The 91,584-nt window shown below is 60.1% G+C and carries 78 protein-coding genes and 5 pseudogenes; 45 read left to right on the top strand and 38 right to left on the bottom strand.

The window, feature by feature from the left end:
• Positions 1-37: 37 nt before the first annotated feature.
• Genes RUH75_RS03975 through RUH75_RS03960 form a run of 4 tightly spaced genes read left to right on the top strand, consistent with a single transcriptional unit; the run spans position 38 to position 4,343 of the window.
• Complete coding sequence (locus tag RUH75_RS03975) at positions 38-1,210, top strand: CoA transferase (protein WP_313802393.1); 1,173 nt, start codon at positions 38-40, stop codon at positions 1,208-1,210.
• On the top strand, positions 1,207-2,142 hold the full coding sequence (locus tag RUH75_RS03970) for a hydroxymethylglutaryl-CoA lyase (RefSeq protein ID WP_313802391.1): 936 nt from the start codon (positions 1,207-1,209) through the stop codon (positions 2,140-2,142). Before RUH75_RS03975 ends, RUH75_RS03970 begins: the two co-directional genes overlap by 4 nt.
• A complete protein-coding gene (locus tag RUH75_RS03965; RefSeq protein ID WP_313802389.1) occupies positions 2,139-3,092 on the top strand; it encodes an alpha/beta fold hydrolase in 954 nt (317 codons plus the stop codon). The genes RUH75_RS03970 and RUH75_RS03965 overlap by 4 nt, the downstream gene beginning before the upstream one ends.
• Before the next feature lie 15 nt (positions 3,093-3,107).
• Complete coding sequence (locus RUH75_RS03960) at positions 3,108-4,343, top strand: MFS transporter (protein WP_313802387.1); 1,236 nt, start codon at positions 3,108-3,110, stop codon at positions 4,341-4,343.
• Here the strand turns inward: RUH75_RS03960 and RUH75_RS23625 are convergent.
• Entirely contained in the window at positions 4,226-4,708 is a 483-nt protein-coding gene (locus tag RUH75_RS23625) for a transposase family protein (protein ID WP_409592315.1), read from the bottom strand. The two genes, RUH75_RS03960 and RUH75_RS23625, sit on opposite strands and share 118 nt — an antisense overlap.
• 588 nt (positions 4,709-5,296) lie before the next feature.
• Between RUH75_RS23625 and RUH75_RS03955 the strand changes: the two genes are divergently transcribed.
• The 4 genes from RUH75_RS03955 to RUH75_RS03940 all read left to right on the top strand — a co-directional run bounded on the left by RUH75_RS03955 (position 5,297) and on the right by RUH75_RS03940 (position 11,064).
• Positions 5,297-7,624, top strand: coding sequence for a TonB-dependent receptor (locus RUH75_RS03955; protein WP_313802385.1), 2,328 nt, complete (start codon positions 5,297-5,299; stop codon positions 7,622-7,624).
• Positions 7,625-7,786: 162 nt separating this feature from the next.
• Positions 7,787-9,037, top strand: a complete 1,251-nt coding sequence (locus tag RUH75_RS03950) for an acetyl-CoA hydrolase/transferase family protein (RefSeq protein WP_313802383.1) — start codon at positions 7,787-7,789, stop codon at positions 9,035-9,037.
• A complete protein-coding gene (locus RUH75_RS03945; RefSeq protein WP_313802381.1) occupies positions 8,949-10,178 on the top strand; it encodes a hypothetical protein in 1,230 nt (409 codons plus the stop codon). Before RUH75_RS03950 ends, RUH75_RS03945 begins: the two co-directional genes overlap by 89 nt.
• Positions 10,179-10,287: 109 nt before the next feature.
• A complete protein-coding gene (locus RUH75_RS03940) occupies positions 10,288-11,064 on the top strand; it encodes an SDR family oxidoreductase (RefSeq protein WP_313802379.1) in 777 nt (258 codons plus the stop codon).
• 164 nt (positions 11,065-11,228) lie between these two features.
• Here RUH75_RS03940 and RUH75_RS03935 read toward each other — a convergent pair whose 3' ends face one another.
• From RUH75_RS03935 to RUH75_RS03925, 3 genes are all read right to left on the bottom strand, one after another.
• Complete coding sequence (locus RUH75_RS03935) at positions 11,229-12,494, bottom strand: MFS transporter (protein ID WP_313802377.1); 1,266 nt, start codon at positions 12,492-12,494, stop codon at positions 11,229-11,231.
• 154 nt (positions 12,495-12,648) lie between these two features.
• The gene (locus RUH75_RS03930) at positions 12,649-13,854 is read right to left on the bottom strand and encodes an acetyl-CoA C-acetyltransferase (RefSeq protein WP_313802375.1); all 1,206 of its coding nucleotides are present in this window, start codon (positions 13,852-13,854) and stop codon (positions 12,649-12,651) included.
• A 30-nt stretch (positions 13,855-13,884) separates the two neighbouring features.
• Complete coding sequence (locus RUH75_RS03925; RefSeq protein ID WP_313802373.1) at positions 13,885-15,024, bottom strand: NAD(P)-dependent alcohol dehydrogenase; 1,140 nt, start codon at positions 15,022-15,024, stop codon at positions 13,885-13,887.
• Positions 15,025-15,221: 197 nt separating this feature from the next.
• Here RUH75_RS03925 and RUH75_RS03920 point away from each other — a divergent pair, with 197 nt between their 5' ends.
• From RUH75_RS03920 to RUH75_RS03890, 7 genes are all read left to right on the top strand, one after another.
• A complete protein-coding gene (locus RUH75_RS03920) occupies positions 15,222-17,399 on the top strand; it encodes a 3-hydroxyacyl-CoA dehydrogenase NAD-binding domain-containing protein (RefSeq protein WP_313802371.1) in 2,178 nt (725 codons plus the stop codon).
• Between the two features lie 52 nt (positions 17,400-17,451).
• On the top strand, positions 17,452-19,155 hold the full coding sequence (locus RUH75_RS03915; protein ID WP_313802369.1) for an NAD(P)/FAD-dependent oxidoreductase: 1,704 nt from the start codon (positions 17,452-17,454) through the stop codon (positions 19,153-19,155).
• Positions 19,156-19,193: 38 nt separating this feature from the next.
• Positions 19,194-20,441 carry a CoA transferase gene (locus RUH75_RS03910; RefSeq protein ID WP_313802367.1) on the top strand — a complete coding sequence of 416 codons (1,248 nt, stop codon included), beginning with the start codon at positions 19,194-19,196 and terminating at the stop codon, positions 20,439-20,441.
• 1 nt (position 20,442) lies between these two features.
• Complete coding sequence (locus tag RUH75_RS03905; RefSeq protein ID WP_313802365.1) at positions 20,443-21,279, top strand: acyl-CoA dehydrogenase; 837 nt, start codon at positions 20,443-20,445, stop codon at positions 21,277-21,279.
• Positions 21,280-21,444: 165 nt separating this feature from the next.
• The gene (locus tag RUH75_RS03900) at positions 21,445-22,176 is read left to right on the top strand and encodes a glutathione S-transferase family protein (RefSeq protein WP_313802363.1); all 732 of its coding nucleotides are present in this window, start codon (positions 21,445-21,447) and stop codon (positions 22,174-22,176) included.
• Positions 22,177-22,228: 52 nt separating this feature from the next.
• Positions 22,229-22,738, top strand: a complete 510-nt coding sequence (locus tag RUH75_RS03895; RefSeq protein WP_313802361.1) for a flavin reductase family protein — start codon at positions 22,229-22,231, stop codon at positions 22,736-22,738.
• A gap of 281 nt (positions 22,739-23,019) precedes the next feature.
• Positions 23,020-23,907: an aldo/keto reductase gene (locus RUH75_RS03890; RefSeq protein WP_313802359.1), complete on the top strand. Its 888-nt coding sequence runs from the start codon at positions 23,020-23,022 to the stop codon at positions 23,905-23,907.
• Positions 23,908-23,953: 46 nt separating this feature from the next.
• Here the strand turns inward: RUH75_RS03890 and RUH75_RS03885 are convergent, their stop codons facing one another.
• Both RUH75_RS03885 and RUH75_RS03880 read right to left on the bottom strand, forming a co-directional pair.
• Entirely contained in the window at positions 23,954-24,622 is a 669-nt protein-coding gene (locus RUH75_RS03885) for a TetR/AcrR family transcriptional regulator (RefSeq protein ID WP_313802357.1), read from the bottom strand.
• A 248-nt stretch (positions 24,623-24,870) separates the two neighbouring features.
• The gene (locus tag RUH75_RS03880) at positions 24,871-26,031 is read right to left on the bottom strand and encodes a phosphotransferase (RefSeq protein ID WP_313802355.1); all 1,161 of its coding nucleotides are present in this window, start codon (positions 26,029-26,031) and stop codon (positions 24,871-24,873) included.
• Between the two features lie 329 nt (positions 26,032-26,360).
• Here RUH75_RS03880 and RUH75_RS03875 point away from each other — a divergent pair, with 329 nt between their 5' ends.
• The 3 genes from RUH75_RS03875 to RUH75_RS03865 all read left to right on the top strand — a co-directional run bounded on the left by RUH75_RS03875 (position 26,361) and on the right by RUH75_RS03865 (position 31,121).
• Positions 26,361-27,947: an AMP-binding protein gene (locus tag RUH75_RS03875; protein ID WP_313802353.1), complete on the top strand. Its 1,587-nt coding sequence runs from the start codon at positions 26,361-26,363 to the stop codon at positions 27,945-27,947.
• A 168-nt stretch (positions 27,948-28,115) separates the two neighbouring features.
• Positions 28,116-28,913 (top strand): alpha/beta hydrolase, encoded by a 798-nt coding sequence (locus tag RUH75_RS03870; protein WP_313802351.1) that lies wholly within the window; start codon positions 28,116-28,118, stop codon positions 28,911-28,913.
• A gap of 447 nt (positions 28,914-29,360) precedes the next feature.
• Entirely contained in the window at positions 29,361-31,121 is a 1,761-nt protein-coding gene (locus tag RUH75_RS03865; protein ID WP_313802349.1) for a hypothetical protein, read from the top strand.
• Positions 31,122-31,448: 327 nt separating this feature from the next.
• Here the strand turns inward: RUH75_RS03865 and RUH75_RS03860 are convergent, their stop codons facing one another.
• Positions 31,449-32,975 (bottom strand): class I adenylate-forming enzyme family protein, encoded by a 1,527-nt coding sequence (locus tag RUH75_RS03860; protein WP_313802399.1) that lies wholly within the window; start codon positions 32,973-32,975, stop codon positions 31,449-31,451.
• 59 nt (positions 32,976-33,034) lie between these two features.
• Positions 33,035-33,877 carry an alpha/beta hydrolase gene (locus RUH75_RS03855; protein ID WP_313802347.1) on the bottom strand — a complete coding sequence of 281 codons (843 nt, stop codon included), beginning with the start codon at positions 33,875-33,877 and terminating at the stop codon, positions 33,035-33,037.
• A 147-nt stretch (positions 33,878-34,024) separates the two neighbouring features.
• On the opposite strand from RUH75_RS03855, the gene RUH75_RS03850 reads away from it, so the two are divergent.
• From RUH75_RS03850 to RUH75_RS03830, 5 genes are all read left to right on the top strand, one after another.
• Positions 34,025-35,299: an amidohydrolase family protein gene (locus RUH75_RS03850; protein WP_313802345.1), complete on the top strand. Its 1,275-nt coding sequence runs from the start codon at positions 34,025-34,027 to the stop codon at positions 35,297-35,299.
• A 103-nt stretch (positions 35,300-35,402) separates the two neighbouring features.
• On the top strand, positions 35,403-35,828 hold the full coding sequence (locus RUH75_RS03845; RefSeq protein ID WP_313802343.1) for an OB-fold domain-containing protein: 426 nt from the start codon (positions 35,403-35,405) through the stop codon (positions 35,826-35,828).
• Positions 35,829-35,863: 35 nt separating this feature from the next.
• Positions 35,864-37,027, top strand: a complete 1,164-nt coding sequence (locus tag RUH75_RS03840; protein WP_313802341.1) for a lipid-transfer protein — start codon at positions 35,864-35,866, stop codon at positions 37,025-37,027.
• A gap of 41 nt (positions 37,028-37,068) precedes the next feature.
• Positions 37,069-38,472, top strand: a complete 1,404-nt coding sequence (locus RUH75_RS03835; protein ID WP_313802339.1) for an aldehyde dehydrogenase family protein — start codon at positions 37,069-37,071, stop codon at positions 38,470-38,472.
• Positions 38,469-38,885, top strand: a complete 417-nt coding sequence (locus RUH75_RS03830) for a nuclear transport factor 2 family protein (RefSeq protein ID WP_313802337.1) — start codon at positions 38,469-38,471, stop codon at positions 38,883-38,885. Before RUH75_RS03835 ends, RUH75_RS03830 begins: the two co-directional genes overlap by 4 nt.
• Before the next feature lie 145 nt (positions 38,886-39,030).
• Here RUH75_RS03830 and RUH75_RS03825 read toward each other — a convergent pair whose 3' ends face one another.
• From RUH75_RS03825 to RUH75_RS03810, 4 genes are all read right to left on the bottom strand, one after another.
• Complete coding sequence (locus RUH75_RS03825) at positions 39,031-39,858, bottom strand: heme o synthase (protein WP_409592314.1); 828 nt, start codon at positions 39,856-39,858, stop codon at positions 39,031-39,033.
• Between the two features lie 217 nt (positions 39,859-40,075).
• Positions 40,076-40,849 carry an IclR family transcriptional regulator gene (locus tag RUH75_RS03820; RefSeq protein ID WP_313802334.1) on the bottom strand — a complete coding sequence of 258 codons (774 nt, stop codon included), beginning with the start codon at positions 40,847-40,849 and terminating at the stop codon, positions 40,076-40,078.
• Positions 40,850-40,877: 28 nt separating this feature from the next.
• On the bottom strand, positions 40,878-41,636 hold the full coding sequence (locus RUH75_RS03815; RefSeq protein WP_313802332.1) for an EthD domain-containing protein: 759 nt from the start codon (positions 41,634-41,636) through the stop codon (positions 40,878-40,880).
• 42 nt (positions 41,637-41,678) lie between these two features.
• Positions 41,679-42,479 (bottom strand): class I SAM-dependent methyltransferase, encoded by an 801-nt coding sequence (locus RUH75_RS03810; protein ID WP_313802330.1) that lies wholly within the window; start codon positions 42,477-42,479, stop codon positions 41,679-41,681.
• Between the two features lie 286 nt (positions 42,480-42,765).
• Between RUH75_RS03810 and RUH75_RS03805 the strand changes: the two genes are divergently transcribed.
• Complete coding sequence (locus RUH75_RS03805; RefSeq protein WP_313802328.1) at positions 42,766-44,286, top strand: FAD-dependent oxidoreductase; 1,521 nt, start codon at positions 42,766-42,768, stop codon at positions 44,284-44,286.
• A 205-nt stretch (positions 44,287-44,491) separates the two neighbouring features.
• Here the strand turns inward: RUH75_RS03805 and RUH75_RS03800 are convergent, their stop codons facing one another.
• On the bottom strand, positions 44,492-45,388 hold the full coding sequence (locus tag RUH75_RS03800) for a LysR family transcriptional regulator (RefSeq protein ID WP_313802326.1): 897 nt from the start codon (positions 45,386-45,388) through the stop codon (positions 44,492-44,494).
• A 94-nt stretch (positions 45,389-45,482) separates the two neighbouring features.
• On the opposite strand from RUH75_RS03800, the gene mdlC reads away from it, so the two are divergent.
• From mdlC to RUH75_RS03775, 5 genes are all read left to right on the top strand, one after another.
• Entirely contained in the window at positions 45,483-47,048 is a 1,566-nt protein-coding gene (gene mdlC / locus RUH75_RS03795; protein ID WP_313802324.1) for a benzoylformate decarboxylase, read from the top strand.
• A gap of 52 nt (positions 47,049-47,100) precedes the next feature.
• Positions 47,101-48,840, top strand: coding sequence for an FAD-dependent oxidoreductase (locus RUH75_RS03790; protein WP_313802322.1), 1,740 nt, complete (start codon positions 47,101-47,103; stop codon positions 48,838-48,840).
• A 9-nt stretch (positions 48,841-48,849) separates the two neighbouring features.
• Positions 48,850-49,923 carry a maleylacetate reductase gene (locus RUH75_RS03785; RefSeq protein ID WP_313802320.1) on the top strand — a complete coding sequence of 358 codons (1,074 nt, stop codon included), beginning with the start codon at positions 48,850-48,852 and terminating at the stop codon, positions 49,921-49,923.
• 16 nt (positions 49,924-49,939) lie between these two features.
• Complete coding sequence (locus tag RUH75_RS03780; RefSeq protein ID WP_313802318.1) at positions 49,940-50,869, top strand: intradiol ring-cleavage dioxygenase; 930 nt, start codon at positions 49,940-49,942, stop codon at positions 50,867-50,869.
• A 110-nt stretch (positions 50,870-50,979) separates the two neighbouring features.
• Positions 50,980-52,389, top strand: a complete 1,410-nt coding sequence (locus RUH75_RS03775) for an aldehyde dehydrogenase (RefSeq protein ID WP_313802316.1) — start codon at positions 50,980-50,982, stop codon at positions 52,387-52,389.
• A 77-nt stretch (positions 52,390-52,466) separates the two neighbouring features.
• On the opposite strand, the gene RUH75_RS03770 is transcribed toward RUH75_RS03775, so the two are convergent.
• Entirely contained in the window at positions 52,467-52,763 is a 297-nt protein-coding gene (locus RUH75_RS03770) for a hypothetical protein (protein ID WP_313802314.1), read from the bottom strand.
• Between RUH75_RS03770 and RUH75_RS03765 the strand changes: the two genes are divergently transcribed.
• On the top strand, positions 52,762-54,903 hold the full coding sequence (locus RUH75_RS03765; RefSeq protein ID WP_313802312.1) for a TonB-dependent receptor domain-containing protein: 2,142 nt from the start codon (positions 52,762-52,764) through the stop codon (positions 54,901-54,903). The two genes, RUH75_RS03770 and RUH75_RS03765, sit on opposite strands and share 2 nt — an antisense overlap.
• Before the next feature lie 79 nt (positions 54,904-54,982).
• Here the strand turns inward: RUH75_RS03765 and RUH75_RS03760 are convergent, their stop codons facing one another.
• The 6 genes from RUH75_RS03760 to RUH75_RS03735 form a co-directional block, all read right to left on the bottom strand.
• Complete coding sequence (locus RUH75_RS03760) at positions 54,983-56,242, bottom strand: DUF3500 domain-containing protein (protein WP_313802310.1); 1,260 nt, start codon at positions 56,240-56,242, stop codon at positions 54,983-54,985.
• A 64-nt stretch (positions 56,243-56,306) separates the two neighbouring features.
• Positions 56,307-57,122, bottom strand: a complete 816-nt coding sequence (locus tag RUH75_RS03755; RefSeq protein ID WP_313802308.1) for a fumarylacetoacetate hydrolase family protein — start codon at positions 57,120-57,122, stop codon at positions 56,307-56,309.
• 42 nt (positions 57,123-57,164) lie between these two features.
• Positions 57,165-57,941, bottom strand: coding sequence for an SDR family oxidoreductase (locus tag RUH75_RS03750; protein WP_313802306.1), 777 nt, complete (start codon positions 57,939-57,941; stop codon positions 57,165-57,167).
• Positions 57,942-58,064: 123 nt separating this feature from the next.
• Positions 58,065-58,940, bottom strand: a complete 876-nt coding sequence (locus RUH75_RS03745; RefSeq protein WP_313802304.1) for an alpha/beta hydrolase — start codon at positions 58,938-58,940, stop codon at positions 58,065-58,067.
• Positions 58,941-58,974: 34 nt separating this feature from the next.
• Complete coding sequence (locus RUH75_RS03740) at positions 58,975-60,084, bottom strand: LLM class flavin-dependent oxidoreductase (protein ID WP_313802302.1); 1,110 nt, start codon at positions 60,082-60,084, stop codon at positions 58,975-58,977.
• A 71-nt stretch (positions 60,085-60,155) separates the two neighbouring features.
• Entirely contained in the window at positions 60,156-61,127 is a 972-nt protein-coding gene (locus RUH75_RS03735) for an SDR family NAD(P)-dependent oxidoreductase (RefSeq protein ID WP_313802300.1), read from the bottom strand.
• A 187-nt stretch (positions 61,128-61,314) separates the two neighbouring features.
• Between RUH75_RS03735 and RUH75_RS03730 the strand changes: the two genes are divergently transcribed.
• The 5 genes from RUH75_RS03730 to RUH75_RS03710 all read left to right on the top strand — a co-directional run bounded on the left by RUH75_RS03730 (position 61,315) and on the right by RUH75_RS03710 (position 66,255).
• Positions 61,315-61,866: a nuclear transport factor 2 family protein gene (locus RUH75_RS03730; RefSeq protein ID WP_313802298.1), complete on the top strand. Its 552-nt coding sequence runs from the start codon at positions 61,315-61,317 to the stop codon at positions 61,864-61,866.
• A gap of 127 nt (positions 61,867-61,993) precedes the next feature.
• Complete coding sequence (locus RUH75_RS03725) at positions 61,994-62,959, top strand: PDR/VanB family oxidoreductase (RefSeq protein ID WP_313802296.1); 966 nt, start codon at positions 61,994-61,996, stop codon at positions 62,957-62,959.
• A gap of 146 nt (positions 62,960-63,105) precedes the next feature.
• A complete protein-coding gene (locus RUH75_RS03720; protein WP_313802294.1) occupies positions 63,106-63,903 on the top strand; it encodes a methyltransferase domain-containing protein in 798 nt (265 codons plus the stop codon).
• A gap of 256 nt (positions 63,904-64,159) precedes the next feature.
• Positions 64,160-65,407, top strand: coding sequence for a Rieske 2Fe-2S domain-containing protein (locus RUH75_RS03715; RefSeq protein WP_313802292.1), 1,248 nt, complete (start codon positions 64,160-64,162; stop codon positions 65,405-65,407).
• A 62-nt stretch (positions 65,408-65,469) separates the two neighbouring features.
• A complete protein-coding gene (locus tag RUH75_RS03710) occupies positions 65,470-66,255 on the top strand; it encodes a dienelactone hydrolase family protein (protein WP_313802290.1) in 786 nt (261 codons plus the stop codon).
• A 30-nt stretch (positions 66,256-66,285) separates the two neighbouring features.
• Here the strand turns inward: RUH75_RS03710 and RUH75_RS03705 are convergent, their stop codons facing one another.
• The 7 genes from RUH75_RS03705 to RUH75_RS03675 all read right to left on the bottom strand — a co-directional run bounded on the left by RUH75_RS03705 (position 66,286) and on the right by RUH75_RS03675 (position 74,050).
• Positions 66,286-67,482, bottom strand: a complete 1,197-nt coding sequence (locus RUH75_RS03705) for an acetyl-CoA C-acetyltransferase (RefSeq protein WP_313802288.1) — start codon at positions 67,480-67,482, stop codon at positions 66,286-66,288.
• On the bottom strand, positions 67,482-68,654 hold the full coding sequence (locus RUH75_RS03700) for an acyl-CoA dehydrogenase family protein (RefSeq protein WP_313802286.1): 1,173 nt from the start codon (positions 68,652-68,654) through the stop codon (positions 67,482-67,484). The genes RUH75_RS03705 and RUH75_RS03700 overlap by 1 nt, the downstream gene beginning before the upstream one ends.
• A gap of 21 nt (positions 68,655-68,675) precedes the next feature.
• Positions 68,676-69,584 carry an SDR family NAD(P)-dependent oxidoreductase gene (locus tag RUH75_RS03695; RefSeq protein ID WP_313802284.1) on the bottom strand — a complete coding sequence of 303 codons (909 nt, stop codon included), beginning with the start codon at positions 69,582-69,584 and terminating at the stop codon, positions 68,676-68,678.
• 27 nt (positions 69,585-69,611) lie between these two features.
• On the bottom strand, positions 69,612-70,769 hold the full coding sequence (locus tag RUH75_RS03690) for an acyl-CoA dehydrogenase family protein (RefSeq protein WP_313802282.1): 1,158 nt from the start codon (positions 70,767-70,769) through the stop codon (positions 69,612-69,614).
• Position 70,770: 1 nt separating this feature from the next.
• Complete coding sequence (locus RUH75_RS03685; RefSeq protein ID WP_313802280.1) at positions 70,771-71,829, bottom strand: acyl-CoA dehydrogenase family protein; 1,059 nt, start codon at positions 71,827-71,829, stop codon at positions 70,771-70,773.
• Positions 71,826-72,704 carry a MaoC/PaaZ C-terminal domain-containing protein gene (locus RUH75_RS03680; protein WP_313802278.1) on the bottom strand — a complete coding sequence of 293 codons (879 nt, stop codon included), beginning with the start codon at positions 72,702-72,704 and terminating at the stop codon, positions 71,826-71,828. Before RUH75_RS03680 ends, RUH75_RS03685 begins: the two co-directional genes overlap by 4 nt.
• 302 nt (positions 72,705-73,006) lie before the next feature.
• On the bottom strand, positions 73,007-74,050 hold the full coding sequence (locus RUH75_RS03675) for a LysR family transcriptional regulator (protein ID WP_409592313.1): 1,044 nt from the start codon (positions 74,048-74,050) through the stop codon (positions 73,007-73,009).
• 325 nt (positions 74,051-74,375) lie between these two features.
• Here RUH75_RS03675 and RUH75_RS03670 point away from each other — a divergent pair, with 325 nt between their 5' ends.
• A complete protein-coding gene (locus tag RUH75_RS03670) occupies positions 74,376-75,041 on the top strand; it encodes a TetR/AcrR family transcriptional regulator (protein WP_313802276.1) in 666 nt (221 codons plus the stop codon).
• A gap of 33 nt (positions 75,042-75,074) precedes the next feature.
• Here RUH75_RS03670 and RUH75_RS23620 read toward each other — a convergent pair.
• Both RUH75_RS23620 and RUH75_RS03665 read right to left on the bottom strand, forming a co-directional pair.
• Positions 75,075-75,258: pseudogene (locus RUH75_RS23620) on the bottom strand (Tn3 family transposase); the annotation flags it as partial.
• A 23-nt stretch (positions 75,259-75,281) separates the two neighbouring features.
• Positions 75,282-75,415, bottom strand: a pseudogene (locus tag RUH75_RS03665) (ArsC/Spx/MgsR family protein); the annotation flags it as partial.
• A 379-nt stretch (positions 75,416-75,794) separates the two neighbouring features.
• Between RUH75_RS03665 and RUH75_RS03660 the strand changes: the two are divergent.
• Entirely contained in the window at positions 75,795-78,233 is a 2,439-nt protein-coding gene (locus tag RUH75_RS03660) for a TonB-dependent receptor (RefSeq protein ID WP_313802274.1), read from the top strand.
• Between the two features lie 302 nt (positions 78,234-78,535).
• Here RUH75_RS03660 and RUH75_RS03655 read toward each other — a convergent pair.
• A pseudogene (locus tag RUH75_RS03655) lies at positions 78,536-79,039 on the bottom strand (transposase); the annotation flags it as partial.
• 8 nt (positions 79,040-79,047) lie between these two features.
• Here RUH75_RS03655 and RUH75_RS03650 point away from each other — a divergent pair.
• Positions 79,048-79,836: pseudogene (locus tag RUH75_RS03650) on the top strand (IS5 family transposase); the annotation flags it as partial.
• Between the two features lie 184 nt (positions 79,837-80,020).
• Here RUH75_RS03650 and RUH75_RS03645 read toward each other — a convergent pair.
• Positions 80,021-80,728, bottom strand: coding sequence for a CoA transferase subunit A (locus RUH75_RS03645; RefSeq protein ID WP_313802272.1), 708 nt, complete (start codon positions 80,726-80,728; stop codon positions 80,021-80,023).
• Positions 80,729-80,778: 50 nt separating this feature from the next.
• Positions 80,779-80,997, bottom strand: coding sequence for a hypothetical protein (locus tag RUH75_RS03640; protein WP_313802270.1), 219 nt, complete (start codon positions 80,995-80,997; stop codon positions 80,779-80,781).
• Positions 80,998-81,235: 238 nt separating this feature from the next.
• Here RUH75_RS03640 and RUH75_RS03635 point away from each other — a divergent pair, with 238 nt between their 5' ends.
• From RUH75_RS03635 to RUH75_RS03625, 3 genes are read left to right on the top strand one after another with little or no spacing between them, the layout of a single operon-like run.
• On the top strand, positions 81,236-81,694 hold the full coding sequence (locus RUH75_RS03635) for a site-specific integrase (RefSeq protein ID WP_313802268.1): 459 nt from the start codon (positions 81,236-81,238) through the stop codon (positions 81,692-81,694).
• On the top strand, positions 81,621-82,106 hold the full coding sequence (locus RUH75_RS03630; RefSeq protein WP_313802266.1) for a tyrosine-type recombinase/integrase: 486 nt from the start codon (positions 81,621-81,623) through the stop codon (positions 82,104-82,106). The genes RUH75_RS03635 and RUH75_RS03630 overlap by 74 nt, the downstream gene beginning before the upstream one ends.
• Positions 82,107-82,116: 10 nt before the next feature.
• Entirely contained in the window at positions 82,117-83,301 is a 1,185-nt protein-coding gene (locus RUH75_RS03625) for an IS91 family transposase (protein WP_313802264.1), read from the top strand.
• A 294-nt stretch (positions 83,302-83,595) separates the two neighbouring features.
• On the opposite strand, the gene RUH75_RS03620 is transcribed toward RUH75_RS03625, so the two are convergent.
• Complete coding sequence (locus RUH75_RS03620) at positions 83,596-84,180, bottom strand: nucleotidyltransferase domain-containing protein (RefSeq protein WP_313802262.1); 585 nt, start codon at positions 84,178-84,180, stop codon at positions 83,596-83,598.
• 211 nt (positions 84,181-84,391) lie between these two features.
• On the opposite strand from RUH75_RS03620, the gene RUH75_RS03615 reads away from it, so the two are divergent.
• Complete coding sequence (locus RUH75_RS03615) at positions 84,392-84,661, top strand: ribbon-helix-helix domain-containing protein (protein WP_313802260.1); 270 nt, start codon at positions 84,392-84,394, stop codon at positions 84,659-84,661.
• Positions 84,658-84,951 (top strand): type II toxin-antitoxin system RelE/ParE family toxin, encoded by a 294-nt coding sequence (locus tag RUH75_RS03610; protein ID WP_313802258.1) that lies wholly within the window; start codon positions 84,658-84,660, stop codon positions 84,949-84,951. The genes RUH75_RS03615 and RUH75_RS03610 overlap by 4 nt, the downstream gene beginning before the upstream one ends.
• A 106-nt stretch (positions 84,952-85,057) precedes the next feature.
• Here RUH75_RS03610 and RUH75_RS03605 read toward each other — a convergent pair whose 3' ends face one another.
• The 3 genes from RUH75_RS03605 to RUH75_RS03595 all read right to left on the bottom strand — a co-directional run bounded on the left by RUH75_RS03605 (position 85,058) and on the right by RUH75_RS03595 (position 86,695).
• Positions 85,058-85,927: a DUF3363 domain-containing protein gene (locus RUH75_RS03605; protein WP_313802256.1), complete on the bottom strand. Its 870-nt coding sequence runs from the start codon at positions 85,925-85,927 to the stop codon at positions 85,058-85,060.
• Positions 85,928-86,119: 192 nt separating this feature from the next.
• Positions 86,120-86,335 (bottom strand): hypothetical protein, encoded by a 216-nt coding sequence (locus RUH75_RS03600; RefSeq protein ID WP_313802395.1) that lies wholly within the window; start codon positions 86,333-86,335, stop codon positions 86,120-86,122.
• A gap of 102 nt (positions 86,336-86,437) precedes the next feature.
• Positions 86,438-86,695, bottom strand: a complete 258-nt coding sequence (locus RUH75_RS03595) for an addiction module antitoxin (RefSeq protein ID WP_313802254.1) — start codon at positions 86,693-86,695, stop codon at positions 86,438-86,440.
• Positions 86,696-87,098: 403 nt separating this feature from the next.
• Here RUH75_RS03595 and RUH75_RS03590 point away from each other — a divergent pair, with 403 nt between their 5' ends.
• Positions 87,099-88,088 carry a hypothetical protein gene (locus RUH75_RS03590; RefSeq protein WP_313802252.1) on the top strand — a complete coding sequence of 330 codons (990 nt, stop codon included), beginning with the start codon at positions 87,099-87,101 and terminating at the stop codon, positions 88,086-88,088.
• A 576-nt stretch (positions 88,089-88,664) separates the two neighbouring features.
• Complete coding sequence (locus RUH75_RS03585) at positions 88,665-90,725, top strand: hypothetical protein (RefSeq protein ID WP_313802250.1); 2,061 nt, start codon at positions 88,665-88,667, stop codon at positions 90,723-90,725.
• 178 nt (positions 90,726-90,903) lie between these two features.
• Here RUH75_RS03585 and RUH75_RS03580 read toward each other — a convergent pair whose 3' ends face one another.
• The gene (locus RUH75_RS03580) at positions 90,904-91,224 is read right to left on the bottom strand and encodes a hypothetical protein (protein ID WP_313802248.1); all 321 of its coding nucleotides are present in this window, start codon (positions 91,222-91,224) and stop codon (positions 90,904-90,906) included.
• Positions 91,225-91,475: 251 nt separating this feature from the next.
• Positions 91,476-91,584 (bottom strand): annotated as a pseudogene (locus RUH75_RS03575) (23S rRNA (adenine(2030)-N(6))-methyltransferase RlmJ); the annotation flags it as partial.

Below are 91,584 nucleotides of genomic sequence, written 5' to 3'. Positions count from 1 at the left end.
CCCCCCCCCCCGATCCAGGCCGCACAAGGAATTTGCAATGAGCACTGCGGGAAGTACCTCGGCTTTTAAATCAGGTGCCAGAGATTTGCCGCTCTCTGGGGTCCGGGTGGTCGAAATGAGCCACATGGTGATGGGGCCTAGTTGCGGGATGGTTCTCTCGCAACTCGGTGCCGACGTCATCAAGGTCGAGCCGATTGGCGGCGACAAGACCCGCCATCTAAAGGGCATGGGTATCAGTTTTTTTCCGCTGTTCAGCAGAGGGAAGGAAAGCATCGAGCTAGATACGTCGTCAGTTTCCGGCCAGGCCGAACTCGACAGACTTCTATCGAGTGCTGACGTTTTCATCGAGAATTTCAAGGACGGTACCGTAGCCACGCTCGGTCTAGACGCCGCCACGCTCCGTTCCCGATATCCAGACCTCATCATCTGCTCGCATAAGGGATTTCTCTCAGGCCCTTATGAGCATCGCCCGGCGCTCGATGAGGTCGTGCAAATGATGACCGGTCTTGCTTACATGACCGGATCCCGAGAGCGACCGCTGCGCGCCGGTGCATCCGTAAACGACATCATGGGCGGCCTGTTTGGCGTGATCGGCATTCTCGCTGCTCTGCTCGACAGGCGAAGTGGAAAAGGTGGTGCCGAGGTTCGCGTTGGCCTGTTCGAGAACTGCCTCTTCATCGTCGCGCAGCATTTAGTCCAATATCAACTAACGGGCGTTCCGGTCCCGCCGATGTCGGAGCGTATGCATGCCTGGCCGGTCTATGATATTTTCGAGACCGCCGATCATGAACGTCTCTTTGTCGCGGTAACGACCGACACAAGCTGGACGGCGTTCTGCAAGACTTTCGACCTCGAAGAGCTACTCCTCGATCCAGGCTTGCAAACCGTCTCCGAGCGGATCGCAGCCCGCGAGCGCACGATTCCCGTCATCGCTGCGCAACTCCGGACGAAGCCCTTGTCCAGTCTCGAAGCCGAACTGGACGCGCTAAGCATTCCGTTCGCGAGAATCAGCGCACCGGAAGACATGCTCAATGACCCCCATGTGCTCCGCTCAGGCGGACTGGTCTCGGCCGAGCTGCCGGACGGAACAGTTGTTCGCATCCCCTCTCTTCCCATCGAATTTAATGGCCGCGCGATGTCGCACGACACAGCGGTGCCAGCCCTTGGCTCGCGCGATAACGCTCAGAGTATGGGAGCGGCATTGGGATGACCGACCTTACTGACCTGTATCCGGCCGACCGGATCGTCCTGCGTGAGGTTGGCCTTCGTGACGGCCTTCAGATGGTCCGCCAGTTTCCGAGCACGCACCAGAAGCAGCGGTGGATCGAACTCGCCCGCGACGCTGGGGTTCGAAACTTCGAGGTTGGATCCTACCTTCCCGCGCAACGCTATCCGCAATTCGCCGATATCGAGGACATCGTGTCGGCCGGGATGGATAAGCCTGGGATCCGCTTGTCCACATTGGTCCTCAACAAACGCGGTGCGATGCGAGCCTTGGAAGGCGGCGCGCATGAAATCATGTTCGTCGTCTCCGCATCCGAGGCACACAATCTCGCGAATGCTAATCGCAGCAGGTCGGACACGCTTCGAGAAATCGAAGAGGCAATCGCGCTCAGGAAGGATATGGTCGACGCACCGGTCGCAGCCGTTGCGATCGCGATGTCCTTCGGCTGCTCCATTGCCGGAAAATCCGCCGTCGAGCCAAAGGATGTTCTCGATATCGCAGGGCGAGCCTTGGAAGCGGGCGCGCAGGTTATCAATATCGCCGACACAGTCGGTTATGGCGGCCCAACGGAAGTCCGGACGATCGTTCGCCAGTTCAGGTCTGCTTTCCGCGACGTGCCGCTCGCCTTTCATTTCCACGACACGCGCGGGGTTGGGCTCGCCAACGCCGCCGCGGCCCTGGAAGAAGGGGTCACCATTCTCGACGCTTCCATCGGCGGACTCGGTGGATGCCCGTTCGCGCCTGGCGCGACCGGAAACATCGTCTTCGAGGACCTCGTGTTCCTCGCCCACACCATGGGTCTGGATACTGGCATCGATCCGACGCGCTTGATGGATGTGCGTCAACTCATCGACGTGGCCATGCCCAATGAACAGACTTACGGTCAGTTCCGGCGTGCCGGGCTTCCCAAGGCATGAAACTGATGAAATTTGCTCAGCGCGACGCCATCCCGTATATCGTTGAGAGCCTGTTCGGTGGCAGTGATGCACATCCGATTTATTCAGACGTCCTAATTCCGCGCCAGCGACGTCATCCGATGCCTGTCGTGATGGTTCACGGTGGCTGCAACACGGGCACGTGCTTTCTTCGCACACCGGATGGGCGGCCTGGATGGGCACATGATTTCGCAGCCGCCGGGATCGAGACATACGTGATCGATTGGCCGGGACATGGTCGCTCGCCGATGCGCGACAAATTTCTCTCCCTCTCGAGCCGGGATGTCCGTGACTCTATCGCGGTGTTCCTGCGTCAGATCGGGCCGTCGATCCTTCTTGCGCACTCTGCCGGAGGGCCTTTGATCTGGTCGCTGGCAGAGACTTGCGATGATCTCGTTGGCGGTCTCATCGGTGTCGCACCGGGCCCGCCGGCCAATCTCGTACCGACGATGGACGCTGCGGGCGAGGCGAAGGAGGGTGTTCAGGAGGACGCCGAAGGCGGTTTCCCGATTAAAGCGCGCGTGAACGAACTGTTCTTCGTCGATGAGGATTTCGTCCGGGAATATTGGTTTAGCGGCCCAGCGGCGCCCGAAGGCGCGGCGGCCTCATTCTATCGAAGCGTCGTTCCCGAAAGCCCGCGAATCATCAACGAGAGGTTCAACGTCACGGGCGACGGCATTCGTGTCGACGACCCAATGTTGGTCGGACGCCGCCCGACGCTCATCGTTGGCCCTGAGTGTGATCCTCGGCATCCCCGTCATATCGACCAAGCCACAGCCGACATGTTCGGGGCCGAACTCGTCTGGCTCCCAGACCATGGGATCAACGGCAATGGTCACATGATGATGGGCGATACCAACAGCCAAGCGATCGCTGACCTGATAGTGAAGTGGATCCTCGAGACAGTTCCGGGGTCCAGCGCTTTCTCCTGACCGATAAGGGTTGCCATGCGTCATCTCGGAAAACCGGCATTTGATGAATTGCGATCGGGAGCAGGAACCCTGTTGGGCGCCCTCCTCGGCATGATGATCGGCATATCGGCGTTGCCTTATTACAGCTTTGGTATCTTCCTGAGCGCGATTGAATCGGGTGAACATTGGTCACGGACTGAGATAGCCTTTGCACAGACGGTCTGGGCTCTGGCGCTTGCGTGCGCATCCCCTGCAGTCGGATTCCTGATCGACCGTTTCGGGTTCCGGCGGCCCGTCGGTCTTTCGTTCTTGCTCATGGCGTTATCGCAACTTGCCATTGCCTATTTCGCCCGTTCACCCATCGCATTCATCGCACTTTATGCGCTCATGGCGCTAAGCGGGGCCGCCACCTCGCCGCTTCCGTTTGCCAAACTCGTCGCAGCGCGGTTCACCAAGGCAAGGGGCATCGCGCTCGGCATCACGCTTGCCGGGACTGGTGTCGCGACGTTCATCGCGCCGCGCTTCCTTGCCGAGATTATTGCGGCTCACGGCTGGCGCGGCGGATACCTCGCGCTAGCGCTCACCGTCGCGATCGTAGCACCTATCGTGCTCCTGCTTGCGAAGGGCACCGTGCAAACGGACGCGGCGACCGGCGCGGAAGCGAAGGCCGGGGTCAGCTTTCGAGAAGCATGCAGAGGCCGTATCTTCTGGCAACTCAACATAGCCTTTGGTGTCGTGACGCTCGCCTCGGCCGGCCTCATCGCTCACATGGTGCCGATCATGCGCCAGTCCGGGGCATCGCCTGCGGATGCCGCGGCCGTGATCAGTTGGGTCGGCCTCTCGGTCGTGATCGCTCGGCTGACCATAGGATTGCTGGTCGATCTATTGCCGATCCGCACGGTCGCGGCCGGCGTCTTCGCCTTCACGTCCTTTGGAATAGTCGCGCTATCCACAAACGGTGTGAGCGCGGCTCCTCTGACCGCGCTCGGTCTTGGCTTCGCGCTGGGAGCCGAGGTTGACCTTATGGGTTATTGCACCGCCCGGTATTTCGGTTTCCGAGACTACGGATCAATCTACGGCGTCCAGTACGGCATCTCGATCATCGGCGTGGCACTGAGCCCCGCTTGGATGGGCTGGCTCGCTGGCGATAATTCCTACGCTCTTGTTCTTGTTATTGCCGCTGTCGGCACTGCCATCGGCGCAGTGATGGCCCTCGCCCTGCCACGGGAAAAGGGGCTGCCGATCGCCGGCACCCAAACCGAGCCGGCCTGATCGGATGCGCCGTCCTCCTCCATCCGGGAGACTTTGGTGTGCGCTCGCGAGAAGGCTCGCTCGACCTTGATTTCGTCGTTCGCCAAAGGTGTCGCCCGCGACATCGACGCGGTCCGAGCCGCAGTCGCATTGGCACATCGCATCCGGCGAACCAGCAAGCAGATCGTCACCGGGCGACCTTGCCACGGCAAATCTGCATAACAGCGCCGATAATGGCTGTGCGTTCTCGTCGATGCTTTTCGGCAGGTCGGACAGCGAGCAGCCCGACGGCGAGCACGACAGACGACGACAACGCGATCGCGGCAAGTGGCGACCTGCTCCACAACGAACTCGTGAGACACGAGCGGCAAAAGGCGTTTGGGCATGGTTCGGCAAGACTCCCAATGATGGAGCCTCTATGAATCAGCGAGATTCATGGTTTGTTTCCCTCCCCTGCACCGAAACTGTGGGAGCGCCCCGTTCCGGGGCATTTTACTCCGCCATCAACAGCCGCTTGACAGGGAATACCACATATAAATCCCGCTCCACGACCAATTGCCCGATCTTGGCGTGCAACGTGGATGGGACCGGTTGCTGGCGCGGGGAACATTCTGCCGCGTGGATTGCCAGATCATGTGGACGAGATCGCTCTCGCCGGTGAAGGTGAGGTTCGCTGCCAACGCCGAGCAGAGTCGAGATCGCAACGCCCTTGAGCAGCGCCCAGCCTCCGACGAATGGCATTCATGGGGAAGACGGTCAGGCCGGCGCCAAATTTGCTTGCTTGACGTCTGCAAATATCTTCTGCAACGATGATAGCGGAGATTCGCTAATGGGAGTCCGGGCGCCTCGTCCAACGTGCGCAGAAATTCGTTCGTCATATAACCGCGAAACATCAGTATTAATTCATTTATATAATGATATATTTTTTAAATATAAAAGTAAAATTTGAAAAAATATGTAAAAGGACCGGGGATATGCGTGATATAGGTAAATTTATTCAAACAAAAAATGCTGTAAAGATTTCAGCAATGCTGCTGGCAAGTGGGTCAAGCGTCCCGCTACTAGCTCAGACTGCATCAAATAACGCTCAGGTGGGCAAGCATTCGGGTTCGGTGGATTCCGATAAGGGCATTCAAGAGATCGTCGTTACCGCGCAAAAAAGAGCGGAGAGTGCAAACTCGGTGCCCATTTCGATCACGGCTCTGAGCGGTGACGCGCTGGTGAAGCAGGGCATTTCGCAGCCATCGGATTTGGTGAAGATCGTGCCGGGCTTCAACTTCACCACCAGCAATTATGGCACGCCGGTCTTCACCCTTCGAGGAATAGGCTTTTACGACGTCAGTCTAGGTTCATCGCCGACGGTGAGCGTCTATGTCGATGAAGTGCCCCTCGCCTTTTCGGCGATGACGCGCGGGGCCTTCCTGGATGTCGAACGCGTGGAGGTGTTGAAGGGGCCTCAGGGGACGTTGTTCGGACAAAACTCGACGGGCGGCGCGATCAATTATATCGCCGCCAAGCCCACCAGCAGTTTTCGCTCGGGCGGTGACGTGACCTTCGGACGGTTCAACCGGCTGGATGCCCAGGCCTTTGTCAGCGGTCCCCTATCGGATACGATCTCAGCAAGGCTAGCCGTCCGCACGGAGCAGGGAGGTGACTGGCAGAAAAGCCAGACACGGGATGCCGGGCTGGGCCAGGTGGATCGTCTCTTCGGTCGACTGATGCTCGACATCCATCCCAATGACCGCTTCAGGGTAAGCCTTCGCGCTGACGCATGGCAAGATCATTCGGATAGCCAGGCATCACAGCTCATCTTTGTGAACGGCAACCCGGCCAGAACGCCTGCGGTCGTGCGGAATTCACCGCTCGCCCCGGCCGACGACCGATCCGCGGACTGGGATCCCGGTGCGGATTTTCAACACGACGACAAATTCTTCCAAGGGTCGGCCAGGGCTGAGTATGATCTGACCGACGATATCAAGCTGACGAACATCAGCGCCTACAGCCATTTCAAAAGCTACTCTCCCACGGACGCAGACGGGACGCAGTATCAGAACTTCCTGGGCGTTCAGCACGGCGCCATCGATTCCTATTACAACGAAGCGCGCGTTTCGGGAGACATGGTCAAGCTCAAATGGGTTCTCGGCGGTTCCTATCAGCATGACAAAGTGGACGATTATCTCAACGGATATCATTCACAGTCCAGCCTTCCTTTCCCGACCAGCGTCGCCCTCAATTTTCAGAAGGCCACCACCTGGGCGGCTTTCGCGAATGCAGACTATGAGATTCTCTCTGGCCTGACGGTACAGGGGGGTATCCGCTACACCAGCCAGAAGCGCGCGTTCAGGGGATGTTTCGCCGATACCGGGGATGGGACCTTTGCGGCCGTCCAGAGCACGGTTGCGAGCGCGGCCAACGGTCGACCAATCGTGATCGCGCCGGGTTCCTGCGTCACGCTCGACGCGAACTCCCTGCCTGTTACGGTGACAAACCAGCTGGATCAGGACAATATCTCCTGGCGAGCCGGTTTCAGTTGGCAGCCGCGGTCGCGGCTGCTGCTTTATGCCAATGTCAGCCGAGGGTATAAGGCCGGAAATTTCCCGACGCTGGGCGCGTCGAGATCGTTTTCGTATACGCCCGTCACGCAAGAGTCCCTGCTCGCCTACGAAGCGGGTTTCAAGGCGACGCTGGCTGACCGCACGCTACAAATCAACGGCGCAGCGTTCTATTACGACTATAGCGACAAGCAGATCAGAGGGCGCCTGCTCGATACGATCCTGGGCGTGACCGGCAATGCGCTGGTCAACATCCCGAAATCTCGCGTCCAAGGTTTTGAAGCGCAGGTCACATGGGTGCCTGTGTCCAATCTTCAGATCAATACCGGCGTCACCCATATCGACAGCCGCATCAAGGGACCCTTCTTCAACTACACCAATTTCGCGCAGCTCCTGGATTTCGGAGGCGAATCCTATCCGCTGACACCGAAATGGCAGATGACGGGCGATGCGGAATATTCGGTCCCCATCGCCGACGGCAAGCGGTTCTTCCTCGGGGCGAGCGGTACCCATCAAAGCCGAACCAATGCCGCCTTCGGCGAACTCCCGATTCTGGCCATCAAGGCCTATACGCTTGTGGATCTGCGAGCCGGGATAGGTGGGGATGACAACAAATGGCGGGTGACGGCCTGGGTAAAGAATGTCGGCAACACCTATTACTGGAACAACACGACCACCGGTATCGACACGACCTATCGTTTCACGGGAATGCCGCGCACCTTCGGCCTTTCCGTAAGTCTGCGGAATTGAGACGGTCGAGTTCCCGGACGGCGCGGCCGCTGTCCAAAGGGCTCCGTCCGCCGACCATCGCGGTGGCCTCGGCTCCATGAGCCCGCTATGACGTTCCATCGAATGGCGCGCCGCGCGATCTCTTGGCTTCACCGGGTAAATTTCTTAGGTAGTCTGGTATAAATGCGGGCAGGAACGGAATGTGCGCTTGGCGCACTGGAATGGAGAAACCTGGTACGCCCGGACGACCTGGTGGTCTGGGCGCAGGGATGCGCCGAACCCACCGGCCTAACGGGATCGCTCATCGCAGCCCGGGCGGAGGCTGGCGGCTTCAGGGCCTTTGTCGGTATCAGTCACGGCGCGAGCGCTGACCCCGCGAATAGCGACTATATCTCCTACCGATCCTATTGCGGCACCGGCAATAACCGCAAGCTCGGTGAAAAGCTCGACATCATGCCGATACACTATACGGCACTCGCGCCGACCTTGGCGGCCGAAGCACCCGTCGTCCTGCTGACGCTCGCCGAGGGCGACGACGCTGATCATTTCAGCTTCGGCATGGCCGGGGACTATATCGGCGACCTGTTGCACCGCGCCCGCCTCGTGATAGCGGAGGTGAGTCCGCACTATCCGCGCACAGGAACCGGCAAGGCCATTTCAAGACATGCCTTGGACCTGATCGTCAGGACGCAATCGGTTCCCCTGCTTTCGTCTGCTTCGCGTTTGGGACCTCCCGAGCAGAGGATTGCCAGGCACGTCGCGGGTATCATCGAGGACGGCTCGACCTTGCAGCTTGGTCTGGGCAACATTCCGGCCGCCATTCTCGATGCATTGTCATCGCATCGCGATCTCGGCATCCATTCCGGCATGATCGTCGACGGCGTGGCGGATTTGGCGGAGGCAGGCATCATAACGAATGCCCGCAAGTCGATCGACCAGGGTCTGACCGTGACCGGACTGCTGAGCGGCAGCGAGCGGCTCATGCGTTGGGCCGACCGCAATGGCGCGCTCAGCCTGCGACCGACCAGCTACACGCACGACGCCAATGTTCTGGCCTCGATTGACCGATTTGTTGCGATCAATTCGGCGATCGAAATCGACCTTACCGGTCAGGTGAACGCCGAGGTGGCGGGTGGACGATATGTCGGTGCGGTCGGCGGTGGCGCCGTCTTCCTGCGCGGCGCTCACGCTTCACGCGGGGGGCTACCGATCATCGCGCTGCCCTCTTGCGCCGGCGATTCCAGCCGTATCGTTGAAACGCTCTCCGGGCCGGTGAGCACCGCGCGATCCGATGTCGGCATTGTCGTCACCGAGCACGGGATCGCCGATCTTCGCGGCGCGAGCATTGCCGAGCGGCGGCGTAGACTGCTGGCGATTACCGACCCGACTCATGTCGCGAAACTCGAGCAGGGTTCTGGCACGAACAATTTGTGAGAAGGCAACGCCGCCAACCATGAAGAGTGCACTTCTGATCGGCGGCGGCGGCCCCACCGGCCCCCATATCGCCCGCGGACTTGTCGAACGCGGTTTCGGCCTGACACTACTCAACAGGGGCATCCATTCCGCACCTGGGTTGCCGGCGCACGAGCTGATCCGTGCCGATCCTCATTTCCCGGACGCATTGGACCAGGCATTACGGGGCCGCGAATTCGACCTAGTGATCGCCACATACGGCCGGACGCGCCATGCAGCGCAAGTCCTTGCCGGGAGGTGTGCCCGATTCCTCGCCGTCGGCGGGACCCCGGTCTATGTCGGGCAGATGATGCCGGGAAGGCTCCGGCCGTTCGGCGCGCGTGTGCCGCTTCGCGAAACCGATCAACTTGCCGATCGAGTGAACGAGACGGACAGGAATGCCGGCGAATTCAGCCATCTGGTGTGGCAGACTGAGCAGGCGATCCTGCGGCTTCATGAAAAGGGCGCCTTCGCCGCGACACTCTTCCGCTATCCGCGCATCTATGGTCCGCGCCAGCTGGTTCCGGTCGAATGGTCGATCGTGAAGCGCGTTCGCGACGGGCGCCGACAGATGATCCTCGCCGACGGTGGATTGACGATCCAGGCCCGCTGTGCGGCGCGCAATGCCGCGCAATTCATTCTCCTCGCGCTCGATCGACCGGAGGCGTCCAATGGCCAGATATACAACTGCGCCGATGATGTGCAGGTCACGTGGCGGCAGCTGATGGAGGAGATCAACGCCATAATGGACGGCGATATGGCGATGTTATCGATGCCCGAACGGCTCGCCGGTGCCACGCTCGGCTATGCGACGCTGCAGGACCAGTCGAGCCATGTATTTCTGGATATCACCAAGGCGCGTCTCGAGCTGGGCTATGCCGATGTGATCGAACCGCGCGTCGCACTTGAAGAGACGGTTGCTTGGCTGTTGGAGAATCCAATTGCGGACAGCGCTTTCCCTTATGATCGGTTCGATTATGCAGGGGAAGACCGTTTGATTGCGGCCTATCAAAGCGCCATGGAAGAGGTCGAATACGCCAACCCTTGCTTCCAACCCGTCCCGGTTCATGCCTATCCCCATCCGCGGGAGCCGGGCCTGCGGAAGGATCACAAGGGGCGATGACTTTGTCGATGGGAAAGCCTTCGGATTTTCCGTCATTTTCTTGCTTGTCATTGGCAAGTTTATGGTATGCGCCTTATCGATCTTGTGAGACGTCCAACGGAGAGTGATCATGACGAACAAGAAAACGGTCCCCGAATTTCCTCAAGGCGTAGCGCTGATTTTCGGCGGGTCGGGCGGCCTTGGGCGGTCCGGCGCTTTGCTCATGGCGGAACGCGGTTCCGACATCGTCATCACGTATAATTCGCGCCGCGAGGTCGCCGAGGAAACCGTGCGCGAAATCGAAGCCATGGGTCGCAAAGCGCTGGCGCTCCAGTGCGATGTCACTGACTATGGCAGTGTGGCTGATGTCGTGAAACGTAGCGTCGAGTTCGGCTCGCGGCTGCACACGGTGGTGACCGCGGGTGGCCTGGTGTTCGACACCGGCCCGCTTATCGACTTCAAACCGGAATCGTTTCGCGCGGTGATCGAAACCGATGTCTTCGGCTTCTTCAACATCGCCCGCGCGACAGTGCCGCATCTGCGTGGCCAAGGCGGTTCGATCGTCGCGCTAATCACCAGCGCGGTGGCGCGGACCGTACCTACGGACGCGCTCTCCGCGACTCCCAAGGCCGCCGTTTCGATGATGGTGCGCCACCTCGCAGCTGAGGAAGCGCGCCATAACATCCGCGTCAATGCGATCGGCCCCGGCGTGATCGACGGTGGCATGGTGGTCGCGCTACGCGAAACCCCGGCGAAGGATTTGCTCGATATGGCGGTCGATGTTACCCCGATGGGGCGTCTTGGCACGGTCGATGAGATCGGCGAGGCAATCGCTTTCCTCGCATCGAGCAGGGCATCCTACATCACCGGGCAGCTGCTCATGGTCGATGGAGGCCTTTCGGGCTGACTATGACATATATGGGGGGCATAATTGGTGCCCCTGCATTCCTTTCCGCTTACAGATCCTCGCGCGGTTAATCCGACCATAGCGTCGTTGGCCTCGATAGGGGCCTTGGCAATGTTTGTCGGCAGAATTTGACGGCTGGCGGAAACCGCCCGCGGGTCGAGACATCAAAGATCGGGCGCGCGCCTCCGAAACACGGATCCCAGAACGAAGAGAGTGCACATTAGCGCAATCCCTGCCGCGGGCAGCATGAACGCAAGGAGTCCTGCCTGGCTGACGCCCGACCGAAGCGCGAAACCGAGCGTGATAGGCGCCACGATCGCCCCAAGCCGGCTGGCAGCCATCGCCGCGCCAAGGCTGGTCGCGCGCGCCTCGGGTGGATAACAAGCAGGAACGATTGAAAAAAGCAGAAGCTGGCCGGCGATGACGGTGAGGCCAATCGAGCCCATCGCCAAAAGCGCGGCAATCGGTGTCTGTGCTGCGAAAAAGAAGATGAGCGCCGGCACGGAACCGAGGCCCGCTATCGTCGCCGACGCCTTCCTAAAGCCGCGATCGAACAAGGTCGCGTAGCTGAAGTTCGCCAGCATCGCGCAGGGACCAACCATGGCGGTGGCAAAGCCAATAGTTTGATCCGACAGCCCCCGGGCGCCGAGCAGGACTGGTGACCAGCTGGCAATGGCATTCATGTTGAACGCCAGGCAGAAGTTCGCACAAGCTAAAAGCAATGTCACCGGCAGCCGACCTTCGGCGATGAGTATCTTGCGCAGGTCGATGCGAAACTGCCCACTGTCTGGGTCGATCTCGCGGCAGTCAGGTACAAGATAGGTGAAAAAGGGCAGGAACAATGCTGCGAGAAGCGCGGCGGCCCAATAGACCCCCCGCCAGGTTATGGTGCCGGCACCAAATACGATCATCACCGCCGCCGAAAGTCCGCCCACGGCACCGCCGCCAGTCACGATCGCGATCGCACGTCCACGAACCTGGGGGCTGACCTGCGCCGCGGCAAGGGCGATGAGATTGGGGAAGGCCGCCCCTAGGCCCAGGCCCACCGCGAAGCGGGAGATCAGCAGCCACGAGAAGCGGCTCGTCGTTGCGCCGACGCTCCAAAACAACGCCACTATCAGAAAGGTGCAGAGGACCATGCGATTGCGCCCATGACGGTCGCCCATGACCCCGCCGCAGGATGTGCCGATGAAGAATCCCGCCAGCATGACGGTTATCGACAGCCCGAACTGGTTCTGGGCGAGCTTTATCTCGCGCATCAATGAGGCACCGGTAAGACCGATGGAAGGAAGGCAGAAACCCTCGCTGACGGCCAACAGCGCGCAAAGCATGATGGCGATGCCCTGCCGTCGTCTAGCGGGAGCGGACTGGTCGCCAGGCGATGGCGGGCCCCGTCCCAATGTTTCGGATACGGAGCGTTCCGTCATCATGTCAGGCAGCCTGGCGCTGTCGCGCATCACGATCCCCGAACGTTTCACTGTACCGCGAGAGCCGCGCTGGCGCGCTCGGTTGCCAAATTGCAGAATACATCGTTTCGCAGGATCCCTTGGTCGATGTGGAGTCGATGGAAAGCCGTTCCGCTGGTCAGGTGCGTTCGATGATCGTCGCGACGCCCATGCCGCCAGCGACGCACAGTGTTATGAGACCCGTCGAGAGGTCGCGCCTTTCCAGCTCGTCAAGCACGGTGCCAAGCAGCAAAGCTCCCGAAGCGCCGAGGGGGTGCCCGAGGGCGATAGCCCCGCCATTCACGTTCACCTTTTCGAGCTCCAGCTTCATCTCGTCGACGACGTTGAGGACAACTGCGGCGAAAGCCTCATTGACCTCAAAAAGGTCAATGTCCGCGGCAGTCATCCCGGCCCGCGCCAGTGCTCGCTCTGACGCGGGCGTAGGCCCGGTCAGCATGGCGGTCGGGTCCGAGCCGATCGAGGCCCAGGCGCGGATTTTCGCCCTAGGCTTCAGGCCATAGCGCTCGCCGGCTTCGCGCGAGCCCAACAGGACGGCAGCGGCGCCATCGACGATCGCGCTGGAATTTCCCGCCGTGTGCACATGCGACATCCGCATGAGTTGCGGATAGGCCAGCTTAGCCCGCTCGCCATAGCCCTGCTCGCGCGTCATCTTCGCGAAGGCGGGTTCGAGCCGCCCGAGGGTGTCCTTCGTGGTCTGTGGCCGGATGTTGTCATCACGCTCCAGGACGGTCACCCCATTGACGTCCCCGACCGGAATGACAGATCTATCGAAATGGCCGCCTGCCTGCGCCGCCGCAGCGCGCTGCTGGCTCGATACCGCATAGCCGTCGACGTCATCCCGGCTGTAGCCACGCAGCGTAGCGATCAGATCGGCGGCTACCCCCTGCGGAATGTAGCGCGTCAGGAACGTTTCGCGAGGATCGGACACCCAGGCGCCCTGATCGCTACCCATGGGCACGCGCGACATGCTCTCGACGCCCCCCGCGACAGCGAGCCCGGCCTGACCCGCCGCTATCTGTCCGGAGATCATGTTCACGGCATCGAGGCCCGAGGAGCAAAAACGGTTCAAATGGGCTCCCGGAACGGACGGATCATAGCCCGCAGCCAGAACGGCCGAGCGCGCGATGTCTCCGCCCTGCTCGCCGAACGGTACTACGCATCCCAGCACGACCTCCTCGATAGCATCGGTCGGAAACGCGTTTCGCTCATGCAGCGCGCGCATCGGCGCAGCTGCCAACCGTATCGGCGTGACTCGTTGGAGCGCCCCATCTCGGACTTTCCCGCGCGGCGTTCGTAAGGCATCGTAAATGAAAACATCGTTCATAATCCACTCCTGCGAACCATCTCGGCACGTTTAATTCGCCGGCGAACCGCTCTCGCGGTAAGCCGGGAGCTCTTCGAAGCTCAGCACTACTTTCACGCATTCCCCTCCGCTTTGCGCGGCTATGGCCTGATTGATCTGCGCGAAGGGGAATATCCGGATCAATCGGTCGAAAGGGAGCTGGCCCCGCTTGTAGAGATCAATCAGGAAGGGGATGAAGGTGTCAGGATCGCTATCGCCTTCGAGAATACCGCGAATGGTCAAGCCGCGGTTGATGACGTCGATCAGGTCACCAGGCGGCGATGTGCCCAGCGGAGGCACGCCTACGATGCCGTAGACCGCCCTGTTGGCAAGCGCGGCCAGTACCGATCGCTGCACATCGGGATGTCCCGTCGTGTCGAGCGCATAGTCGACGCCGCCGTCTTCGATCTCCCGGATAGCACGTCCCAGCTTCGTCGAGGGATCGGGCGCGATCACATCAGTCGCGCCGAGCGACAGTCCGAGTTCGCGGCGAGCGGCGACCGGTTCGACAAGAATGATCCTGCGGCAGCCGACAATGCGGGCCGCCATCACCGCGCTCAAGCCTACGGGGCCACCTCCGACGATCAGGATGGATGACCCGGCTTTGCAATCGAGCGAGCGCATCACCGCGCCGGCGCCTGTCTGCACGCCGCAACCCAGCGGCCCCATCAGCCGAAGGTCCACATCGTCGGGAACCTTCACGACATTGCTCTCGTAAGCCAGCGCATAAGTCGCGAAGGAAGACTGGCCGAAGAAGTTGCTGCCTACGGGACCATCGTCCGACCGAATCGCACAGGAACCATCGGGCCGCCTGCCGACGTAATTCAGTTGCGCCATCGTATCGCAATAGGCAGGGTTCCCCCCTGTGCATCGGGCACACCGGCCGCAGGACCGGAAAGTCAAAGCAACGCGATCGCCGGGCGACACCTTGCTGACCGCGCTGCCGACCTTCTCGACGAATCCCGCACCTTCGTGGCCAAGCACGGCCGGGAAAGGCACGACATTCGTTTCCCGAAAGAACAGGTCGGTATGGCAAATCCCCACACCCACGAGCCGGACCAGGATCTCGTCCTCTCGGGGTGGATCGAGCTCAAGCGGCCGGATAGAAAAGGGCTGCCCCGCGCCGGTGGTCACGGCTGCTTCAATCTTCAACGCGCATCATCCTTTCAACCTTGCCGTCGGACGATGGCGAGGCGTTCAGCCCAGTCATGTATCCCCCGATCCCGACCCCGCATAATTATCTTGCTTGCTTCACGCAAGTTCCGTAGGCCATAATCCCATCGAGCCGGATTGAAAGCACTTCGGAAGGCGCCCTCCCGGTTGAACATTGAAGGAAGAGAGGAACACCGATGATCCGGTTCGAAGTCGACGCAGAGGGCTTTGCGACGATCAGCTGGGATCTGGCGGACCGCCCAGTGAACATCCTCACGCCGGAAAGCCGCCTTGCCTTCGTCGAGGCGATCGACCGCGCGCTCGAATCGAAGGATGTAAAAGGGATCGTCATCACCTCGGCGAAGGACGATTTCATCGTCGGCGCCGATCTTGCTTTCCTGCAGAGCTTCCGTGGCGCACCGAGCGAATATGTGGCGGAGAAGATCAGTTTCTTCCGTGACGCGCTACGACGCCTCGAACGCTCCTCCAAGCCCGTCGTGGCCGCCGTCACCGGCACTGCGCTGGGCGGCGGTTTAGAAGTTTGCCTCGCTTGTAATCATCGCATCATAGCCGATCGGCCCAAGGCCAATCTCGGCTTACCCGAAGTCACGCTCGGCCTGATGCCTGGCGCTGGCGGGACTCAGCGTCTGCCGCGTATAATCGGCATCGAAAAGGCGCTGCCGTTGCTGCTCGAAGGCAAGACCGTATCGCCGCAGGAGGCACTGGCGCTGGGATTCATCGATCAGGTCGTTCCGGCTGACCAACTGCTGGACAGCGCCCGCGCGTGGCTTCGGGCAAATTGCGAGGCGGAGCAGCCATGGAATTCGCCACGCTTCAAGATGCCCGGGGCAGCACCTACAAGCCGGGAGGTCCATGCCCTGTTCATGGCTAGCGGATCGCGGGCGCAGGCGCGGTCACGGGACCTTATCCCCGCCCCTCAGGCCATCCTCTCCGCGGTTTTCGAAGGCTGCCGGATACCGATCGATCAGGCGCTTGCGGTGGAGCTTTCCTATTTTGTCTCGTTGCTGCGCGGAGATGTTGCTCAGAATATCATCCGCACCTCGTTTTTCAGCGTGAACGAGGCGAGGAAACTCGCCGCCCGGCCGATGGGCGTCGCGAAATTCGAGCCTGGGAAGCTTGGCATCATCGGCGCTGGATTGATGGGCAACGGTGTGGCGGAGGTCGCCGCCCTGGCGGGCCTCGACATTGTGCTAATCGACCGTGATGCCGTGGCGGCTGCAAAATCCCTTGAGCGAATCACCAGCTCGATCGAAGCGCAAGTTCGCAAGGGGCGTCTCTCCTCCACGCGCGCAAAGGAAGCACTCGCACGCATCACGCCTTCGGACAGCCTGCCCGCACTGACAGGCTGCGACGCTGTCGTCGAGGCGGTGTTTGAGGATCGGGCGGTAAAGACCGAAGTCATCAGGGGCGCGATCGCGGCAGCCGGACCCCATGTGCTCTTCGCCTCCAATACCTCGAAGATTCCGATTTCGGGGCTGGCGGAGAACAGCTCCCGGCCGGACCGCTTTATCGGCCTGCACTTCTTCTCGCCTGTGCCGCGGATGCCGCTGCTGGAAATCATTCGCGGCCAGGAGACATCGGACGAGACGCTGGCCCAGGCACTCGACTTGTGCAAGCTGCTTGGCAAGACACCCATCGTGGTTCGTGACGGGCCGGGCTTCTACACCAGCCGCTGTGTCAGCAGTTATCTCAATGAAGGGATTGCCCTGCTTGCCGAAGGTGTGTCGCCAGCAATCATCGAGAATAGCGGCCAGGCCGCCGGCATGCCGCTGGGTCCCCTCTCGCTAGCGGACGAGGTTGGCCTCGATCTCATGCATCAGATCCGCGTTCAGGAGCGCGCTGACAATGTCGTCCGGCGCAGCGGCGCAGAGTTCGAGATACTTGGCCGGCTCGTGACCGAACTGGGGCGACGCGGCCGCAAGGGCGGTGGCGGTTTCTTCGAATATCCTGAGGGCGCAGAGAAGCAGCTCTGGTCAGGCCTCGCCGAATTCTATGCCCCGCGCGCGGTCCAGCCGATGGGGCGGGCAATTCAGGAACGCCTGATGTATGTCCAGGCGCTGGAAGCGGCACGTTGCTTCGACGAGGATGTGATTGAAAGCGCGCGCGACGCCGACATCGGATCGATTCTCGGTTGGGGATTTCCCCGGCACACTGGCGGCGTCATCTCCTTCATCGATACAATCGGCATCGAGGCTTTCATCGAGCAGGCCGATGCGCTCGCGCAGCGATATGGCGAACGATATGAAGTGCCTTCGCATCTGCGCATGATGGCCTCGTCGGGCAAGACGTTCCACGCGCAAGTGCTGGCTGACAACGACGACGGCTCTGGCGAGTCCGGCGTACAAGCACCTTAGGGCTGCGTGGACGTGATCATCGCATGCTCATGAACTAGGAGAGGGATCAGGAATGCCAACGGCGCTCCAACCGCAATATGATTTCGCCATTATTGGTGCAGGCCTTACCGGCATGAACCAGATGTATCAGCTGAGGTCCATCGGCGCGACCGTCAGGGTGTTCGAAGCTGGCGAGGACGTCGGCGGAACCTGGCACTGGAACCGCTATCCCGGCTGCACATTGGATTCGGAAAGCTTCACCTATGGCTATGCCTTCGCCAAGGACATGCTTCAGGACTGGAACTGGTCGAAGCGCTACGCCTCACAGCCCGAGGTTCTGAGCTATTTCCGCGAGTTCGCCGATCGCTACGACATCCGCAAGGATGTGGAATTCAACACCCGCATCCTCTCAGCCCGGTACGACGAGCGTCATAATCTGTGGGAACTTGAAAAGGACAATGGCGAGGTCGCGACCGCGCGGTTCGTGATCACGGCCGTCGGTCTGCTGTCCGAGCCACTCGATCCGCCGATTCCGGGCAAGGGCGACTTCAAGGGCGAAGCCTATAACACGTCCAGCTGGCCGCGCGATCCAGACGGCCTGGGCGGCCTGCCCGGCATCAGTTTCGCGGGCAAGCGGGTGGCGGTGATCGGGACCGGCTCTACCGGCATTCAGGTGATCCAGGAAGTCGCCAAGACCGCCGACGAGCTGGTCGTGCTCCAACGGGACGCGAGCTGGGCTTTCCCGCTCGGCAACGAGAGCCTCGACGCCGAAAAGATGGCCGAGATCCGCAGCCGGTACGAAGAGATTTTCGCGACCTGCGACATGTCGCCCGGTGGCTTCTATTGCCTGCCGCAGATGACCTCCGCGCTCGACGTGACGCCCGAGGAACGGCGCACGCAGTTCGAGGCACTCTACGAGGAGTCCGGCTTCGGGCTTTGGCTCGGCAATTACCACGATGTGCTCGCGCCAGGGGAGGCCAATCGTCTCCTCGGCGAATTCGTCGCCGAGAAAATCCGCCAGCGGGTCAACGACCCGGCAGTGGCAGATGTTCTGATCCCCAAGGATCATGTGTTCGGATCACGGCGGGTTCCGTTGGAGACGAACTATTACGAGGTCTACAATCAGGACAATGTCCGCCTGGTCGATCTGATGAAAACGCCCATCATGCGCATCAATGACGAGGGTGTAGAGTTGAGCAGCGGACAGGTCGATCTCGACATGATCGTCTACGCGACCGGCTTCAAAGCCGTCCGCGGAGCGATCGATCGGATCGAGATCGTCGGTCGGAACGGCGAGAAGTTGAGCGCCAAGTGGCAGGACCGTCCTGTCACCTATCTGGGAGTCCAGTCCTCGGGTTTTCCGAACTTCTTCATGCAGCTCGGCCCCTATCACGGCGCCACCTTCTGCAATATTCCGCGTTGTGTGGAACACAGCGTCACTTGGCTCACCGAGTTATTCCGCCGGGCTCGAGAACAGGACGTCGACTATATCGAGGCGACGCCCGAAGCCGAGATCAAGTGGACGGACCAGGTTGCCGAAGAGGCCGCGCAATCGCTGTTCATGACCACCGATTCCTTCATCACCGGCTCGAACGCCGCAGGAGCTGCGCGGACGTTCCTATTCTATGCGTCGGGCAATCCGACCTATCGCCAGATCATCTCGGAAATCGCCGCCGATAATTATGCGGGGTTCGCGATGCTGAAGGCAGAAGCACCTGATGCACGCCCAAGTCCATCCGGCGGGCTGATGGGTGCTGTTCAAACACCCGACCATTAAATTCGGCCGACGCCAGGCCAGCTTACACGAGATGACAGATGACACACGAACATAATGGCAAGAGCGAACGCCAGGCCCAAATTCTCGAGGGCGTTCGCGTCATCGACATGACGAGCGTGTTGTTCGGTTCGTTCTCCACTCAGATTCTTGGCGATCTGGGAGCCGACATCATCAAGATCGAGGGACCTGGCCGGAAAGGGGGCGACATTCTGCGCTATGCCGGCAAGCCGCCAGTGACCAAAGGCATGGGACCTCTTTTCCAACATTACAACCGGAACAAGCGCTCTGTTCTGCTCGATGCTTCCGTGCCTGAGGACAAGGCCGCGTTGCTGCGGCTGATCGAGACGGCCGACATGTTCATCTCCAATGTCCGCATGAATGGACTTGCCCGGTTGGGGCTCGACTATGAGAGCCTCAAGGCCGTCAAGTCCGATCTCGTCTATGTTCATTGCACGGGCTATGGGGCTGACGGCCCCTATGCCTCACTGCAGGCCTATGACGACCTGATCCAGGCCGCGTCCGGCGCCACGGACCTGCTGCCGCGGCTCGATGGCAGCGAGGCGCCACGTTATCTCCCCTCGATGATTGCGGACAAGTCTTCGGGACTGTTCGGCGCCGTGGCGGCGTTAGCCGCGCTGATGCATCACCAGAAGACGGGCGAAGGGCAGTTCGTCGAAGTCCCCATGCTCGAATGCTTCACCTACTTCAATATGACCGAGCACCTCTATGGCCATACCTTCGTGCCGCCGACAGGTCCCGCCGCCTATAGCCGGGTCCTTAACCCCAATCGCCGTCTCTTCAAGACCAAGGACGGCTATCTGGCGATCCTCCCCCATGCCGACGATACCTGGGACATCTTCTTCGAGATGGCTGGCATGCCGCCCAACTCCTTCACCGGCGATCCGCGGTTTCAAACAGGCGCGCAGCGCAAAGAGCATATCTCCGAGATTTACGAGATGATCGAGAATGCCGCCCTCGCGCATACGGCCGACGAATGGGTGCGGATGCTCAGCGAGCGCAACGTCCCGTGCATGAAGGCACGCCACCTGGATGAAGTGATGGAGGATCCGCATCTCCAGGCGACTGGCTTCTTCATGCACCGACAGCATCCTACCGAGGGCGAATATGTCTCGCTTCGGCATCCGATCCGCTTCGACAAGACGCCGGCCACGATTCGCTATGACCCGCCACTGCCGGGAGAGCATACAGCGGAAGTATTGGCGGAAATTGGGCCGCAATCGAGGGACAGCGCCAAACGGGCGTCATCGGGGCGCGGCGATAACTGAAATGAACGAAATTCCTAACTATCCCGGATGGACCCCGCGCTCGGTGAGCCACACCGAGCAGATCGCTCCCGCCCCTTTCGAACGGCTTCTGGCCTTGCTCGATCACGCACCCACAGTCGTCCCGGACACGCTGCGTCCACTTGCCCATTGGCTGTATCACCTGCCTCAAGAGCGCCAGTCCGATATCGGCCCAGATGGGCATCCACGCAAGGGCGGGTTTCTTCCGCCCGTGCCGGCGCCGAGGCGAATGTGGGCGGGCGGACGTATCGACTTCATCGCCGCGCTTCCGGTGGACGCCCTCGCAACGCGCACGAGCAACGTCATCTCGATAACGGTGAAGGACGGCCGCAGCGGCCGGCTCACCTTCGTGACCGTCCGTCATGAGATCAGTGCCGAAGGTGAAATCCGCCTCGTTGAGGAGCAGGATCTCGTCTACCGGGAAGCCCCTGGCATCTCCCCTTCCGCAGCGCCTGGATTGGAGCCGCGTCCATCCGATTTCACGCGCTCGATTGACCTGGACATCACTGCGCTATTCCGTTTTTCCGCGCTCACCTTCAACGCGCACCGGATCCACTATGACCTCGGCTATGCGACGCGAGAGGAGGGTTATCCCGGGCTTGTGGTTCATGGCCCCTATCAGGCAACGCTCCTCATCGATCATCTCATTTCCTCATTTCCCGCCGCGTCGATCACGCATTTCTCGTTTCGCGGCATTTGCCCCTTGATCGCCGACGCACCGTTCGATCTTTGTGCGACGCGCTCCGGCAACACGATCGACCTCTGGACGCGCGACTCTGACGGGCACGAATGCATGCAGGCGCAGGCGGAACTGCGATGAGCGTCGTCTGCCGCACCGCCCTGTTCGTCCCCGGCCACGAGCGGACCAAGACCGACAAGGCGATCACGTAGGAAACCCGTGCCGTCATTCTCGATCTCGAAGATGGTGTTACTTCCACATCCTCCGGCGATTTTTCCCGCCTCTCAATAAATCACCATTCAAACGATGGATGACATAATCGACAAGGACATACCTATGACGCGAGAGAAATATGACATTGAACTTGAACTATGGCACTTTCCTCTCGCCTGCTCTCGAGCGACGTTGATCGCCCTTGAGGAGATAGGCTGCGATTACAAGACACACATACTGAAGATTGCGCAGGGCGAAATGCAATCACCTGAATTTCTTGCTTTAAACCCGAAAGGGCAAATCCCCATCCTTGTCGTGAACAGGACGCCCCTTACGGAATCGGTGGCTATCTTCACTTTCCTTGCGAATGAATTCCCTGGTGCAAAGCTACTGCCTGCGAGCACGACTCTGGCGGCGGCGAAAGCGACCTCCCTTCTCGCCTTCATCAGCAGTACCTTGCATCCGATCGTATCGCGTTTGTTGAGGCCTCAGCGGTTCTGCGACATTCCCGATGCGATGCCCCGGGTGAAGGAGCTCGCAACGACGGCCATGAGTGAAAGACTGACGATCATAGAGAAGATGCTCGGCGAGCATCAATGGCTGTGCAGTGCTGACTGGACGGTTGTAGACGCCTATTTCTACTGGATCGAAATGGCCCTTCTCCGCGCAGATTTCGACCTGTCAGCTTGGCCCAAGATTAAAGCGCATTATGATCGGGTTCTCGAACGGCCGAGCGTCGTACGGGCGCTGCAGAAGGATCGAAACGATTTTGAGGCGGCCCAGCGCGGGGGATTCAACCTGCCACCTGGCACCCGCTATCTTTAGACAGGAAGGATGCCGGCCGCGAGGCGTCAGGACGCCCGCTTGCCAGCAACTCATGAAATCAGGATCGGAATACAGAATGCAAAATCTACGACTTGCGCTGCGGAGATATGCCAAGGCGGTTACCGTCATTACCGCGCAAGATGGCGACAGGCGTTACGCCATGTCCGCCACCGCGGTATGTGAGGTCAGTTTTGACCCTCCGACCATGCTGATCTGCGTCAACCGTTCCGCATCCATCCATTCCGCGCTGCGGGTGGATGCGCCCTTCTGTCTGAATATTCTTAACGAAGCGCAGGAGCAGATTTCGCGATCCTGCGGCGGTGAAGCGTCGGGCGAAGACCGCTTCAGCAGCGGAATCTGGGAGGTCACGGCATCTAGAGCCCCGCGTCTCGTGGACGCGGAGGCCTCGATAGTTTGTCGTGTGACCCAGATGTTTGCCGTCGGCACGCACGACATCGTCATTGGAGAAGTCGAGGAGGCTTTCGCATCTGAAACCTGCAATCCGCTCATATATCTCAATGGCACCTATGTTCAGGCGCGCGCCCGGATAGCCGTGCCATAACGCCAACGCAGGTCACCCAGTCGAGCAGCCGTTGCCGAACGGGTCCGGTTAGCAATAGAGCATGGCACGAGGAGGAATGATTGATCAAAGGTCATGCTCCATTGCTAACCGGCTCGGCCGGCTGCAATCCATTATATTGACGAATTGACCAAAATAGTGGACAGATGGGCTCTAGCCGTCAGCCCGTCCAGACGTGCATGTCCGGCGGCATGCCTTGTATCGTCTCCCAACGCCTGCTCGCGGCTCGTGATCTGATAATAATTCAGGGAAATTGAAGCACAATGTTGCAAACCCAGATTCCGTTTCACGATGGCCATTCGATCCCGCAACTCGGCTTCGGCTCGCCCACTCCGCCTGCCGAGGGGGCTGCCGCGATCGTGCGCTTGGCCGTGGATGTCGGTTACCGCCACTTCGATACCGCGTTCGCTTATCGCAACGAGAACGAGGTTGCCGAAGGCGTGCGGACAGCGTCCGTCCCTCGAGAGGAGATCTTCCTCACCAGCAAATTGGCGTGCGAACAGCAGGGTTACGATTCGACCCTGACCACCTTCGACAATTCCATGAAGGGAATGGGCCTCGATTATATCGACCTCTATCTGATCCACTGGCCCAACCCGGACATGGACCGTTATGTCGACACCTGGCGGGCGATGATCCGCCTCCGGGACGAGGGCCGAATCCGCTCGATCGGCGTATCCAACTTCGCTCCCGAGCATCTCGACCGGCTCAAGGAAGAAACCGGTGAGATGCCGGTGATCAACCAGATTGAACTGAATCCTCGTTTCCAGCAGAAGGACATGCGCCGGGCCAATGCCGACCGCGGCGTTGTCACCGAGGCTTGGGGACCGCTGACCCATGGCCTTAACCTGGCCGATCCCGTTCTTGACGCCATTGGGGCCAAGTATGGCCGGTCGCCGGTCCAGGTCGCCCTGCGTTGGCATATCCAAAACGGCGTCGTCGTCATACCTCGCTCCGACCGGATCGAATGGATGCGAGAGAATCTCGACATTTTTGATTTCACACTCGATGCCGGCGACATGGCGGCGATCGAAACCCTCGACGATCCTGACGGACGCGGCGGCCCACTGCCGCATCACAGCATCGCGGAACGGGCACGCTTTCTCGAGGCGACAATCGCCAAATTAAAAGCTGCAGGGCAGCTCGTGTAAGAAGCGAGCCCCCCTTCCGGATACCTTGCCGGACAGGCCAGCCGGTTCAGGACGGTCCGTCCCGGAAGAACAGACGAGCGCACAATTCGATATGCCGTTCGACGAAGCTTTCGTCGAACGGCGATACTCCAATTCGGTACTCGATTTCGGGCGCCAAGGCGAAGACACGCGAAGCCGCGCCGATAAAGAGAAAATGAAGGTGCGCCGGGTCACCCTCGATATATTTGCCAGCAGCCTGCAGTTCGCGGATGAGATTCAAAGTCTGCTCGATATCGCTGCCCTGGACCTGATCGAGCAACCAGGACAGACGCTCGGATTGGCCAGCCACCTCGTGTGAAAAGAGCCAGTTGAGCTCCGGCTTGCGCGCGGATACGAGGATGAACGCACGATGGTAAGCGCGCAATAAGATTTCCGAGTCGCTACCTTTCAGCTCCCTGTAAGTTCTCTCGATTTCCTCGTGGAAGTCGATCAGCGCATTTTCGATCACGGCTTGCCAAACGTTGAGCTTTGTCTCGAAATGATAAACTACCAGCCCGTGCGGTATCTTGGCGCGCTCAGCAATCGACCGCGTCGTGGTGCCCTCAAAGCCAAGGGTTGCGAATTCGGTCAGCGCGGCTGCCAAAATCTTCTCGCGTGTCTTCTTGGCGCGTCCTTGGCGACGGCGCACATTGACGAGCTCTTCCTGCGGTTCTTCTTTCTGCGCTGGCTTCGCCAACAGCTATCTCCAATCCGTTCCATATGACACCATGCGAAACACGGGCGCCTCCAAATTTGGGATGGCACCTTTCAACGTGCGAGGGAAGCCCCGTTCAGCTAGGATGCGACGCGGGCGACCGGACGTCCCCTTGCGATCGGAAAATGGCTGAACCGCCTGCAGATCGGCGCCGAAGCATCCCCCCGGAGCGGACTTGCCCCATCCAGCGGAAAGTCCCGAACGCCATCGAATCCCCGCTCACCACGCAGTCAGCGATCGAGCACGCGCAAATCGTCCATCGCGATGGTGATCCGCTTGATCAGCTCCAGGGTCAATTCGCGTGGCTGCATGTCCGGTAGATTTTGTGAGTGGCAGAGCACGTCGGTCCAGAAATAGAGCGCCAGGACCATCTGCTGACGATAGAGTGGCCAGGCTTCTTCCATGGACAGCACCTGCCGGCCGACGTTGCGGTTCAGTTCCGCCACATAGAGTTCGAGCAACTCTGCCTCCCACGCCCGCCGATTCTCGACAGGCAGCGAACAGGTGATGGAGTAGGAAAGATCGCGCGCCCAGGAGCCGACGCAGGCGCACTGCCAGTCGCACAGGCCCATCCTGCCATCCGAGATGTACCAGTTGCCGATGTGCGGATCGTTATGGATCAGCGTGCGCGGCGCTTTGTCGTGCTCGTCGACCGCTTCCCAATAGACGCGCCAAATATCCTGCCGCCGCTGCATGATCCCCGAGGGGATGACGGCTATCGCGCCGTCCATGCCCGCCTCGTGGGTCGTATCCCGGTCGAGCATCTTGTGGATGTGCCGCCACCAGCGGCTCATCGGCCGCAGATCGCCGAACGTTGTGTCGAAGCGGGGATCTTCCCAGAAATGGCCATGATACTCAGCCATCAGGCGGGTCATCTGCTGCGCCCGGTCCAGCGTAACATCTGTTTGCGCGGTGCAGAATTCGGTTTCGCGCCCGACCGTCAGATCCTCGAACACGAATATGGCACGGAACCGCTCGATATCGTACGCTGCATGGACGGACACGGGCGCTTCTAAACCGAGTTCGGGCCGAAGCTTGTTGAAGAATGTCGCTTCATCCACCATCGTGCCGGTAATGCCGTTGATATAGCGCGTGTGGAACGTAGGCGTGCTCTTGGTGAACAGCCGTTCCGGCAAGCCCGCTGCACGGCCTTTGGCATTATATTGCACGATCAGCTGCCGCCGTACGGAAGTTCCCGCGCTCCCGTCGCCAAGCTGGAAGCCGGCAACCTCTGCGCCAACGACGTTCCGGCAGAGAATGGCGGTCAGCCATTCACGTGTGATGGCCTCAATCTGCCGGGGAACGTCTTCATAATCGCGCGCGAAATCAGGTTCGGCCTCTTCGCGCGCAATCTGCGCATTAAGGCGATCCACGGCTTCCTGCGTGGTCATCTCACTAACGAGCTCCCCCTGGCCCGCTGATGACATATGTCTCTCCCAGAAATTGGCTTCGCCGCGTTATCATACTTGCCATCGTCAAGCAAAAAGTTTGCTTGCGAAAGCCGATAGGATTGCATATCGGTTGCCCACGCCGTGCTCGTCACGATCCGGGTGGTTGCGATATACCGGGGCCGCCAAGCGAAATTTTGCAAGGTGGCGGAGGGATGACCTGACCGGGCGAGGATACGAGGACCCGTCAATCATAGTCCTGCGCACGGATAGAGGCGAGCGTTCGCTCTGCGCAAAGGACGGGCAGTTTAACGACATCATCCGGGGAAGACATGAAGCAGAATTTCGGGAGGATTACGCAAGCATTGGCGATCCGCCATGGCGACAAGCCAGCGATCGTGAATATCGAGCGGAACCGGACCTTCACCTACGCGCAGTTTCATCAATTGACCAATCGAGTCGCCAACGCGCTTCGGATGGAACTGGATGTCGGCCGGGGCGACACATTCATGGTCATCCTGCAGAACGACAACATCGTGCTGCTGCACTTCTGGACCACGTTCAAGCAGGAAGGAACGCTGGTCCTCACCAATTACCGGGATTCGAAGGACGACCACCGCTGGCAGGTGGAACTGGCGAAACCGAAGGTCGTCTTCATCGAACACGCCATGCTCGAAAGCCATGCTGCGATGCTGCAGGAACTGGGGTGTCGCGTCGTGGTGATGGATCCGCCAAGCGAGGAGGAAGCCGTCCGTTATCCCGGCGTCATCTATTTCTGGGATATGGTCGAAAGGGCGCCTGACGACGAGTGTGCGATCGCACTCGAACAGCGGAATCATACCGCCTTGATGCGTTTTACCAGCGGCACCACCGGGCGCGGAAAATGCGCCATGTATTCGATCGACAACTGGCTCGCTGCGCGTGAAGGGCTATTCCTCAATTCCGAATTCGACTTCGGTCCCGATACGGTGGTGCTGCACATGGCCGCCATATCGCACAGCTCGCAGGCGCTGCTGATCCCCGCCATGTCGGTCGGTGGGACCAACTACACCATGAACACCTTCGATCTGGAGGCTGTTCCCGGCATTATAGAAAGCAAGGGCATCACCCATACGCTGATGGTGCCGACCGTCCTCTATCGCCTTTTGGAACTGCAACGCGCCGAGCCGCGCAATCTTGGTTCGCTGAAGACCATCCTCTACGGCACTTCGCCGATCAGTCCGACAAAGCTACAGGAACTGCTGGATGTCTTCGGTCCGGTATTCGTGCAGGTTTACGGCGCAACGGAGGCACCCATATTTGCGACGATCCTTGGCAAGGAGGAGCACGTCTGCCCCGATGAGAATAGCCGCAAGCGGCTGGCGTCGGTAGGCCGCGTCAGCAACGGAGTGGAACTGCTCATCGCCGATCCCGAGGGCAATCCGGCGCCGACCGGCGAGGTGGGCGAGATATGGATTCGCTCGCGCGCCGTCATCTCCGGTTATCTGGCCGATGCGGAGGCGACGGGGAAGGAGTTCACCGACGGGTTCTGGCGGTCGGGCGATCTCGCCCGCATGGACGAGGACGGCTTCGTCTACATCGTGGATCGTATAAAGGATATGATCATCACGGGGGGCTTCAACGTTTATGCAGTGGAAGTCGAAGCCGCGCTCGCGACTCATCCCGCAGTTCTGCATTCCGCAGTCGTCGGCATTCCCCACGAGCAGTGGGGCGAGCAGGTACATGCGGACGTGGTTGTCCGTGCCGGTTTCAGCGTGACCGGGGAAGAATTGATCAGCCATGTGCGCGGCAGTCTTGGCGGCTACAAGACACCGAAGGGCATCACATTCGTCGACGAGCTACCCACCTCGGCGGTTGGCAAGGTGCTGCGCCGGCAGGTGCGGGAAAAATATTGGCAGGGCCAAGAGCGGCGGATCTGATGGAGCACGCTTTCCCGAGCGGACCGCGCAGCTTCGGCGTCCCGGTAGCAGGCGCCCCCCGGCGCGGGGCGGCCCCTGCCAGATGATGTCGAGCGCCAGACATAGCTTTCTCACCGATGATGGACTTGAGCTCGTGGGCGATGTTCGCGGCCCGGACGGCGCACCTCGGTGGTCTTGCTGCATGGTGGGGGGCAGACCCGCCATTCTTGGAAGAAAACCGCGATGCGCCTCGCTGCACTCGGTTATCAGGCAATCAGTTACGACGCCCGCGGGCACGGTGAAAGCCAGTGGTTTCCAAAGGGCGACTATTCGCTGCGTGCATTCGCTTCCGATCTGATCGGGCTTCGCCGCAAGCTGCCTGGACGCGTGGCGCTCGTAGGGGCGTCCATGGGTGGGGCGGCGAGTTTCTACGCGGTCGGCAGCGAGCGCTCCTTAACCGAGGCTATCGTCATGGTGGACATCGCCTTGCAAACGGCGACTCTCGGCACTGACAAGGTTCGCGCGTTCATGCGCAGTCATCCCGCGGGATTTGCAGATATCGATGAAGCCGTGTCGGCGGTCATGGCCTATAATCCATTGCGGCGACGCCCATCAAATCCTGATGGGCTGATGCGCAATCTGCGGGCCAGGGACGATGGCCGCCTACGATGGCACTGGGACCCCGCACTGATCGAGGACACGCCGACCGTGGCATCACAGGACTTTGGGTCCGATCTCGTCAGCGTGGCCCAAAACGTAACGGTACCTCTCCTACTCGTTCGCGGAGAGCACAGCGATGTCGTGAATGACGAGGGGATCGCCCAAATGGTTGCCTTGGTCCCACAGACCGAGGTTTTTACGCAGGCCGGTGCGGGACATATGATTGCGGGTGACGACAACGATCTGTTCAATGATCGGATCATCGCCTTCTTGCGCAAATATCTTCCTCTTGAACAGTCAAGCAAAGCCGGTTCGTTCCGCACCTGATCATCGACATCGCCATTTGGCAATCTTCGACCAAGCCGCCTTGACCGAGCCTTTGCTCCCTGGGGTGGTCCCTTTCAACCGGCTGCGACGCGGTCGATCCGGTAGTTCACGGATTGCTATTTAGCTTGCTTGAAGTAAGCAAGTTACTAAATTGAACCGATGCGAGAGAATCAAACGTCAATGGCGATGCAGGGCGAGGACCAATGTTCCCCACAGGGAGATCAGCGAACGGAAACGGCGACCGACGTGCGACGGCCGTTGCCATATCCTCCTCTAAGGACCCCTTACGGCCCCGCTACGACCGACCGCCTGCGCCGCACCCTATTGGTGCTCGGCCTTTTGTGGCTCATCGGCTTTCTTCCGAACTTTCTCGGGCTGTCGCCGGAACTGAAAAGCTTCGGTCTTGGTCTGACATTCCCGGGCGCGGGCTTCCTTCACGCCGGCGGGATGATCAACATAGGCCTGCTGATCCTGAGCTGGCTATTGTTCGGCCTGGCATTCATTCTCTATTTCGGATCGGGCAACCATCTTGCGCCGTTGCTGGTTTGGTTGGGCTCAGCGGTGACCGCAGCTTGGCGAACCGAGGGCACCGGGAACCCGTGGGCACCCTGGATCGTCGCCGTGGGCCTGTCCGTGATCCTGATCAGCGCCTGGCTGAAGGTCCGTAGAGCTTTCGCCGAGGGACAAAAATTCGTCGAACGGAGCAATGCCAAACTCAGGACCATTGCGGCCCCGGCCGGCGGCATGTTCGGCAATGCTCCCTTAGCCGTCGGCGAGGAACTATCGCGTGAGGACTTGGCCTTCCAACGCTGGTTCCTGGACAAGGCCTTCCTGCCGCTCGAATCTTTCGAGGGTTTCACGCAACTCGATCAGTTCCAGTTTGCCGCCTATCGCTACCAGATCAGCTTCATCCAGTTCGCGTTGGCCATGGCGCAATATACTCGCACGCCCGCCTTCCACGGATATGCGTCCGAGGCACAGCGGCGGCTGATCGAAAAGATGACCGCACGCCCGGTTTGGAGCTACTGGGCCTATGAGAATTTCTGGGGAAATTTCCGCCTCGATGCAGATCCGATAAAGCGCGATAATATCATGCTGTCGGGCTACATGCTGCTGATGATGGGCCTTTATGAATCGACGACCGGAGACGGCCGATTCAATACTGAGGGTTGCCTGCAGTTCAACTGGAACGACAAAACAACATTTCCCTATGACAATATCCGGATTGCCGGAGCTGTCGGACGCAATTTCGAAGCGTCCAAGTTCGGCATGTTCCCCTGTGAGCCGAGCCTGCTTTTTCCCATCTGCAACATCATAGCGGTCAATGGGCTCAAGATTTACGATCGGCTGCACGGCTATCCCACGATGGAATCGATTCTCGATCGTTATCGGCACGCGACAGAGGTCGAGTTCGTCGGCCCCGATGCCAGGCCCGTCGGGTTGCGGGTCGAGCGTCTTGGCATAGATCTCAAGATTCCCTTTCCGATGGATGGACGTGTCGGCGCTGCACGCGTGCTCGGAGGATCATCGCAGCGGGTGCTTGGCCCAGGCAGCTTCGCCCCGCTGGTTTGTGGAGTACTGCCCGATATCGTCGAGCGCGAGTTGCTCCTTGGCAATTTGAGCAGGATCAGTTCCGCCGTGACGAGCGGCAATATCCGGATGGCGGATCTCGGCCGATACGATGTGGGCAATTATCGCAATACCGGCGCCGGCGTGCATCCATGGATGATGATCGCTGCCAAGGAATATGGCGATGATGCGTTTTTCGACGCGATCGCGAAATCCGCCGACGAGAATCTGGACCCTGTCGAGGAGAATGGGGTTCGCCATTATCGCGCCCTCTCGGTCCTTTCCATGGGGCAAATGTTCATGGGGCGCTTCTCACGCAAGGACGGCTTCTATGATCTGGTCAATCGAGGAAACCACGAGAATTGGAACAAGGGCCCCATCTTGGCCGAGGCGCCCTATCCTGGGGTTCTTGTCGCCCGCGCAGTTTCCGACGGAGAGAACCTGGAACTGGTGCTTCGTCCAGGCGAAGCGGGGGGCGGGACCTATGTTCTGGAACTGGCGCGTTTGCGGCCGGGCGCGCGTTATCTGACCAGCGACGGAAATAGCATCATCGCCGACGCGGAAGGACATGCGTGCCTGAACGTGACACTCCGCGACCGGTTGGAATGCGACATCCGCCTAGCCGGAGCAGCCGGATGATATGCTGTATCGCCGCCGCGTGGCTATTCGGTAGTCTAGTACTCGCCTGGAGGGGCATGCGTGCGTGGCTGCGCCGTCATGGGATACGCATTTTGGCGATTATTTCCGGCGGGATCGCACTCACGGCCGCGAGCGTGCCAATGTACTTGCCAGCATCGCCTCCAGCCGGGGATGCCAGGCCGTTTCCGTTTAAGCTGCTGATATGCGGCGGCCGCACGGCCGAATTATCGCTCCTACGAGTTCAGACCTCGCCCTCACGAATCCGATCCCTCGACCGTCTCGCTCTGAACGCAGCGCAGTGATCCGAAGGGCTGGCCGAGAAGCTTCTCAGCCGGCCGCCTCGCTCATGAAGAATTCGAGGAAGCGCTCGCGCAGGTCGATCTTGCGCAGCTTGGCGCTCGCGGTCAATGGCATGTCGTCCACGAACTCCACGGCCTTGGGCACTTCAAAGCCGCCCAGGTGCGCCTTGCAATGGGTGATGATGTCGTGCGCGGTGACTTCGCTGTCAGGGCGAAGCTGCACGCAGGCCAGTATCGCCTCCTGCCAGCGCGGATGCGGTATCCCCACGACGGCCACGGCGGCGACCGCCGGATGACGCAGGATCACTTCCTCCACCTTGACCGACGCCACATTTTCGCCGCCCGACTTGATGATGTCCTTCTTGCGATCGACGAAGCGAAGCTGGCCGTCCTGATCGAAAGCGCCCAGATCTCCGCTGTGATGCCAGCCGAACCTGCTGGCTTCCAACGTAGCCTCGGGGTCCTTGTAATAGCCGAGCATCATGTTCGGGCCTCGATAGACGATCTCGCCGATCTGGCCCGCCGGCAGCAGATTACCCAGATCGTCCATGATGGCGACATCGTTGCCCAGAACCCCCTGCCCCCAATAATTGCCGAAGCGCCGCAGCTGCTCCTCGGGCCGGAAGATCACGGTATGGGGATACGCCTCGGTTTGACCCGAAGTAAGGAGGAATGTGGGGCAGAATTCGGCGATCAAACGTTCCAGCACGGTTTTCGCCATCGGCGCCATCGCATAGTTGCAAACCCGCAGGGACGACAGATCGGTGGAACGCCGCCTGGGATGATCGAGCATCGCCTGAAACATCATGGGCAAGCCGACGAGGAAGGTCACCTTGTGCTTCTCTATGGCTTCGAGCGAAGCGCCGGCATCGAAGCCCTTCTGCAGGACAACCGATGCGCCGGCAGCGAGGAAGGTCATACAGAGGCAGTGCGCCGCGATGTGGAACATCGGCAGAAAGACAAGAACCCGATCGTCCCGGGTGATCGACAGTTCTCCGACATTGCTGAACACCGCAGAAATAACCGCATGATGGCAGTGCATGACTCCCTTCGCGCGTGAGGTGGTTCCGCTGGTGTACATGATCATCGCGAGCTCGTCGGGTTCCACCGCCAGCGGTAGTTCCGTGGAGGGTTGATCCCGGATCACCTCGCCCAACCTGGGGCGGCTGCTCGCGGTGGAAGATTCGATGACAAGGTAAGAGATGCCTGAATTGCGCACGAACGCATCGAAGCCCAGCCTGTCGAACAAGACTTCATCGATCAGCATGAGACGTGCTTCAGCATGCTCGATTATATACCCAATTTCTTCCAGCCCCAGCACGATGTTAACCGGAACCCAGACCAAGCCGGCCTTGTGCACTCCGAAGATGAATTGAAGATAGTCGGTCGAATTTCCGCATAGCGTCGCGACCTTTGAACCCTGGGCAATCCCGGCTGCCCGCAGATAATTCGCTATACGGTTCGCGGCGACATCCATTTCCCTGAAGGTCGTCGAACGATCCCGTTCGATGACGCAAACCCGGTCGGGCTGACGCTGCGCGGATCGCCTGATCATTTCGCCAATCGCCACCTGCCGGATGATCTTCCTTTCAACTGCCGCTTCGTCCATGCCGGTCATGCTGTGGTGCTCCCCAGAGAATGGGAGGCCTTCGCCTTCCCGCCGTCCAGCTTTTCCAAAAATTGCAGCAAACGGTCCCGAAACCCGGCGGGATCCTCAAGGAACGGCGTATGCCCGGTTTCGAACCATGCGATTTCGCCTGCGGGAGCCATTTCCGAGGCAGCCTGGTGGATCGCCGGGTCCACGAATATGTCATTGCGCCCTGCCATCGCCATGAACGGGACGGGAAGAACGCGAAGGATGTGCCGCAGATCGAGGTCATCAAGATCCAGCAGAGCCTGATCAGCCGTGTGGGCATTCTCTGCAAAAGTAAGACGCATGCGTTCCCGCGACGCCGGGCCGACGTCGACCACGACCGAATTTTCGGCCATCCAGCCAAGGAAATTGAAACGGTCGGCGCGTAACTGCTGCACCATTCCGGCGGCTGAACCGGTGGGTGCGCCAGGGAAATCTTCAGCGGCGGTGAACCGCGGCGTTGCACCACAGATGGAAACAAGGCCGATAAGGCGATCGCGGAGTTGTGATGCGGCCATCGTCGCGATGGCGCCGCCGATCGACCAGCCACACAGCACGACCCGATCGAGGCCGAGATGTTCGATCAGCCCTGACAAATCCTTCGCGCCAGCCGCGATCGAGACTTCGGCGAAATCCTTGTCGGATCGCCCACATCCGCGCTGGTCGAAGCTCAACACACTGTAGCCGGCATCGATGAGATGCGCGGCAAGCCCGTCCCATATCCGTGTGCCCGTTCCCCAGCCATGAACCAGCATCACCGCAATCGGGCCTTTGCGGTGATGCTCGTAGTAGATTTGCCCCCCCTCAGCCGGGAAAAAAGCCATTGGATACATCTCCCATTTTCGTTCCCGATCGGTTAGCGCATAAACTTGCATGCAGCAAGTAAGATGGTTTAGATTACCTTCGAATCGCCCGTCGCGCTCCTTGTGTATGCGAGAGCCACGGGCCTAAATGTTCCGAGGAGAGTGAATATGGCGACCGCAGCTGAGAGCGTCGATACCCTTAACAGATGGCGGCTGGAGACACCGGAGCCGAAGAACTGGGAAGGCGGCATACGTGCATCCGATCCCAACAAATATTTCATCGTTTCCGTCGATACGCACATGGCGGCTCCTCCAAAATTGTTCTTCGAGCGCATCGAGGAGCGGTTCCGTGATCGTCTGCCCCGGATGCAGGTCAAGGACGGCGTCAAATTCCTGATTCAGGAAGGCTGCAAGCCTCAGCCGATCATCGATTCGCCGCTCGCTGGCGAGGACAAGTCGCGCGGCGATGCAGGCGCCACCTTCTTTCAGATAGAGATGCTGGAAGGCAATGCCTGGGGCCCCGACGCCTATCGCCGTATCGAGGACCAGAAGAACGACGGGGTCGATGCCGAGGTGATCTTCGCCAACGGTCCGCCGCTTCTGCTGTTCGCCTCCGAAGATTCCGAGTTCGTGCAGGCACAGGCGCGGGTCTGGAACGACTGGGTGATGGAGGCGTGCAGTCCCGATCTGGGGCGGCTCAATCCTGCGGCGATGGTCGGGACGGCCGATGTCGACAGCGCGGTCAAGGAGATCGAACGGGTCGCCAAAAAGGGTTTTCGCACCGTCTTTTTCCCGAACAAGCCGATGTTCGGACCCGCCAAGGTGGGTGAGCCCAACTATAACCTGCCGATGTTCGATCCGCTGTGGGCCGCCATCCAGGACAACGACCTGGCGCTGGCCTTCCACGTTTCGACCGGAACCGACCCGAGAACGGCGCGTGGCAATGGGGGGGCGATTATCAACTATGCGGTCTACTGCATGCTTTCAGTCGCCTATCCGGTGGCCCACCTGTGTTCATCGGGCGTATTCGAGCGCTTTCCCAAGCTCCGGGTCGCCAGCATCGAGGCGAATGCCGGCTGGATACCTTTCCTGCTCGATTCGATGGACGAGGCGGCCCGCAAGCATCACATGTGGGTCAGTCCCAAGCTCCAGGGCCTGCCGAGCGACTATTTTCGTTCGAACTGCTACGCCTCCTTTGGCGAGGACAAGGTGGCCATGATGCTGGCCGAAGAATATGGCCTTGTCGACAATCTCATGTGGGCAAACGACTACCCGCATCATGAGGGTTCCTGGCCCCATTCGGCCGAGGCTATCGAGCGCAATTTCGGCGATCGTTTCTCCGAGGATGCGCGGCGCAAGATGCTGGGCCTCAACGCGGCCAAGGTGTTCCGTTTCGATATTCCCGAACGGTATTCCGAACTCACCAAATTGACCGGGAAATGATATCCACCGCAACGCGCCGCGCCGCACTCACAAGTGTTTGCCGCGTTTGCATTGTTTCAAACGAATTCCCGGATGCGATCCGTTCGCGGTTCAAGGTATCGGCATGAGCAGAAATGAAGATCGACGAGCACAGGCCGGTCCTGTGCCTCCAAAGGTGTCGTCCTACGACTTCGAAGCCTTTTATGGCGCGATCGCGCAACATGAGCTGCGTATGCCCAGATGCCTTGGATGCGGCGCGTTGCAGCATCCGCCGGGGCCAATGTGCCCTGAATGCAATGGAATGGCGTTCGAGCAACAGCTCTGTTCTGGGCGAGCTCGCCTCTACAGCTACACTGTGATCCACCACCCGCCCCTGTACGGCTTTCCTACCCCCCATGTCGTGGCCTTGGCCGAAATGGAGGAAGGATTCCGCCTGCTGGCGGGGCTCGTCGACGGTGATCGCATCGAAATTGAAATCGGTATGCCGCTGACGCTCCGCTTCGTCGAGCAGGAAGACGGCGTCCCAAGCTATCGGTTCGTCGCGGAATAGCGTGCGCCGGCCTGAGCGAACCTGGAGACAACATAATGGAACTCAGCCGCAAGGCATCGATCGTCGGAATCGGGCAGACCGAATTTTCCAAGAATTCAGGGCGCAGTGAATTGCGCCTCTGCACGGAGGCGGTCACTGCCGCGCTCGCCGATGCCGGAATCTCGCCGCACGATGTCGACGGCTTCGTCAGCTTCTGCATGGACAACAATACCGAAGGCGAGGTCGCGCGCGCCCTAGGCATGCGCGACCTCACCTATTTCGGGCGAGTCGATCAGGGCGGCGGCGCCTGTGGGGGAACGATTTTGCAGGCTGCGATGGCCGTGGCAACTGGTGCTGCGCGGACGGTGGTCTGCTGGAGGGCGATGAACGAGCGATCGGGCGCGCGCTTCGGCCAGCCATCGGCCCAGCTTCAGGTGATGCCGGATCCCGAGCTGACCTGGATGTATGTCAGCCAGGGGTTGCAATCGGCCGCCTCATACATGGCGGTCATGATGCGCCGCTACATGTATGAAACCGGAGCCACGCGGGAGGATTTCGGCAGAATCGCCTTGGCAGCGCGCAAACATGCCGCGATCAATCCGCACGCCTGGTTCCATGGCCAGCCGATCTCGATGGAGGATTATCTGGCATCGCGCCCGATCGCCGAACCACTCTGCCTGCTTGACTGCTGTCAGGAAACCGACGGCGGTGTGGCTTTCGTGATCACCAGCACCCAGCGGGCACGCGATCTCAGGCAAAAACCGGTTCTGATAAGCGCAGCCGCGCAGGGCATCCGCAAGGGCACCAACGCAATGGCCTGCTTCTACCGTGCCGACATCTCACCACGCGACGAGGTCAGGCTGGTCGGCGATCAGCTCTATGCCAAGTCCAATCTCACCTCCGATGATATCGACGTGGCCATCATCTACGATCATTTCGGTCCCTCCGTCATGCCCGCGCTCGAGGCACTGGGATTTTGTGAATATGGCGAAGCGAAGGATTTCATCCGGGACGGTGGAATCGAACTGGGTGGGCACTTGCCCGTCAATACACACGGCGGCCAGGTCGGCGAGGGCTACATCCACGGAATGAATGGCGTCCTGGAAGCCGTCCGCCAAGTACGAGGCACGGCAATAAACCAGGTAGAAACCGTCAACCACGTCATGGTCACTGGGGCGAGCGGCGTTCCAACCAGTGGCGCCATTTTGAGTGCGTTGTAATGCCCGTGCTTCTCAACCCCGGGACAGCGCCCTCTCCCGCCATGACTATCGACGGTATTCCGGTCATCAGCCCGCAAACGCTTCCCGTAATCAACCCGGCGACCGGGCAGGAAATGGCGCGGGCGCCCGACTGCACGTACGAGCATGTCGATGCAGCGGTACTGGCCGCTCGCCGTGCCTTCCCCGCATGGCGGGCACTATCGACAGCCGAACGGTCAGCCATGCTTCGAACGGCAGCAATTATCCTTTCCGAGCATGTGGAAGCCCTGGCGGTCTTGCTGACAAGTGAGCAGGGCAAGCCCCTTGCGGACGCGCGCAGTGAAATTCTGGGCGCCGCCTTTTGGTTGAAATCCTTCGCCAAACTCGAGTTACCCATCCACGTTGACGAAGATCATGCGGGCCGCAGATGGGAAACGCGGCACATACCGGTGGGAGTGGTCGGCGCAATCTCGCCCTGGAACTTCCCGGTGCTGTTGTCCTTCTTCAAGATCGCGCCGGCACTCGCTGCCGGAAACACAGTGGTGATGAAGCCATCGCCTTATACGCCGCTCACCATGCTGCGGATCGGCGCGCTGCTCGGCGATGTCCTGCCGCCCGGCGTGCTCAACATGATCTGCGGTGGCGATCAGGCAGGACCGTGGCTGACCGCACATCCGGATATCGACAAGGTCAGCTTCACCGGCTCGACGCCCACCGGCAAGCTGGTTCTGCAATCGGCCGCGAGCAATCTGAAACGCGTTACCCTCGAACTCGGCGGCAACGACGCCGCGATCGTGCTCCCCGATGTCAACGTCGCCGCGGTGGCCAAGGATTTGTTCTGGGCCGCTTTCCGTAACAGCGGCCAGATTTGCGTGGCGGCCAAGCGGATCTATGTCCATGCTGACATCTACGACGAACTCGCAGCCGAACTTCAAGTCTGCGCGGCCGCTGTCGTCATCGGCGAAGGCACAGACACCAACGCCGTTTTGGGCCCGGTGCAGAACCGGATGCAATATAAGCGGGTGCTGGACCTCATTCACGATTGCCGCCAGAACGGCATGCGGTTTCTGACCGGTGGCGAGCCCGAGCCCGGCCCGGGCTATTTCATCTCCCCCACGATCGTCGACAACCCACCCGAGGATTCGCGCGTGGTCCGCGAGGAAGCGTTCGGTCCCCTCTTGCCCCTGCTTAAATATACCGACATCGATGACGCGATCGCGCGCGCCAACGACAGCGAGTTCGGTTTGGCGGCCTCGATCTGGTCGGGCGACGTGGAAGCTGCGGTCGCCCTGGCGCCGCGGCTGGAGGTGGGAACCGTGTGGATCAACGAAATCCAGCTTCTTTCGCCATTCCATGCCTTCGCTGGCCACAAGCAATCGGGTTTTGGCGTGGAGAACGGGTTACACGGGATGCTCGAATACACCCTGCCACAAACGATCACGAAGCCTGGGAAAGTAGAAAGATGACTGTTCCGGAGGCCGCCTCGCACGGTAAGACACTGGTCATAGAGCTTATGGGGCTCCTGACGCGCGGCGAGATCGAAGGTGCCCTGACGCTCATGGCCGATGATGGCCTGTGGTGGATAGGAGGCAAACCCAACCTATTCCCGCTCGCCGGAAACAAATCGAAGGCAGAAATGCGCGCGATCCTCAATGAACTGATCGTACCCATGCCCAACGGCCTGCGCATGACGGTCAAGTCACTGATCGCTGAGGACGATCGCATTGCGGCCGAGATCGAATCCTATGGCGAAGCCGGTAACGGCTGTATTTACAACAACGATTATCATTTCCTGTTTACAATCCGTGACGGGAAATTCATCGAGATCAAAGAATATCTCGATACCATGCACGTGCAGGCGGTTTTTTTGAATCCCTAGAGTTTGTTATGAACCAGTGATCAACGCGATAGCCTGCTTGCTCATGATGGTGGCGAAGACGACAAGTGCCTACCGACCAGGGCCTGGGCATAGCGTTTGCAGTCCTTGACGAGCCTGCTCTCCATTTCGTCATCGCCAGGCAGCGTCAGGCTAACCATCGGTCGGCGACCAACGCGCCAAAGAGTATGAACTGATAGACAATCGAAAACCGGAAAAGCCGTTTTTCGGCGATCATCCTGTCATCGCGCCGGGTCCTTCGGAAGGCAACCTGTACGGCCATCGCGCAGAACGTCAGCGTCGCGAACAGCGCCGTCAGGCCGTAAATTCGATGGGTGAGATCAAGTAGCCACGGCGCTATCGCCACCAGAGCCATCGGGATCGTGTACAGGCCGATTTGCATGCGCGTCACACGTTCACCCGCGACTACGGGCAGCATCGGTATGCCCGCTTTAGCGTAGTCGCTCTTCACATAGAGCGCCAGGCTCCAGAAATGCGGCGGAGTCCACAAAAAGATGAGAGCGAATAGCAGCGCGGGAAGAACCGCGACGTCGCCGGTTGCCGCGGCCCAGCCAATCATCGGAGGAAACGCTCCCGCACCGCCCCCGATCACGATATTTTGCGGCGTGCGACGCTTGAGCCAGATCGTGTAAATAACGACGTAATAGAAGATCGAAAGCGCCAACAGTCCAGCCGCAAGCGCGTTGACGGCAAGTCCCATCAAAAGCACGGAAAAGCTGCCGAGCCCAACGCCGAAATGCAATGCCGATTGCCGATCCATGCGGCCGGTTGGCAATGGCCGGCCGGCGGTCCGCTTCATCTTTGCGTCGACATCCACCTCATACCATTGGTTCAGCGCACTCGCCGCGCCCGCACCGAAAGCGATGCAGAGAATTGCCGTGAAACCGATAATGGGATCAATTTTCACAGGCGCTATGAGCAGGCCACACAAGCTGGTGAAAACGACCAGGCTCATTACACGCGGCTTGGTTAAGGAAAGGAAATCGCGCCAGTCGGCCGTAGTCCTATGCGAAGCAGATATCATATATGTTTCTACAATCTATTCGAGTGAAGCAAAATATGTCGTCACGCTGGCTCAATTTCGAGGCAGAACAGGTTCAACGGCGCCAATGCCCGCCAATTCTCGCGGGTGGCATGAGTCATCATGAGTTCACGATATCGCCCGGGTGCCTTCAGACCTTATACCCTGCCTCGCTGAGAGCCACCTCGATCGCCGCCGTTGTAGTGCGCAGCACACGACATATGTTGATTCTTGAAGCTTCGTTGAACCTGGCGCTCGGTATTGCAAAGCTGACCGCGCCACATGGCGCGCCCGCATAGCAGACGACGCGGGCGACGCAGATAATTCCCAGCGAAAATTCCTCATAGTCATACGAAAAGCCGCTTGAAGCGCTTTCCTCGACTGCTTGACCAACCTCTGAGAGGTCCAGCTTGGTGTTTGGCGTGAACGCCTCAGGGCAAATGAATTTCAGATAGGCATCCCGATGATCTGGTCGGGTGACCGAGAGAATCGCCCGCCCGGCCGCCAAAACGTACAACGGTCCCTCATCTCCAGGCGTCAACGTCGACCGAAGCGTTTGACTGCCGTTGACGGCCAGGGCTACCCGCGCCTGGTCACCATGTCGGACGTAAAAGGCGCTGGTTTCGTTCAACTCACGGGCGGCGGCCTCGATGAAGGGCGCAACCAGCGACAACAAGGGAGGAGCCTCCAACTTGGCGGCCAAATATTGCACCTGTTTGCCGAGTTGATAAACGCCCCCAGACTCGGCTTGTACGACATACCCTCTATGGACAAGATTACGGAGCAGCGGGAACAGGCTGCTCTTTGGAATCTGCAGTGCGGCGGACAGGTCGGAGAAGGCAGTCCCGGCCGGCTGATCGGCTAACAACTCCAGAATGTCCAGGACCCGGTCGGCAGATTTGACCGTGCTGAGCTGAGTTTTCACGTCCGACCTTCCTGCTGACCTTTCCGCCCTAATTAGGCGATCCGGCGCCGGGATCAAAGAGCACGAATTCCTTGCCTATTATCCCGCTGGATTTCGAGAGATCCGAGAAGCGCGGCTCGTCCGGGCGCAAGACATCCACGTAATAGCTGTTGTCCAGGCCGGACATGAATGCCGCCAGGCTGTCGCCGGACATGCCGAGCCCGCCGTGAAACGGAGCAGTTGCAAATCCAGAAAAAGCATCAAGGCCGGATCGCTGGAATTCCACCTTCTGGGCGCGTTCGCGCGCACCAGGCGCGGCAAATGCCAGCGGCCAGTGGTTATTGATCCAATATTCCTGGAATTCGGTAGCCGACATGCCTTCGCGCGCGACAGAGAACAGCAGCAGTTTCATGGCATCGGGCTGCGGGTCGGCCGGGCGCTCCCACATGATCATGGCCATGCCTGCCACCATCTGGATGGCGCCTTCCTTGAGATGAGACTCCTGCTGGGGCCACAGCCACTTGCGGGTTTCCTCCGCGCCCAGAAAGGCGGCGGCGGCAGCTTCCGATCCGAACCAGAATTCCTCGACGATGTCGAGCGCGCCGGTCTGCGCATCCGTGATCGGCATCTCGGCATTTAACGGCACGCTGCGCGACCAACGGATCAGCGCCGGCACCCGTGCAGCAAGAGCAGCGCGTTCCTGCGCGTTCGAGGGCGACCAGGGCTTCCATAGCTGCTGAAACTCCGTCGGCGAGAATTGTGGCGCGCGTTGGAATAGCAATGTGACCTTGATGACGTCCGAACTCATGGAAACATGTCCTTTTTTGTTAAATTGGGGCCCCGAGCGGGGTTACAGCAGCGCTCTCCTCGCGGTGATCACGGCATAGTCGACCCCGGCCATCAATGATCCGTTGGTGGCCTTGTTGTGCGCACTGACGATTGCGAGATACCCCTCACGGAACGCCGAAACCCGAGCCTCATCCATCCCTGCTAGTGCCGGGCCGATAGCGGGATGATGCGCGACGAGGTGATCGTAGCAGGCTTCGACCGATGCGAAGCAGGTGTCATAGTGATCCCGTTCGATGCGGATGGCCTCGAAATGAGGGGCGAGCAGTTCAGCAGCGCGCGGCCCGTCGGACCATTCATAATGGGCATTTGCCGGTCCGTTCCGAATCGGCAGGAAATCATGAAAAAAGTCGTAGATCGAACTCGGCACACTCTTACGCACGTGCGAGATCAACGCGATCGTTCCGCCAGGACGAACGAGCCGGGCGAGCTGGCGCGCGGCAGCCTCCTGATCACGAACGAACACCAACCCGAAAGCCGACAACACCACATCAAAAGCGCCATCCTCAAACGGAGTGGCCAAGGGGTCGGCTGCGATGAAAGAGATGTCGCCCAGACCTTCTATTTCGGCCAATCGCCGCGCGCGCGACAGCAAGGCTTCGTTGGCGTCGACGGCGGTGACGATAGCGCGGCGGCGGCCTGCCGCCAGCGCGGTATGCCCGCTGGTGCAAGCCAGATCGAGCACGTTCGTACCGGCCGTTAGCCCGATCGCGGCGCATAGCTTCTCGCAGGCTACGACGTGCGCGACGGCTTCGCCTTGAAAAGCCTGGACCCGCTGGGAAGCTGGATGCGGCGCCTCGCTCATCCTACAGTCCGATCTACGTTTGGTTCACGCAACGGCGCCGCGCGATTTCCCGCCGCTGCTTGATGCATTTCCCATAGGTCGCAAGGCAAATCGATCCCTCCCACTGCCGTCGAAGCGCGGCGTTTATTCCACATATGAGTAATAGACTACATTTGTGTATCGACAGTCAATCCCGTTTCGTCGATAAGCACCCGAGCCATCACGTCGGAAGAGGCCAGCATCGCGCGCGCCGGATCGCTGCCAACCTTTGCAAGATAGCGAAGTTTTAGGATGTTAGGAGAATGTCATGAGCAAACCCATTCGTCAGCATAATGCTCCAGTGCTGATTGTCGGCGCAGGCAGTTCCGGCCTTTCGACCGCATTGCAGTTGCAGCGTGCGGGAGTCGATTTCGTGATCATCGACGCCGCTGAAACGCCCTGCGCCGAATCGCGCGCGGGCGGCATGCAGCCCCGCACGCTCGAATTGCTCGATCTTCACGAGGTCAGCGATGAACTCATCGCAGGAGGGGGAAGGCGTGTCAAAGCTTTCACCAACTTCCTCGATGGTGTCGAAGTTGGCCGGATCGAGTTTCCACCCAGCGGCGAATCACGCTTCCACAATCCGCCAACGATGCGCCAGGCGGACATCGAGGCGACGCTGCGCCGTCGCCTGGCGTCGAACGGTACGGAAGTGCAGATGCGCCATCGCCTCGTTTCGATCGAGCAGAACGAGAAGGACATCGTCGCCCGGATCGAAACGCCGGACGGGTCGATCGACTTCACTACGGACTGGCTGATCGGTACCGATGGCGCACGCAGCACCGTGCGCAAGATCACCGGTCTTGAATTCGAAGGCATGTCCTACCCCGAAACCATGGGGCTGATGGATGCCGAGCTCGAATGGGACATGCCGCCCGACGAACTGCGCGTCTATCGCCTCGCGGGTTCGACCCAGCAATTCGTGATCGTGCCCTTCCGGGACAAGACCTATCGCATTCAGATTACCGACCGGCCGGACGAGCTGGTGAACACGCCTCCGACGGTCGAGGAAATGCAGGAGCTGTTCGATCGCTTCACCGGCCTTAACGGAGTCATCAGCAATCCCATCTGGACTTCGGCCTTCAACGTCCATCGCCGGCAGGCCGCCACTTATCGCAGTGGGCGAGCGCTACTGGCGGGCGACGCCGCACATATCCACACGCCAGCCGGGGCCCAGGGCCTCAATACCGGTATCCAGGACGGTATCAATCTCGGCTGGAAGCTAGCCATGGTGGTCAAGGGCGAAGCCGATGCCTCCTTCATCGACACTTACGAGGAAGAGCGCCGCCCGATCGCCAAGGATGTGCTGGAATTGGCCGACAACATGACCAATCGGCCGATGAGCTTGCTCGGGCCAGGCGGCAAGACGCCGCCGGCGCTCACAAAGCGGCTCGCGCAGCTCGCGGTCACCTATCGGGACGGTCCAATGGGCCAGCCGGCACGCATCGACGATCTTCCGACGGCGGGCGACCGGCTCCCCGATATCGAAGTCGATGGCGGGAGCATCTATCGCAAGTTACGGCCCGGCAATCTGGTGATCGCCCTGTTTGGGGATATTACCGATCCCGCCCAGTCGGGCGAGGAATTCGCAGCCTTCCTAGCAGACATCGACATCTGGCGCTGCTCCGCCGATCACCCCTTGGCGCAGGCTCTTGGCATCGGCCAGGGCGCTGTAGTTATTCGTCCAGATGCCTATCTCGGCCGAATCATCGAGGCGCCCGTGCCACAAGCTGTTGCCGACGTCGCCGACTGGTTGCGATCGGTCCTCACCCTGAAAACGGCGGCCTGAGGCCGCGTGGCAAAGTCGGGGCGGCACCACAATCGCCGCCCTGTTCCATATCACGGGTCAATATAGGCGAGACGCCCCGCCAAGTTGGACCCTTTGCGATGCATCACCCTTGGGCCACCATCGGCTCCCTTGGCCTATCGTGTCTTTGTCTCCGAGGCCGGCCTGAACCCCGTCCACGGGGTCAGGTAGGGGATTTGCGCGCGGTTCAACGCTGCATCGGTGCGATGTATTTGAGCAATTTCTGCACCGGGTCGGGTAGAACGCCTTGAGTACGGCGATACAGGAAAAAGCGGCGTGATAAATCAAAGTCGCGCACGTCAAGCGCCCGAATGGCGCCTGCACCCAGCGCTTGGCTGAGCAGGGGTCTTGGCAGCCAGCCGAGCAATCGAGAATTTGCCACGAAGCTCACCATCGCATCGAGCGACGACGTTTCGACCACAACCTCGGCTGCATCGGCTCCGCTCTTCACCATCAATTCATCGAACATTTGGCGCGGGGTCGCCCCCTTTGCAGGCATTACCCACTGTTGGCCATTCAAAGCCTCCGGGACCAGCCACGGCTGACGCAACAATGGATGATCCGGCGAACAAAACACGCTGAAGGCATCCTCGTACGGACATTCACGGATCACTGTTATCCCGTCTACGGCCGGCAAAGTTGCCGCGATCATCAAATCGATCTCACGCTTCAACAGTGCCGCCACGAGCTGATCATCCGCTCGTTCCAGCACTGTCACCTGAAGCCCCGGTGCGTCTTCGAGGTATTTGGCAACGGCAGGAGGCAAAATGCTCCGAGCGATCGTTGCTACGGCACCTATCCGCGCAACGCCCCTGCGCAGGCCCCGGAGCGCCAATAACGCCGTATCGGCGCTTTCCATCTCGTGCAGAATAAGCCGGGCGTACGGCACCAGCGCCTCTCCCGCCTGCGTTGCCACCATTCCTTTGGTAGTGCGCTCGAACAACCGTTGATCGAGCTGTCGTTCCATTTCGGCGAGCAATCTCGATAGCGTCGGCTGGGTCATGTGCAGATGCCCCGCTGCGCGATTGAGGCTCCCCTGATCCACAATTGCGAGAAGAGCGCGAAGCTGCCGCTGATCATACATATACGATTCCTGTATAACGATTCAGAAAAAACGGAAAACCCTGAATATCCGAATATGAGATATGGTCCATCTGAACAAGATAAGGAGAAGAGCCTTGGCCGTCCCCGGTACCGTGCGGAGCGTAACCTTCGATGTGCTTCGCGCGCTTGGAATCGATACGATCTTCGGCAATCCCGGCTCGACCGAACTTCCGATGTTCCGCGATTTTCCAGAGGACTTCCGGTATATTCTCTCGCTCCAGGAAAGCGTGGCACTTGGCATGGCGGACGGATATGCCCAGGCCACGCGAAACGCGGCCGTCACCAATTTCCATTCCTCTGCCGGGTTGGGTCATGCCCTCGGCAACCTGTTCACCGCAGCCAAGAACCAGACACCCCTGGTGGTCACCGCCGGTCAGCAGGCACGTTCGATATTGCCATTCGAGCCATTCCTTTATGCCGAACGCCCGACGGAATTTCCTCAGCCCTTCGTAAAATGGTCATGTGAGCCCGCTCGTGCGCAGGACGTGCCACGAGCGATCGCGCGCGCGTATCACATTGCAATGACACCGCCTTATGGGCCGACTTTCGTGTCGATCCCAGTCGACGATTGGGACCAGCCCTGTGACCCGATCGCGCCGCGCCGCGTTGCATCCCACCTTCCGGGCGATCCCGATCTGCTGCGTGAGATAGCCGTGGCGCTTGCATCCAGCACCCGCCCGGCGCTTGTGGTCGGCGCTGGTATTGCGCGGGACCAGGCCTGGGACGAGATCATTGCCCTGGCCGAGCGACATCAGGCAGAGGTTTGGGTGGCGCCCTTCGCCGCGCGCAACGCCTTCCCAGAAGACCATCCCCTATTTCGAGGCTTTCTGCTGGCGATGCGCGACAAGATCAATGAAGCGCTGCATCCCTATGATGTGATCGTGGCCATTGGAGGGCCGCTCTCCTTGTATCATATCGAAGGTGAAGGGCCACATGTGCCCGAGGGTGTTGCTACCTACCTCATCACCGACAATCCATCGATCGCGACCTGGGCCCCGGCAGGAACCGCGCTTCTCGCAAATTGTAGGGAGGCGATCGGCCGCCTCCTCGCCGGCCCGTCTCCCATCGAGCCGCGTCCATTGCAAGAAAGGGCTTCGCTGCCCGCTCTGGGGCCGGGCGTGCTTACAGACGGCTACCTGCTTCAGCAGATCGCCGCACTCCGACGCAAGGATGCCATCATTGTCGAGGAGGCACCCTCGAGCCGCAGCCCAATGCACGATCGTCTTCCTATTCTGGTCAAGGACGGGTTCTATACTTGCGCCAGCGGCGGGTTGGGCCACGGTTTGCCGGCGGCAATCGGTGTCGCGCTTGGACGTCCAGGCGAGCATGTGATCGCGGTGCTCGGCGACGGATCTTCGATGTATTCGATTCAAGGCCTATGGACGGCCGCGCAACTGGGTCTGCACATCACCTTCGTCATCATCAATAACGGCCGCTACGAGGCGTTGATCGGATTTGGGCGGCTTTTCGGCATGCAACAAATCCAGGGCAGCCATCTCCCGGGCATCGACTTTTGCGGCCTTGCCCGGGCGCAAGGCGTCAAATCCTGGTTGGTGGACAAAACCTCCAATCTCGATGCCGCCTTGTCGGAGGCGTTTGCGACAAAGGGGCCAACCCTGGTCGAAGTGCGCGTGGACTGAAGAAGGAGGAGGAGCGTTTCTGCGGGACTTTCAAAGTTCCGGTGACCGCAAGGTGAACGAACCCGGCCCCCAATCGGACGATATGGAAAAGGTCATGAAAATCACAGGCGCAACCCCGGTGCTGATCGCAGGAGGCGGACCGTGCGGTTTAATGTTGGCGATCGAGCTCGGGCGCCGAGGCGTTGAATGTGTCTTGGTCGATCCCAAGGAACACACCGCGGCGAACCCGCAGGCAAACGCTACCCAGGCGAGGACGATGGAATATTTTCGGCGTCTGGGCTTTGCCGACGAAGTGCGTGCGCTCGGCCTTCCCAAGGATTATCCCACCGACATCGCCTATTTCACCCGCTACAGCGGAACCGAACTGGCCCGTTTTGCGCTTCCCCCGGCCGGTCAGGCCAGTGCAACCGCGCGTAGCCAGTCAGGAACCTGGAATGCGGCAGAGCTGCCGCACCGCGTCTCGCAGAAGTTCGTCGAGGAGGTTCTTCGCCGCCGTGCCGAAGATTTCGACACGAACTCGATCAACTATGGTGTGCGCCTCGGTGCCTTCGAAGAGCGTCCAAATGCGATCCTTGCCATGGTCGAGGATGTCGCAAGCGGTCGAAAGCGAACCATCGAGGCCCAATATCTGATCGGCGCCGACGGCGCGCGCAGCTCGGTCCGGCGGCAGCTTGGCATAAGCTATACCGGCGAAACGGGTGTCCAGCGCGACTTCTTCGGCGGCAAAATGGTGGCCATCTACTTTCGGGCGCCGGATTTCTACGAAAGGATCCCGCATCCCCGGGCCTGGATGTATTGGGCGTTCAATCCGGAACGGCGCTCTTGGTGCGCGGCCGTCAATGGCCAGGACGAGTTCGCCTTCCACACCCAGCTCAAACAGAGCGAGAGCGAGGATGTCAGCGACGCGCGCGCCAGAGAACTGCTGGCTCAGGCGATGGGGCTCGAGCTCGATGTCGAACTGCTGTCTGTCGACACCTGGATAGCTGGTCACGCGCTGGTAGCCGAAAGCCTGGGCCGCGATCGGGTCTATATTGGGGGCGACGCAGCCCACCTGTTCACTCCTGCGGGCGGTCTAGGTTATAACACGGCGGTCGAGGACGCAGTCAATCTCGGCTGGAAGCTGGCTGCGACGGTCAAGGGAACGGCGGGACCGAACCTTCTACCGACTTACGCCGCCGAGCGGCAGCGCCTGGCGGTTCGCAATACCGGCTATGCGCGGGCACTCGCCGAATCGATCGGCAACTACGTGCCGAACATATCGATCGAGGCGGCGGGGCCTGAAGGAGACGCCGCTCGAGAGCAGGCTGGAGCCTATTTGAACGCACATGCCCGACGTGAATTCAACATCCCTGGGATAACCTTGGGCGGCCGTTATGATGGTTCTGCCGCGATCCGGGCGGATGGTGCTCCGCCGCCTCCGGATGCCATGAATATCTATGTTCCAAGCGCGTCGCCGGGCGGGCGGCTTCCGCATATGTGGTTGAAGGACGGCAGCAGTGTGTTCGACACGCTCGGAATCGAATGGGCCCTCCTCATGGTCGGCTCGACCCATATGGATGGGGTTGGCGCTTTTCGGAACGCCGCTGGGGAACTGGGAATCGAACTCGTGGTGGTGGATCTCACCGCGGAGGATGCTCGTTCGCTCTATGAAGCCGATCTGGTTCTTGTGCGCCCGGACCAAGTCGTAGCCTGGCGGGGGACGGCGGAGGACGTCGAACCCACGGCGCTATTGCGCGATCTGCTCGGGCATCCAGTAACAGCTGAAGCGTCGGATGGCGGCGGGAAGAGCTGAGGAGAAGCCATGCGCGACTTCACTTATACCGCCAACCCGGCACGCGTGCTTTTCAGATCGGGATCGCTCGCCATGCTTCCCGATGAAGCCAAACGGCTGGATGCGAGCCGTATCCTCGTCCTGTCCACGCAGGAGCAACACGATTCCGCTTCCAGGGTCGCAGCGTTGCTGGGCTCTGCATGCGTGGACATCTTCCCCGGTGCCGTTATGCATACTCCAGTCGCAACGACCGAACAAGCGGTAGCGCGGGTCGCCGAACTGGAGATCGATGCCATTGTCGCAATCGGCGGGGGCTCGACGATCGGCCTTTCCAAGGCCATCGCGCTGCGAACGGACTTGCCGCAGATCGTCGTACCAACGACCTATGCAGGCTCCGAAGTCACCCCGATCATAGGAGAAACCAGGGACGGGCTGAAGACCACTCAGACCACCCTCAAAGTGTTGCCCGAGGTCGTGATCTACGATGTGGACCTGACGCTCGGCCTGCCAAGGGGCATGTCGGTAACAAGCGGCATGAACGCGATCGCCCATGCCGTCGAAGCGCTGTACGCACGCGACGGCAACCCGATCATCGACATGATGGCGGTCGAAGGGGTCGGGGCCATGGCGCGCAGTCTGCCTTTGATCGCACGGGACGCGGCCGACCAGGAGGCCCGATCCGACGCGCAATATGCCGCCTGGCTGTGCGGAACCTGCCTCGGAGCCGTGGGGATGTCGCTCCATCATAAGCTCTGTCACACATTGGGGGGGCGCTTCAATCTCCCGCACGCGGAGACGCACTCAATCCTGTTGCCGCACGCGCTGAACTACAACGCCCCGGCGGTCCCAGCCGCGCTCGCCGCGCTGGCCTCTACCCTCGACGATCCCCACCCGGCTTATGCCCTGTATCGACTAGCCGAGGGGCTGGGAGCTCCGCTTGGGTTGAGGGATCTGGGGATGCCCGAGGGTGGCATCGATGAGGCGGCTGATCTTGCCATGTCCAACCCATACTGGAATCCCCGCCCGCTCGAACGTGACGCGATCAGGGGCTGCATAGCAGCGGCATGGGCGGGCGAGCCGCCACAATCCCTTGATAGCCGGTGAGAAGGATGGGCATGCGATGAGCGAAGGTAAGCTGACTTCAACCGGTCTGGAATTCTTCGACGCTGAGCATTCGGCGGACGTCGTCAATGCCCGCACGGCGCCAGAGACTTCGGCGCGCCTGCGAGAGATCATGTCGGTGTTCATCAACCATATCCATGCAGCCGTCAGAGAAACCCGACTGACCTCTGAGGAGTGGATGACGGGCATCGAGTTTCTGACGAAAACGGGACAGATGTGTTCGGACTGGCGGCAGGAATTCATCCTGCTTTCGGACGTGCTCGGCATCTCGATGCTCGTCGATGCGATGGACCATTATCGACCGACTGGCTCTACCGAGAACACAGTCCTTGGCCCCTTCTATGTGACCGGTGCTCCAAGGTGCGAGAACGGCGCGAACATCTGCCTTGACGGAAAGGGCGAGCCGCTGGTCGTGGCGGGGCGTGTCGTCGACAATGACGGCAAGCCGGTTGCCGGCGCCACTCTCGACGTGTGGGCGACCAATGACGATGGCTTTTATGACGTGCAGCAAAAAGGCGTTCAACCCGAACATAATTTGCGTGGTGTCTTCACCACCGACGCCGAGGGCCAATATTGGTTCCGTACCGTCAAGCCTCGCTTCTACCCAATTCCCGACGACGGAACGGTCGGTAAATTGCTGACCGCATTGGGACGGCATCCCAATCGCGCGGCGCATTTGCATTTCATTGTCAAGGCACCCGGCTTCGACACGGTGGTCACGCATATCTTTACGCCGGACTGCCGATATCTCGCCGAAGATGCCGTTTTCGGTGTCAAGCAGTCGTTGATCGCAGACTTTCAGAAGATCGATGACCCGGCGGAGGCCGAGCGGCTGGAATTTACGGCCCCGTTCTGGAAGGTCGAATGGAATTTCGTGCTCGCCCGTTGCGAGGACGTCGGCGGGAATCAGAGAATCCCGCACGAATGAACTGACTGGCGGGATTGCGGGGCATTTCCCCTGCGCGAATCTACTGGATGGCGAGGAGAAGGATTATGAAGCTAGTCCAATCAATCATCGGGAGCGACACTGCGTCTGAGATGAACGACGCTCCCGAGTTCGAACGAGTGAATATTTTGACCGGCGAAGTCGCAACGAGAGTTCGTGCCGCTCGGGTCGAGGATGCGATCCGGGCATGCGATGTGGCTTCGGCTGCCTTTCCGGCTTGGGCGGCGCTGGGTCCCAATGCTCGACGGCTGTTGCTGCTCAAGGCCGCCGACGCGCTCGCAGCCCGCGCCGACGAGTTCGTCGCCACGATGATGGCGGAAATCGGTGCTACCGCCGGTTGGGCTGGGTTCAACGTCCATCTGGGCGTCGGCCTTCTACGCGAAGCTGCGTCGCAGACGACCTATATTCGCGGCGAAACTATTCCCTCGGACCGACCCGGATGCTTTGCCATGTCGGTGCGCAAGCCCGCCGGCGTGGTACTCGGCATGGCGCCATGGAACGGTCCGCTGATTCTCGGCGTACGTGCGATAGCCACGCCCCTTGCATGCGGCAATACGGTCATCCTCAAGGGATCCGAAGTTTCGCCGGGCACGCATGCGCTGATCGGCGAGGTGTTCCGTGATGCTGGCTTCCCTGAAGGCGTCGTCAACGTCGTGCTCAATGCGCCGACTGATGCGGCCGACATCGTAGGTGCGATGATCGCGCACCCCGCCGTGCGCCGGGTCAACTTTACGGGTTCAACCCACACCGGGCGGATCATCGCGAAGACCTGTGCCGAGCATCTGAAGCCCATCGTGCTTGAGTTGGGTGGCAAGGCGCCGCTCCTGGTGTTCGAGGATGCCGATCTCGACGAGGCGGTCGCCGCTGCCGCATTCGGAGCCTTCATGAACTCGGGCCAGATCTGCATGTCGACCGAGAGGCTGATCGTCCATGAAGCTGTCGCTCAGGACTTCGTCGCGCTTTTGGCGAAGAAGGCGGAGAGCTTGGTGGCCAGCGACCCGCGCAATGGAAACGCGCCGCTCGGGCCTGTAATCGACGCCAGGGCAGCCGCGGCGGTCACATCGCTGATTGACGATGCACTCTCAAAGGGGGCCAAGCTTTTCGGCCAGACCGGACCCAACGCAACAATCATGTCGGCGCGTTTCCTGACCGGGGTGACTCCCGAGATGCGCATTTATCATGAGGAAAGCTTCGGTCCGATCACCACCATTCTGACTTTCGCCGACGAGGCCGAGGCCCTGCGAATTGCCAATGATACGGAATTTGGCCTTACTTCCTCTGTTTTCACGAAGGACATTTCGCGTGGCTTGAGAGTGGCGGACAAGCTGGACGCCGGCATGTGTCATATTAATGGCCCAACCATCCACGACGAGGCGCATATGCCGTTTGGTGGCGTCAAGGCATCCGGCTATGGCCGTTTCGGTGGCACGGCCGGCATTGCGGAATTCACTGAACTGCGTTGGATCACGGTTGATACGCAGCATCTGCACTATCCGATATGAGGCTTGATGGGCGGCTGGCTTCGCCAAACGGCTGACGTGATCCAGCCCGCAGCCAATCACCTCAATTCCTGCCTTCATTAAACTTGCTTGCGACAAGGAAGATAGATAGGCTCCATCGATATCCGCAAGAAGCGGGAGCTATGAATAGGGGATGGTTTGATGGGATTCATCCAGAGTTTTCGCCTGAAGTCAGCCAGTTTGACGCTGTTGTCATCGGTTTCATTTTGTTGCTTTCCCGGATCGGCGTTTGCCACGAGCGGGTCGATCGGCTCGACCGCTGCGTCCGATGGACAGACCACGAATTCTGCGGACGACGGATCGGTCATCATCGTCACGGCCAACAAGCGTGAGCAGTCGCTTTCGAACGTCGGCATGACCGTGACCGCACTTGGCGGGGAAGCTCTCCAGCAACGTCAGATTTCCTCGCTGGCAGATATCGCTGGGACTGTACCGAGCCTCTCATTCACCAACAGCGCCAACGGCACGCCCGTTCTAACGCTACGCGGTGTCGGCTTCTACGAAACATCGCTTGGCGCCTATCCAACGGTCAGCGTCTATCTGGACGAAGTTCCACTCCCATTCCCGACCCTGACCACCCGCACGGCGTTCGACCTCGAGCGAATCGAAGTGCTCAAGGGGCCGCAAGGAACGCTGTTCGGTCAGAACGCGACGGGCGGAGCCCTCAATTACATTGCCGCCAAGCCGACCAACGCGCTTTCGGCCGGGCTCAACCTCAGCTATTCGCGGTTCGACACGATCCAGGGGGACGGCTATGTCTCGGGGCCGCTTTCCGGCAACCTCGAGGCACGCCTGTCCTTCAGCGCAGCAACAGGCGACGGATGGCAGCGAAGCAATTCGCGCAACGACACAAACGGCAAGACCGACTATATCGCGGGGCGGTTCCTGCTCGCGTTCGAACCGTCATCTGGCACGCGTTTCACGCTCAACCTGAACGGCTGGCGGGACAAGTCGGACACGGTCGCTCCACAATATGTCGGCCTCAGTCCGCAGATTCCGGCCGCCGTGTCGCCTGCTTTGGTGGCGACGCCCTTCTCCCCGGAAAATCCACGCGCCGCCGACTGGTCGCCAGGCTTACCCCCGGAGGCCAATAATCGCTTCCTGCAAGCGGCGCTTCGCGGCGACATCGATCTGACAGATGCCGTCACGCTTACCACGATTACATCCTATGCGGACTATCGGCACCGGCAATCGCTTGATGGAGATGGCACGCAGCTCAGCGTTCTCGACATCCCGAACAATGATGGAAGGATCAAGAGCTTCTCGCAGGAACTGCGCCTGTCCAACAGCAAGACAACGCAGCCCCTGCAATGGGTGATCGGCGCCAACTATGGCAACGACAAGGTGTTCGAACAGAATTATCTTGTTTATCCGGACTCGTCCGCCGCCGGTGCATTCGGCATTTCGAGCAGTTCCTATTCCGCTGATCAGAAGATGAAGAACTATGCCGTTTTCGGAAACACCGAATATGAAGTGACCGGCATGCTGACCCTGAAGGCCGGCGCCCGGTATACAAAGGCAAAGCGTCACGCCAATCTCTGCAACTTCGACACGAATGCGCCCTATGCCACAGGCAATTTCTTCTATTATCTGTCATCCCTGTTCGGGAATAATCCGTTTCCCTATGTTTCCGGCGCCTGCTTCGCGCTTGACCAGAACAATGGCTATCAGCCCGGCCGGTTCAGCGGGGATCTGAACGAGGACAACATTTCGTGGCGAGTGGGCGCTGATTTCAAACCCGCCGACAGGCTGCTGCTCTACGCCAACCTGTCGAAGGGCTACAAGGCCGGCAGCTTCCCGTCGCTTTCCGCCTCGACCTTTGCGCAATATGCGCCAGTCGTGCAGGAGAGCGTTCTCGCTTATGAAGGCGGGTTCAAATACAGCACGGCGGATCGAACCTTCAGCGTGAATGGCGCTCTTTACTATTACGACTATAAGAACAAGCAGTTGCGATCGAAGGTAATCGATCCCGTATTCGGCATACTCGACAATTTGCAGAATATTCCCAGGTCGACCGTGAAGGGAGCCGAGATTGAGCTTACGATGAAGCCGACGGAAGGCTTTACGACGACCCTCGCGTACACATATACTGACGCGAAGATCGAGGAATATGTCGGGGTCAATGCGGCCGGACAGGCGGCTGACTTCGCGGGCGCCAAAATTCCCTATGCGCCCAAACATCAGATCGGACTCAATTCCCAGTACGAATTCCCGGTGAGCGCGAATCTCAACGCCATGCTGGGCGGCACGCTGAGCTTTCGTAGCGACACGGTGGCCGTTGTGGGCGGGGATGCGCTTGCCAAGATCGACGCTTACACCACTGTCGACCTGCGCGCCGGCCTGTCCGCTTCAAATGACCGCTGGTCGGCTGAAATCTGGGGCAAGAACGTCTTCAACGCCTATTATTGGGACAATGTGGTCGCGGCCTATGACGTGATCGTCCGTTATCCGGCCAAACCCGCGACTTACGGGATCACGCTCCGCCACCACTATTGATATCGGGCGCGGGCGCCCTTCCTGGGGCGCCCCTAAGCCCTCGCCGCCCTGCCCCGGCGAGGACCGGAGGAGGATCAGATCATTCGTGACCGGGCGCCTTGCCGGGATGAATGGCCTCATAATGCTGGCGCAGCAGATCCTTGCCGTAATCATTGCCATTGGGTGTGCGCACGACGGTATGGATGTGGCACTTGGCCGGCTCGCTATTGTTGAGCCAAACCCCGCTGTGGTGATCGAACTCCACCATCAGCACCGGCCCCTGGATGCGGTAGTAGAAGGGATCGTCGTCGCCATGGCCGCCGATCCAGCTCCAGTAGGTCCGGTCGAGATTTCGTTCCACCTGCGCAAGCTTGGCTTCCATGGATCCTTTAGGAAGATATTCGACGAAGGCCGCGACGATGTCCATCGCCGCCTGCTTCTGCCTAGCGTCGAACTCGCTGATCGGCACGCCTTCATAGGGGACGATGCGGTTATCCTGGAAGGCTCCGCCCAAGTGCCGCTGGTCCCCTGGATGATAGCGCCCTTCCGGCATGGCGGGATCATGCAGCAGCTTGTAGGTGGTCGCCCGTTCGCGTTGATCGGCGCTGAGCGAGCGCATCAGGTTGAGGCCGCCAATCTCCTCGGCGTCGAACAGACGCAACCCGGTGTTGGGGCCACTGTCGATGATGTTCGGCTCAGCGCCCATGAAGGTCGGCGAGATCACCACCTGCCCGTTCAGGATGAAGCAGTTGAGCGCGAGATGATGGCCGTAGAAATTCCAGCCCCACGGCTTGTCGAGCGAGGGTTCGCCGAAGAGCAGGAAATTATAGCTCCACTCGTTCATGATCAGCGGCAGGTCACACAGCTCGCCCAGGAAGGCGTTGGTGATCATGCAGCCGCGCGCCTTGCGATATCCCGACGCGCCCATCGAGGCTTCGAGCAGCTGCAGGATCGCAGCGCGGACGTCATCGCCATAATCTTCAAGGCGCAGGCCGTTCGGATTGATCAGAACCTCCGGGTTGCTCCACTTCCGCCACTCGTTCGCTTCGATCGGGTAGCACAGCTTCCGGCGATCCCCGGCCGGCAGCATCGCCAGCAGGTTGCTGGCCGCCTGCACCATCGCCGCCGTCGGCGCGCCTTCGTCCCCCGGGTGATAATGACCGCACTCGATGTGCCCATCGCAAGTGAGCCCATGAAAAAGCTCCTCGCTCAGAGCGTCCCATTTGGCGATAACCTCGCCGGCCATGGGATGACTACGCGACACCTTGCCAAAGGTCAGGGCATCAAGGCCGCGAAGTGGCGCGAGGCGCTCACCATCCAGCGGAAAAAGATAGTTTCGGAATTCAGCTTGCGTCGTCATGGCCGGCTCCGTCAAACGGACGAGTCCGAGTCAGCCCGGACCGCTCCGCCTGGATGTTGATCTTTCAGAATATCGGTGTCGGAGCCTCGGTGATCGGAGTGCGCACACGCCCGATACCCTCGATCTCCACTTCGACTTCGTCGCCCGGCTTCAAGAATTCACCGGTCACCATGCCGACACCGGAAGGCGTGCCGGTGACGATCACATCGCCGGGTTCGAGGGTCATCACCTGGCTCACATAGGCCAGGAGCTGCGGCACCGTGAAAATCATGTCGGCAGTCGTGCTATCCTGCTTGATCGCGCCATTGACCTTGGTGGTGAGACGCAAGCCCGCGATCGGATCGATCTTGTCGGCGGTCACGATCGCAGTCATCGGCCCGCTTGCATCCGAATTCTTGCCCATGATCCATTGTGACGTGTGCATCTGGAAGGAGCGCGCGCTAAGATCATTGAACGCAAAATAACCGAACACGCCCGCTGCCGCCTGGGCTTCATCGACCCGAAACATGCGCCGTCCGACCACGGCGCCCAGTTCACCTTCCCAATCGAACTTCTCCTCAACGCAGGGAGCCGGCTGCCCATCCACTGCAAGCGTAGAGCTCCACCGGGCAAAGATCATCGGCACCGTGGGGATCGGCATATTGCCTTCCTCGGCATGACGGCGATAGTTGAGGCCCACGCAGATCACGCGCCCGGTAAGCGGAACGGCCGGCCGCTCCGGAAGATCTGTCAACTTTCCCACCACCTCGCCCGCTGCCGCTGGATTCGAGACAGGATCGCGCCAGAATGCGCCAAGTTCAGCAATCGCACGCACCATTCCATCGGCTTCAAGGCTTCCGACGAATGTTTGCCCTTCTCGTTCAAACCCGACAATCTTCATTCGATTTCTCCAGACACACTTCTACTTGGCAAAAGCTACGGGCTATATCAGTCCCTCATAGGAGCCGCCGTCGAGCTGCAGGTTCTGTCCAGAGATGAAACCGGCGTTCGCGCTGCACAGAAACGCGCAGGCCGATGCGAATTCTTCCGGCCGGCCGTAACGCTTGGCCGCGCTGGTTGAGGTCATCTGGCGGCGCGCTTCCTCGCGGCTGATCCCCTGCTCCTTCATGATGCGCTGCGCCATGAATTCCTGGCGCGGCGTATCGATCCGCTCGGGCAGCAGGTTGTTGATCGTCACGTTGTCGCACGCGACATCCTTGGAAATCGACTTGGCAATGGCGGTCAGGCCAGCCCGGGCAGAGGTCGACAAACCCATCAAAGGATGCGGCGACTTCACCATCGCCGAGGTGATGTTGACGATCCGCCCGAATTTGCGCGCGCGCATGCCCGGCACGACCGCGCGGATCAGTTGGACCGCAGGCATCATGTTCGCATTGATTGCTTCCAGCAGCGCAGCTTCGTCCCAGTCGTTCAGCAAACCTGGCGGCGGTCCGGCATTGTTGTTGACCAGGATATCAAGATCGCCAGCCGCCTCAATCATCACGGCGCGGCCTTCGATCGTGGTCTGATCGGCCGCTATAGCCTGCACCTCACCGCCCAATCCGCGCAATCCCTGCGCGACCTTTTCGAGCTTCTCAGGGTCGCGGCCGTTTATCGTGACATTCACACCTTCGCGCAGCAGCGCCTCCGCACAGGCCAAGCCCAGTCCCTGCGACGAGCCGCATATCAGCGCCGAGCGCCCCGCAATGCCCAAATCCACTTTCAGTTCTCCCACTCTCTGCCGGAAGCCATGAGCATCAGCCTCCATTCCGCAATATTCGAAGCCGCTGTCCACGAATGAGCCGTCGGCGCGGTCGCGGATGATTGCGCGATCCCCTGGCTCTCAGTGGCGCTGCGCCGCCGCCATCATCTGAACAAATTCCTGCATGCTGCTTGCGCGCGCGATCGGATTGTGTTCGCGCGCTTCTTCTGCAAGCGTGTCGCGATCCAGTAACGTGCGACGATAGAAGAAGGCGACCTCGGCCATGACGTCGTTCACCATGCCGGGTGTGCTGGGGAACTCATGCACCTGCGAGTGGAAATAATGGAACTCCACCTCTGCTTCGGCATCGACAAACGCCTGCAGAAGATCAAGCCCGGAAGCGAGCGGCTGCATATAGTCCGCCATGCCGCCCAGGATGAAAGTGCTCGGAAACGCCTTGTTGACAAAATAGATGGGACTGATCGCACGCGCTGCTTCCACGCCACCGCCATTCAGCAGCAGGTTGAACGGTGGATTGGCGAGCATGGCGGGGTTGGCGTCGAGCCGCGCCGGCGCGAAAAAGGATACGACCGCAGCCACTTCCGACCCGCTCGAATCAGTGCCAACCGCCGTCTCATGGCCAGAACCTGGTTGTGTACCCGCGACCAGCAGCGCCAAATGCGCACCGGCGGAAAAACCCTGCAACGCGATTTTCGCAGGATCGATGCCCAATGCCTGCGCACAGGACTTGGCCCAGCGCACGACGTCACGAACGTCGTCGAGCTGGGCTGGCCACGGCGCTTCCGGCAGGAGCCTGTACTCGGCCGCCAGCGCGACATAGCCCAGCGCGGAAAGCGCCCGCGCGTAGCCATGGACCATGGCGCGGCGCCCCCCGGCCCAGCCTCCTCCATGCAGCAGGACTACCGCGACGCCATTGGGCTCGGCGGGCCGGAAAACATCGACGTCGAGCGGGCGGCGGCCATTCCCCGGCACTTGCTCGGTTGAAAAGTCGGACATCTGATACCCCTATGTGACGATTTGGAATCAAAACTCAGGCGGTCAGACGCGTGGCTTCGGAGCGGCCAGCCTCGTTCGACGCCTGCCCGGCCTTGCGCAGCAAGGGGATGACCTCTTCACCGAACAGATCGAAAGCCACCTTGTTCTCTGCGGGTCCACCGTGGTTGTCCAGCATGGCAAGGAAATGTCCGGCGCCAACAGTCTCGCATTGACTGATGATCTGGTCAGCCACTTCTCCCGGCGTCCCAATGATGAACTCGTCATTCTTCAGCGCCGACCCGCCATGCGCTTTCTGTGGAGCATCCGGGACCGGGCCGTGATTGACCTTGTCGTCCGCCTTGGCAAACATGGCTGCGACCTGCCTTTGGATTTCGTCGCCCAACGCGCGCGCCTTGCCGGCATCTTTGTCGACCACCACGAGCCGGCGCAGACCGAAGCAATCGGACGAAACCGACACGCCGATTTTGTCCGCTTCCTCGATATAGCCACCAAAGACCTTTTGCACCTGCTCGACTGAGGAGAAACCCGTGCAGATCCTGGTGCCGCGATGCGCAGCGCGCCGCGCGGACGCCTCACTTACCACTGTGGTCCAGCGGTTGGGCTCGGCCTGCAGCGGCCGCGGCACCAGCATCAGATTTTCGAAGCTCCAGTGCTTGCCGTGATGGTTGATCGGCTCGCCCGGATGCGTCAGCGCCCAGTCGAGGATCTCCTGAGCTTCGGCGTTCCGTTCATTGGCTTCGACGACACCAAGACCAACCCGCGCCATCTCCGGGGGAATGCCGCTTGCCGTTCCGATCTCCAGGCGGCCGCCGGTCAGGTGATCGAGCATCCCGATCTCTTCGACGACCCGCCACGGCTGGTAATATGGCAGCACCACGCCCATCACGCCGAGCCGCAACGTCTTGGTCACCGGCGCCAGCGCCGCGATCAAAAGATTGGGCGACGGCGAATAGCCCGGACCGAAATGATGCTCACTGAAGAAAATGCCTTCGAAACCGAGTCCCTCGGCCCGGATCCACATGTCCCAGAAGACAGAAAACTGTGCCCTCACGTCTTGCGGCGAGATGTTATCGCGCGGCTTCTGGATCAGCACATCCTTCTCAGTCGGCGCGCGGAAGAATTCGAATAGCCAAGGCTTGATCATATCTATCCCCATTTGGTCGCGCCTCACCGGCGCAACGGTTCGGAAAAAAATGCGGTGGGTTCAACGCCCCTCTATGCGACTGCAACTGCTTCAACCGCGGCCAGTGCATCGAGCACGAGCTGGTCGGGCGAAGGCGCGGGCTTGACGCCCTTGATCCATTGAGTCTGCACATTCTGCTGGATCGGAAAATCGGCCAGCGCCTTCTCCATTCCGGCCGCTGTCCAGTCCTCTTCGCCGTTGTCGGCGTGATGACTGACCGACCAGCCTTCCCACAGCGTCAGATCGTCGCCGATGGCGCCGATGATGCGGCCGGTGAACCGGCAGGCCGGCGAGGCAAGGTAGGCAACAAGGGCCGCGATATGGTCGGGCGACATTCGGTCAAAACCTTGCTCGACCGCCGGGGGCATCCGCGCACCGGCGACGAACTCGCTGACCCGCGTGCGCGCAATCGGCGAGATTCCGTTCACGCGGACGCCCAGTTCAGCCAGTTCGATCGACAGCGAGATGGTCAGCGCCGCGACGCCCGCCTTGGACGCAGCATACATCGGATTGCCGGGAATCGGCGTGAGGCCGACGCCAGATGACGTATTGATGATACGCCGCCCAGCCTCGGCCCCCTTGGCACGCCAGTATTTCGCCGCCGCGTGGCATAGCGCCGCCGTGCCGGTCAGGTTGACGGCAATCACCTGATCCCAATCGCGCCGAGAAATGGAATCAATTGTTCCAAACCGCGAGATGGCCGCATTGTTGACGACGATATCGAGACGGCCGAATTCCTTGACCGCCGCTTCGACGATCTTGTCCGCCGCATCCCAGTCAGAAATGTCGTTGCCGTCGGCGATCGCCCGGCCACCCGCCGATCGAATCGCCTGAACCACCTTGTCTGCGGGACCCCGATTTGCTTCGCCTTCGCCACTAAACTCCGTGCCCAGATCGTTTACGACGACCGCGGCTCCGGCCCTGGCGAGCGCCAGTGCGTGAGCTCGGCCAATACCACGGCCACCGCCCGTAACAATTGCAACTTTTCCATCCAACTGGCTCACTCGGCCCTCTCCCAAGAGATGCTGCTCCACCTGATGCGGTGGCGTCCGATTCTGCCCCCTTGCGCAAAGGGGGCGGCAGAGAGGTCATGCATTTATCTTGCCCAATTGTCCAGTTTTATTATCTTGCTCAATTGTCCAATTTTATGGCATGGAATTGCCATTGGCACCAACCGCCTAGGAGAGCGCAATGCCGGAAGTGGCTAATCAACAATCGCTGACCAAACTTGTCGAGGACCTTGCCGCACGTGAGCAAATCCGTACCTGCTATTACCGAATCAATCGGGGCATCGACCGAATCGACGCGGATCTCTTGGGGTCAGGTTTTTTTCCTGATGCCCGAATCCGCTGGGGCACGCCGGAGACTGTGGACTTTGAAACCTGGTTGCGCACCGCGCTTACCATTCAGAAGAAGACGCAACGCACGCAGCATCTGGTCGGCAACATCCTGATCGACCTGCGCGGCGACGAGGCCGATGTCGAAGCTTATGAGATCGCCCGTCATCTCACGCCGATGGGCGAAGAGATGAAGGACCTCATCCTGGCCTCGCGCTACGTCGATAAATTCGCCCTGCGGAATGGCGATTGGCGCATCGTCCACCGCGAAAAAGTGCTGGACTGGGTTCGGATCATGGAAGGGAGCGACCCGGCTTACGACATGGTGCCCGGTAAAGGACGACGCGATGATGAAGACGTCTCGTTCAATCTCTTCGGGAAGGATGCTTTCCACAGCCTGATCTGAGGCATGCAGTGCCCAGGGGCGGGGAGGCCCATCGCACCCGTCCCTCGGCAGCACCTTATCGCCCGTCGCCGGCAGCTCGGATGAGCCAGTGCGGGTCTTGATAGCGCCATCCAAGAAATTTGTAGTCATGACAGAACCCGTCCATCCCGTTCGTGTTCGCAGCATCCGCTGGGAGGCGACGGACGTCTTTTCCTTCATTCTGAACGCAATTGACGACACCCCGTTGCCGCCGTTTGAACCGGGCTCGCATATCGACCTGCAACTGCCGATCGGCTTGATGCGCAGCTATTCGCTGTCGAACGACGGCAGCGACGGTGACTATCGCATTACCGTCGCACGCGATGCCGACAGCACTGGCGGATCCGCCTTTCTCGCCGAGCAACTCCGCCCGGGGGCGGCGATTGCGATCGGGGCACCGCGCAATAATTTCCCGCTCTACGAGCAGGCGCCGCTTTCGGTGTTTATTGCGGGTGGGATCGGCGTCACGCCCTTCGTATCGATGGCGATGCGTCTCAATATGCTCGGTCGACGCTGGCGACTGCATTATTGCGTGCGTACGCAAGACCGCGCCGCACTTCTGAAGGAACTGGAAGCATTGACCCTGGCGGGATCGGGCGAAATCGTGATGAATTTCGACCAGGAGCCAGGCGGCGTTATGCTCGATCTGACTACGGTCGTCTCCAGCCTGGGTCCCCAGGATCATGTTTATTGTTGCGGTCCGATCGGGATGCTTGAGGCCTTCCGAAAGACTTGCGAGGAAAAAACCATACCGGATGAGCGCGTCCACTTCGAATATTTCAAGAGCAATGTTCAAAATGCCTCGGAAGGTGGTTACGAGCTTGTTCTCGCGAAATCGGGGAAAACCGTGCGCGTCAAGGAGGGCAAGACGATCCTCGAGACGCTGCTGGCACTTGGACTGGATGTCCCTTTCTCCTGCGAGGAGGGCGTATGCGGCGCCTGCGAGACGCGCGTCCTGGCAGGTGAACCGGATCACCGCGATCTTATCCTGAGCGCCGAGGAGCGCAAGTCGAACCGTACCATGATGATCTGTTGTTCCGGTACGAAGTCGGCCTCGCTCACGCTCGATATCTAGTCGCTAGCGGATGATCGCTTCCAATATTTGGCAATATGAGAAGCGGCGATACCGCCGCACGAAATCACCGAAAACGCCCATATCTCTTCCAAGATATGAGAAAGACGGCGTCGAAGGGGCAATTTTCTATTTAGGGAAACACTATCATGGCCGAGAATTCAATCAGTCCTGCCACCAGTCATGACGACTATCAACAACTCGCCGCGGAAAGCGCTGTCTCAACTGAAAATCTGGTCAGAACGCTGGCGATCCCAGCAGGTGCGCGCGTGCTCGACATCGCCTGCGGCACTGGCCATGCGGCGCTGGCCGCGGCACGACGGCGCGCGGTCGTGACCGGCATCGATCTCAATGCCCAGTCATTGGAGCGCGCGCGGATACGTGCTGAAGCTGAGGGGCTTGCGGGAATCGACTTCCTGGAGGCCGACGCGGCGAAGATACCGTTCGAAGACGGCAGTTTCGATATCGCGATCTCGACCCTGGGGCTGGTTTTCCTGCCCGACCAGGAAGCCGCTGCCCACGAACTTGCCCGCGTCGTGCGCCCAGGCGGCTTGATTGCGATCACCGCCTACACCACCAACAGCATCCCGAGCAAAGTGTACGACCTCGTCAGTGGGATCTTGAAGCCCCCCAGCGCCCCAGCGCGACCGCATTATGCCTGGTCGCAAGGACCGCGCGCCGGCGAGCTGCTCAATCCATATTTCGATGCTGTGCGCGTCCAATATGATAGCTACGATACCTGCTTCGCCTCGCCAGCCGCGTCGTTCGAACATCTCGCACGGTGGAATCCGGCTATACGAATGGCGGTCCAGCAGGCCCCGGAAGCGGCCGTGAAAACACTGCGCGACGGTTACATCGCCATCCTCGAGAGCTTCAACCGGGCCACCGATGGAAGCTTTGTGGCCAATATGGACTTCGCGGTGGTGACAGGCGTCCGAAAACGCTGACGTCGAACATAAGACATGCGCTTCGCCTGCTCGTAGTTGTCACCACGGCTTCGCAAACGGGCAACGCTAATTTTGTCCTAATGGAGAAATTAGTTGACGCCCGATGGGCGGCCATGTTTATTTCACTGGGTGCCAAGCGCTGCGCAGATCGACAGACTGGTATATTATAATATTGATTTTGCAGGAATATCCCTCGGACGAGCGATGAATCGCTCAGTCTGGGAAAGACACGGCAAACTGAGAGGGATTTGAAAAAATGAGCGTCACGACCGAGAGAGAAATCGATACGGGCACGGCCTATGGCCTCAAGCCGCGGTCCTACAAGGTCGAACTTGTAGAGGTCGGTCCCGGCACGCCGATGGGCGAATTGATGCGCCGCTACTGGCAGCCGTTCGCGGTTTCCAAGGATCTGACGAGCGAAAAGCCGCACAAGGTGCGCCTGCTCGGCGAAAATCTCATCGCGTTCCGCGATAAACAGGGTCGTCTGGGCCTCGTCCATGAAAATTGCTGCCATCGGGGCTCGAGCCTCTATTTCGGCCGCGTTGAGGAAGATGGCATCCGATGCTGCTACCATGGCTGGAAGTTCGACGTGAAGGGCTACTGCCTCGATCAGCCGGCAGAGGTCGACGGCGGGCGCAACCGCGCCAAAATTCGTCAGCCCTGGTATCCGGTCGAGGAACGTTATGGGCTCGCCTATGCCTATATGGGACCGCCCGAAAAGAAGCCCGTATTGCCGCGATGGGAACATCTCGAAAATCTGGAAGAAGACGAACATATAGAGATATTGTGGAACACGATTTTCGGCACCCGTGACGTGGAGCCTTATAACCCGCTCCACTTCAACTGGTTGCAGGCCTTTGAGAATACGATGGACTCGCCACACCTGCCGTGGCTCCATTATTGGCATTCGTGCGATCAGTTCACCGGCTTGCCGCTGCTGCGGGTGGACGGGGATGACGACAAGTTGCCGCCCTATGCGCACATCAAGAACCTTGCCGGACAGATCGTAGCCGCACGTACCGAGCTCGGCGTCAAGCAGGGCGTGCCCATGCCCGTGCCGGGCCAGGGAATCTTCCTCGCTTCCAATGAGGCAATGGTGCCCAACATCGCCGTCGTCGCGAGCCTGATCGATCTGATGTATTTCGTTCCGCAAAGCGATACGTCATTCCTCAACTTCATCCTCAAGCGCGCGAAGAAGGGGCAGACGTTCGACAATTTCAATGAGATGCATTTCGGGAAAACCTGGTGGGAAATGACCGAAGAGGAGCATCGGGCCTCGCCGGGTGATTTTGAAGCACAGTCGAGCATAGGCCAGTTGCCTGCGCACAATTACGAGCATCTGTCGCAAGGCGATGTGGCGATAGGTCTTCTGCGCCGGCGCCTGGAAGAGGCGGTGCGCGACGTGCAAGAGGGTCGTGATCCCGTTGGCGTGCAGTTCGAAGCGGACGCTCCGCCACTGCGCATAGGCGCGCATGATATGATCCCCTGGAACGATGCCGCCTGAATCAGGAGAAGAAGCTTCTGCTTCTGTACGCTCGGCGTAGCGTATCAAACTGCCAGACCCTCATGCCCTCCAGCCAAGTTGCAGGCGGAGGGCATGTTGGGTTCCACAAGGATATGGAGCCGTTGAGGCGAGCTTGGAGGGACATCCTTTTGACTGACATTGTGATCGAGAGCGCCGCTTGCGGAACATTAAGGGGCTATAGCGCTGTGGGCGGAACTGGGCCGATGCCAGCGCTGATCGTCCTGCAGGAAATATTCGGCGTGAACGCATTCATTCGCGGCGTCGTGGATCGACTTGCAGGCGAAGGCTTCGGGGTGATCGCTCCCGATTTATTCTGGCGGCAGGAAGCGGGTGTCGCGCTCGATCCGGCAGCCTCTGATGCCTATCCGAAGGCGATGGCCCTGATGAACGGGCTCGATGTCGATCTCGCCATAGTCGACATCGCCACCACCATCGCATGGGCGCGCAAGCAGGAATGGTGCAACGGTAAGGTTGGCATGATCGGATACTGCCTCGGCGGTAAGCTTGCATTCCTTTCCGCCAGCCGGTGCAGCATTGATGCTGCGGTGAGCTACTATGGAACCGGCATTCATATGCTCGGAGACGATTTTGCGCCGCTGAAGGCGCCCCTTCTTCTTCAGATCGCTGAAAGCGACCAGCTTTGCCCACCCGAAGCGCAGGCCGCGATCAAGGCCGCAGCGCAAGACAACAGGTTTGTTGAGCTGCTATCCTATCCGGGAACAGGTCATGCCTTTGCCCGACCGGGCGCACCGACCTACTCCCAAGCGGATGCGACGCACGCCGATGCCAAGGCGCTGGAATTCATCCGAAGCGCCTTGGCAAACTGACTCGGAATCGGTGGCGGCAGCCAGGAACGCTCAAGCGCGTTCGAAGATTGCCGCCATGCCCTGACCACCGCCGATGCACATGGTTTCCAGACCATAGCGCACTTGCCGCCGCTCCATCTCATGCAGCAGCGTCGTCATGATCCGCACCCCTGTCGCGCCGATCGGATGGCCGAGCGAGATGCCTGAACCGTTGACATTCACACGTCCGTGATCGTCCACGCCCCAGCTTTTCAGCACCGAGAGTACCTGCACGGCAAAGGCCTCGTTTATCTCCAGAAGATTCATATCCTCAAGCTTCAGGCCGGTCTTGGCAAGAAGCTTTGTTGTAGCGGGAACCGGGCCGATGCCCATCCGCGACGGATCGCACCCCACTGCCGTCCATCCGGTCAGAAAAGCTGCCGGCGTCAAGCCGAACTCGGTGAGCTTGTCTTCTGCCACGATCAGGCAGGCAGCGGCAGCGTCGTTCTGCTGGGCGGCATTACCGGCTGTGACAACGCCGTCCTTCATGATGGGACGCAGCTTCGCAAGCGTGGCCATGCTGGTATCGGCGCGAATGCCCTCGTCCCGCGCGAAAAGAATGGGATCGCCTTTGCGCTGTGGCACCGGTATCGGAACCACTTCGTCGGCGAACCGGCCTTCTGCCCAGGCGGCTGCGGCACGGAGCTGGCTTTCAACGGCATAGGCATCGGCCTCTTCCCGCGATATGCCGTAGTCGAGCGCAAGGTTTTCCGCCGTTTCGATCATGCCGGAGATATAGCCGAAGCGCTCAACCGGCTGTGACCGCTCGCGTCCGCGCTCCAGCCGATCATGAAGCGTTGTCGATCCCGACCGCTTTCCCCAGCGCATATCGGTCGTATAATATTCGATGCGGCTCATGCTTTCGACGCCGCCCGCGAGGACGACGTCACAGGCGCCGCTTTCGACCATCATTGCTGCCGTCGCGACTGCCTGCAGCCCGCCGCCGCAGCGCCGATCGATCTGAAGGCCGGGAACCTCGACCGGCAGCCCCGCCGACAGGGCAATCCAGCGGCCAACACAGGGCGTCTCGCTATTGGCATAGGACTGGGCGAAGATGACGTCCTCGATCAAGGCGGGGTCGATCCCCGCCTTGCCGATCACCGCGTTGGCGACGATGCTCCCTAACGTTTCGACGGCCACGTCGCGCAGGGCTCCTCCCAAAGCGCCCACGGGTGTGCGCAACGGTGCGACGATGGCAGCGCGGCGCATCAGTAACTCCTCGGCAGGCCGAGCACATGCTCGGCGAGAAAGGAGAGAATAAGATTGGTCGAAATCGGCGCGACCTGGTAGAGCCGGGTTTCGCGGAACTTACGCTCGACGTCATATTCCTCGGCAAAACCGAAGCCGCCGTGCGTCTGGATGCAGGCATTGCCCGCTTCGACCGATGCATCCGCGGCCAGCATCTTTGCCATGTTCGCCTCGGCACCGTTGGGCTGGCCTGCTTCGTAAAGGCGTGCCGCCTCATGCACCATCAGTTCGGCAGCCCGCATATTGGCGTAGGCGCGCGCAATCGGAAAGGAGACGCCCTGGTTCGCGCCGATCGCACGACCGAAGACGCGGCGCTCCCTGGAATAGTCCGCAGACTTTCGCGTGAACCATTTCGCGTCCCCCACACATTCCGCCGCGATGAGGGTCCGCTCCGCATTCATGCCCGACAGGATATAACGAAAGCCCTTGCCTTCCTCGCCCAGCAGGTTGGCACCGGGGATGCGCATATTGTCGAAAAAGACTTCCGTTGTCGCATGGTTCATCATTGTGCGGATCGGACGGATCGTCAGGGAACCGTCGGCAAGCGCCTGTTTCATGTCGACGATGAAGGTAGACAGCCCATCGGTCTTCTTCGCCGCCTGATCCTTGGGCGTGGTGCGGGCGAGTAGCAGCATGAGATCGGAATGCTCGGCGCGACTGGTCCAGATCTTCTGGCCGTTCACGACATAATCGTCGCCATCGCGTACAGCTATGGTGCGTAGCGCCGTCGTATCGGTGCCGCTGGTCGGTTCGGTGACGCCGAACGCCTGCAACCGCAACTCGCCGGTCGCGATCTTGGGCAGATAGACCTGTTTCTGTGCTTCGGAGCCATGACGCAGGATCGTGCCCATCGTGTACATCTGGGCATGGCAGGCGCCGCCGTTGCACCCCTCGGCCTGGATCGTCTCCAGAATGGCGACCGCCGCCGAAAGGCCCAAGCCTGAGCCGCCGAATTCCTCTGGGATCAGGACCGAAAGATAGCCAGCTTCTGTCAGCGCCTTCACGAAGTCGGTCGGGTACTCGCGCTTCGCGTCGAGCGCGCGCCAATATTCACCCGGAAATTCTGCGCAAAGGCGGCGGACGCCTTCGCGGATTTCTGGAAAATGTTCGGTGTCATATGGGCTGAGGTTCATGACTTTGTCCTGCGAATAGGATCAGGCCGGGTCCCAGGTGAAAACGTCCTGGCTGCGGTCAAGGGAATAGAAGGCGGAGGCAAGGCCCGGGATCGCGTGGTCACGCACGCTTTCGGGCGTCCAGCCGGCGTCACGCTGCACCGATCGCAGCGGCCGGCTCTGGCCCATCAATAATATCTCGTTATTGCGCGCGGTGAACACCTGCCCATTGACGTCTGCTGCGGCATCGGAAGCCAGATAGACGGCGAGAGGCGCATTCTTATCCGGCGTCATCTGCTTCAGCTTCTCGACCCGAGCGGCCTGGTCGGGCGTCGTTGCGGGAATATTGTCCGTCATCCTGCCCCAGGCAAAGGGCGCGATACAGTTGGACCGGACGCCAAAGCGCTGCATGTCGAGCGCGATCGACTTGGAGAGGCCGACGACCCCCATCTTGGCGGCGGAATAATTGGCCTGGCCGACATTGCCGATCAGGCCGGACGTGCTGGTCATGTGGACGAAGGCGCCGCTCTGCTGGTCCTTGAACAGCTCGGCCGCCGCGCGGCTGACGAAGAAGGCGCCGTTCAGGTGAACGCCGATGACCGACAGCCATTGCTCGGGCGTCATCTTGTGGAAGATGGCGTCGCGCAGGATGCCGGCATTGTTGACGACGATGTCGAGCCGACCGAATGTCTCCTTCGCCGCCGCGACCATCGCCTGCGCTGCTTCCCATTCGGCAACGCTGTGGGTGTCGATCGCAGCGCGGCCGCCCGCCGCCTCGATGGCCGCCTTGGTTTCCTCGGCTGGGGTCGCCGATCCACCTTCACCGGACAGCGAAACACCGACATCGTTGATGACGACAGCCGCGCCAGCCTGTGCCATGGCAATGGCGATGGCGCGCCCGATGCCTCCGCCCGCGCCCGTGACCAGTGCTGTCTTTCCTTCGAGCAACATTCGCTCTTCCTTTCAAACGGGTTCGCCTCAACCGAGGATGGTCTTGGCCAGGATGTTGCGCTGCACCTCTGATGCGCCGCCGTAGATGGTAGCAGCACGCGATACGAGGAACTGACCCATCGGGTTGAGGGCCCGGTCGCCATCAATGGGGTGGAGCAACCCGCCCTGCGCCCCGGCGATCTCCAGCATATATTCGGTGATGCGTTGGAAAAGCTGGGTCTGGTTGAGCTTGAGATACGAAACCTCCGGCCCCAGCGTTTGGCCGCGCCGCAGCCGGTCCGCGATCGTTTCGAACAGGCATTCATGATCGGCAAGGTCGAGGCGAAACCGAGTCAGCCGGTCAACGAACAGCGGGTCGTCCGTCAGGCCGGCATGGGCACCGAGTCTGATCAGCCGCGCCAACGCATTGGCCGCCATGCGCGGCGAGCCCAGGAAGATGCGCTCGAACCCCAGCAGGTTCTTTGCCATCGTCCAGCCTTGATTGACTTCTCCCACCAGATTTTCCTGGGGGACGCGCACATCGTCAAAGAAGACTTCGCTGAACTCGTCCTGCAAATCCAGGTTGATGATCGGGCGCACGGTGACGCCGGGCGTGTCCATCGGGATCAGCAGAAAGCTGATGCCCTGCTGCTGCTTCGCCGTCTTGTCTGTGCGCACCAGCGCGAACATCCAGTTGGCGTCACCCGCCAGCGTCGTCCAGATCTTTTGCCCATTGACGACCCAGTGCTCGCCGTCCAGCACAGCCTCTGTCCGCAGGGAAGCAAGGTCGGATCCGGCATTGGGTTCGCTATAGCCCTGGCACCAGATCTCCTCGCCAGTGATGATGCGCGGCAGAAAGCGTGCCCGCTGATCGGGCGAGCCGTAGGTGATCAGCAGCGGCCCCAGCAGCACGATGCCATGGTCAGGGCTGCGCGCCGCGCCGAAGCGCTCGAACACGTCCATGTAGATGAGTTGCTTGGCGGCCGAGAGGCCCATGCCGCCATGCTCGCGCGGCCAGGCAGGCGCGAGCCAACCCGCGGCAGACAGGATCATGTACCAGGGCTTGACCTCATCCCAGTGCAGCCGCTTCGCCGGGCTGCGCAACTCGGGCGGATGATGCTGGTGAAGGAAGCGGTTCGCCAACGCGCGGAAATCTGCGTCGCTAAGCGCGTTGAAGTCGTCGAGATGGAAATCCGCGTAAAGCATGTCAGTCCTCGCTTTGCAGGGGCATGAGCGCGGCGAAGCGCTGGCGGTGCAGGCGGGCGCTCCCATATTGCGGAGCCGTAACCATCACCTTGCGCAGATAAAGGCCGATATCATGCTCGTCGGTATAACCGATGCCGCCGTGGAGCTGGATCGATGAGCGCGCGATCAGCGCGGCGGCCTCGGCAGCGCGCGCCTTTGCCCGCGACACTCCGGCCAGGGACGCATCGGTCGGACCTTCACGGTCCCAGCGGGCAGCGGCATCGGAGATGCTGGCGCGCGTCAGCTCAAATTCGAGTTGGAGGTCCACCATGCGATGCTGAAGCGCCTGGAAGCTGGCTAGTGGTTTGCCGAACTGGATGCGGGTTTTGAGGAATTCCGCTGTCCGCTCGAGCACGGCATCCATGACGCCCAGCAGATAGGCGCTGGTAGCGAGACACGCCTCGGCCAGCGCGGCGCCAGCATTTCCGATGATGCCCTCTCCCTCGACACCATCGAGGAGCAGCGTGCCATAATGTCCGCCGTCCTGCGTCTCGTCGTACGATAGGGTCACTCCGGGGGCGTCGGCGGCAACCAGCCAGTTGCCGTCAGGCGCGATGACGAGGAAAGCATCGGCCGAGCGCGCCATCGGAATGAATCTCTTGGCGCCATGAAGGCGTCCATCGCGAAGAAACTCACGATCGCTTGGCGCCGCGGCGTCCGGTTCGTCTTGCCAAGCCGGCAGAACGAGCGTGTCCCCGGCGAGATGGCTTTCCAGCGGTCCGCCTTCCAGCAGCGCTGCGACGAGCGCCGCTGGAATCAGCGGTTCGGGTACCAATGCCGCGCCCATTTCCTCGGCCAACGCGCAATAGGCTGCGATGGACAGTCCCACGCCGCCACGCCCCTCGGCAAGCCGAAGCGCCGGCCAGCCCAACTCGCACATGCTGCTCCAGGCTGCCTGATCGAAACCGGCGTGCTTATATCGCAAAGCCCGCACGCGGGCGAGATCGCGCCGCGAGGCAAGACCCTCGGTGCTTCGGCGGATCAAGTCGATGGCTTCGGACATTTCCAGGGAATTGCTCACAGATTTGCCTCCGTGCCAGAGTTCGGCAGGATCGCGTCGAACCGACCTTCATCGGCGACAATAAGGTCGCGCTCGACGACACGGGCGCGGAAGGAACCATCGTTCCAGATTTCGGTCCGGATGGTTTCGCCGGGAAGGACGGGCGCCGCAAAACGCAAGGAAACCGACCGGAGACGATCAGGGCGATAATCCAGGCAGCCGCGCAGGATTGCGTGCAAAATGAAGCCCATTGTGCACAGCCCATGGAGGATCGGTCGCTCAAACCCGGCTCTGGCGGCTATATCGGGATCACTATGTAACGGATTGAGATCACCGTTCAGCCGGTAGAGCAAGGCCTGTTCCCGTCTGGTGGCAAGGTCGATCGACAGCGCAGGCTCGCCTTGCAGCGTCGGGGGCGCGGGCGAGATCGGCGCGTCGGAGCCTCCGAAGCCGCCGCCGCCCCGGATGAAAGTCGTGCGGTCAAGGCGCGCGAAGGGCAGTCCGGTCGCATCCGAGATCTGTGTTTCGGTGAGAATGAGAGCCGCCTTGCCAGGTCCCTTGTCGATGAGGCCAGTGATGCGGGTTTCGCTTTCGACTTCAGCGTCAACGGGCAGGGCCCCGGTGATGGCGATCGACTGGCGCCCATGAAGGACAGCGACCGGATCGACCCCCGAATCGGGATGACCGAGCCAGAATCCCGGATGAGCCATCACCAATGTCATCGAGGGCATGGGCAGCGGGCCGGCCAAAGGGTCAATGAAGGACTGTTGAGCCCTGTGAGCGTCATCATGCCCCATCCCCACCGACAGCGCGTAAAACGCCGCGTCGCGCGGCGTGACCTTCTGACGCACCCGCGGAATCTCGAAGTTGAGCAGCTTTTCGGCGTCAATAGGCATCTGGGGCCACCGACGCGTTTACGCTAATCTTCGTCAGACGCTCGTCATCGTGCACGCTCGCCAGGTCGCGCACTACAGATCGTCTGGCAACTGACTGTGTGGCGCCGGTTTGATTGACCACCTTGGCCCCTCCCCGTTTCGCTTGTTGCCACGGTGCTGACATAAGAGGCCGCTCGCGAAAAGGGGCCCGAGCTGATAGCCTTAGTTAGGCATAGGTATTGCCTATTCCCTATTCCCAGCGAAGGAAGCATCTCCCCGATCGTGCGCTTCCCAAGGCGTCTTCCATTGACCCCAACTGCACCCTAAGCAGAGGCCGTAGGCCCGAAATTGCGCGCATTCCCGTCGATGACAGCAGCGTCGAGTTGGAATCGTTCAATCATTTCCTGCACGATCAACGTGACCGTATCCTGGACGATCCGGCTTGCGCGGGTGATAGGCCGGGAGCGTTTGCGCAATAGATAGGCGGTCCGCGTCATGGTGGGCTCAATGATCTCGATCAGGCGGAGCGTGCCGGTCGCGACCTCATTGACGACGGCGGCATGAGGCAAGATCGTATAGGCGCTTGCGCGCGTAACCATGGTGATGATCTGTGGGAGCGAGTCGATCTCCACGGCAACATTGAGCCTGAAGCCAGCGCCGGCGGCGAAGCGCTGTACGATCTTGCGGGCGCCGTGCGATGCGGCGGGAAGCGCAAGTGGGAATTGCCGGATGGCAGCGGCCTGGATGGTGGGCGCGTCTGCCAGCGTCTGGTCAACGCAATCCGGCATGTTGTCTGGAGCCGTAACGAAGAACATCTTTTCCAGCATGAGCGGTTCACAGACCAGATCACGATTGTCGCATAATTCGTATACGCAGCCCAGATCGATGCGGTCATTTTCGATCCATTCAACGATGTCGCCTGACAATCCCTCACTAATTCTCAACCGCACGTCGGGGTATTCACCCTGGATCGTTTCCGCAAGCGGCACACTCAGCAATAGCCCCAGCGAAGGAGGAAAGCCGATTGCCACGGAACCCTGCGTCCGTTCGCCAACTTCGCGGATTTCCTTGACGGCGCGCCCGGCGGACCGAACGATTTCACGGCCGCGTTGCGCAAGCAGATTTCCGGCCTCCGTCAAGATCGTGCCACGCCCACTTCTCATCACGAGTTGGACACCCAGCTTTCGTTCAAGCCGCATGAGATTTTCGGACAAGGAAGGCTGGGTCATGTTGAGCAGGGCCGCTGCGGCCGAGATCGATCCTTGTTCGGCCAACGTTACGAAATAGTGCAACTGACGGATGTCGAGGGCCGGCAGTTCGCTCCGTGATTGCGGAAACCACCCATGCGCGCTTCCAGCCCCACTCACACCGTTCCTCCCATACCAGGCATAGGCCCTGCCTATGCCATGGACCACGCAAGTCAATCAATTGCCGATCGGGCCAGGCGCCATTCACCGAAGGGGTGGACCAAGCCAATGTGGTATCTGGTCGCGCTTGTCAGGATAAAGATGATCTGAGGGTGGTCGAGCTCTGTGGGAGTTGCAATTGCGGGTGGTATGCAGGAAAAGGGCCCACGCGGCGAGGCTGGTTTCACATGGGAGTTCCTTTCGATTGCTCAAGAACGAGCCAGTGCAGTCGCAATAGGTTTATGGGGACGGTAAGGTGCCGACAAAAAGTTCGAGAGTTGAAAAAATGGGGGAAACCAAGGCTCCTGTCGCCAAGCAGCGGGTTCGACGCACCCAATTGGAGCGCACGGCAGAATCCGATAAGCGCATGCTCGATGCAGCCATGCAATTGGTTCATGAGCGCGGGATCCACGGCACGACGCTGAAGGAAGTGGGGGAACTCGCCGGATATAGCCGCGGCTTGGCAAACTTCCGCTTCGGCTCCAAGGAAGGCCTATTCAGCGCCATGCTTACGCAATACAACCAGCGCTGGAAGCAGGAAGCCAACGAGTTCATTGGTGATCGGCGGGGATTGGAAGCGTTCAAGGGCGCGCTGCATGCCGTTAGTCATTTTGTCGAGACGGAAGCGCAGTTCATGCGCTCAATGCACATCTTATACTATGAAACGCTCGCGAGCAGTGAACTCATCCAAAGGCGGTTGGCAGAGCAACACCAAGCGTATCGCAAGGATATCGCTTCGATGATCGAGCAGGGCATTGCCGACGGGGTCATTAGAAAGAATATTTCTGCCGATCAAATCGCGGTTCAATTCTGTTCATTTGTATTCGGCATTGTCTATCAATGGTTGGTAAGTCCCGATATTGACGTGAAGCGAGCAACCGAAGATTATTCTGCTGCCATGTGTGAGTTATTGACCAACGATAAGAAGGGAGTAAAATCAAAGCGCAACTGAAGTTGTGGTCATTTGATCCTTTGAAAGACGGAGTCGGGTGAACCTGTGACCGAACAGCGGCGCAGGCTTGCGATATGTTTTGATGGTTCAAAGTCGTAGAGGCGACGATCTGACAGGCGGGTGATGCGCGGTTCGGAATCGAGCCCAAGCAAGTGCATTGTTGCAACAGGATGTCGGATACGCTGCTCCCATTGACTTGCAGGGCAGTCAAATCAGCTGCGGGCCCGCCCCGAAGGCCGGCAGTTTCACTCCCAGCGGCGAAATCACGATCGGGCGGTTGATGAGGATCGGATGCGCCATCATCGGATCGACAAGCTGCTCGTCGCCAAGCCGAGTTCAGCGAAAATCGCGTCCTTCTCGCGTAGCAATTCGCGCCGAGTGCCGGAAGGGCCGGAACACTATCCGCATATCTATCAAAGTGGAATATGGAGTCCGTGAAAGGCCACCGATTTCCTATCTCGCGCTTGGATAACAAGACGCAAAAGCGTCGGCATCACGGCACCGTGATTCTGCTATCCGTTGCAAATCAGCCGTTCAGAGTGCGAACATATGTGGTCGATTCATCGGATCGGGGAAACTGGATTTGTGTCTTTTTGAGGGCAGAACGTCTGGTATTCGATCGATAGCCGGGCGGTCCGGGACGCGGTGTGAAGTGCCCGACTTATTTTGTCCATTAGAACAAATTTAAACTTGCGCGCAGCAAGCAAGTGAGATAGCCATTCGATAGAAAAACGACCTATCGTGGAGGGGGTAATGAAAATAGGTATTTACGCCTCGGTGAGTTCCGTGCTGGCGCTAGCCGTGGCAATGCCCGCGATGGCGCAAAAAGCGCCACCGACGGACAACCGAACGGCCCAAGTTGCGACCGGCGCTGGCAATCCGCGCGGATCCGCCGGACAAGCGTCGGCCGGAATTGAAGAGATCATCGTAACCGCGCAAAGGCAGGCAGAAACCAGTCAGCGGGCTGCCGTCGCCATCGATGTGCTTAAACCCGAAGCGCTGGCGCAGGTTACCGAGCCGCAAGGCGTCAGCAAGCTGGCGCCCGCCGTTCAGTTCGGAAGCGCCAGCGGCAACAAACCCCTCTTCTATGTCAGAGGCGTTGGCACCTTCGCCAGCGCTTCCTATGTCGATTCGGCGATCGCGGTAAACTATGACGAGGTGTATCTTGGTCGCTCCGGCGCGAGCTTTGGCCACTTTTACGACCTTGAGCGGATCGAGCTGCTGAAAGGGCCGCAGGGCACGCTTTACGGACGCAATGCAACTGGCGGCGCGCTCAACATCATCCCCGCCAAACCGAGGCTCGGCGAGAGTTCGGTTTCGGGGAGTCTTGGTTTCGGCAATTATGATGCGGTCAATGCACAGGCAGCTGTCAATGTGCCGATTTCCGATACCATAGCCGTGCGTGCGGCGGGAACTGTATATAATCACGACGGCTACAACACCGATGGGACCTATTCCGAAGCGGGACGCGGCGGACGGCTCCAGGTGCTGTTCGAACCGAAAGATGGGGTTTCGCTTCGTGTTGCTGGCGATTACTTCCACCTCGGCGGATCTGGCCCCGCTGGCCACATAATTTCAACGACCCTCCCAGACGGTACCACGGTACCGACCGACCTGGCTCCGAATGTCGGTCCGTTCGATCCGCAAATGGTTGGGATCTTGAATTCCCTGTACGTGCCGACGGCAGGGATCACGGCTGGGCCGCACCCAACCCGGCCCTATATGGACAACAATCTCTACGGCATCCATGCGAATTTAGACGTCGATCTCGGTTTCGCCAATTGGACGGTCATCGGCGCGTGGCGTCGTTCAGAGAATAACGACATAGTTGATCCAGGAATCACCTCGCAAAAAGAAAATGAAACGGCTAAGCAATACTCTCTCGAGACGCGGCTGTCTGGGAAGGTCGGCGCCTTCGATTGGCTGGCTGGCGGCTACTTCTACAAAGAGGACTTGGCCTTCCGTACGCGGGTAAGCGTCAATGTGATCGGCGTCATCGAGGATGGCGATCAATCCACCACTTCTTATGCTGGCTTCGGCAAGCTGACCTGGAACTTGACCGATCGGTTGCGCCTGACGGGCGCCGCACGCTACACCAAGGACGAGCGGACTTTCGACGGCACGTCGACGAGGGCGACCCTGATCTGCCAGACCAACTGCGCTGGCGCCCGTCGTCTGCCCGCGGACTTCGACGATTTGCCTGCCGCGCTCCTGAGCATCGGCTATGTTCAGCCACCAGGCGTACCGGTCTATGTCGATGTGACTGGCACTTCCGATTCGGTCTATGCTCCCAGCGGCATTTCGACGAATTCGAAGATTTCGCCCGGCAAGCTGACGTATCGGGCTGCCGTTGAATTCGAGCCCGGTGACAAGTCACTGCTCTATGCCAGTGTCGAGACGGGCTTCCGATCGGGCGGATTTAATTTTTCGACACTCAAGCCATCCTATGGCTCTGAGACAATTACGGCCTATACGATAGGCTCGAAGAACCGCTTCCTGAACAACAAGCTTCAGATCAACGCCGAAGGTTTCCTTTGGCAGTATAAAAATCAGCAGGTTTCGCGCTCCGCCATCAGTGCAGCGGGTGCGCCGGAACTGATTACTGAAAATATCGGCAAATCCACCATGAAGGGGTTCGAGGTCGATCTGATGGCCAAGCCGCTTCGTAATACGTTGCTGCACGCAGATATCCAGTATCTGGACGCGCGAAACGACAATTTCGTGTACCTCGACGCCGACCTTAGCCCTTTGGTCGGGTTGCCGGCCGGCACTGTCCGCCCATCGACGACATGTCCGGCAAGCGTCGTACAGGGGCAAGGGGTTTACAGGGTCGATTGTTCCGGGTTGCGCCCGCTGCGCTCGCCGAAATGGACGATGAACCTGGGGATTCAACAGAGCTTCGATCTCTCGAATGATCTGCGGCTGACCCTTGAAGGCAACACCCACTATCAGACGAGCAGCATCGTCATGTTCGAGCGGCGCGATGGCTCGGTGTTACAGGCTTATTGGCTATCCGATGCGTCGATCTCGCTCTCCGGCGCGGGCAATCGATGGACTGTCACGGCATATATCAACAACATCGAGAACAAGCGCCTCATCCAAAGCGCATTTTTCCTGGCTCCCGTCAACGCAACAATGGCGAATTTCGGTCCGCCGCGTACATATGGGGCAAGGCTGTCGTTCAACTTCTGACAGCTTCGACCGCGGCCCGGGAAAGGGTGGCAAAGAGCCAATTTGACCGCAGCGGTATTTTACCGGTACTGCTGCGGTCGCTCCGATTTCATTTGTCAGACCGATTTTCTCCGCCAGCCGGCGAGAGCTGAATATACCTTCAGTTCCTCGCGGACATAGCTGTCGCGGGTCATTACCGTGTCAGCGATATCTTACGGATGAGATTGAATACTTTTTTCCCGCGATCATGTATTTTCCTTGTGTCTGCGGGTGACCTCGTGACGAAGAGTCGAGCCGGAGGTAAAGGCTCGTCCGCTCTGTCATCATTGTCGCACCTCCTCTGAAGCTCCCGCAGGCACCCTATACCCACGCTTCGTCCACCCTTCGGTGAACCGTCGACATGCTGCTTCGGCGCGCGCTCCACGTTGCCGCTTTTTCTGCCAGCATTTCGTCAGATTGTACTCGTGGCCGGCGCCACGCTGGCCCCGGCAAGCTGGTTGGCCGGATATCAGTTCGTGATCCCTCAGCCTTTTGGCATACAGGGCGGGGCGAACCCAGGCATCGTCCTCGCCGCGGGTAAGCAGGTGCCAGAGGATGACGGTAATTTTGCGGGCGACGGCAACGGCTGCCACGTGGGTGCCGCGCCGTGCGCGAACACGTTCGTAGAATGCGCGCAGCGGACCGGAACCTCGAACCGCCGCCCAAGCGGCCTCGACCAACATCGTACGGGCATGGCAAGGTCCCTGCTTGGTGATGCGACCATGCCTGGCGGGGCCGTTTCCCGATTGATGCACGCTGGGGTTCAGTCCAAGGAAAGCAAAGAGACGTGTGCGCTGGTGAAGCGATCGATGCCACCACGGTCTGGCTGTTCCGCGAACGGCTTGTGAAGGCCAAGGCAATCGACCGGCTGTTCGCGCGCTTCGACGCCGCGCTCAAAGATCGCGGCTATCTGGCCATGGGTGGGCGGATCATAGACGCCACCGTCGTGCCCGCGCCCAAGCAGCGCAATTCCCAGGAGGAGAAGATCGCCATAAAAGAGGGCCGTATTCCCCAGGACTGGAAGCCCGCCAAGATCCGGCAGAAAGACCGCGATGCGCGCTGGTCGATCAAATATAGCAAGGCCAAGGTCAGGGAAGGTGCCGATCCCAAGGCGGCAAAGCCGGTCGATCTGGCCATTCCGATGTTCGGCTATAAAAACCATATCGGCATCGATCGTGCCCATGGACTGATCCGCATCTGGGATGCGAGCGCCGCCAATGCCCATGATGGGGCGCGACTGCCCGATCTGATCAGCAAGGAGAACACCGCCTCGGGCGTTTGGGCCGATACCGCCTATCGATCAAAGAAGAACGAAGCGTTCCTCGCCAAGGGCATGTTCACCAGCAACATCCACCAGAAGCGGTTGCCCAAGCGGCCGCTGCCCGAACGAATAGCCAGGGCCAATGCGAGGCGATCAAAGGTCCGCGCTGCGGTCGAGCACGTCTTTGCTGGGCAAAAGCACCGCATGGGCCTCGTTGTCCGCACCATCGGCATCGCCCGCACCAGGATCAAGATCGGCATGGCCAACCTGGTCTATAATTTCCAGCGCCTCGCATGGCTTGGAGGCCGAACTGCGTCTGCTTGATACCGAAACCGTCCGTCAAGGAGCAGATCGACCCGCAGAACCAGGCAAAACAAGACCGCAAGGCGGCCAATCAGGCCAACCTGCGCCAACGCCTCAACGTTAGCCCAAAATCCTCACGCTTTTCGAGCCGTCCAGCTGTGTGAACGGTGCGATGTCAGTTGGCAGGATCGCGCGCAGGGCATCTTCAGGCCTCCTTCGGACGGGTCGTAAGCTTCTCGATCCGCTTTTCGTTGATCGTGGCAAGGACGATGCGGTCGACGAAGATGCCGGGCGTATGAATCGCGTCGGGATCGAGCGCGCCTTCGGACACGATCTCTTCAACCTCCGCGACCGTCACTTTGCCGGCGGTAGCCATGTTCGGGTTGAAGTTGCGCGCAGTCTTGCGGAACATGAGATTCCCGGCCGGATCGGCGCGCCACGCCTTTATGATCGACAGATCGGAACGCAACCAAGTTTCGCGCACATATTCCTGCCCTTCGAAGATTTCCATCGGCTTGCCTTCGGCGACCACCGTGCCGACGCCGGTTTTCGTATAGAAGGCCGGGATGCCGGCGCCGCCCGCGCGAATACGCTCGGCCAAGGTGCCTTGCGGGTTGAGCTCAAGCTCCAGTTCGCCCGACAGATATTGCTGCTCGAACAGCTTGTTCTCGCCGACATAGGACGAGATCATCTTTTTTACCTGCCGACTTTCCAGCAACATCCACAGGCCGAAGCCGTCGGCGCCCGCATTGTTCGAGATGACGGTGAGGCTCTTCACCCCCGACGCCCGGATTTCAGGGATCAGGCTCTCCGGATTGCCTGAAAGCCCGAATCCGCCCGACATGATCGTCATGCCATCGAACAGCAGCCCGTCGAGTGCCGCCTTGGGCGTGTCGAATATCTTGTTTCTCATCCTGCCTCCTCTTCCTTAGTGCCGGTCGCGCGGAAGACCGACGTAATTTTTCACCAGTCCCCGCTGCACGTCTTCAGGACCACGATTGAGAGATTGGTGCCGCCATGGACCAATCCAAGCTGATCGAACCGCTCTGAAACGCGAAGTTCGTGCATGAGATTGACGTTGATCTGTTCAAGCGCGACGGCATCGATGCCCGCCTTGTACCGGAGATGGACCGGGAACACGCCAGCGGGGCCGACACCCATAATAGCGATCGGGGTATACAAAACGTCTATCCTAATCGGCGCTTATGCGCCGTTCATGGAGAGAGGAATTTAGAGCTGATCCGAACCGATGGATATGGCGGCATCACCCATTTACTTGGACTTTTCAACTAGGCCGGATCGACATTCAGGATTGAACGAACTCGCTGACGCTCGACTGGCGCCTGGGGGCTGGCGGGAATGACCCCCTGGTGGGAGGATTTGGTTGCTGAAGACCAACCCCTCACCAGGAGTTCATCCCATGACAGACGTCACAGTAACGGTCAGCCCGCTGCGCCGTCGTATGATTGACGACATGAGCTTGCGCAACCTGTCGCCCGCCACCCAGCGCTCCTATCTGCACGCGGTGACGAAGTTCAGTCGCTATTTCGGGCGATCCCCGGATCGGCTGGGGCTGGAAGACGTCCGAGCCTTTCAGGTCTATCTGGTGTCGCAGGGCATTTCCTGGGGCTCTTTGAACCAGATCGTATGCGCGTTACGCTTCTTCTACGGCGTCACGCTGGACCGGGCGGAGATTCCGGAACGGATCGTCTATGCGCGCACGCCGCGCAAGCTGCCGACGATCCTGAGTGCCGACGAGGTCGTGCGATTCCTGGAGGCGGTGCCATCGCTAAAGGGGCGCGGCATTGACCACCGCCTATGCCGCAGGGTTGCGCGCCTCGGAAGCCGCGAGCTTGAAGGTCGCGGACATCGACAGTGACCGGATGGTAATCCAGGTCCGCCATGGCAAGGGCGCCAAGGATCGTACGGTCATGCTCTCGACGCAACTGCTCGCGATCCTGCGGACCTATTGGCGGCTCGCCCACCCCCAGGATTTTCTGTTCCCCGGACGCAGCGCCGATACGCCGATCACCACGACCTGCCTTCACGCCGCCTGCCGGTCAGCCACCAGGGCGGCCGGATTGACCAAGCGGGTCAGCGTCCACACGCTGCGGCATAGTTTCGCCACGCACCTGCTCGAGAGCGGGGTTGATATCCGGATCATTCAGGTTTTGCTCGGGCACAACCAGTTGTCGACGACGGCGCGCTACACCCATGTCGCGACGACCATGATCGCCAAAACGCAAGGCCCGCTCGACCGTCTCAGCCTGGACGTGGTGCCGCCCAGCTGAGGGCGCCGCCATGCGTCCGCCATTGGAGGTGGCGGATATATTCCGCCGCCACGGTCCTGCTTACCGCCTTGCCCATGACGGGCATCTTGACCGCGTCGAACGTCGCGTGATGGCGGCGATCGAGCTGTGCCGCACCCCAGCGCTCGGCGGCCATGTCGAGGCTTGCGACAACTGCGGCCATAGCCGGGTTTCGTACAATAGCTGCCGGAATCGCCACTGCCCAAAATGTCAGGGCATCGCGCGCGAACGATGGCTGGCCGCGCGCGAAGCCGACCTTCTGCCGGTGCCCTATTTCCACGTCGTGTTCACGATGCCGGCCGAGATCGCCGCGATTGCCTATCAGAACAAGACGCAGGTCTACGCGATCCTGTTCGATGCCGTCGCCGCGACGCTCAAGACCCTTGGCGCCGACCCCAGGCATCTCGGCGGCGAGCTCGGCTTCATCGCCATTCTTCACAGCTGGGGGCAGACGCTCACCCACCATCCGCATATCCACTGCCTCGTACCCGGTGGTGCGCTGTCGACCGACGGTCAACGCTGGATCGCCTGTCGACCCCACTTCTTCCTGCCCATTCCCCTGCTCTCGCGTCTGTTCCGCCGGCTGTTTCTTGAGCGGCTCCAGCTCGCGCACGTCGCCGGGCGTTTGCAGTTTTTCGGTACGCTGGAAGATCTGAGCGACAGCCGGGCCTTTGCCGACGCGCTCAGGCCGCTGCGGAAGACCTCCTGGGTGGTCTACGCCAAGCCGCCCTTTGGTTCACCGGCGCATGTTCTCGCCTATCTGGGTCGCTACACCCATCGCGTCGCTATCGCTAATAGCCGCCTCGTCAGCATGGCCGATGCCACAGTTACCTTCCGGTGGCGCGACTATCGCCATGGCAGCGCCCAAAAGCATATGGCTTTGACCGCCGATGAGTTTATCCGCCGCTTCCTGCTCCACAGCCTGCCTGATGGCTTCCATCGCATCCGTCATTACGGTTTCCTCGCTAATGGCTACCGTCGCGCACGACTGGCGACCATTCGTACTCTGCTGGCGACAGCACTGCCGGCATCCGACCTCGACCCAGTCGTACCCCATTCCAAGCGCTGCAATTTCGACCTGACCGTCTGTCCATGCTGCGGCGGGACGTTGCGGATCATCGCGACGATGCCACGCGATACCACCTGGCGCGCCCGCGGACCTCCGGCCGCGCCATGAGCCAGCGCTATCTCCTCGCCCCTGATCATGACGGCGCCACGGCAACGCAGCCGGCGGGCGCGGGAGCGCCGCAGTCAACCACTGCCTGGACCGACGTTACAATGCCTGCTGTTCATCTGCGGCATACGCGCAACCGCTTCCCGCGTCGTTTTCAGGCTGCCACGAGCCAGCCTCCGCTTCCCTCAGACGCGCAAGGCTCAGGCGCAATGACCGCCGACCTCATCACCCAGCACAGGTGCGCGGGTCACTAATCCCATAGCGACTGCCCAGTCAGCGAGTGCGCTCAATCCGGCTTCAATGAGGTCGCGCACCGCGCCATGACGCACGTTCAGTCCCGCGCGACCTCACAGAACCCTCTGGATTCGGAATGACGCGGCCTGCTGAATCATAGCTGAGAGCCTGATCTCCTTCCTGCTCCATCTGCGCGTAATGAGACGGATCCAAACGCCATCCCATGGCTGGAAAGCCCATGATCTTTCCCAGCAAGGTGTCGCCACAGGTTCGAGTGTCGAAACCCTTGCGAAGACCCTGGTTCAACTCATCCGGCGTGTGAACGATGATATTGACTGGACGACGAACTTCCTCGTCGCGCAAGATCTTGTCCTCAGACACATACCAATAGTCGGCAATATCGGTGAGATCCGAATGGCTGACGATGATCAGTAGATCGAAATCGGACTGGTATCCATTTTCAGGCTCATCCACCCAGTCGGAGCGGGAATAGCTGCCGAACAGGATGATCTTCTGGATCTTGCCATTGCGCTTCCACGATTGGCTGGCCCGCGACGTTGCCTCGGCAAATTCTGCGTGCAGGATTTTCTGGACCCGATCCAGCTCGGTCCGCTGGATATCCGGCAGGTGATTAAGGTCCGTTTTCATGGACCGATTCTCGCGGGATTTTCCTTTCATGGCAAGCCCATATGGACCAGCATGCGCGTACTGGCCGCTTTTCGAGTCCCCATCGGTAAACCCAACCAGCCAGGAGCGAAGCGGTGAGACAGAGCTGCCCCGGATGGCAGGCACCGCATTCTTCTTGCCCGATCGACCATTTTCGATTAATTTTTAATCATCTGGATTGGGAGTTATTCACATGGCAGCAGGGACCAGGGTTTTGACGGCCCATGTGCCAGAGGGACTGGCCGACAAGGTCGATGCCCTGGCCGCACGCATCGAGCGTTCGCGGGGATGGATCATGAAGCAGGCCCTGGCGGCATGGATCGACCAGGAGGAAGAGCGACACAAGATGACGCTCGAAGCCCTGGCCGATGTCGACGCGGGTCGGGTGATCGACCATCAGAGCATTCAGGCATGGGCGGACAGCCTTTCGACGGACAACCCCCTAGCGCCGCCGACCGCATGAAGATCCAGTGGACCAGCAAAGCATCGTCGGATCTTTTGCGCCTGCACGAACATCTGCGCCCTGTGGCACCCGAGGCAGCCGCGCGTGTCGTGCAGCAGCTCGCGCATGCACCCAACCGCTTGATCGACTATCCACGCCTTGGCGAGAAGCTGGAGGCCTTTGAGCCGCGCGAAGTCCGGCGGATCATCGTTGGCCATTATGAGATGCGATATGAGATCGCGATCGGCACGATCTTCATCCTACGCCTCTGGCATTGCCGCGAGAACCGAAGCTTCGAATCGGAGCATTGAACGATAGTACCCAAACGGCAAACCGGAAAATGCCCATCCCAATATCAACTGATATTGGGCCCGCTCCGTCCTCGCCCTACCGACCAGTTCACCCCATCCTCCCGCATCAGCCCTGCCCCCCCTGGCCGATGCGGCGTTCGAGCACCGGTCGCCATGGTACCAGCGTGAAATCCCGTGAGCGTTCGAGGACGGCGAAGCGTCCCGATATCAGATCCACCCGCCGGCGGTAGACGCCCTCCCCTTCCGCCGCCTCGCCAAAGGGAAGGCCAAGTCCGCGCGATAGCTGTCCCGCGATCCGCAGCAATTCCCGACGCCGCAGGATGGCCAGCATGTCCTTGCGATAGCGGATTTCCCCGTCCATCTGCTCGGCCAAGCCTTCATTCATCAGCCACTGCCGACGTTGCACCAGCGCGGTAGAAGTTTCCCGACCAAATCCCGCCTCCCGCAGGAGCAATGCCTCGCTTGCCACCAGCGTTCGATCAAGCCAGGTCGCGGCATCCGCTCTTGCCAGTTCCCCGACATCCACCGGCGAGAGCAGAGCGACCTCAACCGGCCTGTTCTTGAGCTGCCGCGTTTCGAAGGCTTCAACCCGTTCCAGATGGTCGGGAGCGATCGTCCAGTTGCCGTCGGCATCACGTTCGGCCACTCCGCCCTTTCGGCGCATCGCTTCCAGCCGGCGACCATGCGCCTCGACAAACGCCTCGCTGGCGGCCGGGTCATGCCGAAAATGCGCATCGGCATCATAACGCCCCCCATTGGCCGCGGCCACCGCTGCAATCGTCCGGTCGACCTCCCGAACGACAGCTATGGTCGGCCGGATTTCCACCACGCTGCCGGGAGTCAGGCCCGTGCCCTCATCGGCAACCTCCAGTCCATCGCCTTGGGCCGCGCCGATCGGGACATAATGAGTGCGCCCGTCGATCCCGTCGACCAGCAGATAATGGCGGTCATCCATCTCGTCGGAGAGGCCCCGCATGAGTACGCGCCCAGTGATGGGGAGGGCATCCGGGCTGTCGGATCATAGATGACGCCCTTTGCAGCGCCCTGTCATTGTACTGTCATACAGCAACTGCGCAGGCGGAGATCGTCACCAAATTGGCGATTTTAGGAGATAGGAAGCCATGTAGAGGTTCGGCGGATCCCTCTAAATCGATCCTCGTTCAGCCTCTCAGTGCGGAGAATCCTGTCGAAAACGATCGATCTGATGCATGCGTTCATGCAGAACCGTCACGATACCAACGGCACCATCTGACAAAACACGCCAGTAGATATAATGGCGCTCATATCGGCAATAGAACCCTTCAATGCCCAGTTCCCGTGGCACATCCCGCCAGGCAACGCGCCGCGCGGCAATATCTTCAAACCGTGCGAAGAGGCCACGTATATATTGGTCGGCCTGATCCTCCCCCCATGTTTCACGCGTATGGAGTAAATGTCGTCAATCCGCCGACCGGCGGCCTGCTGGACGCGAAATCCGATCATAAGATCAGTTACGAGCGTTGCGGGCTATGACCGCGTCGGCATCAAGAGACTGATAGTCACCCTCCGACGCGGCAAATGCGCTGACCAACTCAGCCTGGAGGAGCGCCAAGCGCTCACTCTCGACCCGCTCCTTATCGCGCCGAATCAAATCTCGGACATATTCACTCACATTTTCGTAGGCACCAGCGTCTCCGATATTAGCGGAGACAAAGGCACTGAGAGCACCGCTGACGCGCACATTTAAAGTCATAGGCTTGGACATCAGGTCACCTTTCTGTCCACAAAATATGGAATATCGAGGACAAATGCAAGGGTCGCCGGGGAATATGCGGCAATCAACAGCATCGAGCAGTCACGTTGAAATCGACCCATCCCGAACTCTCGACGTCCGAGTTTGCCTCCTCAGCAGCCGACCTTCCGCTAATGCCGAAGAGAGATCATCTATCCATTGATAGATAGTAATATATAACTATAGAATAGTTATGAATATAACCATAGATTGAGAATTATAATCGATCTTACGGATTTTTTTATAATTTCCCAATACGGCACACACAAAATTACTATCTTCTAATCTTAATATTAACAAACTATTAACCCCCTTAAAGCGCGAATCAGTGCGTCGATTTCTCGATCGGCGCGGTGTAATCTTGGGGGAGTTGTACATGCCTAAAAACAAACTTCTTATGGCGGCCGTCATGTGTGGCACCGTTCTGTCATCAATAACAAGCACTGCAGCTTGGGCCGATACCGTCCCGACACCTGACGCGCAGCCCGCCAGTCAGACAACACTCGCCGCCATGCAGGAGCAGTGCGACATTTTGGCCGCTGCTCATGAAGCCGGCAATCTCGACAAATGGACCGGCGAAGTGGTCGTTGGCACCGCGACGCTGGTAAGCGGCCCTGTTGAAACGGGCTCTCGCGACATCGACGAAGGCACGATTCACTATGCGGGGACCTATGTTCCGGCAGTTCTCGAAATCCGTGGCAATCCATTCCGCATCGGCGGCAGCGTCAACATGTTCGGAGACCAGTGGTCGACCGCTGGTTACTGGACGGACAGCACCTATTATTTCACCGCTGACTTCACTTCGACGTTCCAGCACGCCTTCAGCTGCAACATCAGTCAGGAAGTCTATCATGCCGAGCAGGTGATCCAGCACGAAGCGGAGGGACAATATATCATTGACCCCGAGCTGATTGGAAAGCCGCAAGAGCAAGCCGCCCTCCAGGCCTGCAATGCCTTCAATGCCGCGCATGCGAGTGGCGCAAACCAGGGCTTCTGGGGCAATTCTCCCCAGGGAAACTGCGTTTTCGAGGGTACGCAGGCCTATGACGAAACCATTCCTGAACATTGGGATGCCCCCGCCCTGCGATTTACCGAGGCTGGCACACCGGTAGATCAGGATCAGACGGACAGCATCTACGCGTTCGAGGATCATGGTGGCCCGGTGCAGGTCACGGGCGAATATCATGTCGGCCAGGTGGTGATCTGCATCTCGCCGAACAAACCCGCCCCCGGTGGGACATGGCGTACGCAGAACGGTTATACCGGCAATAAGTGCACCACGGACTGGTTCAAGGTCGCGCCCTGGGGCAGCGGCACCGAAGGGAGCAACGGCACCTATATCTCGGTACCGAACTACTCCCTTTAAGCCTTCCGCCGTCACCAGTGAATGCCTCGTCAGATCATGCTGGCGAGGCATTCTTTCCTTGAAGCCGAGTTGAACCGGATGCCCTCCATTTCGCTCCTGCGCCGGGCTTTTATCGGCAGCTGCTGTCCGGTCGCGATAATGGCCGGCATGACGTCCAGCGCTTTGGCGCTTGAAAATGCGAGCGCGACATCTGCGCAAGGGGGCGCGGCATATAGCGCCGATCAAACGCTCATCATCGTCACCGGCACGCGGGCTATCGTCGCCGCCCTTCAGGACGTGCCAGTTGAACAGACCTATGATGAAGACAGTGTCGCATCCTACAATGTCAGCACCACCGGGGAATTGCTTGACGATATCCGCAACGAGAATGGAGATACCGACCCTGCGATCCTCGTGAACGGCCGGCCAGTCACGGACCCCGCCAATATTTCCGACATACCGGTCGAAGCGATCGCACGCGTGGAAATGCTGCCGCGCGGCTCCGCCCAGCGCGTCAATGGTGCGGCCGGTCAACGGGCTTACAATATCGTGCTGCGGAACCGGGTCAGGAGCGCCACCCTTACCGCCAACCGGGAAATGGCGACAGAGGGCAGCTGGTCGAACAGCAAGGGAGAGGCGCTGCTTACCTATATCAAGGGGCAGGACAGGATAAATCTGACTATCAGGGGAAGCCAGTCGGCCAATCTTTTCGAGTCAGAACGGGATTTTGTGCCTCGCCAGGAGGCCATCCCCTATTCCGTGCTTGGGAATATCATTCCCTTTGCGGGAACAGAAGTCGACCCGCTATTAAGTGCTGCGGCGGGCCAACAGGTCAGTCTTCTCGCCCTGCCGCAGGGAGAGGCGACACCTTCGCTCGCTGATCTGTTGGCAGGTGCCAACAAGCTCAATCCAAGCAACCAAAGCTTCTATCGAACATTGCGCGGCGCCTCCCGCCCCGTCGACATTGCGGTCGCCGGAAACAAGGAACTCGCGCCGTGGCTTTCCCTCCAGTTCAGCGGCCGAATGAACTGGACGAACACAGAGAATTACAACGGCCTGCCCTCGGCCCGCTTTCTGATTCCCGCCAGCAATGGGTTCACGCCCTTTTCCACGCCGGTCTACATCGCGCTGAACGATCCCAACCGCCCCCTACGCAGCGAGAGCAGGACGAAGAGCCATTCTGCGTCCATCGCGCTCAACGCGTCGTGGCAAGGCTGGCGCGCCATTCTGGCTGGCCGTTGGGATGCTCGCCAGCTCGCATACCAATCACGGCTCACGGGTCCGCTAATCGGCGGATCGGTTGTCGCTTCCACGCAAAATTCCTTTGATGGCTCACTGGCCGGACTGATCCCGATCACCACTCGCAGGACGTGGAGCCGGAACAGCACGCCCCAGATCACGCTTGATCTGGATGGCCCGCTTTTCGAGAATTGGGCAGGCACGGTTCGCGCGCGCGCGGGTTTGAGCGCGACCTGGATCGATTATGACGCAGAGGACAGCTCTGGCGAGCGCGCTTTCACCCGCCATGAATATCTCGCCAAGGCAGGCATTTCCATACCGCTCATCAGTCGGGAAGGGCGCTTTGTGCCGATGCTGGGCGATGTCGAGCTTGCCCTGGATGCCGGTGTTGCCGATCTGGGGCGTTATGGAAATTTGAAGAAACGCGGCGTGGAACTTGACTGGGGGGTGCTGGATTGGCTGCGCTTCAGCGCCAGCAATATTCGTGCCGAACGCGCAATCGCCCCGGAACTGCTGGCTGCGCCCGAGCTCATCAGTCCCAACGTGCCTTATTTCGACCCGCTGACGGGAGAGACCGTTGACGTAACCCTAGTTTATGGCGGTACGACCTCCCTGCGGAATGAGGATCTAAGATCAAAAACCATCTCTCTGACAGCAAATCCGTTTCGCAAATATAATTTCCAGCTCGACATGGCATATTCGTCCGATGACCTGCGAAACCAGCTGGGTGCGCTACCGCCGCCCAGCACCGCCGTGGTGGCTGCTTTCCCCGACCGTTTTCAGCGCGATGCCTCAGGCACATTGGTCCTCGTCGATAATCGCTCCGTCAATTTCGCCCGTCAGCGAACGGAGCAGATGAGGTTCGGGCTGCGTTTCGCCATTCCCCTGACACGTTCCGCGCATGCGGTGGGCAAAACAGGTGTCGCTGCCCGGCGTACGCCACCGTTGAAGCTGCAGGTGACTGCCTCGCACAGCATCTTGCTTAAGAACAGCACTGTTATCCGCGAAGGATTGCCCGAAATCGATCTGCTAAAGGGGGGCGCGATCGGCATTGCCGGTGGGCAGCAGCGTCATGCGACCAATGCGAGCATCGCCCTGAACAGAGGCGGTACGGGGATGCGGTTCGACGTCCGGCGGCGGGGGACGAGCTATCTCAGCATCGGCACGCCCTCAGACCCCGACAGGCTCACATTCTCGCCCCTGACGACGGTGGATCTCCAGCTCTTCGCTGACCTTGCGCAACTTTTCCCAAAGCAGCGGATTGCTAAAGGCGCCAGGATCACGGTCGCGTTCGATAATCTGACGAACCAGCGTCAGCGCGTGACCAATCTGCTCGGGGACACTCCGCAGGCGTATCAACCTGTACGACGCGATCCAATCGGTCGAACGGTTATGGTCGAACTGCGGAAAATTTTCTAAACAGCGCACTTTCCAGAACTCGGCCTGGGAGAGCGCGACCCTTTATCGCCGTTCGACGGCCAAATTCCGCCTCTCAGGTGCGGACCGATCGCTTCCCGGGTGCATGAGCGGACGAATGGCACGATGCCGTCCGACTCCATTTATATCAGCGATGGCGGGGTGCACGATCTACGCCCCCTTAGTCACCGTTGGCATCAACCATAAAAACCGTGGGTTTGCCTCGCGAAGCAGGATCCCATCCTGCCGATAATGCTGCCCGTACCCCTCGCGAAGCAATCGCATCGTTGATGTGCAAACGGCCTTTCGGCAATCCTCTCATCAGGCGCTTGGGTGCGGGAAATTCCAGCACGGCTTCGCGCGGCATGTCTCTCTGACGTAGGGAGACAGTCATTCCCTTCCAGCCATCGGAAGAGGACAATTGAGGCTCGCTCAGGAGTTCCCAATCAAATTTGAAACCGTCGATCTCGACAGTGCCGCGGCGGCCGGGTGCTTGAAACATGTCAGACCCCTAGCATGTCCGCAGCGGTACTTCACCCCTGGCATCGCAGGGTTTTTTCGACGCCCTCAGTCGCCATTCCGAGCGAACAGGATCACATGATCGAGTCCGTCGCCAGCGGGCGCATAGGCACAATGTCTGGAGCACGGCCACCGAGCGTGAAACAGTGTTTCAAAAATCAGCGTGACCCAATCTGTTTGCAACCTGAAGCGCCGCAATTCCCCTTTGGCTGAAGGGTGGAGTGAGGGTTTATTTTAATCGCCCAACCAACCGGATATAATCTCGCCCTTATGCCCTTCGGGCGCTAACGCTGCGCGCAAAGCTTCCAACAGTGGCGGCTGTGTCTGGGTGAAAGCGTAGGGC

The organism is Sphingobium sp. (assembly GCF_032153725.1).
Classification (GTDB): Bacteria; Pseudomonadota; Alphaproteobacteria; order Sphingomonadales; family Sphingomonadaceae; genus Sphingobium.
This window is presented reverse-complemented; position numbering and strand designations above follow the sequence as displayed.

Coding starts and splice junctions, on each gene's coding strand:
- RUH75_RS03645 (WP_313802272.1), bottom strand. CDS start 80,728: ATGAGAAACAAGATATTCGACACGCCCAAGGCGGCACTCGACGGGCTG.
- RUH75_RS03720 (WP_313802294.1), top strand. CDS start 63,106: ATGGCCGAGAATTCAATCAGTCCTGCCACCAGTCATGACGACTATCAA.
- RUH75_RS03715 (WP_313802292.1), top strand. CDS start 64,160: ATGAGCGTCACGACCGAGAGAGAAATCGATACGGGCACGGCCTATGGC.
- RUH75_RS03860 (WP_313802399.1), bottom strand. CDS start 32,975: ATGATCAGGCGATCCGCGCAGCGTCAGCCCGACCGGGTTTGCGTCATC.
- RUH75_RS03705 (WP_313802288.1), bottom strand. CDS start 67,482: ATGCGCCGCGCTGCCATCGTCGCACCGTTGCGCACACCCGTGGGCGCT.
- RUH75_RS03760 (WP_313802310.1), bottom strand. CDS start 56,242: ATGACGACGCAAGCTGAATTCCGAAACTATCTTTTTCCGCTGGATGGT.
- RUH75_RS03855 (WP_313802347.1), bottom strand. CDS start 33,877: ATGGCTTTTTTCCCGGCTGAGGGGGGGCAAATCTACTACGAGCATCAC.
- RUH75_RS03660 (WP_313802274.1), top strand. CDS start 75,795: ATGAAAATAGGTATTTACGCCTCGGTGAGTTCCGTGCTGGCGCTAGCC.
- RUH75_RS03745 (WP_313802304.1), bottom strand. CDS start 58,940: ATGTCCGACTTTTCAACCGAGCAAGTGCCGGGGAATGGCCGCCGCCCG.
- RUH75_RS03920 (WP_313802371.1), top strand. CDS start 15,222: ATGATCCGGTTCGAAGTCGACGCAGAGGGCTTTGCGACGATCAGCTGG.
- RUH75_RS03695 (WP_313802284.1), bottom strand. CDS start 69,584: ATGTTGCTCGAAGGAAAGACAGCACTGGTCACGGGCGCGGGCGGAGGC.
- RUH75_RS03610 (WP_313802258.1), top strand. CDS start 84,658: ATGAAGATCCAGTGGACCAGCAAAGCATCGTCGGATCTTTTGCGCCTG.
- RUH75_RS23625 (WP_409592315.1), bottom strand. CDS start 4,708: ATGCCCAAACGCCTTTTGCCGCTCGTGTCTCACGAGTTCGTTGTGGAG.
- RUH75_RS03595 (WP_313802254.1), bottom strand. CDS start 86,695: ATGTCCAAGCCTATGACTTTAAATGTGCGCGTCAGCGGTGCTCTCAGT.
- RUH75_RS03895 (WP_313802361.1), top strand. CDS start 22,229: ATGAAATCAGGATCGGAATACAGAATGCAAAATCTACGACTTGCGCTG.
- RUH75_RS03940 (WP_313802379.1), top strand. CDS start 10,288: ATGACGAACAAGAAAACGGTCCCCGAATTTCCTCAAGGCGTAGCGCTG.
- RUH75_RS03585 (WP_313802250.1), top strand. CDS start 88,665: ATGGCGACAGAGGGCAGCTGGTCGAACAGCAAGGGAGAGGCGCTGCTT.
- RUH75_RS03700 (WP_313802286.1), bottom strand. CDS start 68,654: ATGAACCTCAGCCCATATGACACCGAACATTTTCCAGAAATCCGCGAA.
- RUH75_RS03960 (WP_313802387.1), top strand. CDS start 3,108: ATGCGTCATCTCGGAAAACCGGCATTTGATGAATTGCGATCGGGAGCA.
- RUH75_RS03620 (WP_313802262.1), bottom strand. CDS start 84,180: ATGAAAACGGACCTTAATCACCTGCCGGATATCCAGCGGACCGAGCTG.
- RUH75_RS03865 (WP_313802349.1), top strand. CDS start 29,361: ATGATCAACATAGGCCTGCTGATCCTGAGCTGGCTATTGTTCGGCCTG.
- RUH75_RS03900 (WP_313802363.1), top strand. CDS start 21,445: ATGGATGACATAATCGACAAGGACATACCTATGACGCGAGAGAAATAT.
- RUH75_RS03970 (WP_313802391.1), top strand. CDS start 1,207: ATGACCGACCTTACTGACCTGTATCCGGCCGACCGGATCGTCCTGCGT.
- RUH75_RS03800 (WP_313802326.1), bottom strand. CDS start 45,388: ATGTATGATCAGCGGCAGCTTCGCGCTCTTCTCGCAATTGTGGATCAG.
- RUH75_RS03840 (WP_313802341.1), top strand. CDS start 35,864: ATGGAACTCAGCCGCAAGGCATCGATCGTCGGAATCGGGCAGACCGAA.
- RUH75_RS03755 (WP_313802308.1), bottom strand. CDS start 57,122: ATGAAGATTGTCGGGTTTGAACGAGAAGGGCAAACATTCGTCGGAAGC.
- RUH75_RS03615 (WP_313802260.1), top strand. CDS start 84,392: ATGGCAGCAGGGACCAGGGTTTTGACGGCCCATGTGCCAGAGGGACTG.
- RUH75_RS03965 (WP_313802389.1), top strand. CDS start 2,139: ATGAAACTGATGAAATTTGCTCAGCGCGACGCCATCCCGTATATCGTT.
- RUH75_RS03805 (WP_313802328.1), top strand. CDS start 42,766: ATGAGCAAACCCATTCGTCAGCATAATGCTCCAGTGCTGATTGTCGGC.
- RUH75_RS03780 (WP_313802318.1), top strand. CDS start 49,940: ATGAGCGAAGGTAAGCTGACTTCAACCGGTCTGGAATTCTTCGACGCT.
- RUH75_RS03830 (WP_313802337.1), top strand. CDS start 38,469: ATGACTGTTCCGGAGGCCGCCTCGCACGGTAAGACACTGGTCATAGAG.
- RUH75_RS03690 (WP_313802282.1), bottom strand. CDS start 70,769: ATGCTTTACGCGGATTTCCATCTCGACGACTTCAACGCGCTTAGCGAC.
- RUH75_RS03730 (WP_313802298.1), top strand. CDS start 61,315: ATGCCGGAAGTGGCTAATCAACAATCGCTGACCAAACTTGTCGAGGAC.
- RUH75_RS03845 (WP_313802343.1), top strand. CDS start 35,403: ATGAGCAGAAATGAAGATCGACGAGCACAGGCCGGTCCTGTGCCTCCA.
- RUH75_RS03625 (WP_313802264.1), top strand. CDS start 82,117: ATGCGTCCGCCATTGGAGGTGGCGGATATATTCCGCCGCCACGGTCCT.
- RUH75_RS03880 (WP_313802355.1), bottom strand. CDS start 26,031: ATGACCACGCAGGAAGCCGTGGATCGCCTTAATGCGCAGATTGCGCGC.
- RUH75_RS03890 (WP_313802359.1), top strand. CDS start 23,020: ATGTTGCAAACCCAGATTCCGTTTCACGATGGCCATTCGATCCCGCAA.
- RUH75_RS03955 (WP_313802385.1), top strand. CDS start 5,297: ATGCGTGATATAGGTAAATTTATTCAAACAAAAAATGCTGTAAAGATT.
- RUH75_RS03635 (WP_313802268.1), top strand. CDS start 81,236: ATGACAGACGTCACAGTAACGGTCAGCCCGCTGCGCCGTCGTATGATT.
- RUH75_RS03935 (WP_313802377.1), bottom strand. CDS start 12,494: ATGATGACGGAACGCTCCGTATCCGAAACATTGGGACGGGGCCCGCCA.
- RUH75_RS03725 (WP_313802296.1), top strand. CDS start 61,994: ATGACAGAACCCGTCCATCCCGTTCGTGTTCGCAGCATCCGCTGGGAG.
- RUH75_RS03930 (WP_313802375.1), bottom strand. CDS start 13,854: ATGAACGATGTTTTCATTTACGATGCCTTACGAACGCCGCGCGGGAAA.
- RUH75_RS03765 (WP_313802312.1), top strand. CDS start 52,762: ATGACCGTGACCGCACTTGGCGGGGAAGCTCTCCAGCAACGTCAGATT.
- RUH75_RS03680 (WP_313802278.1), bottom strand. CDS start 72,704: ATGCCTATTGACGCCGAAAAGCTGCTCAACTTCGAGATTCCGCGGGTG.
- RUH75_RS03590 (WP_313802252.1), top strand. CDS start 87,099: ATGCCTAAAAACAAACTTCTTATGGCGGCCGTCATGTGTGGCACCGTT.
- RUH75_RS03775 (WP_313802316.1), top strand. CDS start 50,980: ATGAACGACGCTCCCGAGTTCGAACGAGTGAATATTTTGACCGGCGAA.
- RUH75_RS03815 (WP_313802332.1), bottom strand. CDS start 41,636: ATGAGTTCGGACGTCATCAAGGTCACATTGCTATTCCAACGCGCGCCA.
- RUH75_RS03975 (WP_313802393.1), top strand. CDS start 38: ATGAGCACTGCGGGAAGTACCTCGGCTTTTAAATCAGGTGCCAGAGAT.
- RUH75_RS03605 (WP_313802256.1), bottom strand. CDS start 85,927: ATGCGGGGCCTCTCCGACGAGATGGATGACCGCCATTATCTGCTGGTC.
- RUH75_RS03905 (WP_313802365.1), top strand. CDS start 20,443: ATGAACGAAATTCCTAACTATCCCGGATGGACCCCGCGCTCGGTGAGC.
- RUH75_RS03770 (WP_313802314.1), bottom strand. CDS start 52,763: ATGCCGACGTTCGAAAGCGACTGCTCACGCTTGTTGGCCGTGACGATG.
- RUH75_RS03910 (WP_313802367.1), top strand. CDS start 19,194: ATGACACACGAACATAATGGCAAGAGCGAACGCCAGGCCCAAATTCTC.
- RUH75_RS03580 (WP_313802248.1), bottom strand. CDS start 91,224: ATGTTTCAAGCACCCGGCCGCCGCGGCACTGTCGAGATCGACGGTTTC.
- RUH75_RS03850 (WP_313802345.1), top strand. CDS start 34,025: ATGGCGACCGCAGCTGAGAGCGTCGATACCCTTAACAGATGGCGGCTG.
- RUH75_RS03740 (WP_313802302.1), bottom strand. CDS start 60,084: ATGATCAAGCCTTGGCTATTCGAATTCTTCCGCGCGCCGACTGAGAAG.
- RUH75_RS03810 (WP_313802330.1), bottom strand. CDS start 42,479: ATGAGCGAGGCGCCGCATCCAGCTTCCCAGCGGGTCCAGGCTTTTCAA.
- RUH75_RS03835 (WP_313802339.1), top strand. CDS start 37,069: ATGACTATCGACGGTATTCCGGTCATCAGCCCGCAAACGCTTCCCGTA.
- RUH75_RS03875 (WP_313802353.1), top strand. CDS start 26,361: ATGAAGCAGAATTTCGGGAGGATTACGCAAGCATTGGCGATCCGCCAT.
- RUH75_RS03915 (WP_313802369.1), top strand. CDS start 17,452: ATGCCAACGGCGCTCCAACCGCAATATGATTTCGCCATTATTGGTGCA.
- RUH75_RS03710 (WP_313802290.1), top strand. CDS start 65,470: ATGCCCTCCAGCCAAGTTGCAGGCGGAGGGCATGTTGGGTTCCACAAG.
- RUH75_RS03825 (WP_409592314.1), bottom strand. CDS start 39,858: ATGAGCCTGGTCGTTTTCACCAGCTTGTGTGGCCTGCTCATAGCGCCT.
- RUH75_RS03785 (WP_313802320.1), top strand. CDS start 48,850: ATGCGCGACTTCACTTATACCGCCAACCCGGCACGCGTGCTTTTCAGA.
- RUH75_RS03670 (WP_313802276.1), top strand. CDS start 74,376: ATGGGGGAAACCAAGGCTCCTGTCGCCAAGCAGCGGGTTCGACGCACC.
- RUH75_RS03950 (WP_313802383.1), top strand. CDS start 7,787: ATGCGGGCAGGAACGGAATGTGCGCTTGGCGCACTGGAATGGAGAAAC.